Here is a 114,051-nt window from a genome sequence, read left to right as displayed (position 1 = left end):
ACCGGAATCGTTCGCGCGCCGCCGATCGCCTCGGGCACGGCAGCGGCTCGCGCCAGATAGCGGCGGACGAGTTCCTCGCCGAGTTCGGCTCGCCCGGCATCATCGGGCAGCGACAGGATCGACGGTGAGGGGGCGCCGGCGGCCGGATCGGTGCGGGCGATCGGTTCGGTGACCGCATCGATACAGCGCTCGATCTCGGCGTCGGCGGGCGGGATCAGCTGCGAACCGCCGTCCAGATAGAGCTTGTACCCGTTGTCCGTGGCGGGGTTGTGGGACGCCGTGATCTGCACGCCGGCCACCGCACCCAGCTCCCGTACCGCGAACGCCACGATCGGCGTCGGCAGCGGCCGTGGCAGGAGCAGCACCGAAAAGCCCGCTGCGGCAAACACTTCCGCGGTGACCGTGGCGAACTCCGCGGAGCCGTGCCGGGCGTCGCGACCGACGATCACCAGACCACCGCCGAGGCAGCGGTCCCGGAGCCACGCGGCCACACCGGCGCTCGCGCGTGCCACGGTGCCGATGTTCATCCCGTCCGGCCCCTCCTGGAGCGGGCCGCGCAGACCTGCCGTTCCGAATCGCAACATGGCGGCCGCCTACAGCCGTTCCAGCACACCGCGCAACAATTTGCCCAATCTCGGTGCGGCGGCCTGCCCTTCGGCGAGTACCTCCTGGTGGGACAGCGGTGCGCCGGTCACGCCCGCGGCCAGATTGGTCACCAGCGATATGCCCAGCAGCCGCAGCCCCAGCGAGCGGGCCGCGATCGCCTCCAGCACGGTCGACATGCCGACCAGATCGGCGCCCATGCCGCCGAGCATACGGATCTCGGCGGGCGTCTCGTACTGCGGTCCGTTCAGGCCCGCGTAGACGCCCTCACTCAGCGACGGGTCGACTTCCCTTGCCAGCGTGCGTAATTCGGGATCCCAGGCATCGACCATGTTCACGAACGCGGCACCGGTGAGCGGAGTGCGCCCGGTGAGATTGAGGTGATCGCTGATCAGCACGGGCTCGCCGACGCGCAGGCCCGGGCGGATACCGCCCGCGGCGTTGGTGAGGATCACCGTCTCGGCACCCGCCGCGGCCGCCGCGTGCACCGCGTGCACCACCCGATGCGGTTCGTACCCCTCGTAGAGGTGCTGGCGGCCCATCATCAGCAGCACCGGCACCTCGCCGACGTCCACCGAATGCACGATGCCCTGATGGCCCTGCGCCGTCGGCGGTTCGAAGCCGGGCAGCTCGGTCATCGGAATCGACGCCCGCGGCGCTCCGATCTCGGTGGCGGCGGACTGCCAGCCGGATCCGAGTACCACCGCGACCCGATGGTGCGTGACTCCCGTACGTGTGGCGATCGCCTCGGCGGCCTGTTCGGCAAGCATGCGCCCACGATAGTGCGCCGACGGGCCGGTTGTGCGCGTCGCGGGCCGGACACGACCACCGCCGCCGGGCGCGGTCGCCGGGGCGGGGGCAGGATGGTGCCGTGCGTGAACTCGTGGTCCTCGGGACGGCCAGTCAGGTGCCGACCCGCCGACGCAATCACAACGGATATCTGTTGCGCTGGGACGGTGACGGCCTGCTGTTCGATCCCGGCGAGGGGACGCAGCGGCAGATGCTGTTCGCGGGGGTTTCGGCGAGTGCCATCACCCGGATCGGGCTGACGCACTTCCACGGTGATCACTGCCTGGGCCTGCCCGGGGTGCTGGCGCGGCTGAATCTGGACCAGGTGACCCATCCGGTCGACATCTGCTTCCCGGAATCGGGTGCCGATCTGCTCACGCACCTGCGCGGGGTGGTACCCCCGTTTCCCGGTCTGCGCGAACATCCGATCGACGCGGACGGTCCGGTGCCGCTGCCCGACGCGCCGTTCACCTTCGAGGCCGTGCGGCTGTCGCATCGCATCGACACCTTCGGGTACCGGCTGGTCGAACCCGACAGCCATCGGATCCTGCCGGAGCGGCTCGCCGAATTCGGCCTGGCGGGCCCGGTGGTCGGGGCACTGCAGCGCGAAGGCGCGGTGCGACTGCCCGACGGCCGCACGGTCACCGTCGACGAGGTCTCGGCCCCGCGGCCCGGACAGCGCTTCGCCTTCGTGATGGACACCCGAATGTGTTCGGGCGTAGCGGAATTGGCCGAAGGCGCCGATATGCTCGTCATCGAGTCGACCTTCCTGGAGGCCGAGGCGCAGCTGGCCGACGATTTCGGCCATCTCACCGCGGGGCAGGCGGCACGCGTGGCCGCGGAGGCGGGCGTGCGGACCCTCGTCCTCACCCATTTCTCGCAGCGCTACGGCGATCTGTGCGGGCACCGGGCCGAGGCGGAGCAATATTTCGACGGGGAGCTGGTGATCGCCGAGGATCTGATGCGGGTGCCGATCCCGCCACGTCGCTGACACGTACCCGGCCGGTGATGACAACTCGTCGGTAACTTGGCCGGGGGTGTGATGCGGCCGTTCATACGGCGCTGCATATTCTCTGCCTATGCCGTACTTGGACCGTGACGGGGACGTATTCGTGCTCTACCTCGGCAACGAGGGTCAGACCGACAGCGAGAACCGCTTCCACCCCGACTGGATCGACGCCTTCCACGCGAAACTGGACGAGGTAGAGGCCGCCGAGGGGCCGGCGGCGCTAGTCACGGTGGCCACCGGAAAGTTCTTCAGCAACGGCCTGGACACCGACTGGCTGTTCGGCAACATGGACAAGATGCACTGGTACCTGGACCGGGTGCATTCCGTCTTCAGCCGGTTGCTGGCCTTCGGTATGCCGACCGTCGCCGCGCTGAACGGCCACGCCTTCGGCGCCGGCGCCATGCTGGCCACCTCGCACGACTTCCGGGTGATGCGCTCGGATCGCGGGTACTGGTGCCTGCCCGAGGTTCACCTGGGGATGCCGTTCACGGTCGCGATGAACGCGCTCGTCACCGAACGGCTGACCAATCAGGTCGCGCTCGAGGCGATGACCACGGGCCGGCGCTACGGCGCCGCCGACGCGATCGCCGCGGGCATCGTCGACGAGGCGGCCGAGGCGGACGGCGTCCTGGCCGCGGCCGTGGCGCGGGCCGCGGCGCTGACCGGCAACCGCAAGCCGAATCTGCCGGTCATCAAGCGTGCGCTGCACGGACGGGCGCTCGCGGGCCTGAATACCCCGACCACACCGGAGAATCTCGCCTTCGGCTCCTGATAACCCGATGATCATCGCGTGGCGCACAGTGCGAGACTGTGTGCCATGCCACGCAGCGGGGACGAACGCAGCTGGAGTCGAACGGGCCGGTCGGCGCACCGGGCCGCGGCGCCCGGCTGCGCCCGCGCCGACGATGCCGGTGCCGACGATGCTCGTGCCGACGATTTCGACGCGCAGGTGGCCCCGGCCGATCCTGCCCTCCTCGCCGCCGCCGATGCCGCGGTCACGGCCGCCGAATCGGATCTGATCGCCCTCTCGCATTCCATTCACGCCGAACCCGAGCTGGCGTTCGCCGAGCACCGCAGTGTCGCCAAGACGCTGGTCCCGCTGCGTGAGCGCGGATTCGGTATCGAGACGCCGGTCGCGGACCTGGACACCGCCTTCGTCGCCACCTACGGCAGTGGTGATCTGGTGGTCGGAATCTGCGCCGAATACGACGCGCTGCCCGAGATCGGTCACGCCTGCGGCCACAACATCATCGCCGCGGCGGCGGTGGGCGCGGGCCTGGCCCTGGCCGAGGTGGCCGATCGGTGCGGCCTCACTGTGAAGGTGTTCGGCACGCCGGCCGAGGAGAGCGGCGGCGGCAAGGTGCTGATGCTCGAGCGCGGCGTCTTCGACGGGGTCGCGATGGCCCTGATGGTGCACCCGGGTCCGCTGGACATCGTGGGTGCGCGGTCGCTGGCGCTGGCCGATCTGTCGGTGTCCTTCCACGGCCGCGAGGCACATGCCAGCGCCGCGCCGGAGCACGGCCGCAACGCCGGGGACGCCGCCACCGTCGCGCAGGTCGCACTGGGTCTGCTGCGTCAGCATCTGCGCCCCGGCCAGCAACTCCACGGTATAGTCGAGTCGGGCGGTGTTGCCCCGAATATCGTGCCCGGCCATGCGGAACTGTTGTATTACCTGCGGGCAGACGATTCCGCATCCCTCGACGATCTGCTGCAGCGCGCCTCGGCCTGCTTCGAGGCGGGAGCGCTGGCGACCGGATGCACCCATGAAATCCGGGCGCTGGCGCCCACATATACCGAGCTCACGCCGGATTCCGCACTACTGTGTGCCTACCGCGAGCAAATCATCGGTATGGGTCGCATGCCGCTCGCGCCGGACCTCGAGGCAGCACGGCCGCTGGGCAGTACCGATATGGGCAATGTCACCAACGTCATTCCCGGCATCCACCCGGTTATCGGCATCGAGGCGAACGGCGCGGTGACACACCAGCGGGAGTTCGCCGCGGCCTGCGTGACGCCGTCGGCCGATCTCGCGGTGGCCGACGGGGCGCGGGCACTGGCCCGTACCGCAATCCAGGTTGCGGGCGATCAACTACACAGGGACAGGTTGTTGGAGCGCAGTATTCAGCGACAGGAGGAAATTCGGTGAGCACGATCGGCCGGTCATCACCGGCGGGCCGCGAAGGAGATGCCGCGGCGGGTCGCGGCGACGACACCGCCACCGGTTCGGAGGACGACTCCGCGACCGGTGCGCGCCCTTCCGCGGCGGCGGGCCGCGCAGCAGCAGCCCCGGGCCTGCAGAGCAAGGCGGCCACACCGGGCCTGCAGGGCAAGGCGCTGGGCCCGGAGGCCGGCACGTGTCGGCACACCGGGCTCGCGACCGGACGGCAGGCGGAGATCACGGCCGGACAGGCGGCGGTCGAGGCGTGGCTGCGTGACCACGGTGACGATCTGATCGGCTGGCGCCGCCACATCCACGCCAATCCGGAACTGTCCCGCGCCGAGCACGGCACCACCGAATTCGTCGAGTCCTGGCTGGTGAAGGCCGGTCTGGAACCGCGCAAACTGCCCACCGGCACCGGTTTGATCTGCGATATCGGCCCGGCGGGGCCACGCCTGGCCCTGCGCGCCGATATGGATGCGCTCCCGCTGCAGGAGTACACCGGCCGGCCGTTCGCCTCGACCGTCCCCGGGGTATCCCACGCCTGCGGTCACGACGCGCACACCGCGATCCTGCTCGGCACCGCCCTGGCCCTCGCCGAGATGGACGAACTGCCGGTCGGCGTCCGGTTGGTCTTCCAGCACGCCGAGGAGGTCATGCCCGGCGGTGCCATCGATATGGTCGCCGCGGGTGCGATGGACGACGTCTCGCGGGTGTTCGCCCTGCACTGCGATCCTCGGCTCGAGGTCGGCCGGATCGGGGTGCGGGTCGGAGCCATCACCTCGGCCGCCGACACCGTGGAACTGGTGCTCGACTCGCCGGGCGGGCACACCTCCCGGCCGCATCTGACCAGCGATCTGGTCTATGCCATCGGCACCGTCATCACCGGCCTGCCGGGTCTGCTCAGCCGTCGCATCGATCCGCGAACCAGCACGGTGATGGTGTGGGGCGCGGTATCGGCGGGTAAGGCGCCCAATGCGATTCCGCAGACCGGCATGCTGACCGGGACCGTGCGGACCGGGGATCACACCACCTGGTCGCTGCTCGAGCCGATGGTCCGCGAAATCGTCGACGGACTGCTCGCCCCGACCGGCGTGCGATACCAGCTGAACTACAAGCGCGGCGTGCCGCCGGTGGTCAACGACGAATTCTCCACCCGGATGTTCGAGGACGCGATTCTCGGTCTCGGCCCGGACGCGCTCTCGGATACTCCGCAGTCGGGCGGTGGCGAGGACTTCTCCTGGTACCTCGAGGAGGTTCCGGGTGCGATGGCGCGGCTGGGCGTGTGGTCGGGCGAGGGCCCGCAACTGGACATCCACCAGCCGACCTTCGACATCGACGAGCGCGCGCTGGCGGCCGGCGTGCGCGTGATGACCAATCTGGTCCTGCAGGCACGCTGACCGGGCGGCCCGCCCGGTGCGAACTCGGCGGGCTGTTCGGCTCTGTCCCCGCGGTCGTCCGGCTACATCGAGCCGAAAGTCCCCGGACCGACGTTGCGGCTGTTGCGGGTGCGCAGCGCGTGGACGTAATCGGCCGGGGCTCCGGCTTTTTCGGCCGCGTCGGCGATCACACCGATGTAGCGGGCCGAGGGCAGCCCGCCCTCGTAGGCATCCAGCACGTACAGCCACGCCAAACCCGGCTGCGTACCCGTGCCCGAATTGGGCGAGACCCGGAGCCGGATCTTTTTGTGGATACCGAAATCCGAACCCTCCCACCGGTCGAGGCTCTGCTCGTCCTCGGCGGAGACGTCGTACAGCACGACGAAGACCCGGGAGCCCGGATCCTCGACCACCGTCGCGAGCGGCCCTTCCCAGCCGATGTCGTCGCCGGCGAAGGTCAGGCGCCACCCTTCCAGCCAGCCCGTTCCGTAGACGGGGGAGTGCGGACAGCGCTTGAGCATCTGCTCCGGGTCCATATTGGATCCGTAGGCGGCGTATATCGGCACCTGGCAAGAGTATCGAATGTAGGGACCGCTTGTTTCGATCCGGCCGGGTTCGGGCCATTCCTGTCTTCGGCGAGGCGGGCGAATGTCCGGAGAATTACCGGAAGGTGACACGCGCAACGTCACCCATGACGCGGTCAAAACGATGAGGAGCAGGACCGATAACGTTGACGGCAGTGCCGGAGATCCCGGCCGGACGGCTCGATAGCGGAGGTACACATGGCCCGCATTGCAATCATCGGGGGCGGCCCCGCCGGCTACGAGGCGGCGTTGGTGGCAGCTCAGCACGGAGCCACGGTCACCGTGATCGACTCCGACGGTATCGGTGGCGCATGCGTGCTGTGGGACTGCGTCCCGTCCAAGACCTTCATCGCTTCGACCGGGGTGCGCACCGACCTGCGCCGCGCGCGTGATCTGGGCATCACGCTGCACATGGCGCAGGCGCAGGTGCGATTGTCGGAGGTCAACTCCCGGGTGAAGGCGCTGGCGCAGGCGCAGTCGTCCGACATCCGGTCCAAGTTGCAGGCCGCCGGAGTCACCATCCTCAACGGCCGCGGTCAGCTGATCGACCAGATCGCCGGTCTGGCCACACATCTGGTGCGCGCGACGCTCGCCGACGGCACCGAACGGGTGATGGAGGCCGAGATCGTCCTGATCGCCACCGGCGCCAGCCCGCGGGTGCTGCGCGGCGCCGAACCCGACGGTGAGCGCATTCTCACCTGGCGTCAGCTCTACGACGTCAAGGAGCTGCCGGAAACGCTGGTCGTGGTCGGCTCCGGTGTCACGGGCGCCGAATTCGTCTCCGCGTACACCGAGATGGGCGTGAAGGTGAAGCTCGTCTCCAGCCGCGACCGGATGATGCCGGGAGAGGACGCCGACGCCGCGCTGGTCCTCGAGGACGCCCTGGCCGAACGCGGGGTGGAGCTCGTCAAGCAGGCCCGGGCCGACGCCGTCGAGCGGACCGCGGACGGGATCGTGGTCAAACTGTCCGACGGGCGCACGGTCACCGGCTCCCATGCGCTGATGACGGTCGGTTCCACGCCCAATACCCAGGATCTGGGCCTCGAGCGCATCGGCATCGAACTCGACCGCGGCGGCTATCTGCGCGTCGACCGCGTCTCGCGGACGGCGGTGCCCGGGATCTATGCCGCCGGCGACTGCACCGGGCTGCTGCCGCTGGCCTCGGTCGCGGCGATGCAGGGCCGGATCGCGATGTATCACGCACTCGGCGAGGGCGTGCAGCCGATCCGGTTGAAGACGGTCGCCTCCGCGGTGTTCACTCGGCCCGAGATCGCCACGGTCGGTGTCAGCCAGACCGCGATCGACAACGGTGAGGTGCCCGCGCGCACGGTGATGCTGCCGCTCAACACCAATCCGCGGGCCAAGATGTCGGGCCTGCGCCGCGGTTTCGTGAAGATCTTCTGCCGGCCCGCCACCGGCGTGGTGATCGGTGGCGTGGTGGTCGCGCCCATCGCCTCCGAACTGATCCTGCCGATCGCGATCGCGGTACAGAACAACCTGACGGTGAACGACCTGGCACAGACGTTCTCGGTGTACCCGTCGCTGTCCGGATCGGTCACCGAGGCGGCGCGGCAACTGATGCGTCACGACGACCTCGATTAGTGGGCGGCTGCTGTTTCAAATGTGCTGCCCCGCTTGACGTTTTGCCGGACGGAGTGCGGCTTCCCACGGCCGGGTAGCACCAGTTGCCTGAAACTTGTTCGTGTGGTTCACTTCCGGCAGAGATGTCAGTGGTGGGCGGTTGGCAGGTTCACGTGCGGGGGGAATGCAATCTTTCCCGGGCCGGGAATCCGCGAGCGGCTCGCGGACCGCAGCAGGGTGCGGGCCGGACATCGATGAGGGACCAATGGAGACGGCCCCATCGGACGGCGTTCGTCGGTCGGTGGCAGTGGCCGAGCTCGGGAAAGGGATTGCGAGACAGTGAAACATCGTAAGCCGAGTCGGGCGCAGCGAGCGATGGCCACGACGTCGTTGCCACTGGCCACCGCGGCCGCCGTGGCAACCATCCTCGCGTCGGGTACGGCGAGTGCCGCGCCGGCCGATCAGCCGAGCGTGCCGACCACTCCGGCGCAGCCGGGCGCCACCAACGAGGCCCCCGCGCAGGACAACAACAACAACGGCCAGAGCCAGAACGCGCCGGGCACGCAGGAGAACGCCCCGCAGCAGAACGGCACTCAGCAGAACGGGCCGCAGCAGAACAACAACCAGCAGAACGGGACCCAGCAGAATGGGCCCCAGCGCAACGGCAATCCGCAGCCGGGCGTCACCACCCCCAATCAGCCGGGTGTCACCACGCCGAACCAGCCGGGCGTCACCACCCCGCAGCCGGGCGTCACGACCCCGAACCAGAACGCGCCGAAGCCGGACCAGAACCTGGCCTCGCCGACGCAGCCGGGTGTGACCACCCCGCGTGTCGCGCCGCTGCCGGTGCCGGGTCAGGGCAGCCAGGTGCAGCCGGCCGTCGTTCCGGACCAGCCCACCCCGAACGGTCAGGCCGACCAGCTGAAGCCGGGTCAGCAGTCGCCGGACCAGACCGTGGGCACCCCGAACAAGCCGCAGTCGCACGACGGCAGCATGGACACGCTGCGTAGCCAGCAGGGCAACTCGGCCCCTTCGCAGCAGGCGCAGTGGACCTCTCCGAGCCTGCAGTCCGCACCGGCCGCGCCGGTCGTGCAGATGAACGGCCCGCACACCGAGGTCGGCGCCAACGTCGACGGTGGCGGGCTGCTGCCGGGCTACGTGGCCAACACCCACCACTTCAGCAACCTCGACGGGTATGTCGGCACGGTCGGCTACAGCACTCCCAACGGGGTGGGCGACGCTGGTGTGTCGGTGGAGTTCGTCGAGGCGAACAAGGTCAAGATCACCTCGTACACCCACGCCACTGGCTTCGACGACATGAAGTCCGAGAGCTACGTCGACACCACCCAGGCCAATGCGGCCAAGGCGGCCGTCGAAGGCTGGATCAAGCAGCAGCCGGGCGGCGCCGCGGCACTGGATGCGGCCGCTCAGATTGGTAGACTCCCGCAGGGTGATATCGCTCCGCAAACGGTGAATGTCGCTGGTGCGACCACACAGTGGGGTGGCACGGTCCAGTACTGATCCAGTACTGATACAGACTGAATCGGCGCGTGGGGCGGTCGTTCGCGACCGCCCCACGCGTGTGTCTCGGGGAAGGAACGGGTGATGGCCTCCGGCGACGATCAGGGCCGGGACGAAGGCGAGTCGGAATTCGGCCCGCCGGTTTCCGGATTCGGACCACCGCTGAACGATTTCGGGCCGCCGACGGGTGAAACGGGTGCAGTCGGCTGGGCGCCGGTCGGAGAACCGGAGCGTCCCACACTGGGCTGGCAGCCCGCCGACACTCCCGCGACGCCGTCCGTACCGCCACCGCCCGCGCAGTACCGCGCGCCGGATTCGACCGCGGCGCCCGAAACCGTTCGCCACCCGGCACCGGAGACGCCACGCGCGCCCGAAACCGTGCGGACGCCCGCGCCGGAAACCATGCGGACGCCCGCGCCGGAAACCATGCGGACGCCCGCGCCCGAAACCCGCCGCGTTCCCGAGCCGCCGCACGGCACGGACGCGGCACGCGCCCCGGAGACGGTGCGCTACCCCGACGCCGGCGGTGCCGACGCGGACCGCGGAACCTGGTGGCGCGCAGACGATTCCGGCTTCCCACCCACCCCGCCGCGGGAAACCACGGGCTCGCTGTGGGACGACGACGAACTGGCGAAGAAGCTCACGGTGCCGCGCGGTGGCGCCGAGCAGAAATCGGGTTCGGGCTCGCTGTGGGACGACGACGAGCTGGCCAAGAAGCTCGCGCCCTCGCGGCCGGTGCCCGGACCGGAACCCGCCGAGGCCGGCCGCAACAAGACGGTCCTGATCGGCAGCATCGGCGCGGCGGTCGTGCTGATCGTGGCGTTGATCGTGGTTGTCGTCTTCGCCACGAGCGGTGGTGGCGACAAGTCCGACAATGCGCAGGCCGGTGGTGCGACCAATGCGGCCGACGGCACCGGCTGCCAGGCCCGCACCGAGGGCAATCTGGTCTACGGCAACGGACCCGGCGACACCTCGAGCGGTGCGAACGCAATCTTCGGCTACCAGCACGCGTATTACACCGATCGCAATGCCGAGAAGGCGCACACCTTCATCGCTCCTGGGGCGAACGTGCAGGCCCCGCCGGACCTGCAGAAGACCATCGACGAGCACATCCCGAAGGGCACGACGTACTGCCTGCGGATCGCGACGACCGCGCCCAACCAGTTCAACGTCGAGGTCTCGGAGTTCCACCCCGACGGTACGAAGTCGTTGTATCTGGAGGTCATCACGACCGTGAATCAGGGAGGCCGGAACCTCATCCAACTGATCCAATCGTTCTAAATCTCACAATATGAGAATTTGAGTTCATATTGTGGATGTCGCTGTGCGAAAGTGGAGGTACCACCCTTTTCGCTCGGAGGTCTCCATGTCGCCGCATACTCCACCCCTGTCCCGTCGGCTGGGCGGTCTGCAGAGTTCGGCGATTCGGGATCTGCTCAAGCTGACCTCCCGGCCGGACATAGTCAGCCTGGCCGGGGGCCTGCCCGACGAACAGCTGATGCCGCGCGATGCCATCGCCCGCGCCGCGGAGTCGGCGCTGGCCGACCCGTCCCGGTTGCAGTACACCGAGTCCGCGGGTTGGGGGCCGCTGCGTGAGGTGCTCGCCTCGCGGGAGTCGGTGCGACTCGGCCGGCCGGTGCCGGTGGAGGAGATCTTCGTCACGCACGGTTCGCAGCAGGCTCTCTCGCTGCTGGGTGAGGTCCTGCTGGATCCGGGCGCTCTCGTGGTGGTCGAGGATCCGGCCTACGTCGGTGCGTTGCAGGTGTTCCGCGCGGCGGGGGCGCGGATCGTGGCGATTCCGCTGGATTCCGACGGTATGCGTGTCGACGCTCTGGCCGAACTGCTCGAGCGCGGCGAGCGTCCGGCGCTGGTGCATACGGTGAGCAATTTCCACAACCCGCGGGGTGTGACGCTGATCCCGCAGCGTCGTCGCGAACTGGCGGCGCTGGCCGAACGCTACGGCTTCTGGGTGGTCGAGGACGATCCGTACGGCGAGCTCTGGTTCGATCGCCCCGCGCCGCAGGCCGTTGCCTCCTACTCGCCCAACGTGATCCGGCTGTCGAGCGCCTCGAAGATCCTGGCGCCGACACTGCGGGTGGGCTGGATGATCGCCCCGAACGCGGTGTGCCGTGGCGTGGAATTGCTGAAGCAGGGCGCCGATCTCTGCGGTTCGGCGCTCACCCAGCAGATCGCCGCGGACCTGCTGGCCGACGAGCCGTGGCTGGGCGCCCACCTGGACAAGGTGCGCGGCATCTACGGCGAGCGTGCCACCGCCCTGGTGAACGCGGTTCGCACCCGTTTCGGCGACCGGGTGGTGAGCACCGACGCCGCCGGCGGCATGTTCGTGTGGCTCGACTTCACCGACGGCACCGATACCGTCGAACTGCTTCCGCGCGCGATCGACCACGGCGTGGCCTACGTCCCGGGCTCCGCCTTCGCGGTCTCGCAGCCCTACCGCGGCTCGATGCGCCTGTGTTTCACCACGTCGGATGCGGCGACGTTGGAGCATGCGGTCGACCGGCTCTTCGCCGCCGCAGAGTGATCCGTTACCTCGATTACCCACTAGCGCAATAATTTTCGCAATTGCGCAGTAGTTGATCTTGCCGTTACGATCCATGTGGACTCAAGGGAGGGAGAATGTGATGTCCGCAAAGGTTGTTTTCGGGGTAGCGATTGTCGTGTCACTCATCGGGTTCGCGCCGAGCGTGGCAGCGGCAAGTGGTCCTTGTCAGCCAGGTGTATCGACAAACTGCACGTCGACACCGCCGCCGCCGCAGTGTCAGCCTGGAGTGTCGACGAGATGCCCGCGGTGACTGGTAGTGCGTCACGGTAGCGTCGACGGTCAATGACACTACGGGTGGGCTGGCTTAATCAGCCCACCCGTAGGTGCGTTCGACGGCCTTGTTCCACTCGGCGTAGAGGCGTTCGCGGTCGGTGTCGGACATGGTCGGCTGCCATACCTTGTCCTCGGACCAGTTGGCGCGGATGTCGTCGGTTCCGGACCAGTAACCGACGGCCAATCCGGCCGCGTAGGCGGCGCCGAGCGCGGTTGTCTCGGTGATCACCGGCCGCACCACCGGCACATCCAGGATGTCGGCCTGGAATTGCATGAGCAGTTCGTTGGCCACCATGCCGCCGTCGACCTTGAGAGTCGTCAGTTCGACGCCGAGATTCTCCGCCTCGGCGTCGGCGCGCATCGCGTCGATCACCTCGCGGGTCTGAAATGCGGTGGCCTCCAGGACCGCTCGGGCCAGATGCGCCTTCGTGACGAAACGGGTGAGTCCGCTGATCACGCCGCGCGCGTCCGGCCGCCACCGCGGTGCGAACAGACCCGAGAAGGCGGGCACGATGTAGGTGCCGCCGTTGTCGTCGACACTGCGGGCCAGCGGTTCGATCTCGGCCGCGGATTCGACGATGCCGAGGTTGTCGCGCAACCACTGCACCAGGGATCCGGTCACCGCGATGGACCCCTCCAGCGCGTACACCGCGGGCTGGTCGCCGAGCCGGTAGCAGACCGTGGTCAGCAGGCCGTGCTTGCTGAATACCGGAGTGGTACCGGTGTTGAGCAGCATGAAATTGCCGGTTCCGTAGGTGTTCTTGGCCTCGCCCGGCGACAGGCACGCCTGCCCGAAGGTCGCGGCCTGCTGATCGCCCAGGATGCCGGCCACCGGAACCCCGGCGAGCGGTCCGGCGGAGATCTCCGCATACACCTCCGAGGAGCTGTGGATCTGCGGCAGCATCGAGACGGGGATGCCTAACTCCGCGCAGATCTGCGAATCCCATTGCAACGTCTCGAGATTCATCAGCATCGTGCGGGAGGCGTTGGTGACGTCGGTGAGATGACGGCCGGTCAGCTTCCACAGGATCCAGCTGTCCATGGTGCCGAAGCACAAATCCCCGGCCTCCGCGCGGGCGCGCACCCCCTCGACGTTGTCGAGGATCCAGCGCAGCTTGGGCCCGGCGAAATACGTGCTCAGCGGCAGTCCGGTCCGGTCGGCGTAGCGCGCGGGACCGACGTCGCCGGCCAGCTCGTCGCACAGCGCCGCGGTGCGGGTGTCCTGCCAGACGATGGCGTTGGCCACCGGCTTCCCGGTGGCGCGCTCCCAGACCAGGGTGGTTTCGCGCTGGTTGGTGACGCCCACCGCGGCGATGTCCCCGGCGCCGATCCCGGCGTCCTCCAGGGCGGCGCCGATCACGAATTCGGTGTTGCGCCAGATGGTTTCGGCATCGTGCTCGACCCAGCCCGGCCGTGGGAACAACTGCTCGTGCTCACGCTGCCCGAGGCCGGCGATGCGGCCGGAGCGGTCGAACACGATGCACCGGCTCGAGGTTGTCCCCTGATCGATGGCGGCCACGAAGCGTCGCATCCGTGCAGGCTACTAAACCTCGCACGCGCCGCGCATCACATCGCCGCGGGCCCGGCGGTGGACTAGGGTAGTAGCGATTACCGACGGGTAACGCAGGACGATCCCACCGAACAGTGCGGAGGAAGTCGAGCGATGAACGAGAAATCACACGGTCAGCACACCGGAGAACTGGGGCCCGAGCAGCGGGAGGCCAGCTGGGAAAGCTTGGGCGCCAAGCATTTCGACGTCATCGTAGTCGGTGGCGGGGTCGTCGGCGCGGGCGTCGCCCTCGATGCCGCCACGCGGGGCCTGGAAGTGGCCCTGGTGGAGGCGCGCGATCTGGCCTCGGGCACGTCGAGCCGTTCGTCGAAGATGTTCCACGGCGGCCTGCGCTACCTCGAGCAACTGGAATTCGGGCTGGTCCGGGAGGCGCTGCGGGAACGTGAGCTCAGCCTGAAGACACTGGCCCCGCATCTGGTGAAACCGCTGCGGTTCCTCTACCCGCTGACCAACCGCGGCTGGGAGCGGCCCTACGTCGCCTCGGGACTCGTGCTCTACGACACCATGGGTGGCGCGAAATCCGTTCCGGGACAACATCATGTGACCCGGTCCGGCGCGCTGCGGCTGGCGCCGGGGGTGCGCCGGGACGCGCTGATCGGCGGGGTCACCTACTACGACACCGTGGTCGACGACGCCCGCCACACCATGACGGTGGCCCGGACCGCCGCCCACTACGGCGCGGTGATCCGCACATCGACGCAGGTCGTGGACTTCCTGCGGGAGGCCGACCGGGTGGTCGGAGTGAAGGTGCGCGACAGCGAGGACGGGCGCACCACCGAGGTCCGCGGACATGTCGTGATCAACGCGACGGGCGTGTGGACCGACGAATTGCAGGCGCTGTCGCATGTACGCGGCCGATTCCATGTGCGCGCGTCCAAGGGTGTGCACATCGTGGTCCCGCGCGATCGGATCGCCAGCGACGCCGCGCTGATTCTGCGCACCAAGACCTCGGTGCTGTTCGTGATTCCGTGGGGCAGCAATCACTGGATCATCGGCACCACCGATACCGACTGGAATCTGGACCTGGCCCATCCGGCCGCCACCAAGGCCGATATCGACTATCTGCTCGAACGGATCAACGAGGTGCTCGTCACCCCGCTCACCCACGCCGATATCCAGGGTGTGTACGCGGGGCTGCGGCCGCTGCTGGCCGGGGAGAGCGACGAGACGTCCAAGCTGTCGCGCGAGCACGCGGTGGCGCAGATCGCGCCCGGTCTGGTCGCCATCGCGGGCGGCAAGTACACCACCTACCGGGTGATGGCCTACGACGCGGTGGATATCGCCGTTCACGACATTCCGCAGCGGGTGTCGTCCTCGATCACCGACAAGGTGCCGCTGCTCGGCGCCGACGGTTACTTCGCCCTGCTCAACCAGACGCCGCAGCTGGCGCAGACCTACGGTGTGCACCCATACCGGATCGAACATCTGCTCAACCGCTACGGCGCCCTGATCACCGACGTACTCGATCTGGCCGAGGGCAAACCCGAACTGCTGCAGCCGATTACGGACGCGCCCAGCTACCTGCGGGTGGAGGCGGTGTACGCGGCGGCCGCCGAGGGGGCGCTGCATCTGGACGACATCCTGGCCCGGCGCACCCGGATCTCCATCGAGTTCTCCCACCGCGGCACCGAATGCGCCGACGAGGTGGCGCGGCTGGTGGCGCCGGTGCTGGGCTGGGACGAGGAGCAGATCCGGCGCGAGGTCGGGACGTACAACGCCCGGGTCGACGCCGAGATACGGTCGCAGACCCAGCCCGACGACGTCTCGGCCGACGCCCTGCGCGCCGCCGCACCGGAACCTCGTCCGGAGATTCTGGAACCGGTGCCGCTTCCGCAGGGATAGCGGTCAGGGCGCGGTCGACGTGGGCGCCGAGGTGTGACCGGAATGCACGGGGCCCGTACTCGGCGAGTGCTGCAGGGCATAGGTGAACAGCACGGTGGCCGCGATGGCGATGGCGGTGATCATCAGCTGGGTGACGAGCCGTGTGCTACGACGCATCGCGGTGCTCGCATATGCCATCTGCCCTGCTTCCCGACCGGTGACGATCTGTGTCGCCCTTATGTCGCGCTCACGCTCCGAAACGTTAGCGGCCGAAAGAAATATAGCTATCGATCGGCAAACATTGTGCTTCGTCCCGGTCAGCGGCGAGCCCGGCGTGCGGCCCTCGGTTCCGGCGTCTCGGGTGCGGGCTGACAGCGAGGGCAGAAGTAGATGCCGCGTTCGGTGGCGGTGGCGGAGGCGGCATCCGGTCCGAACATGCGGACGAGAATCATCGATCCGCAGCGCCGGCAGGGTTGGCGCTGCCGGCCGTAGACCACCGCGGGCCGGGGTGGATGGTGGGCCGCTCGCTCGAGGATGCGGTGCGCGGCGTCGACGAGTCCGGGGAGATCGGGTACGGCTGCGACCGGAGTGGCCGGGTGGATCCGCTCGGCGAAACAGATCTCACTGCGGAAGATGTTGCCGACTCCGGCCATGACGGTCTGGTCCAGCAGCGCGAGCCCGATCGGCCGCTCCGGGTCCGCGCGCAGCCGGCGGACCGCCTCGGCCGCATCCCAATTCGGGCCCAGGAGATCCGGGCCGAGATGATCGATGGCGGTGTGCTCGTCGGCGAGCGGGAGCACCTCGACCAGGCCGAGGGAGAAGCCGACGGCTTCGGTGTCGTCGGTGGCGAGAATTAGGCGCGCGGTGAATCCGGGTTTGGTCCACCGCTGGCCGGGGCGGTAGACCCGCCAGGTGCCCTCCATCTTGAGATGGGTGTGGATGCTGACCTTTTCGGTGCGCACGAACAGGTGTTTGCCGTAGCTGCCGACGCTGTCGACCCGGCTGCCGCGCAGATCGAGCGTGGCATAGCGCGGGACACGAAAGTCACTGCGAGTCAGCGTCTTTCCCGCCAGCGCGGTTCGCAGCCGGGCCGCCGCGAGGTAGACGGTATCTCCTTCCGGCATCGCCGTTCACCCCCTGTGTCGCCCGAGGATGCGCGCCGGTCTCATGCTGTGCTCCGGAGCCGGAAGCCCCGGGGAGTGGTGTGGAAGCCGGCGTCGGTGAGGAATGTGGCGAAGGTGTTGCCGTGCACCGATTCCCCGTCGACGCGTTCGACGACCAGTGAGTCGATCCGGCGGTCGTGGACCAGAGCCGCCAACGCGGCCGCGGCCTCGGTCCGGATCTCGGGGTCCTCGGTGAAGGTGAGCAGAGTCTTACCACCGCGTTCCAGGTACAGTGCCAGCTCGCCCGCGACCAGGACGACCAGGGCTCCCGCCTTACGGCCCGGACGGTGTCCGGCTCCCTCACCCGCGTTCTTCGGCCACGGCAGTGCGGCGCCGTACGGATTGGCCGGATCGCAGGCGGCGAGCGCGACCGTGCCGCCCCGGCCGATGTCGCCGCCCACCCGGTCGGAATCGTAGGAACGCAGCCGATCCACCACGTCGGTGGTGGAGAACTGCGCCCCGCCGAGAGTATCGACGAAATAACCGCGCCGGCAGCGCCCGCGATCCTCGAATTCGGTGAGCACCCGGTACATGAGCGCGAAGCCGCCCGGAATCTCCTCGTTCTGCACCGAACCCCGGGTCAGCACCCCGTAGCGTTCCAGCAGGAGATCGGCGGTGGCGTGGGCACGAATGATGTTGTCCGGCAGGCGCTGTGGCAGCAGCGACCATCGACCGGCCACCGCGGGCGGGCCGGTTCGGGTCGGCATGGCCGGTCGCGGCAGGTACATGCGGCCGCGCGGGGTTCGTCGCGGGGTGCGGTGGGCGGTGGTGCTGCGGGTTGTGCCGGACAGTCGCGCCCGGACCGGGGCGAAGGTGTCGCCGGACAGATACCCCGCCCACACCAGCTCCCACAGTGCCGCCGCCACGGCCGCATCGTCGAGCACCCCGGTGGCGTCGGACAGTTGCCGGAAGAAGTAGGCGCCGCCCGCCACCGCAACGATCCGGTTGCCGCCGAACGCAGCCGGTTCGGTGGCGGCCGCGTCGTCGCCATCGCCATCGAGCGCGATCGCGTCGCCGGTCGCCACCGTCAGCTCCGCGCCCAACGCCGTCAGCAGGCGCACCTGGACATCGGTGAAGTCGATCTCCTGCGGCGGCGCCAGCGTGACCGGTGCCTGATCCGCCGGATGCAGGGCGATCCAGCCGTCCTTCGCGGTGATGGCGCCGTGGCCGGACCAGAGCACCTCACCGGAGGCGGTGAGTTCGTCGAGCATCGCCGGTGTGTAGTCACGGACCCGCGACGGCAGAATGAGCGACTCCCACGCCGAGGCCGGAATCGGCACGCCCGCAAGCTGTTCCACCACCGTCGCGACACCGTCCACGCCGCGCAGTGTCGAAGTGCCGATATGCTGCCACGCCGGCAGGAACCGGCCGAACGCGCCCGTGGATACCGGCTCGACCTCCTTGCGCGCCGCGGCCAGCGAACGGCGGCGCAGCCGGCGCAACACCTGCGCGTCACACCATTCCGCACCGGCCGAGCCCGGCGTGAATTCACCTTCCACCACCCGCTTCTCGGCCCCGAGGTGGTGCAGGGCGGTGGCGGCGACGGCCGGTCCGATTCCGAAGCGCCGGGCGACGGCGTCGAGGGTGAACGGGGCGTGGGTGCGGGCGTAGCGCCCGATCAGATCACCCAGGGGATCGGCGACCGGTTCGATGAAGGCCGCCGGGGTGCCGATCGGCAGGGGGACGCCCAGGGCATCGCGCAACCGGGCGGCGTCCTCGATCGCCGTCCACCACCGCGATCCCGCGAACGACACCTCGAGAACGCGCCGGGCCCGCAGCAATTCGGCGAACCACGGGTTCGGGTCGGCGGTGCAGCGCGCGGCCGCCTCGGCCGGGGTGAGTGGGCCGAGCAGTCGCAGCAGGTCGGCGAGCCCTTCCGCGTCGCGGGCGTGGCGCTCGGGGGTCAGCCGCTGCAGTTCGCGTTCGGTCAGTTCGAGGACCGCGGCGTCGAGGAGTTCGCGCAGTTCCACCCGCCCCAGCAGTTCGGCGAGCAGACTCGAATCCAGCGACAGCGCGGCCGCGCGACGCTCGGCCAGCGGGCTGTCGCCCTCGTACATGAACTGGCCGATGTAGTCGAACAGCAACGCGTTGGCGAACGGTGACGGGGCGGCGGTCTCCACCTCGACCAGGCGCAGTTTGCGCCGCGCCACATTCGTCAGCAGATCCCGCAGGGCGGGCAGGTCGTAGACGTCGCGCAGGCATTCGCGCACCGTTTCCAGCAGGATCGGGAAGTCGGGGAATTTCCTTGCCACATCGAGCAATTGGGCGGCGCGCTGGCGCTGCTGCCACAGCGGCGCGCGGCGGCCGGGATCCCGGCGCGGCAACAGCAGCGCTCGCGCCGCGCATTCGCGGAAGCGGGAGGCGAACAGCGCCGATCCGCCCACCTGCTCGGTCACCACGTCGTCGATCTCGTCCGGTTCGAAGACGAACAGTTCCGCGCCCGGTGGATCGTCGGTGGTGTCGGGCAGCCGGACCACGATGCCGTCGTCGGAGGCGGTCGGTGCGGCATCGACCCCGAACCGCTCCCGCAACCGCGCGCCCACCGCGAGCGCCCACGGCGCGTGCACCGGTAGACCGTAGGGCGAGTGCAGGATCAGCCGCCAATCCCCGAGTTCGTCGCGAAAGCGTTCGACCAGCAGCGTGCGATCGGTCGGCAGATGGCCGGTGGCCTGCCGCTGCTCGGCCAGCAGTGAGACCAGATTCGCCGTCGCGAAATCGTCCAGGCCGGCGGCGTGGACGAGTTGTTCGAGTTCGACCAGTTCGCCGCCCTTCGCGGCGGTCTTACCCGCCTTGGAGGCCGAGGCTCCCGCGCGGGAGGGCGTGCGTCGCGTGGCGCCGTTTCCGCTGGGGTCCGCGGACGATCGGCGTTGCCGCGCAGGACTTTCCGCACGCGCCGCCGGGGACTGCGGCTGCTCGTCGCCGAACGAATCGGCGCCGTTCCCCGCGGCCCGGCGCGCGGACTGCTGCCGTCCGCGGCCGCGCGTCGCCGGCCCGGAGTCGAGTGCTTCGCCGTCGAGCGCCGCATCGGACCCACCCGCGTCTCGCACGAGTTCCGCGATCCGCCCGGCCGGTGCGTGTTCGACCGCCTGACCGGCTGTGCGGATGAATTCGCCCAGGGCCGCGCCCAATTCGGCCGGACGCCCGAGGGAATCGCCGTGCCAGAAGGGGAGTCGGCCCGGCAGGCCGAACGCGGGGGAGACGAGGACCCGGTCGTGGGTGATGTCCTCGATGCGCCAGCTGGTCGCGCCGAGGGCGAACACATCGCCCACGCGCGATTCGTAGACCATCTCCTCGTCGAGTTCGCCTACCCGCGAAGCCTTTTCGCCGACCATGAACACCGGGAACAGGCCACGGTCGGGAATCGCGCCGCCGGAGGTGACCGCGAGGCGCTGAGCGCCGGGACGCCCGGTCAGAGTGCCCGCATCGCGATCCCACACCAGGCGCGGACGCAGCTCGGCGAATTCGTCGGAGGGATATCGACCCGACAGCAGGTCCAGCACCGATTCGTACGCCGAGCGCGGCAGCGCGGCGAAACTTCCTGTCCCCCTGACCGTTTCGAACCACTCGTCGACATCGATCGGTTCCAGTGCGCAGGCGGCCACGGTCTGCTGGGCGAGGATGTCGAGGGGATGGGCGGGGATCTTCAACTCCTCGATCTGTCCCGCCGTCATCCGCATCGACGCCACGGCGCAGTGGATCACATCGGTGCGGTGTTTGGGGAAGATCACCCCGCGCGAGATCTCACCCACCTGATGTCCGGCGCGTCCGACCCGCTGCAGCCCGCCCGCGACCGACGGCGGCGCCTCGACCTGCACCACCAGATCCACCGCACCCATATCGATACCGAGCTCGAGGCTGCTGGTCGCCACCACACACCGCAACCGGCCGCTCTTGAGATCGTCTTCGATGATGGCGCGCTGTTCCTTGCTCACCGAGCCGTGATGGGCCCGGGCCAGCAGCGGCGCCGCCCCGTGATTGACCTCGGTCGGCGACCCGAGCTGGGCGGGCGGCGCGTGCTCGCGGCGTCCCGCGACCTCCTCCGCCTCGTCGGGTTCGGCGATCCGCTCGGCGTATTCCTCGTTCAGCCGCGCCGTCAGGCGTTCGGCCAGCCGCCGCGAATTCGCGAACACGATCGACGAGCGGTGCGCCAGCACCAGATCCACGATCGCGGCATCCACATGCGGCCAGATCGAGCCCGGCTGATCGGATTCGTCCGGCTCGGTCATATCCGCCACCGGCACCCGCACCGACAGGTCGAACGTCTTCGGCGCCGGCGGCGACACGATCGTGATCGGCGCCGAGCCGACCAGAAAGCGCCCCACCTCCTCCGGCGGACGAACGGTCGCCGACAACCCGATGCGCTGGGCGGGCCGCTCGGTGAGCTGGTCGAGCCGGGCCAGCGACAGTGCCAGATGCGCCCCCCGCTTGGAACCGGCGATCGCGTGGACCTCGTCCACGATCACGGTGCCGACCTGCGACAACGTCTCGCGGGCCGCCGAGGTGAGCATCAGGTACAGCGATTCCGGGGTGGTGATCAGGATGTCGGGCGGCTTGCGCTGCAGGGTCCGCCGATCGGCCGGGGTGGTATCGCCCGACCGCACGCCGACGCTGATCTCCGGGGCGGGCATACCGAGCCGCGCGGCCGTGCGGGTGATGCCCACCAGGGGTGCGCGCAGATTGCGCTCGACGTCGACCGCGAGGGCCTTGAGCGGGGAGATATAGAGCACGGCGGTGCGCTGCGGGCCGTCCGTGGGTTCGCGGGTGGCGAGCCGGTCGATCGCCCACAGGAAGGCCGACAGAGTCTTACCGGACCCGGTCGGCGCGATCACCAGGGTGTGTTCTCCCGCGGAGATCGCCTCCCAGGCTCCCAGCTGGGCGGTCGTGGGCGCGGGGAACGCACCGTCGAACCACTCCTGGGTCGGCCGGGAGAACTGCTGCATGGGTTCAGTGTGCACCCGGGCACCGACATCGAGACCCGGCGGCGAAGTCCCTCGGGCGCATTTCCGGGCTCGAGCTCGGCGGACGGGGTCGCCGACGCGGACGGATCGGCGCCGGTCCACGGCTCGTCCCGATAGGCTGGCCGCGACCGCGGTGGCTACCGACGATGGGACCGACATGAGCGAGCGTCCCGACACTGTGACCCAGATTCCGGCCGACCCCGCACAGGTGACGAACGACCCCGCCGACCCGCCGGTCCCGCCCGGCACGATGCTGCTCGAATTGGTGCCGGTTCCGGTGCGCGATATCGACCGGGGAATCGAGTTCTATCGCGATAGGCTCGGCTTCCATCTCGATGTGGACGTGGCTCCGGCACCGGGCGTGCGGATCGCGCAGCTGACTCCACCCGGTTCCGCCTGTTCGATCCTGCTGTCCGAAGGCGTCCCCACCGCGGACGGCGCGGTCGGCTCCCTGCGCGGATTGCATCTTGTCGTGGCCGATATCGAGGCAGCGCGCGCGGAACTCGTCGCGCGGGGCGTCGCGGTGGGCGCGATCGCCGATGTCGGCGGTGGTGTGCTGTACGCCCATTTCGCCGACCCCGACGGCAATACCTGGAGTCTGCAGTACATGCCCTGGCGGTAGCCGGGGCCGTTCATTGCCGAACGGTTGCGATCGGCCGATCGGGCCGCGCATCGTGGCCCTCGCCCGCTAGTGTTTGAGACTATGCGTAACAGTAACGGGTTACAGCGGCGTGGCCTGGCGATCGGATGCGGCGGCACGGTCGGCGCGGCCTGGATCGTGGCGGCGCTCGCGGCGGTGCGAGATGTCCTGCAGTGGGATCCGCGCGAGGCCGATGCGCTGATCGGCACGTCCGCCGGCGCGGAAATGGTGACGATGCTGGCCTCGGGAGTCTCCGTCGACGATCTGGTGGCGATGCAGCGCGGCACCGTCGCCGATCCGATCCTGGCCCGGCATATGGCCGACGAACCGGGCCGCTTCCCGCCGCTGCCCCGTCCCCGCCTCGGCGCCCCGCGAATGGCCTTGCACGGCAATCGTTCCCGGCAAGCCCTGCTGACCGCGGGCAGCCGGCTGCTGCCGCTCGGCGGCGGCGATGCGAGCTGGCTGCAGCGCCTGGCCACCGATCTGAACCGTGACCGGGACTGGTTCGCCCATCCGGCCGCGTGGCTGGTCGCGATGGACTACGACTCCGGCGAGCGGGTCGCCTTCGGCGCACCGGAGGCGCCGGCCGCGACGATCGGCCAGGCGCTGCGGGCGTCGTGGGCGGTTCCGGGCTGGTTCCCGCCGGTGCCGATCGCCGGTCGGCGGTTCGTCGACGGCGGCGCCGCCTCCACCGCCTCGGTGGATCTGTTGCTGCCGCTGGGCCTGGACGAACTGGTGGTGCTGACACCGATGGCTTCGGCGCGGTCGGTGCCCGCCGCGGACCGGGACACTGGCTGGAGCGTCAGCTCCGCGGGCCGATGAGCGCGCAACTGGAATCGGAGATCGCCGCCGTGCGCGCGGCCGGAACCCGTGTGTTGCGGCTGGCGGTGACCGCGGCCGACCTGGCGGTCATGGGCCCGAACTTCATGGACGGCCGCCGGCGCGGCGAGACCTTCGAGCACAGTCTGCGCAGCACCCGCAGCGCCATGGAACGGAGTGAATTCGCATGAACCTGTTCGGTACCGGCTATCCGCCGATCGACCTGGCCGCAGCCCGCGTTCTCGTCACCGGCGCCGGTCGCGGCATCGGCCGGGCCACGGCGGAGTTGTTCGCGCACAAGGGATCCGACGTGGTCCTCGCCGATGTGGACGCCGCGGCCGCGACCGCCGCGGCGGCCGACATCGGCGCCCGCGCGGTCGAACTCGACGTGCGCGACCGGGAGCAGTGGGACCGGGTCGTCGCCGACCTGGGCCGGATCGACGTCCTGGTGAACAACGCCGGAGTGATGCCCGCGGGCCCGTTCCTCGGCGAACCGGATGCCGTGGGGCACACCACGATCGATGTGAACGTCTGGGGACTCATCCACGGTATGCGCGCCGTCGCGCCGGCGATGATCGACCGCGGCCGCGGTCATATCGTCAACGTCGCCTCGCTGGCCGGAAAAATCCCGCTGCCCGGGCTGGCGGTGTACAACGCGAGCAAGTTCGCCGCCGTCGGACTCTCGGCCGCGACCCGGCTGGAATTCGCCGAATCGGGGGTCAGCGTGAGTTGTGTGCTGCCCTCCGCGGTGCGCACCCGCCTGTCCTCGGGGCTGACCCTGGGCCGCGGGTTGCCCACGGTCGACCCGATCGACGTCGCCGCCGCGATCATCAAGACCTGCCGGACCCGGCGGGCCGAGGTGGCGGTGCCGCAGTATCTCGATCCCGTCGACATCGCGCTGGCGGCCGCCCCCGAATCGGTCGTGCGCATGGTGCGCGGCCTCTTCGACGGCGACCGGGCGCTGCATCCGGGCGATGCGGCGGTACGGGCCGCCTACGAGGACCAGGTCCGCGCCATGGCGCGCGAACCGGAGCGCTGAACGCTCAGCCGAACCGAATGCCTTGTGCCAGCGGCAGTTCGGTGGAGTAGTTGACCGTATTGGTGGCGCGGCGCATATACGCCTTCCAGGAGTCGGAGCCCGATTCGCGTCCGCCGCCGGTCTGCTTCTCACCGCCGAACGCACCGCCGATCTCCGCACCCGAGGTGCCGATGTTCACATTGGCGATGCCGCAGTCGGAGCCGTCGGCGGCCAGGAATCGTTCCGCCTCGCGCTGGTTGCCGGTGAAGATGGCCGACGAAAGCCCCTGTGGCACAGCGTTGTGCAGGGCGATCGCGGAATCCAGATCGTGATAGGTGAGCACGTAGAGAATCGGCGCGAACGTCTCCTCGCGCACGATCGCGGTCTGAGCGGGCATCCGGATGATCGCGGGACGTACATAGTAGGAATCGTCGCCGCCGACCTCGACGCGCTCACCGCCGCAGATCAATTCGCCCCCGTCGGCGAGCGCACGGTCGATCGCCGCCCGCATCGCGGTGTGGGCGCGGCCGTCGATCAGCGGCCCGACCAAGACCGAGTCGTCGAGCGGATTGCCCACGGGCAGTTGGCGATACGCCGCGCTCATCCGATCAAGCAGCGGCCCAGCGACATCCACATGCGCGATGACCCGCCGCAGTGTCGTGCACCGCTGTCCGGCCGTTCCCGCCGCGGCGAACACCACGGCCCGCGTGGTGAGGTCGAGGTCCGCGGACGGGGTGACGATCGCGGCGTTGTTACCGCCGAGCTCGAGCAGGCACCGGCCGAAACGCGCCGCCACCCGCGGTGCCACCGCCTGCCCCATCCGCACCGATCCGGTGGCGCTGACCAGAGCCACCCGTTCGTCGTCGACGAGCTGGGTGCCGACGTCGGCGCCACCCTGGATCAGCTGGTGGATCCGCGGGTCGGCGCCGACGTCGAGGGCCGCGCGCCGCAGCAGCGCATCGCAGGCCAGCGCGGTCAGCGGCGTCGTCTGCGAGGGTTTCCACACCACAGTGTCGCCACAGACCAGGGCGATCGCGGTATTCCACGACCAGACCGCGACCGGGAAGTTGAACGCCGAGATCACCCCGACCACCCCGAGGGGATGCCACGTCTCCATGAGCCGATGCCCGGGTCGTTCGGAAGCCATGGTGCGGCCGTACAGCTGGCGGGACAGGCCGACGGCGAATTCGCAGACGTCGATCATCTCCTGCACCTCGCCGCGCGCCTCGGCGCCGATCTTGCCCGCCTCCAGGGTGACGAGTTCGGCCAGCGCGTCGAGATTGTCGGCCAGTAGTCGTCCCAGCCGCCGCACCACCGCGGCACGCTGCGGTGCGGGCACGGATCGCCACGCCTGAAAAGCGCTGTGCGCCTTGTCGATCGCACAGGTCACGTCGAATGCGGAGGTGGCCGGGACGCGCATCAGCTCACCGCCGGTGATCGGTGTGCGGGCCGGCAGGTCGCCCGAATCGACCGGGTCGACGCCGAGTTCGAGCAGCAGGCGCGCGGCCCGATCGCGCAGTTCGCCGGTGGTGGGCAGAACGGGTGCGGATGTCATCTGCGGCTCCGTTTCCGAAATCGGTTGATGGGGGGGCTTCGCACCGGTGGGAGATCGTTTCCGGCCCCGGCCACCGCCTGCTGGGTTAGCCTTCGCTGATGGCGGATGCACCTGCGAAACCTGTTCTCGACGACATCGATCGGCTCCTGATCCGCGAATTGATGGCCGACGGCCGGGCCACGCTGTCCAATCTCGCCGAGAAGGCCAGTCTGTCGGTATCCGCGGTGCAGTCGCGAGTGCGCCGGCTCGAGGCGCGCGGCGTGATCCGCGGATATTCCGCGAAGGTCGACCCGGAGGCGCTGGGACAACTGCTCTCGGCATTCGTCGCGATCACTCCTCTCGATCCCTCGCAGCCCGACGATGCTCCGGCCCTGCTCCAGCACATCCCCGGCATCGAGGAATGCCATTCGGTGGCGGGGGAGGAGAGCTACATGCTGCTCGTCCGGGTGGCCTCGCCCCGGCATCTCGAACAGTTGCTGCAGGAGATCCGCGCCACCGCCAATGTCCGCACCCGAAGCACCATCATTCTGCAGACATTCTATGACAGGTGAGACCTGATCGTAATTTATACGTTTGCTCGTAGTGAAACCGTAAATATTTTCGTATCCTGTGGGTGTGACCCTCGAACTGGAGCGCCCCGGAACGGCCGACGCGGAGGTCACGAACCCGGCGTCGGTCACCGCCTCGCGCGTACACGACATCCTGTCCGCCCATATGCTCGCCGACGGTTTCGATCTGGTGCTGGACCTGCGCAGATCGCGGGGACTCGACCTGGTCGACGCCCGCGACGGCACCGTCTATCTGGATATGTTCGGCTTCTTCGCCTCCTCCGCGTTGGGGATGAACCATCCGGCGCTGGCGGCGAACGCCCGCTTTCGCGCCGAACTCACCAGGGCGGCGCTGAACAAGCCCAGTAATTCTGATGTCTATACGGTCGCGATGGCGCGCTTCGTCGACACCTTCGCGCGGGTCCTCGGCGATCCGGCGCTGCCGCATCTGTTCTTCATCGACGGCGGTGCGCTAGCGGTCGAGAACGCGCTGAAGGTCGCCTTCGACTGGAAGAGCCGCCACAACGCGATGCACGGCCGCCCGGCCGAACTGGGCACGAAGGTGCTGCATCTGACCGGCGCCTTCCACGGCCGCTCCGGCTACACGCTGTCGCTGACCAATACCGACCCCATCAAGACCGAACGATTCCCGGCCTTCGACTGGCCGCGCATCGAGACCCCCTATCTGCGCCCCGGCATCGACATCGAGGTCGCCGAGCAGCGCGCGCTGGCGCAGGCCTGGGCCGCATTCGCCGAAAATCCGCACGACATCGCGTGTTTCATCGCCGAGCCGATTCAGGGCGAGGGCGGCGATCGGCACATGCGACCGGAATTTCTCCGGCGCATGCAGCAGCTGTGCCACGAGCAGGACGCGCTGTTCATCGTCGACGAGGTGCAGACCGGCGTGGCGATGACCGGGTCGACCTGGGCCTACCAGCAGTTGGGCCTGCGACCGGATGTGGTCGCCTTCGGAAAGAAGACGCAGGTCTGCGGAATCATGGCCGGCGGGCGCGTCGACGAAGTGCCCGACAACGTGTTCGCGGTGAGCTCGCGGCTCAATTCCACCTGGGGCGGCAACCTCGCCGATATGGTGCGGGCCCGCCGCATTCTCGAGGTGATCGAATCCGACGACCTGGCCGCCCGCGCGAAGGAACTCGGCGCGCTACTGCTCGACCGGCTGCGCGCGCTCGCCGACCGGCACGAGCGGCTCACCGATCCGCGCGGTCGCGGGCTGATGTGCGCGGTGACACTGGATTCCGCCGAACTGCGCGATGCCGTCCTCGCGGAACTGCGCGAGCGCGAACGGGTACTGTTCCTCGGAACCGGTGAGCGCGGTATCCGGTTCCGGCCGCCGCTGACGGTCACCGCCGACGAACTCGAGCGGGCGGTGGATGCCCTGGATCGCGTCCTCGCGGGCATGGCCGATCGCTGACGATTCCCAGGCTCGCGCGAGCGTGTCCGGACCGTCGTTGTGGCACTTCACCAGCGCTTTTCTGCTGGCGGGTAGCCAATAAGGGTACTGGTCGGTAGCCCCCACTGGAATTCCGCCGGGCTGCGCCACTGGTTACACTCCGGGGCATGACGAGTGTCCAGAGTCAGCCTTCGCCGGGTTCGGCGGGCGCCACCGATATCCACACCACCGCAGGGAAGCTGGCTGATCTGCGCAATCGGCTGGAAGAGGCCAAGCACCCGATGGGTGAGGGCGCGGTCGAAAAGGTCCACGCCAAGGGCAAGCTGACCGCGCGCGAGCGCATCCTGGCCCTGCTGGACGAGGGTTCGTTCGTGGAGATGGACGCGCTCGCCCGGCACCGCAGCGTCAACTTCGGCCTGGAGAACAACCGTCCGCTCGGCGACGGCGTGGTCACCGGCTACGGCACCATCGACGGCCGCGACGTCTGCATCTTCAGCCAGGACTCGACGGTGTTCGGCGGCAGCCTCGGTGAGGTCTACGGCGAGAAGATCGTCAAGGTCATGGACCTCGCGATCAAGACCGGCCGCCCGTTGATCGGCATCAACGACGGCGCCGGCGCTCGCATCCAGGAGGGCGTGGTCTCGCTCGGCCTCTACGGCGAGATCTTCCACCGCAACATCCAGGCCTCCGGCGTGATCCCGCAGATCTCGCTGATCATGGGCGCCGCGGCGGGTGGGCACGTGTACTCCCCGGCGCTGACCGACTTCGTCGTGATGGTCGACCAGTCCAGCCAGATGTTCATCACCGGCCCGGACGTCATCAAGACCGTCACCGGTGAAGAGGTCACCATGGAGGAGCTGGGCGGCGCCCACACCCATATGGTGAAGTCCGGTACCGCGCACTACGTCGCCTCCGGCGAGCAGGACGCGCTGGACTGGGTGAAGGACCTGCTGAGCTACCTGCCCAGCAACAACCGCGCCGAGGCCCCGCGCTTCCCGGCCAGCGACCCGATCGCCGGCGCGATCGAGGATTCGCTGACCGAGGAGGATCTCGAGCTCGACACCCTGATCCCGGATTCGCCGAACCAGCCCTACGACATGCACGAGGTCATCCGGCGACTGGTCGACGACGACGAGTTCTTCGAGGTGCAGGCCGAACGCGCGATGAACGTCATCGTCGGCTTCGCCCGCATCGACGGCCGCAGCGTGGGTTTCGTGGCCAACCAGCCCACCCAGTTCGCCGGCTGCCTCGACATCGACGCCTCGGAGAAGGCCGCCCGGTTCGTGCGCACCTGCGACGCGTTCAACATTCCGATCATCACGCTGGTCGACGTTCCGGGCTTCCTGCCGGGTACGGGCCAGGAGTACAACGGCATCATCCGCCGCGGGGCGAAGCTGCTCTACGCCTACGGTGAGGCCACTGTGGGCAAAATCACGGTCATCACTCGCAAGGCCTACGGCGGCGCGTACGACGTGATGGGCTCCAAGCACATGGGCGCCGATGTGAACCTGGCGTGGCCCACCGCCCAGATCGCCGTCATGGGCGCTTCGGGCGCGGTCGGCTTCGTCTACCGCAAGAAGCTGCAGCAAGCGGCCGCGGAGGGCGCCGATGTCGACGCCCTGCGCCTCGAGCTGCAGAACGAGTACGAGGACACGTTGGTCAACCCGTACGTGGCGGCCGAGCGCGGTTACGTCGACGCGGTGATTCCGCCCTCGCACACCCGCGGCCAGATCGTCGCGGCGCTCCGCTTGCTCGAGCGAAAGATGGTTACTCTTCCGCCGAAGAAGCACGGCAACATTCCGCTCTGATCCGACGATATGTGCGGTAGCGGAGGCACACTTTCCGGGAGAGTGGCGAGTTCGTACCGCGCACGATTGCCGCATCCGGGTGAAGATGGTAGGAAAAGGCCCTCATTCGATGAGGGCCGCACGAATACCGTTCGCGGCGTGGGTTCGTCCCGCGCCGTGAACGCCGGGCCCTCTCGGTCCGGCACAGAACAGGAGGAGTTGGCGCTGTGACGGCTGTGGCTGACGAAGAGATATTGCGCGCTGCCGAATTGGATTTGGCGGTCGACGAATTCGGTGACGGCGACACCAGGCTCGCATCCGACACCGCTGTCGTCGAGGCCGAGGTCGGCCACGGGCCGGTCATCCGCGTTCTGAAGGGTTCGCCCACCGACGAGGAACTCGCCGCTCTGGTCACCGTGTTCGCCGCCGCGGGCGCGAACGCCGACGCGGCGCCGCAGGATCAGGGCCCGGTGGACAACTGGGGCCGGCCCACCATGATGCACCGCGGTACCTCGCCGTTCTCTCCCTACGCCTTCCCCTATCTGTCGCACATCCGCGGCTGACGTGACGGGATTCGTTCTCGGCTCCGCCTCGCCGGCGCGACTGCAGGTGTTGCGTTCGGCCGGGCTGGATCCCGTGGTCCGAATATCCGAGGTCGACGAGGACGCGGTCGCCGCGGCGCTCCCGCCGGACACACCACCCGCGGGCGTGGTGACCGCTCTCGCCCGAGCCAAGGCCCACACCGTCGCCGCCGCGTTGATCGCCGACGCCGCCGCGTCCGTGGAGGGCCCGGCCGCCCCGGATTCCTATGGCCTAGTGGCCGCGCGGGCCCCGCGCTTGGTCGACGACTGCGTGGTCGTCGGCTGTGACTCGATGCTGCTGGTCGGCGGCGTGCTGCAGGGCAAGCCCCATACCCCGGACGTCGCCCGCGCCCGCTGGGCCGAGATGGCCGGGCGCAGTGCCGATCTGCTCACCGGCCACTGTGTGCTGCGCGTGCGCGACGGCGCGATCGTCGCCGACGCCCAGGACTGCAGCACCACCACCGTGCATTTCGCCGATCCCGGGCCGGCCGAGCTGGATGCCTATATCGCCACCGGCGAGCCGCTGCGGGTGGCCGGTGCGTTCACCCTCGACGGAATGGGCGGCTGGTTCGTCGACCGCATCGACGGTGACCCGTCCAGTGTCATCGGAATCGGCCTACCGCTGCTGCGTCGCCTCCTGGGCGACGTGGGCGTCGGAATTGCGCAACTGTGGTTCCGTGCGCAGCTGCGGGCCGACGCGATTGGCTGACGGCGTCGGTAGTCGCGGTCCGGTCCCGGCCTGATCGGGGATGTGGGCGGGATCCGGGAGCGTGCTCGCCAGTGCCTCCAGATGGATCACGCACAGTTCCGGGCCCACGAACGGGTGCAGCCGGACGTTGACCGCATCGCGTCCGCCGTTGCGGTCCAAGACTTCGCGCATCAGGCCCTGATGCACACCGCAGACCACCTCGGAGTGGGTGCGCGCCAATTCGCGCAGCGGGCAGGCGGTCAGGCGGATGTTGAGCTGGTCGCCGGTTTCGGAGGCGGGATCGCGCTCCGGGGCGAAACCCAATTCGGAGCTCACCGTGACCGCGACATCGCGCGCGTCGTCGAGCGAGGCGATGGGCTGTTCGAGCTGTTCGACCTTGGCGCCCCACGCGCGACCCGCCGTCACGGCCAATTCGGAACGCCGGCGGGGATCACTGCCGAGCTGATCGGCCAGCACCTGCGCGAGATCTTGATAACCGACCGATCGCTGCACCGCCGTGTATCCGATGCGCGGGCGGCCGCGGCCGCGAGGCGGCTGCTGGAATTGGCGGACCAGCGATTCCCGGGTGAGAACATCCAGATGAAAGCGGACGGTGGTGACGTGCTGTCCGGTGATGCGCGCCAGTTCCTGGGCATCGAGAGGCTCGCTGGCGCTGCGTAGGATCGCAAGCAGGCGCCGTCGTGGCCAAGAATCGGACATAGCTCACCCCTCCTCCCATGTGACTTTATCGGACGAAGCTGCGACTTAATCGCGCTTCATCCGATTCGTGATGTGAAACCGACGGCGCACATTGTTCGCACCTACGATCGGTACTGCCCAGCCGCCCATCGTCTACCACGCGTGAAGGATCTTCCACCGTGCCCGTCGCTCCGGACTCTCATCCATCCTTCGGCTCTCATGCATATCCACAACGATTGGTAACCACTGAGTGGCTGTCGGCAAACATCGGTACGCCGGGCCTCGCGATCGTCGAGTCCAACGAGGACATCCTGCTCTATGACATCGGCCATGTGCCAGGGGCGGTCAAGATCGATTGGCGCGCTGAGCTTACCGATCCGCTCACCCGCGACGTGATCGACGGCGCCCGTTTCGCCGAACTCATGCGTGCCAAGGGCATCGCTCGCGAGGACACGGTCGTCGTCTACGGCGACAAGGCCAACGGCACCGCCGCCGCCACCGCGTGGGTCTTCGGCCTGTTCGGGCATCCGGATGTGCGACTGCTCGACGGCGGCCGGGACGCGTGGATCTCCGAGGCTCGCGACACCACCTTCGAGGTGCCCGACGTCGGGCTGGGGGAGTATCCGGTCGTCGAGCGCGACGATCGCAGCGCCCGGGCCTTCCTCGAGGATGTGCGCGCCTGCCTGAACGACGGCGGAACGGGCGCCGGACTGGTCGACGTGCGCGCGGTGGGGGAGTACACGGGCGACGACGACCGCATCCGGGACCGCCCGGAGGAACAGTCACTGCGCGCCGGGCACATTCCGACCGCGATCAACATCCCGTGGACCGCGGCGGTGGGCGGCGACGGCCGATTCCGCAGCCGGTCGGAGCTCGAGGAGATCTACGCGCCGCTGCTCGGCGCCGAGGACACCATCGTCTACTGCCGCATCGGCGAACATTCGGCACACACCTGGTTCGTGCTGACTTCGCTGCTGGGCGTGGCGAATGTGCGTAACTACGACGGCTCCTGGACCGAGTGGAGCAACGCTGTGCGCACGCCGATCGTCAAGGGAAGTGAACCGGGTTCGGCTCCGGCCGCCGTGTCGGCGGCGGCACAGTCGGTCTAGGGTGTTGTTCACGTCACGGGGGTCCGGGCTACTGTTCGGTAGCCCTATCCCTGTTCGGAGTCTGTTGGCACACTGCCTACACTCACCCGAGACGTAAGTTGTCCAAAGCACAGGAGGCTCAGTGCCCAGCCATGCCAGCGCGCAGATCACGAAAGTCCTGATCGCCAATCGGGGCGAGATCGCGGTGCGTGTGATCCGGGCCGCCAAGGATGCCGGTATCGCCAGTGTCGCCGTGTACGCGGAACCGGACGCGGACGCGCCATTCGTCAAATTGGCCGATGAGGCATTCGCGCTCGGGGGGCAGACCTCGGCCGAGTCGTACCTGGTCTTCGACAAGATTCTCGACGCGGCGCGCAAGTCCGGCGCCGACGCGATCCACCCCGGTTACGGCTTCCTGTCCGAGAACGCGGATTTCGCCCAGGCCGTCCTGGACGCCGGGCTGATCTGGATCGGCCCCTCGCCGCAGTCGATTCGCGATCTGGGTGACAAGGTCACCGCTCGCCACATCGCCGAACGCGCGCAGGCTCCGATGGCCGCGGGCACCAAGGATCCGGTGAAGGACGCGAACGAGGTCGTCGAGTTCGCCGAGCAGTACGGCGTCCCGGTGGCCATCAAGGCCGCCTTCGGTGGTGGTGGCCGCGGCATGAAGGTCGCCCACACCATCGAGGAGATTCCCGAGCTGTTCGACTCCGCCACCCGCGAGGCGACCGCCGCCTTCGGCCGTGGCGAGTGCTTCGTCGAGCAGTACCTGGACAAGGCCCGCCACGTCGAGGCCCAGGTGCTGGCCGACAAGCACGGCAACGTCATCGTCGCCGGCACTCGCGACTGCTCGCTGCAGCGCCGGTTCCAGAAGCTGGTCGAGGAGGCGCCCGCGCCGTTCCTGTCCGACGAGGTCCGCGCCAAGATCCACGAGTCCGCCAAGCGGATCTGCAAGGAGGCCGGCTACTACGGCGCCGGCACCGTGGAGTACCTGGTGCAGGGCGAGACCGTGTCGTTCCTCGAGGTCAACACCCGCCTGCAGGTCGAGCACCCCGTCACCGAGGAGACCTCGGGTCTGGACCTGGTGCGCTGGCAGTTCCGCATCGCCAACGGCGAGGAGCTGACCATCACCGAGGACCCGACTCCGCGCGGCCACTCGATCGAATTCCGCATCAACGGTGAGGACGCCGGCCGCGGATTCCTGCCCGCACCGGGCCCGGTCACCGTCTACAAGGAGCCGTCCGGCCCCGGCGTGCGCGTCGATTCCGGCGTGGTCGCGGGCAGCGTGATCGGCGGACAGTTCGACTCGATGCTGGCCAAGCTGATCGTCACCGGCGAGAACCGCACCCAGGCGCTGGAGCGGGCCGCGCGTGCGCTGGCCGAATACGAGATCGAGGGCCTGGCGACGGTGCTGCCCTTCGACCGCCACATCGTGACCAACCCGGCGTTCGTCGGTGACGGCACCAAGTTCGACGTCTACACCAAGTGGATCGAGAACGAGTGGGAAAACACCATCGAGCCCTACACCGGTGGCCGGCCCATCGAGGACGAGGACGAGGGTGCGCGCCAGACGGTGGTCGTCGAGGTCGGCGGCCGTCGCCTCGAGGTGTCGCTGCCGGGCCAGTTCAGCGTGGGCGCGGGCGCGGCCGGCGCCGCGGGCAACGGGGCGGGCGTGATCCGCAAGAAGCCCAAGCCGCGCAAGCGTGGCGGCGCGGGCGCCTCGGCCGCCTCCGGTGACGCCGTCACCGCGCCGATGCAGGGCACCGTGGTCAAGGTGGCCGTCGAAGAGGGCCAGTCGGTCGAGGCCGGCGACCTGATCGCCGTGCTCGAGGCCATGAAGATGGAGAACCCGGTCAACGCGCACAAGTCCGGTGTAGTCACCGGTCTGGCCGTCGAGGCCGGCGCCGCCATCACCCAGGGCACCGTGCTCGCCGAAATCAAGTAGGCAGCAAGCGATTTCGTGAAGAACCCCGCTCCACAACGGAGCGGGGTTCTTCACGTTCTGGGTAGAGAACCGACGGCAAGCACACGAGACCTAACCGGCGTGCGGAGAGTGTTGTTTGCCGGGCTCTGTCGGTTTGTCGTGCTTGTTCTCGGAATAGCTTGTGGCATGCGGGATTTGGAAGGGCGGCGGCAGCACGCCGGTGGGGAAGGGCAGCAGCCGCGGTGGGATGACCGCGGTCGTGTATCCCGGTTCCGGGGTCGTCGGGGCCGCGGTGGTCGGTGCGGGGGTGGTGACCTCCGGAGGGGTGGTCGACTGCTGGTCGGAGGGAGTGCGGGAGCCGCTGCTCAGCAGGGCCGTGCACCCGGCGACGACCGCGAGGGCGACGATGGCTGCGCCGATCAGCGCGGCGGCGACGGTGAGGGCCGAGCGGCGTGGCGGTGCGGGTGAAACCTGCTGTGCCGCTGAGGACAAGGGATGCGGCCGGCTGGATGGTCCGAGGGCTGCGGGCGGTGCGAGGGCATCGGCCGGTGTGCCCGGGCCCGGCAGGAAGCGAGTCGGGCGTGCCGCACCGCGCGGCCGCCCGGCCGCGGCACCCGCGAATCCGGGCACGGGGGCCGGTCCGGAGTCGAATCGTCTGGTCGTCGCGGGTTGCGCGGCCGCCAGGGGCGAGGGACCGAGTTGCCCGCGTGCCGCTGGTGCGGGCCCGGGCTGCCCGCTCGCCTCCGGTGTCGCGACTGGATGCGGCGTCTGCGACTGCTCGGATTGCAGGACCGGCGGTGGGTGGTCGACGGTGGTCGTTCCCGCCGCGGCCCGGGCCGCCGCCGCCAGCTCGCCCGCGGTGCGGTAGCGGTCGTCCGGCCGCTTCGCCATCCCGCGGGCGACGACGGCGTCGAGCGCGACGGGGACGTGAGCGGCGACCGCGGAGGGGCGCGGCGGAGGCTCGTGCAGATGGGCGTGCAACTGCCGGACCGCGTCGGTATCACCGAACGGCCTTTGCGCGGTGAGGCATTCGTACAGCACGCAGGCCAGTGAGTACACGTCCGAGCGGGAGTCGCCGTGCCCGGTGAACCGTTCCGGCGCCATATAGGCGAGCGTGCCGACCGTGAAACCCGTTGCGGTGATGGTGGTTTGCCCCGCCGCGCGAGCGATCCCGAAGTCGATGAGATACGCGAACCCGCCGGGATGCACGATGATGTTGGCGGGCTTCACGTCCCGGTGCACCAGCCCGGCCGCGTGGGCGGCGTCGAGTGCCTCGGCGATCTGCGAGATCAGATCGATCGACTCCGGCACCGCCATCGCACTCGACCGCACCAGCCGCGCCAGATCCACACCCGGGATGTAGGCCATATCCAGGTACAGCCGCCCGGCGTATTCGCCGAATCGATGGATCGGTGCGATATGCGGATTGTCCAGATGCGCTCCGATCCGGGCCTCGCGCTCGAACCGCCGCCGGTAATCCGCGTCCTCGGCCGCGCTCCCGGACAAGATCTTCAGCGCGACGGTCCGCGCATCCGCCGGGTCGTACGCCAGCCACACCTCCCCGGCCGAACCCCGGCCGAGCAGTCGATCGAGGCGGTACCGCCCGAACTCCCGCGCCGTCATCGCATCCGCCCGAGGTGCCTACCGGGCCGGATGAAGGGGCCGGGGGTACGGCGGCTCGCCGGTATCGTCCGCGCCCCGAGCCTCGCGTCGCTGGTCTGCGGCCGCGTCTCGGTACTCGGCTGTGGTGCTGGACCGGTCGTCGCGGCGACGAGCGGGGCGGCAGCGGTGCCGATGCCGCGCTGGCGGAACATGAGACCGACGATAGTGCGGATGTGCGACCGGCGGTACCGCGGGTGGAATGCCGCGACGACGGGCCCGCTCACCGGCGCCCCGCGCGGTAATCTCGTGCCATGGCTGATTCTCCCGACGTCCGCATCGGTACCGCGGAGCGCGAGCAGGCGATGCAACGCCTGTCGGAGCACTTCGCCGCCGGGCGGTTGTCGGTCGCCGAGTTCGACGAGCGCAGCGGCCTCATCGCCGCGGCGGTGACGCGAGGTGATCTGGCGCCGGTGTTCAGCGACCTCCCGGCCGTCGTGCCGGAGCCGCCGGAACCGCCGGAACCGGCCGCCGCGCAGCCGGGTGGGCGGCGCGAGTTCGCCGGTTCGATGATGGGCCTGGTGGTGATCATCGCGCTGGTGCTGTTCTTCACCACCCATACTTGGCTCTGGTTCCTGCTGATCCCCGCGGCCGGCATCATCACCGGCGGCCTCCAGCAGCGCGGCCACGATCGCCGGTTGCTCGACGGCGACGACCACCGCCTGCTCGACCGCCGCCGCCGTCGCCGCGACCGTCGCCGGAGGTTCTGATGGAACCGATCGAAATCAACGCCGGCAGTTGGTATCTGCGTGCGCTGCGTGCCGACGACCGCATCGACGACCGCCCGGCTCTGGCCGACGGCGGCATCACCGATCCCGGCTATGTCGAACGCCGTGCCCGCGAATGGGCGGAACAGACCGGATATTCGTGGGCGGTGTGCGAGCCGACCACCGCGGAACTGGTCGCCGAGATCGTGGTGACGCCGCAACCCGATGGCACCGCGGAGATTTCGGGCTGGGCGCGCGAGGGCTACGATTCCGCGCTGCAGTCCGGCCTGACCGCGGTGAGCCGATTCGTCGCCGGGGCCCTGGGCCTGCAACCTCTGTAAGGCGCGCCGAACGCTCTGTGCCGCAGCCCTTTTCGCGTCGAGCGGCCGGGGTCGCCGGTTAAATCGGTGGATTGTCGGGGTTCCGTACCCGTACCGTGAAGACTCCGAAATCAAGCACTGGGGAGGTGCGCGATGTGGGAGTGGAGTAAATCGGTCGCGGAACGGGCCACCGCGACAGCGTGGACCCGGTCGGCCGGGGAGCCGGAGCCGACCGTCGTGGATCCGGAGGTCCGGGCCGAGCGGCCGGACGAGCAGGCGCCGGAAGAGCTCGGCGAATGGGCCTCCGACGCCGTCATGGCATATGGCGGAGCAGGCGCCGGCGGACCGGTGCGCTCGATCCATCTGCCGGAGTACGACCTGGCCCGATGAGAGGAACCGGGAGGCGGGTGTCGCTCACATGGCGGTGCTCGCATCTTGGTCCCGCCCCCCGGGCGAACCGTCCGACGGGAGCGGCACAACGACCGTCCGAGCAGGCAGGAGTAGCCTGCGAGGCGTGCAGAGGCCACCGTTGGACGCCGATATCCTGCGACATGCCGTCGCCGAACAGCCCGACCTGTCGTTCTTCTCCCACATCGATGTGGTGGAGTCGACCGGTTCGACCAATGCGGATCTGATCGGCGTGGCGGGCGATCCGTCCTCCGATCGGAGGGTGCTGGTCGCCGAATATCAGGACCGCGGTCGCGGCCGCCACGAACGGTCGTGGGTGAGTCCGCCGCGCGCGCAGATCGCGATGTCGATTCTGGTGCGGCTCGGCGGTATCGAGCCGGCCGTCCTCGGCTGGTTGCCGCTGCTGACCGGTGTCGCCGTCGTCGACGCGGTCCGCGAAACCACCGGACTGGACGCAAATCTCAAGTGGCCCAACGACGTTCTGATCGGCGGCCGCAAGGTGGCCGGCATCCTGGCCGAGGTCGCCTCCGGGGCGGGCGCGCCGACGGTCGTGGTCGGCGTCGGGCTCAATGTGAGCCTCGCCGAGGACGAACTGCCTGTGCCGCATGCCGTTTCGCTCACCCTGGCCGGTGCGGAGAACGCCGATCGCAACGAATTGGTCCTCGCCCTGCTGCGCGCCTTCGCCCGCCACTTCACCGAATGGCGGACCGAGAACTGGAATGTCACGGCGCTGGCCGACGCCTACCGTGCCCGGTGCGCCACCCTCGGCGCCGACGTGCGGGCGGAACTGCCCGGCGGCGAGGTCATCACCGGCGTGGCCACCGATATCGACACCTACGGCCGCCTGATCATCGGCGATCGTTCGGTTTCGGCGGGCGACGTCACTCATCTTCGCCCGGCATAGCGGGCCGAATCAGGGGGTAGGGTTCGCATATGAGTTATCCGGAGGAGCTGCTCGCGCCGGACGAGCAGCTGCTACTGCACCGTCATCCGCATTGGAAGATGTTGTTCTTGCCGGCGCTCACCTTCATCCTCGCCACGGCGCTGGCCGGATTCCTGAGCGGGCTGGCCTGGCGCAACACCGAGGGCACCACGCGCAACGCCGTTCTCATCGCGATCGTCGTGGTGTGGGCGCTGCTGGTCGTGTGGCGTTGCCTGTCGCAGGTGATCCGTTGGAAGTCAACGCATTTCATCATCACCGACCGGCGGGTGCTGGTGCGCGAGGGCGTGCTCACCCACACCGGCATCGACATTCCGATGAACCGCATCTCCAGTGTGCAGTTCCGCCACGGGTTGTCGGACCGGTTGCTCGGCACGGGCACCCTGATCATCGACGCCGCCTCGGGTGATCCGTTGGAGTACGACGACATTCCGAACGTGCAGAAGGTGCATTCGTTGCTGTACCACCAGGTCTTCGACAACCCGCACGGCGATCCGGGCCACGAGCAGTATCAGGACCCTCGCTACGGCGGCCGTCGGTAGCGGCGGGCCGCGGTTCGGTGGCGCACGCCCGATCGGCCCGGTTCGCCAGTAATCTTGTGCTGTGACCGCCGTACTGCTGGCCGAGGACGATGAGGCCATCGCCGCTCCGCTGTCGCGAGCGCTGGGGCGCGAAGGCTATTCGGTAACCGTCGAGAGCTTCGGCCCCGCCGTGCTGCGCCGGGCGCTGGAGGGTGAACACGATCTGCTCATCCTCGATCTAGGGCTGCCCGGTATGGACGGCCTGGAGGTGTGCCGCCAGGTCCGTGCCCGCGGCGCCGATCTCGCGGTGCTGATGCTGACCGCCCGCACCGACGAGGTCGATTTCGTGGTGGGTCTGGACGCCGGCGCCGACGACTATGTCGGTAAACCGTTCCGTCTCGCCGAACTACTGGCCCGCGTGCGAGCCCTGTTGCGGCGCAGTGGCATCGGCGACGAGGCGGTGGAGATCGGCGGAGTGCGGCTCGAACCCGCCGCACGTCGGGTGCTGGTCAACGGCCACGAAGTGAATCTGGCCAACAAGGAGTACGAACTGCTCAAGGTGCTCATCGACCGGGCCGGGCAGGTCGTGCCGCGCGAGACGATTCTGCGCGAGGTGTGGGGCGATGCCGATCTGCGCGGCTCCAAAACCCTCGACATGCACATGTCCTGGCTGCGCCGCAAGATCGGCGACGAGGGCCCGGTCGCGGAGCGGCGCATCGTCACCGTGCGCGGTGTCGGTTTCCGCTTCAACACCGATTGATCGCCGATGCGGCGCCGAATTCTGCTGTCCATGCTGGCGGCCCTGACCCTCACCACCGTGGTGCTGGGTATCCCCCTGGCGTTCACCGCCTGGCAGTGGGTGGCCGATATCACCCGCAGCGATCTGCGGGCCCGCCTGGATCGCATGTCGGTGGAGATCGTCGGCCAGGAGCGTGAGGACGGGTTGGTCCACGGCGTGCTCGACCTGCGCTCGGTGCGGCCGCTGATTCCGTCCGGCGGACGTCTCACAATCATCTATCCGACTCCCGAGGACGCCGCGCTGCGCGTGGACGCCGGGGCGCCGGAGGTCGACAACCCGGTGGTGGAATCGCTGTCGATGGGCACGTCGGGCTCGCTGCGACTCGAGGTGCCGGCCGCCCCCATGCATTCGATGCAGCGGCAAGCGGTGGGCGCGGTGGCGTTGGTGGCGCTGGCCTCGCTGGCCGCGGGCGCCGCGGTGGCGGTGGTGACCGCGCGGCGGGTCGCCGATCCGCTGCGGGATGTGGCCGCCCGTGCCGCGCGGTTGGCGAAGGGCGATTTCCGGCCGGACCCGCGCCGGCACGGCATCACCGAACTCGACCGGGTCTCGGATGTGCTCGATTCGGCCACGGTCGAGATCGCGGGCCGGCTGCAGCGCGAGCACGCGCTGGTCGCCGACGTGTCCCATCAGTTGCGCAGCCGCTTGACGGCGGTGCGGCTGCGCCTCGACGAATTGTCGGCGCATCCGGACCCGGCGGTCGTCCAGGAATCGGAGGAGGCGATGGCGCAGGTCGATCGGCTCACCGAGGCGATCGACGAGTTGGTTCGCGATTCCCGCGACCAGGACGCCGCCGATCACGAACCGGTCCCGGTGGTCGCGGAATTGCGCGGGGTTGTCGCCGAATGGCGGCATCCCTTCGCCGAGGCCGGCCGCAAACTCGTGCTGTCCGGCGATCCGGCCCTGCGCGCGCCGGTGACCGGACCGCGGTTGCGCGAGGCGGTGGCCGTACTGGTCGACAACGCGCTGGTGCACGGCGGCGGAGACTGCTCGGTGTCGGTGCGCACCGTCTACGGCGGGCCCGACCGCGAACCGCTGGTGGCGGTCGAGGTGGCCGACGAGGGCGAGGGGGTCAGCGACGAACTGGCACCGCACATCTTCGACCGCGGCTTCTCCGGCGCCGGATCGACCGGGGTGGGGCTGGCGCTGGCGCGCGCGCTGATCGAAGCCGATGGCGGCCGGTTGGAACTACAGCGACGGCGTCCGGCGCTGTTCGCGGTATTCCTCGGTAAGCCGACCGCGGGGCGGTCGGGTAACGGCGTCATCGGGGAGCCCCGCTGAACGGTGGGTTCAGCTGAAGCCGAGCGGTTTCTCTTCCTCGTACAGTTCTTCGAATTCTTCGACCAGTGCGTCGATTTCGTCGGGGAACACCCAGCGCTTCATCGCCCAGAATCGGAACACCATCTGCAGGATGTTGCCGATGATGAAGGCGCTGACGAAGTCGGCGATGTTCTCCACGGTCAAGCTGACATCGGGAACGTGCAGATGGAAGAAATACCGCGAAACCCACAGCGGGAGATTCGACAGCAGCACACCGATGGCGCTGACCACGAAGAACAACAGGGCTTCGTGGTGTTTCTCACGACCGCCGCGACCCTTGAACGACCATTCCCGGTTCAGGATGTAGGACGCGATGACCGCGATTACTCCGGAAATGATCTTGGCAGTGATCGGTTTCGACTCGAGAACCGTCAATTTGAGGATGTAGAAGATACCGCTGTCGATGACGAAAGTGGTCGCTCCGACAATCGCGAACTTGATCAGCTCGTGATGACGAATAGCGAGGTCCCGTAGTGTTTTGGGGAGGATGTTGACCACATCGTCGACAAATGGCACCCGGTGAGTCTACGTCCGTCCCGCGCTGGGCAATCAACCCGCACTCATCCCCGCGTGTGGGCGCATGACAACATGGTGGGCTGTGAGCGAGCGTAGTGGGCCATCGATGGACCCCTCCACCGGGGTGCAAGAGGTTGCCGAGGGTGAACCGATGCCGGTTTCGCGCAGTTTCGAAGGTGGTGGAATGCCGACCGTCGCGATGATCGGCGGCGGGCAGCTGGCGCGAATGACGCATCAGGCCGCCGTGGCGCTGGGGCAGTGCCTGCGGGTCCTGGCCGAGCGACCCGACGATCCGGCGGCCCAGGTCAGCCCCGAGCTGGTCCTCGGATCGCATACCGACCTGGCGGCCCTGCGCAAGGTTGCCGTCGGTACGCACGCGATGACCTTCGATCATGAACATGTGCCGACCGAACATCTGCTGGCGCTGGTGGCCGAGGGCGTGAACGTGCAGCCGCCGCCGGCCGCGCTGGTCTACGCCCAGGACAAGCTCGCGATGCGGCGCAAACTGGCCGAGATGGGCGTGCCGGTCCCGGCGTTCACCGCGGTCGAGAACGTCGCGGATGCCACCGGTTTCCTCGCCGAACACGGTCCGTTCGTGCTGAAGGCGGTGCGCGGCGGCTACGACGGGCGCGGCGTGTGGATGATCGACGACGCCGCCGAGGCCGAGCGCATCGTCACAGACCAGCTCGGGCACGGTGTGATCTTGCTCGCCGAGCAGCGGGTGGATCTGAAGCGTGAGCTCTCCGCGATGGTGGCGCGCTCGCCGTTCGGGCAGGCCGCGGCCTGGCCGGTGGTGGAGACCGTGCAGCGCGAGGGCCAGTGTGCCGTGGTGATCGCGCCCGCGCCGCAGCTGTCGGACGAGGCCGCGACCGAGGCCGAATCGCTGGCTCTGCGGCTGGCCGCCGAGCTCGGCGTCACCGGTGCGATGGCCGTCGAGCTGTTCGAAACCCACGCCGGTGAACTGCTGGTCAACGAACTGGCCATGCGCCCGCACAATTCCGGGCACTGGGGGATGGACGGTGCCGTCACCGGGCAGTTCGAACAGCATCTGCGCGCGGTTCTCGACTATCCGCTCGGTGCCACCACGCCGCTGGCGCCGGTGACGGTGATGGCGAACATCCTCGGCGCGGCCGAGGCGCCGGCGATGTCGATGGACGAGCGGCTGCACCACCTGTTCGCGCGGATGCCGGAGGCGAGGGTGCATCTCTACGGCAAGGGCGAACGCCCGAAGCGCAAGATCGGGCATGTGAACATCCTCGGTGACGACGTGGCCGAGGTGCGGGAGAAGGCCGAACGGGCGGCGCACTGGATGTCGCACGCGGTGTGGACCGATGGATGGGATCCCCATGAGTGACGGAGCACAGGTCGGCCTGATCATGGGCAGCGATTCCGACTGGCCCACGATGGAAGCCGCCGCGGAAGCGTTGGCGGAGTTCGGGATTCGCTTCGAGGTCGGTGTCGTCTCGGCGCATCGCACGCCGCAGCGCATGCTCGACTACGCCCGCGAGGCCGCCGGTCGCGGCGTCAAGGTGATCATCGCCGGTGCCGGTGGCGCCGCCCACCTGCCCGGCATGGTCGCCTCGGCCACCCCGCTGCCGGTGATCGGCGTTCCGGTGCCGCTGAAATACCTCGACGGCATGGACTCCCTGCTGTCGATCGTGCAGATGCCCGCCGGCGTCCCCGTCGCCACGGTCTCCATCGGCGGCGCCCGCAACGCGGGCCTGCTCGCCGTCCGCATCCTCGCCGCCACCGACCCCCACCTGCGCACCCGCATGGAACAGTTCCAGGCCGACCTGGAAAAACTGGTCCTCGACAAGGACGAAGCCCTGCGCACCCGCTTGCTGGGTTAGGACCGATTCATTCCACGGCCCGACCCGCACGCAGGGCGGCGATCGATTCGATGAGGCCCGCGCGTTCGACTGCGTCGAGGACATCTTCGACGGTCTCCGGAGGATTGTTCCGTGAATCGGCAATCGACTGTGTGCACGCCCAGACGATGCGATCGTCCAGCGACATCTGGTCGAGAATGAACTCGTCGGGGCTTTTCGCCTCGATGTGCCACTGTGCGAGGTACTCGTTCGGGAAGTCGTCGAGGTTGGCGGTGACGATGACTCGCACACCGGCCTTGGTCGCCGCGGCGAGCACGTGGCGGTCGTCCATGTCGGGTAGTTTCAGGCCCTCGATGAGCGGTTCGTAGCCCTCGACCAGGCAGTCGGGTACAGCCCTGATGAGCAGCTGTCGAAGCCGCACGAACTTGTCGGGTGCGATGTCGGGCCGTTTGGCGGACAGGTTGTCGAAGGTTTCGTCGAGAATGCGGGCCGACCATTTCGCCTGCACTATGCCCGACCGCGCGAGCCGGACCATCATGTCCCGCAGTGTATTTCCGTAGAGAACGTTGGCGTCGTAGAGCACTACGAATGCCACGTCAGATGCCCAATTCCTGCCCGAGGGCGCCGAGCTCGTCGGCTGCGGACCTGCTGAGGACTTCGGTGCGTTGCTGGTATGCCTTCAGGTCGTCGAACCGGACTCGGCGGTGGCGACCGACGAGGCGGAACGGAATCTCGCCGGATTCGAGGAGGTTGACCAGATACGGCCGCGACACGTTCAGCATGTCGGCTGCCTGCTGTGTGGTCAGTTCCGCATTGGAAGGAACGACGGACACCCCCCGGCCTTCTGCTGCCTGGGCGAGGATGAACGCCAGCAGACTCACGGCCTCGCGCGGGAGTATCAAAGCGTCGCGGCCGGTCTCACCGGAAGCGACGATGGTTTGTTCGTCCGGGTGGCGCATGAGGTAGTCCTTGATCCGACGCATGGCGCGCGCGGCTACCTCCGGATCGATGGCGCCGGGTTCCGTCCGTTTGGCTGTCTGCATCCCCATCGTGGTCACCACTCCTTCCTGTTCGAACTATACGCAATATTCGCAATATTCGAAACGGTCACCGGTTCACTGGGGGGTCGCCGTGGCATCTCGCTACCGTTTAGACGTGCCCAGCGACAATTCGACCCCCGTTCGTGCTGCCGACGCCGCGGAGTTTCGGCTGGCTGTGGTCGATCATGCGTTGCGGCTGTTTGCCGAGCAGGGGTACGAGGCGACGACGGTGGACGAGATCGCGGAGGCGGCGGGGATTTCGCGGCGGACGTTCTTTCGGCAGTTCCGGTCGAAGGAGGATGTGGTCTTCGCCGACCACGAGGAGCAGCTCGCCCGGGCGAAGGCGTATCTGGCCGCGGCGCAGGGGGATCCGTGGGATGCGGTGCGGGAGGCGGTGGTCGGGATCTTCGAGCGGTTCACCGAGACCAGGGAACTGGCCGCGCGCCGGTACCGGGTGGTCCGGCAGGCCTCGGCACTGCGCGACCGTGAGATCGTGACCGTCTTCCGGTACGAACGGCTGTTCACCGACTATCTGCGCGATCGGCTGCCGGAGGTGCCCGATCTCGCGCTGATCCAGTTCAGTGCGGCCGTCACCGCCACCCACAACTATCTGCTGCGCCGCATGGTGCGGGGTCGGTCCGAGGCGAGCGCGGCCGATCTGCGCGCGGCGGTCCGGGCGATCGCGCCCCCCGGTGCGGCCCCGGAGCCGGGTGAGATGGTGGTCGCGGTCTTCCCGCGCGAGATGCCCGCACGGCAGGTCGCCGACCTCCTGGCCGACCGCCTCGATAATCTGTGATTCGGGCACCGAATCCAGGATTTGGCACTGAGTGCCACGCCGGATTCCGGCTATCCCCTCACGTCGTCGCCCTCGGACGGCGTATAGTCGAACCCGACTGGCACTGAGTGCCGAGGTGCGCCAGTGTAGTGCCGGGATTCGCGGACCAGGCGAATCGAAACCCCACGACCAGGAGTGAACCCATGGCGGGCAACCCCGATTTCGAACTGTTCAAGTTGGACGACATCCACGACGAGTTGCGCGCGGCGATTCGCGGCCTGGCCGAGAAGGAGATCGCCCCGCACGCCAAGGATGTCGACGGCAACGCCCGGTTCCCGCAGGAGGCCCTGGACGCGCTGAACGCCGCGGGCTTCAACGCGGTCCACGTCCCCGAGGCCTACGGCGGCCAGGGCGCCGACTCGGTCGCCACCTGCATCGTCATCGAGGAGGTCGCCCGCGTCTGTGGTTCGTCCTCGCTGATCCCGGCGGTGAACAAGCTCGGCACGATGGGCCTGATCCTGCAGGGTTCGGAGGAGCTGAAGCAGAAGGTGCTGCCCGACCTCGTCGAGGGCAAGATGGCCTCCTACTGCCTGTCCGAGCGCGAGGCCGGTTCGGACGCCGCCTCCATGCGCACCCGCGCCAAGCGCGACGGTGACGACTGGGTGATCAACGGCTCCAAGTGCTGGATCACCAACGGCGGTCAGTCCACCTGGTACACCGTCATGGCGGTGACCGATCCGGAGAAGGGCGCCAACGGCATCTCCGCGTTCATGGTCCACAAGGACGACGAGGGTTTCGTGGTCGGCCCGCTCGAGCACAAGCTGGGCATCAAGGGTTCGCCGACCGCCGAGCTGTACTTCGAGAACTGCCGCATCCCGGGTGACCGGATCATCGGCGCCGAGGGCACCGGTTTCAAGACCGCGCTGCAGACCCTCGACCACACCCGGCCCACCATCGGCGCGCAGGCCGTCGGCCTGGCCCAGGGTGCGCTGGACGCCGCGATCGCCTACACCAAGGACCGCAAGCAGTTCGGCAAGGCCATCGCCGATTTCCAGAACACCCAGTTCATGCTCGCCGATATGGCGATGAAGGTCGAGGCCGCGCGCCTGATGGTCTACACCTCCGCCGCACGCGCCGAGCGTGGTGAGAAGAACCTGGGCTTCATCTCCGCCGCCTCCAAGTGCTTCGCCTCCGATGTGGCGATGGAGGTCACCACCAACGCCGTGCAGCTGTTCGGCGGCGCCGGCTACACCACCGATTTCCCGGTGGAGCGGATGATGCGCGATGCCAAGATCACCCAGATCTACGAGGGCACCAACCAGATTCAGCGTCTGGTCATGTCGCGCCAGCTGCTGCGCTGATCGCAGACCCGATCGACGACGCGCGCGGCGCCGGGGAACGACTCGGCGCCGCCCGCGTTCGCTTGTGACATCGAACCGAAGCGGCACTGCCTCGTGGCGCGTCGCGCACGGTGAGTTGTCAGGACGCGTTACGGTATCGAAGCGCCGAATTCAGTGAATTACCGGCAATTTTCGCTGGTAGAACGGTAGTGCCACGAAAATCTCTGCGAAGTACTTTCAGATGCAATTTCAAATGTTCGTTCAATCGCAATCGGGCGAATTCGGAATTGTCCCAACGGCTTTCGCAGCGCACTATTGATGCATGGCAGGCGTGGAGATCACCGACAGGTTCGTCCGCCGCACCCTGGACAACGGGCGAATCGAAGAGGTCACCTGGCTGGAGCTGACCGAGGTGCGCATCATCACCACCGCCGACGGTCCCTTCGCCGACGACGTGTTCTTCGTACTGATCGGTGTGCGCGGGAACGGTTGTGTGGTCCCGCATTCCGCTGCCGACACCGAGTTCCTGGCCCGCCTGCAGAAACTACCGGGCTTCGACAACGCCGCCGTGATCGAGGCGATGGGGACGGTCGGCGACCGCCAGTTCCTGGTCTGGCGGCGCCGCATCTGACGCGGAGACCGCGGCGCCGCAGGAGGACCGCTAGGCGACCAGATCGGCGTATTCGCGATGGTCGCCGATGTACTGCTCCACGTACCAGCAGGTCGGCACGACGGCGAAGCCGTTGTCGCGGCAGTCGGTGAGCGCGTATTCCACCAGTTGCGCCGCCACCCCGCGCCCGCGGAACTCCGGGAAGGTGAGGGTGTGGTTGAGATCGCGAATCGGCTTGTCGCCCACGCTGTTCTCGGCGTAATCCGCGTAGCCGGCGAGAGTGTCGTCGATGTAGATCTCGTAGCGGCCGGCGGCCGTATTGTGCTCGAGCCTGGTCGTCATATCAGGTAGAACTCCGTCGTCGCCACGATTTGTTCCGCGCGCGGGTCAGCTGCCGCAGACTCGATTCAGCTCGTCCGACATTTCGCAGCCTAGCCGGCGACTGTCCGATTTGCGAGATTTTTCCGGCCGGTCCGAGTTCAGAGCACCGCGCCCGGATTGAGGATGCCGTGCGGATCCAGGGCTTCCTTGATGCGCCGGGTCAGATCCATCACCTCCGGACCGACCTGATCCGGTAGCCACGCCTTCTTCAACCGGCCGACGCCGTGTTCGCCGGTGATCGTGCCGCCCAGCGCGATGGCCAGGTCCATGATCTCGCCGAAGGCCTGATGCGCGCGTGCGGTCTCGTCCGCATCGGCGGGGTTGTAGACGATCAGCGGGTGGGTGTTGCCGTCACCGGCGTGCGCGATCACCGAGATCAGCACCTCCCGCCGCGCGGCGATCTCGGCGATACCCGTGACCAGCTCGCCCAGGCGCGGTAGCGGCACGCCGACGTCCTCGAGCAGGAGCGGACCCTTGCGTTCCACCGCGGGGATGGCGAATCGCCGTGCGGCGCAGAACGCTTCGCCCTCCTCGGGGTCCTCGGTCCGGAAAACCTCGGCGGCTCCGGCGCTTTCGCAGGCCTCGGCGATGATCGCGGCCTCCCGGGCCCGGTATTCGCCGGGAGCGTCCGAGCGGGCCACCAGCATGGCTGCGGCCTCGCGATCGAGTCCCATCCGCATCTCGTCCTCGACGGCGTTGATCGCCACCGAGTCCATGAATTCCAGCATCGAGGGACGCAGCCGGGCCGCGATCGCCTCGATCGCCGCGGTAGCCGCGGTGAGGGTGGAAAACGTGGCGACCACGGTGCTCTGCTGCGGCTGCGCGGGCAGCAACCGCAGCGTCAGCTCGGTGATGATGCCGAGGGTGCCCTCGCTGCCGACGAACAGTTTGGTCAGCGACAGCCCGGCGGAATCCTTGAGTCGCGGCCCGCCCAGCCGCACCACCGTGCCGTCGGCGAGCACCACCTCCATACCCAGGATGTAGTCGGTGGTGACGCCGTATTTCACGCAGCACAGCCCGCCGGCGTTGGTGGCCGCGTTGCCGCCGATCGAGCAGATCTCGAACGATGACGGATCCGGCGGATACCACAGTCCGTGTTCGGCCGCCGCCCGTTTGACCTCGGCGTTCAGCAGTCCGGGCTGGGTGACGGCGGTCCGGGTGACCGGATCGACCGTGATCTCCCGCATGCGCTCGGTACTCACCAGCAGGGCGCCGTCCTGCGCGGTCGCGCCGCCGGACAGTCCGGTTCCGGCGCCGCGCGGCACCAGCGGGACCCGATGTTCGTGCGCCCAGCCGACCACGGTCGCGACCTGTTCGGTGGTCAGCGGCCGGACCAGTGCCGCTGGCATTCCGGCCTGTGGATCGAGCGCGCGGTCGTGGCGGTACCCGGCGAGGATGTCGGGATCGGTGACGACCGTGCCGTCGGGAAGCCGGTCTGCGAGTGTTGCGATGTCCACACCCCGAACCTACGTGCTCGCGCGGGATCCGTGCGCAGTACACTGCCGCGGTGTCCGATGCCAAGCTAGAGATCCAGATGCTCCACGACCGGATCATGGTTCGCGTCTCCCAGGAGGAGGGCGAACGACGCAGCAGCGGCGGCATTCTGATTCCCGCCACCGCGCAGGTGGCGAAGCGGCTGACCTGGGGTGAGGTCAGCGGGGTGGGTTCGCATGTGCGCAGCGTGGGCGTCGGCGACCGTGTGCTGTTCAGCGCCGAGGACCAGTTCGAGGTGGAGGTGCAGGGTCAGGCCTACCTGGTGCTGCGCGAGCGCGATCTGCACGCGGTGGCGAGCGAACGCCCCGAACACGGCACCGGCCTGTACCTGTAACCGGCACGGCGATGCCCCCGGCCGGGTAGCCAGGGGCATCGAGCGCATCAGCGGGTGTGCCGCGGTAGCGCCAGCGCGGCGGCGAGCACCACGGCGAGGACCGCGATCCCGGCTACCGCGGCCATCTCCATGGCGGTCACATAGCTGCCGGTGCTGTGCGCCGCGCCCAGCGCCGAGAAGAAGATGACGCCGAGAACGGTTGCGCCGATGGCGTTTCCGAACTGCTGCGCGGTGGTGAGCACGCCGGCCGCCATCCCGGCCTGCGGTGCGGGGATGCCCGAGGACAGCACGGCCGAGACCACCGACGGGATGGTCATCCCGTTGCCGAGGCCGACGACCATCATGCCCGGAATCAACGCGAGGGCGCTCACCTGCGTGCCCATGCCGGCCAGCACCGCCAGAGTGATTCCCAGGCCGGTCAGGCTGGTGCAGGTTCCGATCACCATGACCCGGTTGCCGAACCGGTTGGCGACCCGCGGTGCCAGGAACAGCGAACTGCCCGCGAAGCAGAGTCCCAGCGGCGCGAACGCCGAACCCGCACGCAGCGGCGACAATCCGAGGCCGCCCTGCAGCATCAGCGTCAGGCAGAGCATGAATCCGGCGAAGAAGGTCAGATAGCCGCCCGCGATCACGAGGCCGAGGCTGAAGCCGCGTTCGCGAACCATGGCGGTGTCGAGGACCGGTTCCCCGCCGCGGCGTGCCAGCCGGTTCTCGTAACGCAGGGTCGCCAGCAGTACCGGCGCCGCGGCCGCCATCGACACCCAGGTCCACAGCGGCCAGCCCTCCGGCCGGCCCAGTGTGATCGGAATCAGCAGCAGTGCCAGTGCCGCGGAAATGCCCACGGCGCCAACGGGATCCAGCCGCGCCCGGCGAGTGCTGCCGGTGCGGGGCAGCCAGCGTGCGGCCAGGGCGGCCGCGACCAGTCCGATCGGCACGTTGATGTAGAAAATGGTCCGCCAGCCCCAGCCGAACAGATCGGCGTCGAGCAGGACGCCGCCGAGCACCTGGCCCGCGACCGCGCCGAGGCCGATGGTGGCGCCGAACGCGGCCATCGCCCGGGGCCGTTCGAGCGGCGGGAACAGGGTGTTGATCAGTGCCAGCATCTGCGGCACCATCAGCGCCGCGGTGCCGCCCTGCAGGACGCGCGCGCCGACCAGCGCCCAAGCATTCGGTGCGAGGCCGCAGAGCAGCGACGCCACCGTGAAGGCCAGCATGCCGACGACGAACAGGCGCCGATGGCCGAACAGGTCGCCGAGCCGGCCGCCCGTGATCAGGCCCGAGGCGTAGGCGAAGCCGTAGCCGCCGACGATCAGTTCCAGCGCCGCTTCGCCGGCGTTCAGATCGTGTTGTAGCGAGGAGGCGGCGACATTGACGACGAACCAGTCGAACATCGCCATGAACATGGCACTCAGCACCACCGGCAGCACCCGCCAGCGCGCCGGGTAGGGCACGGGCTCGGCCGGCGGCGTACGCAGAAGTGGTGGGGCGGTGGGTGTTTCGAGGGTGGGCATATCGGACTCCCCGGAATCGGTCGAGAGTATCGACGGCGCCGCGCTGCGCCGCGGGATGCGGATCGGTCTCCGCACGGGATGTAACTAACCGGTTGGTTAGAACTATTCCAGCGCCCGCGACGTCGTGTCAACCAATTGGTTGGTTAGCATCGATGGCATGCCCCCGCGCGATCCCGAGGCCACCAAGGCCCGCATCTTCGAGGCGGCGACCGAGGAGTTCGCCGCCCACGGGATCGCCGGTGCCCGCGTGGATCGCATCGCCCGCAGCGCCAAGGCCAACAAGCAGCTGATCTACGCCTACTTCGGCGACAAACAACACCTGTTCGAACAGGTGCTGGAGAAGGCGATGCTCGATGTGGCCGCGGCGGTCTCGACCGATATCGACGATATCGATGCCTGGGTGGACGCCCATATCGCCTACCACCGCGAACATCCGGAATTCCTCCGGTTGCAGATGTGGGAGGCGTTGGAACTCGCGCCGGACCGAGTGACCGCCGGCGAGGCCCGCGCGCGCCGCTACCGGGACAAGATCGAGAAGGTCGAGGCCGCACAACGGCGGGGACTGCTGCGCGACGATATGCCGCCCGGCTATCTGCTCACCCTGCTGACCGGGCTGATCAACTATCAGCAGGCGCTCCCGCAATCCCGGCGGTTCGTCGTCGGCGGCCCCGACGATCCGGCGGAGCTGCGCAACTGGGTGCGTGACGCCGCGCGCCGGATCGTGGCGCCGCGCGAGGAATCCTGAGCCTTACACCCGCTAACGCCGCGCGGCGATCTCCGTCTCGAGGGTGGCCAGGTCGGTGGTCAGCGATCCGCCGGCGAAAGCCATTGCGGCATATGACCGTTCGGCGGCATCGCCATGTCCGGCGCCACAGGCGTCGGTCACCGTGATCGGCAGATAACCCAGATCGATGGCATGCCGCACCGTCGGCTCGATACCGACCTCGAGGGCGATCCCCGCGATCACGACGGTATCGATGCGCAGGTCACGCAGGGCGATATCCAGGGGTGTGCCCGCGAAGGCCGACATGGTGATCTTGTCGAAAACTACCTCGTCCGGGCCGGGGGTCAGCTCCGGAACCAGGTGATACTGCGGTGAGCCCTGCGGGAACATCGACCGCACCCGGCTCGGATCGTCCACGCGCTGCCACGCCATGGCCGTCCGCAGCTGCGCCACCCCGGCCGCGGCCGGCGGCAGTGACATGTGCCGGGTGTAGAACACGCGAAAACCGTTGGCTCGAGCCATATCACGAAGCCGGACGCAGGCATCGACGATCTGCTGCCCGGCGGCGATCTGACCGACGATGCCGACCTGCATGTCGTAGATCAGCACCGCGGTCCGAGCCGGATCGCACGCGTCCGCCACGGTCAGGGCGATGTCGAGTCCGAATGCATGCCGCATATACTGCTCACCTGGTCCGATCGTAGGGTTCGGCCGTGTCGACCGACGCGTCCATGAGCGCCTCGAGCGGGAGTGGGGCGGTCACCGGAACGTAGGTCCATTCCAGAAAGCCCTTCTTGGACAACGGGAAATCGTCCACATATCGCCGGGCCTCCGCGACACTGTCCACCTCGAAGACGATCACCACACCCGATTCGTCCGCACGGGCGTAGTTCTCCCGGACGATTCCGGCCTTCCAGAGGCGCCACACATTCGCGACCTCCTCGGGCAGATACGGTGTGATGGTCTCGAGCGTGACCCCGGGTTTGAAGCGGTCGAAGGCGATAACTTTCATGAGATCCATGCAAGTCCCGCGATTACAGTGTTACAAGAGCGCACTTTTCGGTAAGTAGGTGAGCGCGATGTCGCAGCGGCGGTATTACTGCCCGGTCGAGGTCACTGTCGACCTGATCGGTGGGAAGTGGAAACCGGTGATCCTCGCGCATTTGAAGGAGGGGGTGCGGCGCTACGGTCACCTGCGCCGGGCCATGCCCTCGACCAGCGAGAAGATGCTGGTGCAGCAACTGCGCGAGCTCGAGGCCGACGGTCTCGTCAGCCGGACCGTATTCGATACCGTCCCGCCGCAGGTGGAATACGATCTGACCGCCGAGGGGCGCAGCCTGGTTCCGGTGTTGACCGCGCTGTACGAATGGGGCGAAAAACGGTGTGAGCGAACGGGTATCACCCTCGGGTGAGCACGATCGCGGCCGGACCGTGCCGGGTCAGCCGGCTGCGGTCAGCACCTCGGTGCGTGCACCGTCGACCACGACGGCATCGTCGTCGGTCAGCGCCCAGTGCGGCGTTCCCGCCGCGCGCAAACGGGCGGCCAGGCGGGTGCCGTGGCCGTCCGGATCGGTGGCCGGCGAATCCACATGCGGGACGATCGCCCGGTCCACCAGTCCCAGTCCGTCCCAGCGCGGCTCGATACCACAGGCGAGCCGCACCTCGGCCGGATCGTCGGCGTCCTCCAGGCCGTGCAGGTCGGGAGTGAGCAGGCAGGCGCCCGCGCTGTACCCGGTGTAGGCCAGCGCGTCCTCGGCCAACAGGTCACGCAGCACGAGATCGGCCGCGCTGCGGGCGAACTGGGCCCGCAGGACGAAGGTGTTGCCGCCGCGAACCCACAGCGCCGGATATCCGCGCAGCACCCGCTCCAATTCGGCGCGACGACCGATGTAATCGCGCAGATCGACCACCTCGGGCCGAAAACCGCTGCGCCGCAGGGGAACCAGATCGCTGGTCACCGCCCCGGACCACGCGGACGGCCACGCATCGCAGGCGTTCGGAACGACCGCGATCGGCCCCGGGCCGCCGACCAGCTCGGCGAACCGGTCGTAGTGGGCGCCGAATCGGTAACTGGACAAGAAGAGTCGCACGGCGAGTCAGATGGTGAAGGCGAGATTCGCGGCGATCCGCTCACCCAGTGCGCGGTCGCCGTCGACCTCGATCTCGTCGCGATGATCCGCGGCGGCGGTGCGTCCGCCGCACAGGCGGGCGAACAGGCTCGAACTCAGCCGAACGACGGTGTCGGCCGGACGATCGAGGGTCGCGACGACGTCCGCGCGCCCGTCGACGCGGATGTGGACGGTCCGGGCGACGGGACCGGTGGTCTCGATCGTGATGCGGGATCCGTCGGGCGCGCCGCCCCGCTTGACCACCACGCGCCCGAGGAAGGGTTCGATCTCGTCCAGTGCGATCTCGGCGCGCCGGCCGCCCTCGTCCATACCCAGGGCTTTCGCATCGCCGCCGAGCGCGTCGGTGATGTCGAGTTGATGCATCCAGCAGTCGAACAACCGCACCCGCATGAACCTGCCGTACGGCACCACCCCGATCGGGGACTGGATATCGGCGGTCCAGGCGGCCTCGTCGACGGCCGCCAGCGCGGCGCGGCGCCGGTCGGTCACCTCTGTGAACCGCCGCAGCAGTTCGTCGCCGCGCAGCGGTCGCAGCGATTCCAGCCACATCTCGTTCAGCGCTCCGGTGTCGTTGCGGACGTGGTCGAAGGCGTGAACGTCACGGTCCACCTGTGGTAGCGACTCGCCGAGCAGCATCGATTCGGTGCCGACGACATGGGCGAGCACATCGAAGATCGTCCACCCCGGCAGCGGTGACGGCAGCCGCCAGCGGTCCTCGTCCAATCCGGCGGTCAGTTCCGCCAGCACATCCCACTGGCCGGAGAGCGCACTGGTCAGTTCGGCGCGGTCGAGTGAGGCTGTGCTCATGAACGAGTCTCCCTGTCGGTCGGGTCGAGTCGGTCCGGTTCCGCGCCGAGCCGGTCGAGCCCGGTGCGGAGCGCGGCCGCGGTGGCCGTCGGATCGTGCGGCCGTCGCAGCAGGAAGCCGCGGGCGAAGGTGAACAGATCACCACCGCGGCGCGGCACCACGTGCAGGTGGACGTGATGCACCGTCTGGAAGGCCGCTTTACCGTCGTTGAGTACGAGATTCGCGCCGTCGGCGCCGAGATCGCTGCGCCGCAACGCCTTTGCGATGCGATGGCCCACGCGGAACAGGTCCGCGCCCAGTTCGGCGTCGAGTTCGTCGAGGTGGGCGGCATGGCTTTTCGGAATCACCAGGGTGTGTCCCCGGGTGATCGGCCGGATGTCGAGGAAGGCGTACACGCGCTCGTCCTCGTAGATCCGCGTCGCCGGCGCGTCGCCCGCGACGATCCGGCAGAAGATACAGCCACTCACCACGCAGACATTACGGCGTAAGGCGCACCCGGCATAGCCCGCTTCTGCGCTGCGTGAAGCGGCAATCGAGGGAAAAGCCGTGGTGTGATGTGATGTTGATCTCAACTAATCTCACCGGCCTGCCGGGTACAGTTGCGAGAATTATTTCGGACCTTACTGAAAAGTAAGTTCCGCTCGGCCAGACCCAACAGGCGGCCCACCTGGACATCAGGGGGCCAGCTTGCCGTCACAAGTAAGGAAGTTGACCAGTGGAGACAACGCAGGGCGCGAACGAGGGCGCGCAGCCCGGCGACGACAGTCGCGCGTCGCACCGCACGCGTGTCGGTGTGGTTCGTGAGACCAATGCCGACGAACGACGCGTCGCGTTGGTGCCGAAGATCATCCCGAGCCTGGTGAAGCAGGGTGTACAGGTCGTCGTCGAAGCCGGCGCGGGTGTCGGGGCATTGATTCCGGACGAAGCCTACGAGGCCGCGGGCGCGACGATCGGTGATCCGTGGCAGGCCGAGGTCGTGGTGAAGGTGGCCCCGCCCAACGACGCCGAGATCGCCAAACTGTCCGAGGGCCAGACACTGATCGGATTCCTCGCTCCGCGCAACGCCGACAACAAGATCGGGGCGCTGCAGAACGCGGGCGTGCGCGCATTCGCCGTGGAGGCGATCCCGCGCATCTCGCGTGCGCAGGTGATGGACGCGCTCTCCTCGCAGGCCAATGTCGCCGGGTACAAGGCGGTGTTGCTGGCGGCGTCGGAGTCGACGCGCTTCTTCCCGATGCTGACCACCGCGGCGGGCACGGTGAAGCCGGCGACGGTGCTGGTGCTCGGTGTGGGTGTCGCGGGTCTGCAGGCCCTGGCGACCGCCAAGCGTCTCGGTGCGCGCACCACCGGATACGACGTGCGGCCCGAGGTGGCCGACCAGGTGCGGTCGGTGGGTGCGCAGTGGCTGGATCTGGGTATCGATGCGGCCGGCGAGGGTGGTTACGCCCGCGAGCTGACCGAGGACGAAAAGGCCCAGCAGCAGCAGGCTTTGGAAGATGCCATCAAGGGTTTCGACGTGGTGGTGACCACCGCGCTGGTGCCGGGTCGCCCCGCGCCGCGTCTGGTGACCGCCGCGGCGGTGGAGGGGATGAAGCCCGGCAGTGTGATCATCGACCTGGCGGGGGAGACCGGCGGCAACTGCGAGCTGACCGAGCCCGGTAAGACGGTGGTCAAGCACGGTGTCACGATCTGCTCGCCGCTGAATCTGCCGGCGACGATGCCCGAGCACGCCTCGGAGCTGTACTCGAAGAATATTGCGGCGCTGCTGGAGCTGATGCTGAAAGACGGCGAGCTCGAGCCCGATTTCGGCGACCAGGTGCTCGCCGATTCCTGTGTGGCCGGTGCGCCGAGCCGTCCCGCCGATTCCGAGGAGCAGGGCTGATGTATACCGAGCTTTTGGCCAATATCGCGATTCTGGTGCTGTCCGGATTCGTGGGTTTCGCGGTGATCTCCAAGGTGCCCAACACCTTGCACACCCCGCTGATGTCGGGCACCAACGCCATTCACGGCATCGTGGTGCTGGGTGCGCTGGTCACCCTCGGCAAGGTCGAGCACCCGTCGGTGATCACGCAGATCATTCTGTTCGTCGCGGTGGTGTTCGGAACGCTGAACGTGGTCGGTGGTTTCGTGGTGACCGACCGGATGCTGGGGATGTTCAAGGGCAAGAAGCCCGCTGCGTCGGGCGCGGAGCGCCCTGGAAATACCGAGAAGGCGGGCCGCTGACTCATGGACAATCTGGTCAACATCCTTTATATCGTCGCGTTCTCGCTGTTCATTTATGGCCTGATGGGCTTGACCGGTCCGAAGACCGCGGTGCGTGGTAACTGGATCGCGGCGGTCGGTATGGGCATCGCGGTGATCGCGACGTTCATCTCCATCCGGGACACCTCGAACTGGATCATCATCATCGCGGGCCTGGTTGTCGGTGTGGCGCTGGGTGTTCCGCCGGCGAAGTTCACCAAGATGACGGCGATGCCGCAGCTGGTGGCGGCGTTCAACGGTGTCGGTGGTGGCACGGTCGCGTTGATCGCGTGGTCGGAATTCCTCAACAGCGACGGCTTTTCGTCGCTGCACGAGCAGCCCACCGTTCACATCATCATCGGTTCGCTGTTCGCGGCGATTATCGGTTCGATCTCGTTCTGGGGCTCGCTGATCGCGTTCGGCAAGCTGCAGGAGATCCTGCCCGGCCGCCCGATCGGGCTCGGGAAACTGCAGCAGCCGGTCAACCTGCTGCTGGCCCTGGGCGCGATCGCCTCCGCGGTGGTCATCGGTATCGGCGCCACCAAGGACGGCGCGCCGTGGTGGTGGATGGTGCTGCTGCTGGTGCTGGCCGCGGTGCTCGGTCTGATGGTCGTGCTGCCGATCGGCGGCGCGGACATGCCGGTGGTCATCTCGCTGCTCAACGCGCTGACCGGTCTGTCCGCGGCGGCCGCGGGTCTGGCATTGAACAATACCGCGATGATCGTGGCCGGCATGATCGTCGGCGCGTCCGGCACCATCCTGACCAACCTCATGGCCAAGGCCATGAACCGGTCCATCCCGGCCATCGTCGCGGGTGGTTTCGGTGGTGGCGGCGGTGCCGCCGCGGCCGGTGGCGGTGAGCAGAAGCAGGCCAAGGCCACCTCGGCCGCCGACGCCGCGATCCAGATGGCCTATGCCAACCAGGTGATCGTGGTGCCCGGCTACGGTATGGCCGTCGCCCAGGCCCAGCACGCGGTGAAGGAGATGGCCTCGCTGCTGGAGGCCAAGGGTGTCGAGGTCAAATACGCCATCCACCCGGTCGCGGGTCGCATGCCCGGCCACATGAACGTGCTGCTGGCCGAGGCCGAGGTCCCCTACGACGCGCTCAAGGAAATGGACGACATCAACGGCGAATTCTCGCGCACCGACGTGGCTTTGGTGATCGGCGCCAACGACGTCACCAACCCCGCCGCGCGCGAGGACTCCTCCAGCCCGATCTACGGCATGCCGGTGCTCAACGTCGATCAGGCCAAGAGCGTGATCGTGCTGAAGCGGTCGATGAACTCCGGCTTCGCCGGCATCGACAATCCGCTGTTCTACGCCGACCACACCTCCATGCTGTTCGGCGACGCCAAGAAATCCGTCGGAGCCGTCACCGAGGAACTCAAGGCGCTGTAGCGATCGAGGCGCGTCACCACCGCATCGGTGGCGGCGCAGGTTCGGACCCGAAACGGCCCGCAGCACATCTGCTGCGGGCCGCTTCCTTGCGTGCACGGTGCCTTCCGGCAGCGCGGGGCGGACTAGAGTGGCCCGCAGAGCGCGGTGGTGCCGGGAGCGTCGCACAACAGCCGGAAGGGGTCGACATGACGGTTCGGGAGCGATTCGATCTGCCTGCGGTGGGCGATGATTCGGCGGTCTACGGGACGCCCTATCAGACCCCCGAGGGCGCCACGGTCATCCCGGTGACACGCCCCGGCGGAAAATTCCGGCGCGCGCGACCGCTGGGCGTCTTCGTAATCCAGGACGGGAACACCGGCTGGCATGCCGTCACCGACGACACCGCCATCGCGCTGCTGGGCATCTTCGTCGGCTTGGTGGCGACGACGCTGTCCTTGATTGCGGTCGTACGGAATCCGCCGTGGCCGGACGTCAGGATCCGGATCGACCGCAAGGAGCGCTGAGGAGGGTCATCGCCGCCAGGCGTCGGTGCGCTCGGCACTGTCGAGAAACGCGTCGACCATGCGGTGGTTGAGCGCCGCGAGCTGACGCAGGTCCTCGGTCGACCAGTCCGCCAGCGCGTCGCGCATATGACGTCGGCTCACCGCGCGGATAGCGTCGACGGTGGCCCGGCCCTCGTCGGTGATGCGCACCCGCTGTGCCCGGCGGTCCTCCGGATCGGTCACCCGATCGACGTAGCCGGCCCGTTCCAGGCGCTGGATCTGACGCGTGACATGCGGCGCCTCCACATCCAGGCAGGCCGCGAGCTCACCCATGCGCATGGGCTCCGCGGCGTCGGCGAGCATCCGCAGCAGCGGCACGTTCGCGCGGTCGAGATTCACCCCGGCCGCGGCCACGGTGCGATCGTGCCGTCTGGCCCGGGTGAGCAGGTGCGCGATCCGGGTCAGGGCGCGCTCGAGTTCCACGATGTAGTCGGCGTCGACCACCGATTCGGGACTTCCTTCGGAACGCGGCACAGGGTTATCCTACTACCCAACTTACTTAAGTTAGGTAAGTATAAAGATAGGGAACTCAGATGACGTCGACCGTCACCGGCCGATCCACCGGAACCGATTCCGAAACCGGTGCGCCGGCGCACCTGGTCGTCACGCTGCTGGCGCTGTGCGCGGCAGGACTCGTGGTCTCGCTGCAGCAGACCGTGGTAATTCCGTTGCTGCCCAGGCTGATCGGGCAACTTCACACCGACGTCGCGGGTGTGACGTGGTTGTTCACCGCCGCGTTACTCACCGGAGCCGTTGCCACGCCGCTGCTTTCGCGTTTCGGCGACATGTACGGCAAGAAGCGCATGGTGATGTTCTGTATGGGACTGCTGATCGCCGGTTCGGTGGTCTGCGCGGTGGCGACTTCGCTGGGGGTCTACATCGTCGGCCGGGCGCTGCAGGGCACGTCGTCGGCGTTGATTCCCCTGGGTATCGGCATCATTCGCGACACCTTCCCGCGCGAGCGGCTCACCACCGCCATCGGCGTCATCAGCGGCACCATGGGTGTCGGCGGCACCATCGGCATGCTGGTGACCGGCGTCATCGCGGACAAGACCACCAATCCGCATCCGGTGTTCTGGATGACCGCGGTGCTGGCCGTGATCGCCACAGTGCTGGTCGGGGTGAGCGCCAAGGATGTCGGGCAGCGCCACGGCGGGCAGCCGGACTATCTCGGCGCGGTCCTGCTCGCCGGTCTGCTGGTGTGCCTGCTGCTGGCCATCAGCGAGGGACCGCGCTGGGGCTGGGGAGAGACCAGCGTGATCGGGCTGTTCGCCGCGGCCGCCGTGCTGGCGGTGGTGTGGGTGCTGGTGGAGCGCAAGGTCGCGCAGCCGCTGGTGCGCTTGCCCCTGCTGGTCGGTCCGCGCTCGCTGTCGGCCAATATGGCGTCTGCGCTGCTGGGCTTCGCGATGTTCGGCTCCTTCACCCTGATCTCGAATTTCGTGCAGACCCCCGCCGACAAGGTCGGCTACGGTCTGTCCGGCTCGGTGCTGGCCGTGGGTCTCTACGGCATTCCCAGCTCGGTGCTGATGACCTTCTTCTCCTTCCGGACCGGGCGCATCGTCGCGCGCATCGGACCCGCCTTCACCCTGGCCATCGGCGCGGCCTTCGCCGGCGCGGCGACCGGATGGCTGGCGCTGTCGAATGCGCACGGCTACGACATGGTCATCTCGAATACGCTGCAGGGCATAGGCTTCGGGATCGGCTATGCGGCGCTGGGAACCCTTGCCGTCCAGCATGTTCCGATGAGCGAGAGCGGAATCGCCAGCGGGATCAACTCACTGGTGCGTACGGCGGGCGGCAGTATCGCCGGCGCCATCACGGCCTCGATCCTGAGCGCTCTCACCATCGGTCACACCGGGGTGCCGTCGCTGCACGCCTACGTGATCAGCTTTGCGGTGCTGAGTGTCGGGGCGTGGCTGGCCGCGGCCGTGGCGCTGGGCAACGGCCTGCGGCACAAGCACGAACGGTAGCGGTCAGCGGTTATCGTATGCCGTAACCGGGATCCCACATTTCTGGCGGATCGAGAACGCGGATGACCGTCAGGACAACCGTCCCAGTGCGGGGAGCAGCACAAAGCAGCCGGCAGTGCCGACCAACGCCACCGCGATGCCTGTGCCAAGCTGTCGCGCGCCCCCTCCGCGAGCGCAGAGCACAGCAGCGGCGATCAATTCGATCGCGTACAGCAGGACGAGCGCGAAGATCAGGTAACCGTTGATGAAGAACGGAATCACGTTCAGCGTGAGGCACACTGCAGCCCCTCTGAATGACAGTGGGCCGAACCAGGTTTCGCGCCTGTGCTGCGGAGCGGAGTGTTCTCGGGTCACAGGACGCTCCTACCTGGTCGCGAAATAGAGGCATCCGATGATGACAGACGACCCGAGCCATATGCCCGCGGTGGTCACTGCGGCAAGAGCTACGCCGCGGGCGGGCCCCCGCGCCTTCCATCGAAGGAGCGAGGCGATCAGGGTACCTACCACCGAGGCGGCGAGAAACGAACCGAAGATCGTGCCGTCGGTGTCCGAGTGCATCGCGCGCGCCGCGATGATCATGACCACCAACTGCAGCAGGAAGAAACCCGCGACGCCCCATGTGGCGAGGCGCCAGAACCGCGCATCTTCCGACGAAGAGGGCGTCATTCAGGCCGTCCCTGCGGGTATCCGCTGCACTGGGGCGGTAGGCGGCGCCGTGACCGGACCGAACGATGTCGACGGCTTCGGATTGCCTGGCACATCATAGCGATCGTTCCACTCGGTGAACGGACCGAAGGCCGCACCTCCCACGCCGATGTCATGGTGAAACGGCAGATTCAGAGCCGGGCCGAGTGAGCTCCCGGATCGAGCCGGATCCAGCGCGATCGTTTGCGTGCGACCGTCGGGGGTGTCTTGATACACCTCCAATGATGGGTAATCGGTGCGCGTCCCGTTCACTTGGACCCCGTTCGGACCGGGCTGGAACACCAAATCGCCGTTGACCGTGACATCGTGGCCATCCAGGCCGGGAGGTTTGGTCATCCAAGAGGGCGGCAGTGGGTTACCCGCGTCGTATTGGATGCGTACCGACCCGTCTGGGTTCTGCCACACTTTCCCTTCCGGCGCACCAACTTTGACCTCGCCCGGGCTGCCGTCGTCGTTCTCGCGGACAGACGGGTTCTGGCGCATGACGACGATGCCGTTCTCGTAGTCGACATACGTAGTGACCTTCGTATGTTCGGGATCGAAGTTCGGGTCGGCCGTTCGATTGTTGCCCAAGTCGCGAGCGCCGGGATTGAGATTGAGCGGGTTGGGGTCCGGGTCGGAGACGTCACGTTGCTCGATGTACTGAGACGATCGGACCACCCCCTGCCCAGGAACGGGCGTGATCTTGACGACACGGATCTCGGGCCCGACCCCCTTGAACTCCGGGGTATAGCTGTTCGGGTTCAGGACCTCGGCTGTACTCCAGTCGGATGCGGTTGTCGGCGGACGCCCGAACAACTGCTGGAACGCCGCGGCCGAGGTACGGATCCGATCCGGATCGGCGCGGGAATCCATCGATTTGAAGCTCTGATCGGCCACCTTGATCGCCGTCAAGGTAGTCGTCGATGCCAGCCTCGTCAGTTCGTCGTTGGCCGTGGCAATGGCGGCGCTCCATTGCGCATCGGCGGTTCGGAGGCTGGCGACCAGTCCCGGCAGGCGAGAAAGCTGCACGCCCGCTTCGGAATTCGGATCTTGTATTCCGGTTGCGCTCCAGTCGTCAGCGACGGCAACCGGCGGGACGACGTAATGCTGAAAGATCGTCTTGATTTCCGCTATCGGGTACTGAAGGTCGCGAGCTGCGCCGGCGCAGGCGGCACCGAGGTCATCGTATGCGGTGGCAATCGCTCGCATCTGAGTCTGTTCGCGGTCGGCTTTGTCTTCAGCGGCTCGGGCAGCCGCGCCTTGCCACGCCAGATCGTCGTGGATGGTCTTGTGCAGCGTGCCCGCTACTTTGACGATAGCGTCGGCAATCTGGCCGGCCCGGTCGGCGACGCCCTGCAGGCCCGACGTATCCATGGCCAGTACTTCTTTCGGAGTCGGCATGATGGCTACCGGCCCGCGTGCGGGTCGCCGGAATTCAGATCCGCGACAGCGGCGAGGCGCTGAGCGGCGTCTTGGTCGTTGCCGTGAAAGCTGTCTGCACACGTCACCAACAGGGCTGAGAACTCGTCGAAACGCGCCTTCAGAACGTCTTTGGCTTGCGTACTCGCCGCATTGGACTTGCCGAGTTCGGTCCCTACCGACAAACCCGCGAGCAATTTCGCCACCGGATCGGCGTCGAGTTTCGGCGCATTGTCGACCTCGGTCGGTAGTAGCGCCAACTCCCCGGCCGCGGCCCGCACTCCGTCCGGATCGACTTGAAATGTCATTTCCCCTCCTCGTGTCAGCATAGAGCAGGGAAGCGGGTCTCGCGGTGGATGACGACTGCGACGACCGAGCGCGCACACCGGGGTGCCGTCGCTGCACGCCTACGTGATCAGCTTTGCGGTGCTGAGTGTCGGGGCGTGGCTGGCCGCGGCCGTGGCGCTGGGCAACGGCCTGCGGCACAAGCACGAACGGTAGCGGCTAGGCGACTTTCAAGGTTCCGCCGTCGATGATGTAGTCGGCGCCGACGATATTGCCGGCCCGGGCTGAGACGAGGAAGGTGACCAGCGCGGCCACCTCCTCGGGCTCCGAGATCCGCCCCGAGGCGATGCCGAAACTCTCGCTGATTCCCGCGAGTAGATCATCGTGCGAGATGCCCTGCGCCGCAGCAAGTTTCCCGCCGAATCGGTTCGGGTCGCGCCAGAGCGGCGTGCCCACGACACCGGGGGAAACGGTGTTGACGCGCACGCCGCGCGGGGCCAATTCCTCACTGAGGCGTTTGCTCAGCGAGGTGAGCGCGGCCTTGGCCTCGCTGTAGCCGGTCGGTCCGGCCGCGGGCAGACGCGAATTGATCGAAGAGATGTTCACGATCGAACCGCGGCGTTCCAGCAGGCTGGGCAGCGCCGCGCGCGTGGTCCAGACGGCGCTGAACAGGTTGAGGTCGAACAGGGTTCGCCACTGCTCGTCGGTGATGTCGGTGAATGCGCCCAGCCCGAGCCGATCGGCGTCGCCGCCGCCGACATTGTTGACGAGGATGTCGATGCCGCCGAGTTCGCGCAGTGCCGAATCGATCAGCGTGGTGGCGCCCTCGGAGGTACCGAGGTCGACCGAATAGGCTGCGATGCTTGCCTTTTCGAGCTCCGGTGTGACGGTGCGCGCCGCGCCGACCACCAGCGCGCCCTCGGCGGTCAGCGCCTCGGCGATCGCCAGTCCGATGCCTCGGCTCGCGCCGGTGACGACGGCGGTCTTGCCGGTCAGTTCGAGGTCCATGAGATTCCCTTTCTTGAACTTAAGGTCAAAAATTCGGGTGTGAAAAAGGCCGCGACCGCGGCCGGATATCAGAATGTGGTCAGTGCGGTGTCGATGATGCGGTGCAGAGCCTCCGCATCGCTGGTCTTGGCCATGACGCGCAGTCCCACGATGGTGTTCATCAGGAATTCGGCGGCGGCTCGCGGATCGACGTCCTGTGCCACGTCGCCGTCGCGGCGACCCTGATCGATCCGCTCGGCCAGGGCGGACATGGTGTGCTCCTGCATGGTCCGGACCGCCTTCGTGATCTCGGCATCCTGTGCGGAGAATTCGGTAGCGGTGTTCACCGCCAGGCAGCCACGCCGAACAGGCTGCGCCACATCGGAATCCACCAGAAACCGGATGAACGCGCCGATGCACTCCCGTGCCGTCCCCGGCCGCGCCATGAACTCGCCGACTACTTCCGACCCCATCCGGTCGTAGCGGTTCAGCACCCGCTCGAACAGCTCCCGCTTACTGCCGAACGTGTTGTACAAACTCCCCTTCCCGATCCCGGTCGCCTCGGCCAGCTGCGCCGGCGAAGTATTCGCATACCCATGAGTCCAGAACGCATCCATCGCCCGATCCACCACGGTCTCGGTCTCGAAGTTGCGCGGCCTGCCCACACCGCAACCCTACGGGTTTTTGTCCTCCAGGTCAACAACTCGGTGTGCGTCCCCGACGGTCCCGGCGAACCAGGCGCAGAGCAGGACGGCTATCAGGGGGAAGGTGAAGGCGAGGGTGAGGGAGGTGAGTTGGGCGAGCCAGCCGATGACCGAGGGGCCGGCGAGGAAGCCGAGGTAGCCGAGGCCGAAGACCTTGGACATGTCGGTGGCGGCGGTGGTGGTGCCCAGATTGCCTGCGGCGGTGAAGATTTGGGGGACGCCGCCGGCGAGGCCGAGGCCGGCGAGGATCCAGCCCGTGAGGCTCAGCGGCAGCCACGGCGAGACCATGATGACGGCGAGGCCGGCGGCGCCGAGGACCGAACCCCAGCGGACGACGGCGACGCGGCCGAAGCGTTCGCTGACCCGGTCCGCGGTGAAGCGGCCGACGGTCATCGCAATGGAGAACGCGCCGAACGACAGTGCGGCGGTGGCGTCGCCGACCCCCAGGTGTTCGTGCGTCTGCAGGGCGCTCCAGTCGTTGGCCACGCCCTCGGCCATCAGCAGGGCGAAAGCGATGGCGGCCAAGGCCAGTACCTTCGGCGGGAGCAGACGCCGGATGCGCCGCCGCACGGATTCGCCGCGTCGGGTGCGGCAATCATGCGATGCCACGGCGGATTTCACGTCCGATTCGCGAGCCACCGCGGCAGCGGTGCCCGCGTGGTCGGCGGCCGGCGCGGCGTATTCGGCGGCGCTCGGTTCGACGTGCGAGGTCGTGTGCGGGCGGGGGAGCAGACTCGGCGCACTGGCCAGCATCACCAGCAGGCCCAGCACCGCCGCGACCGCGAAACTCACCCGGATATCGGCGCCGGCGTGCATGGCCGCCGCGCCGGCGAGCGAACCGACCAGGCCGCCGCAGGAGAAGAGTGCGTGGAACGCGGCCATGATCGGCCGGCCGTAAACCCGCTCGACCTGCACGGCTTGGGCGTTCATCGACACGTCGAGCGCGCCGTTGCCGAAACCGAAGATCGCGAGCGCAAGGCCGAGCTGGATCGGCCCGGTCGCCCACGCCGGCCCGCTCACCGCCACGATCAGCCAGCTGACGGCGGCGGCGACCAGAGCCCGGCTGCCGAAGCGGTCGGCGAGCGGACCCGCCGCCTGCATACCGACGATGCCGCTGCCGGCCATCACCAGAATCAGTAATCCCAGGGTTCCGTGCGATACCCCGGTGCGATCGGTGATGACCGGAATGTGCACCACCCACATCGCGGCCAGGAACCCGTTGAGCGCGAAAGTCGCGAACACCGCTGCCCGCGCGCGGCGAGCGGCCGGAGCAACCGTCCCGCGCCGTGTCGTCTCCACCGATGAATGCATCGATTCGACGGTACCGGGCGCGCACCGATTGTTCACCGCACGAGAGGCCGTGCCGGACCGGGCGGCCCGGCACGTGGATCCCCTTGGGGCCCAACACCCGAAGCGCCTGCCCCGCGGGTACGACTCCGGAGCGGAGGAGTGCGTCGAAGCGTCGTTGATTCGGCGGCGCCGACCGCGGTCGGCGGCTCCCCGTCTCCCGAACGATCACGGCATCGTCGACGTCACCGCACGGGCCCCGGATGTAACCGGTTTCGATTCGAGTGTATGACCTACCACCGACACGTTTCGGCGGCGCGCCGGGTTCACCGCCGCCTCCGCCCGCGTCGCTGAGGTCGCGTCACTATTGTCGGGGCGGTGACCACACAGCAGGACTACCCGGTGCTCTGGCCGGTGCCGACCCGATGGGCCGACAACGACCACTACGGCCACGTCAACAACGTGACCTACTACTCGTACTTCGACACCGCGGTCAACGCCTGGTTGATGGCCGCGACCGGCACCGACATCCGGGAACTGCCCGCGATCGGCGTGGTCGCCCAGACCTCGTGCCAGTATCTGGGCTCGCTGAGTTTTCCCGACCAACTGCGGGTGGGGCTGCGAATCAGCCGCCTCGGTCGCTCCAGCATCACCTACGATCTGGCGATCTTCCGAGTCCTGGACGCCGGCACCGCCGCCGACACCACAGGGGAAGATCTGGAGTTGGCCGCCACCGGCACCTTCGTGCACGTCTACGTGGACAACGAGACTCGCAAATCGGTCGAGATCCCGGCGATCATCCGCAGCGCCGCCGCCGCGCTGGTGACCGACGAGACCTAGGCGCCGGCGCCCCGGGGGACCTCAGACCCGGCCCAGCAGGGTCAGCGGATCCTCGAGCAGTGAGGCCACCGTCGACAGGAACCGCGCGCCGAGCTCACCGTCGATCATGCGGTGATCGAAGCTCACACCCAGCGTGGTGATCCACCGGATCGCCGGTTCGTCGCGGTACACCCAGGGGCGTTTCCGGATCGAACCCAGGCACAGAATCGCGCCTTCGCCCGGGTTGACCAGCGGCACACCGGTGTCCACACCGAAGACACCCACATTGCTGATGGTGAAGGTGCCGCCGCGCAGATCGGCTGGGGTCGCCGAGCCGGCGCGCGCCACATCGGCGAGCCAGCCGATCTCCCGGCACAGTTCGCGCAGGCTCAGCGACTGCGCCTCCTTGATTTTGGGGACGAGCAGGCCGCGTTCGGTGGCCACGGCGATGCCGAGATTGACGTAATGCTTGGTGACGATCTGATCGGCCTCGGCGTCCCAATAGGAGTTGATCCCCGGGAATTCGGCGATCGCCGCCAGCGTCGCCTTCGCGACCAGCGCCAGCGGAGTGAGCGACAGGCCGGTGAAGGAGTCGGTGCTGCGCAGGTGGTCGAGCAGTTCCATCGAGGCGGTGAAATCGGTGGTGACGAACGCGCTGGCCTGCGGGATGGTGCGGGCGCTGGTGGTCATGGCCGCGGCGATGCGCTTGCGGACGCCGCTGACCGGGGTGCGGGTTTCGCGTTCGCTCGGCGTCGGCCGGATGACGCCGCCGTCGGGCCGCATGGTCGGCACCGGCGGGGCGGCCGGACGGGGCGCGTCGGCGGCCTCCTCCTCGGTCCGCACTCGGCGCGGCGGCTGCGATACCGGCACCGCGTGGCGCACATCCTCGACCGTCACCGCCCCACCCGGACCGGAGCCGGCCACGAAGGCGATATTGATACCGAGTTCGCGAGCCAGCTGGCGGGCGGCCGGAGTGGCGGGCGGGCGGCCCGGGAACTCCGGCGGAATCTCCTCGCCGCGTGCGGGCGCGGCCGAATGCGGCTTCGCCGCACCGTTTTTCGCGGAGCGACGCCGGGTCGGCGCTTCGGCCCCGGGGCCGTAACCGACGAGCACCGACGTGCGGCCCTCGGCGGCCCCGGAAGCTTCGCCGGTAGCCCCGGAAGCCGCGGCTGCCGTCGTGGAAGCTTCGCCGGCATCGGCGCGCACTCTGATCAGCGGTGCGCCGACCGCCACCGTTTCACCGGGCCGGGCCAGCAGCTCGGCGACCTGCCCGGCGAACGGACACGGTAGTTCCACCTGCGCCTTGGCGGTCTCCACCTCGGCGATGGTCTGATTGAGCTCGACGGTATCGCCGACGGCCACCGACCAGGAGATCAGTTCGGCCTCGGTCAATCCCTCCCCGAGATCGGGCAGCCGGAACTCGAGTATGTGATTGTTGTCGTCCACAGCAGGGTCTTCCAACGGGCACCTCTGTCCGAACAGTTATCAGGCGGCGAAGGTTCGATCGACCGCGTCGAGAATGCGGTCCGGGTCTGGCATGTGGTGCCGTTCGAGCTTAGCCGGGGGATAGGGGATGTCGAAGCCACCGACGCGCAGGACCGGCGCCTCGAGGTAGTAGAAACACCGTTCGGCGATGCGCGCGGCGATCTCGGCACCGAGTCCGGCGAAGACGGGCGCTTCGTGTGTGACGATCAGCCGGCCGGTCCGGCGCACCGATTCCTCGATGGTGTCGAAGTCGATCGGCGACAGGCTGCGCAGATCGATCACCTCGAGTGAATGACCCTCTCCGGCCGCGATTTCGGCCGCCGTCAGCGCGGTGGCGACCATCCCGCCGTAGGCGACGAGGGTGGCGTCGTGGCCCGACCGGCGGATGCGTGCCCGGTCCATGGGCAGCGGATCGGCGTCCAGAGCGGTGAAATCGAGATCGGCCTTGTCCCAGTAGCGTCGCTTCGGTTCGAAGAAGACGACCGGGTCGTCGCACGCGATCGATTGGCGCAACAGTCGATACGCGTCCTCGGGCGTGCTCGGCGACACCACGCGCAGTCCGGCGGTATGCGCGAAATACGCCTCCGGTGACTCCGAATGATGTTCGACCGAACCGATTCCGCCGCCGAAGGGAATCCGGATGGTGATCGGGGCGCGGACCTTGCCCTGCGTGCGGTAGTGGATCTTGGCGACCTGCGAAACGATCTGGTCGAAGGCCGGGTAGACGAATCCGTCGAACTGGATCTCGCACACCGGCCGCAGACCGCGCAGTGCCATTCCGAAAGCCGTTCCGATGATGCCGGATTCGGCCAGCGGCGTGTCGATGACGCGATTGTTGCCGAAGTCCTTCTGCAGCGTGTCGGTCACCCGGAATACGCCGCCGAGCCGCCCGATGTCCTCACCCATCAGCACGACCTTCGGATCGTCCTCCAAGGCCCGGCGCATCCCCGTGTTCAGCGCGTTCGCGAAGGTGGTGATCATGCCCGTACTCCTTCCTCGAAATCCGCCAGGTATCCGGAGTACTCGTCGCGCTCGGCGGCGATCAGGGGATGCGGGGTGGTGTAGACGTGCTCGAACAGCTGCATCGGATCCGGATCGGGCATGTCGATGGTCGCGGTGCGGACCGCGGCACCGACCGCGTCGGCGCGTTCGGTGACCCGCCGCTCGAAGTCGCTGTCCCACAAACCCTCTCGCTCGAGCAGCCGTCGCATGCGGTCGATCGGATCGCGGCGCTTCCACAGTTCGGTTTCCGCGGCCGAACGGTAGCGGGTGGGATCGTCGGCGGTGGTGTGCGGGCCCATCCGATAGGTGATGGCCTCGATGAACGAGGGGCCGCCGCCGGCGCGGGCGCGGGCGACGGCCTGGCGGGTCACCGCCAGCACCGCCAGCACGTCGTTGCCGTCGACCTGGACGCCCGGTATGCCGTACCCGTAGGCGCGCCGGACGATCGGCGTCTGGCTCTGCACCTCTACCGGTTCGCTGATCGCCCAGTGGTTGTTCTGGCAGAAGAACACCACCGGCGCACTCCAGGTGGCGGCGAAGCCGAGCGCCTCGGCGATATCGCCCTGACTGCTGGCGCCGTCACCGAAGTAGGTCAGCACCGCGATCTCCGCACCTTCCAGGTGTGCGGCGTAGGCGTAGCCGGTGGCGTGCAGGCCCTGAGAGCCGACGACGATGGCCGGATTGGTCATATTGATCTCGTCCGGGTCCCAGCACGAATGCGCGACGCCCCGCCACAGCCGGGTGATGAGAGTGGGATCCACGCCGCGGCAGTAGGCGACACCCGCCTCGCGGTAGCTGCAGAAGACATAGTCGTCGTCGTGCAGCGCGCGAGCCGAGCCGATCTGCGATGCCTCCTGCCCGAGCAGCGGGGCCCACAGGCCGAGTTGGCCCTGCCGCTGCAATGCGGTGGCCTCGACGTCGATGCGGCGGGTGACGACCAGGTCCTCGTACAGTTCGCGCAGTTCGGCCGGACCGATATCCGCGATCAGGGCCGCGTGCTCGCGGTCGAGAACGCGGCGCCCGTCGGGCTGGACCAGTTGCACGGGATAGGGGTTCGTCCCGGTGTCGTGCCTGGTTGTGGTGTTGTGCGCGGTGGTGTTGTGCGTAGTGGTGTTGTGCACAGCCGTCACCTCCTCGTTGCCGCGTACGACGGGGTCTTCCGTCCCTCGCGATCCGGCGGACTGCTCTTCGCCAGCTGTGTGCTGTACTTCACAGCATCCACGATTGAGCGGGATGCGCAAGTGGCGACACGCGAACTGTGCAGAATGCTCGATCCCGACCGGGTAGGAGCTGTCATACTGCGTAACATGCCCAGTGCCGAACCCGCCCCGGCGACTATCGACGCCACCGACGCCCGGCTGCTGCTGGAACTGGTTGCCAACCCTCGTGCCACCGGGGTGGAACTGGCCACGCGGCTGGGGCTGTCCCGTAACACCGTGCAGGCCCGGCTCGCCCGATGGGAGGCCGCCGGTGTGCTGGCCGGATTCGAGCGGCGGGTGGACCCGCGCGCACTCGGTTACCGGCTCGCGGCCTTCGTCGCGGTGGTGGTCGATCAGCATCGGCTCGCCGACGTGGTGTCCGAACTCGCCGAGATCCCCGAGGTCACCGAGGTGTGCGGCACCACCGGGCAGACGGATCTGACCGTTCGCGTGGTCGCGCGCGACGCCGACGATCTGTATCGGATCACCGGCGCGATCCTGAAGATCGCGGGCGTGCAGCGCACCAATATGGCGCTGGTCATGCAGCAGTTGGTCGGGCCGCGCACCGCGCCGCTGCTACAGCGACTGGCCGGAGCCGACGAGGCGGCAGCATCGCGACAGGATGCCGGACGAAACGACGCAGGGCGATCCGATGCCGGCGAGAATTCGGTCCAGTTCCGGCGTACTGGCCGCTGACGGCGGGGCCAGCCGCCCGCGAAGATAGCTCGGTGACTGCCACCGATTCCGCCTCCCGCCCGCCCGATGTCGCCGAGGGGCAGATGGGCCTCCGAGCGGCGGTCGAGGGCGAACACGGGCCCGGCGGTACCGGACAAGCGGTCGGCGCCGGGATCATCGCGGCGCTGGTCGGTTTCACCAGTTCGTTCGCCGTCGTGCTGGCGGGACTGACCGCGGTCGGCGCGACACCGGCGCAGGCCGCCTCGGGCCTGCTGGCCGTCTGTGTCACCCAGGCGCTGGGCATGTGGATCCTGAGCCGGCGCTATCGCATGCCGATCACCCTCGCCTGGTCGACTCCCGGTGCGGCGCTGCTGGCCGGCGCCGGCGCGGTAACCGGCGGCTGGCCCGCGGCGGTGGGGGCGTTCGCGGTCACCGGCTTATTGATCGTTCTCACCGGCTGCTGGTCACGGCTGGGCCGGCTGATCACCGCGATCCCGGTCGAGATCGCGCAGGCCATGCTCGCCGGTGTCCTGCTGCCGCTCTGCCTCGCGCCGCTGCGGGCCCTGACCACCTCGAGTGCGGCAGTGGTGGCGCCCGTGCTGGTGGTGTGGGTGGTGCTGCAGCGGTACGCGCAGCGGTGGGCGGTGCCCGGCGCCTTCGCCACCGCGGTGGCCGGGGCGGGAATCTCGATGATCGCCGGACATCGCTCGATTCCGGTCGCCGATCTGATTCCGAAACTGGAAATCACTGTGCCGCACTGGAGTTGGCAGGCCGTCATCGGCATCGCGATTCCGCTGTACGTGGTCACGATGGCCGCGCAGAACATACCCGGCGTGGCGGTCATGAGCTCGTTCGGCTATCGGGTGCCGTGGCGGGCGTCGATGACCGTCACCGGCCTGGGAACCATCGTGGGCGCTCCGGCGGGCGGGCATGCGATCAACCTGGCCGCGATCAGCGCGGCGTTGGCGGCCGCGCCCTCGGCCCATCCCGATCCGCGCCGGCGCTGGGCGGCCACCATGGCCGCCGGGGCGTCCTATCTCGTGCTGGCCCCGGCCGCCGCGGCGCTGGTCGCGCTCGCCGCCGCCGCGCCCGCCGGTGTGCTGGAAACCGTTGCCGGACTTGCCCTCCTCGGCACCTTCGCCGCCGCCCTCACCGCGGCGCTCGGGGTGGCCGAACATCGCGTCGCGGCCACGGTGACCTTCCTGGTCTCGGCCTCCGGGATCGCGGTGTTCGGCATCGGTGCCGCGTTCTGGGCGGTGGTCGCGGGCCTGGTCGTGCGGTGGATGCTGACTCGCCGGGACGCGCCCGTGTCGTAGGCTGACACGTGTTCGCGTCACGGGTACATCTGTTGACTGAGGAGCCGGGCTTGACCGCGGTACTGATCTCCCCCGAAGAACTCCGGAAATCGCTGGCGGACAGCGAGAGCCGGACGCATCTGCTGGATGTGCGCTGGGCGCTGGGCGATCCCGACGGTCCCCAGCACTATCTCGCCGGCCACATTCCCGGCGCGATCTTCGTCGATCTGGAGACCGAGCTGGCCGCCCCGCCCTCCCCGGCGCACGGCCGCCACCCGTTGCCGACGCTCACTCACCTGCAGAAATGCGCGCGCAGCTGGGGACTGCGCACCGGGGAGCCGACGGTCGTCTACGACGCCACCGGCGGCATGGCCGCCGCCCGGGCGTGGTGGCTGCTGCGCTGGGCGGGCCTGCGCGACGTGCGCATTCTCGACGGCGGCCTGCCCGCGTGGGAACGCGGCGGCGGCGATCTGGCCGTCGGCACCGAACCCGACCCGGCGCCCGGCGACGTCGTGCTCACCCCCGGCAATATGCCGGTGGTGGATGCCGACGAGGTCGCGGGCTGGCCGGGCGCGCTGCTGGACGCGCGAGCCGGGGAACGCTATCGCGGGCAGGTCGAGCCGATCGACCCGCGCGCCGGCCACATTCCCGGCGCGGTGAGCGTGCCGACCGTGGAAAACCTCACGTCCGAGGGCACTTTCAAAACTCCGGACCAGTTGCGGGCGCGGTTCTCCGATCTCGTCTCCGGTCCGGTGGCGGTCTACTGCGGTTCCGGGGTGACCGCAGCGCACCAGATCGCGGCGTTGTCGGTCGTCGGAGTGTCGGCCGCGCTGTACCCGGGTTCGTGGTCGCAGTGGTCGTCGGATCCGGAGCGTCCGGTCGCCACGGCCCTGGATTGATCAGCCCACGGCCCCGGCCGCGAGGGCCGCGCGCCAGTCACCGTATTCGCTGATGTCCTTCCCTTCCGCCGCGGCGGTCCCGTCACATCCGAATGCGGTGTGCCAGGTGCCGTCGTCGAGTTCGACGGCGCCCAGCTGCATCGGCGCCGGTAATGCGGCGAGGAAGCGGCCGAGAGCGGCGGGGGAGAGCAACCAGCGTTCGCCCCCGACGGACACACCGCCCTCGCAGCGGGTCACCGCGGGTTTCGGTGGGGTGGTGTCCAGGGCGGCGAGGCGATAGGCCGCGGCCGTGCGGACCGGCCCGGCCCAGCGCGCGCCGAGCGCATGCAACTGGTGTTCCAACGGCTGGCCGCGCAGATGTGCCCCGAACACGATCAGCTCGCACACCGGCGCCACCGCCAGGGGCCACGGCCGCGTGATCTCCGCATCACCGGTGATCGCCACGGCGATGTCCAAGGCCACCGCATCCTCGAACGGCCGAGCGAAAACCGTGACGCCGAAACAGGATTCGCCCGCCGTGCCGGCCGGAACGGCCACCGCGCACAGATCGAACAGATTGCAGAAGTTGGTGTAGGTGCCCATGCGGGAGTTGATCCCGATCGGATCCGCCTCGACCTGCGCGATGGTGGGATGCATCGGGGCGGTCGGCGCGAGCAGGGCGTCGGCGTCACCCAGACTGTCCATCGCGAGGGCGCGCAAGCGCTCGAGTTCGGCGCGATCGGCGACCAGCCGATGCGCCGGAATCGCGCCCGCGGCGCGGATGATGCTCGCGACGGTGGGGTCGACGGCGTCGGGGCGCGACTCGACGAATTCGCCGACCGCGGCGTATCTTTCGGCGACCAGCGCACCGTCGTAGAGCAGCCGGGCCGCGGCCAGGAACGGCTCCGGGGCGATCTCCACGATGGTCGCGCCGCGCTGCCGTAACACGGCGACGGCCCGCTCGAAGGCCGCCCGCCACACCGGGTCGAGTTCCGGCAGGTCGGCGAAGATCGCGACGGTCGGGCGCGGCGGCGCCGCCAGCCTGGTATCGGCGGGCCAGGCACGTCCGGGCGCCTCGGCGGCCATCACTCCCATCGCCTGGTCGGCACGTGCCGGGTCGGCGGCGAAGATCGTCACGCAATCGTAGGAACGGCAGGCCGGGACGACCCCCTCGGTGGAGACGACTCCTACGGTCGGTTTGATGCCGACGATGCCCTGCAGCGCCGCCGGAACGCGCCCGGAACCCGCGGTATCGGTGCCGAGGGCGATATCGGCCGCACCGGTCGCGACGGCCACCGCCGACCCGGAACTCGAACCGCCCGAGATGAATTCGGGCCGCCGCGAATCGGAGACCGGACCGTAGGGCGAGCGGGTGCCGACCAGACCGGTCGCGAATTGATCCATATTGGTCTTGCCGACCACCACCGCACCCGCGGCGCGCAGGGCCGCGACCGCGGGCGCGTCGCGTTCGGGTAGATAGGCGTAGTCCGGGCAGCCTGCGGTCGTCGGCAGGCCGGCCACGTCGACGTTGTCCTTGACGGCCACCCGCAGGCCTGCCAACGGTCCCGGGCCGTGCGGGCCCGGATCGTCGGCACAGCGGTGAATCCAGATGCTCACGTCGGTGTCCTCATCCTCGTTCGTGCAATTCGCCCGCCGCCTGCCACGAATCACGCTCGGCGGCAAAGGCTTCCGCCTGAACCGCGCGGAAGGCGGCGATGGATTCGGCGTTGGCGGACAGGAAATCGCGGTATTCGGCGAGACGGAATTCGCCCTCCTCCGCACGTAGTACGCCACGGCCGCGGCCGACGTCGGCCCGCAGGTCCAGCAGTTCCTCCGCGGATACCGGATACCAGCGGATGCGATCGAAATACCGCAGTAGCCAGGGATCTTCGGCCTCGCCGGTGGACCGGTGGTTCCACACCTGCGTGGTCCGGCCGACGAATTGATATCCGCCGGGCCCCTCCATGCCGTAGATGCACAGGTAGGCGCCGCCGATGCCGACCGCATTCTCCGGCGTCCAGGTGCGGGCCGGATTGTATTTGGTGGTGACCAGGCGATGGCGCGGATCGGTCGGCGTGGCGACCGGCGCGCCGAGGTACACGTCGCCGAGCCCGAGCACGAGGTACTCGGCGGCGAAGACGGTATCGAAAACTTCTGCGACCGTGCCCAATCCGTTCATCCGGCGAATGAATTCGATATTCCACGGGCACCACGGCGCATCGGCCCGCACGCCGTGCATATAGCGGATGATGGCCTCCCGTGTGGCCGGATCGTCCCACGAGAGCGGCAGGTGCACCGTGCGGCTGGGCACCACCAGTTCCGCGGCCGAGGGCAGGGCGGATTCGGCCTCGCGCAGCAGTCGCAACAGTTTCGGCGTGGCCAGCCGGTCCGGATCGAAACGCACCTGCAGCGAACGGATTCCGGGTGTCAGTTCGGTGATCCCCGGCTCGGCGTATTCGAGCAGATGCCGGTGCAGGGCGTGGACGCGGGCGCGCAGCCCGAGATCCAGTGTCATATCACCGTATTCGACGAGTACACCGTCGTCGCCGGCGCGGCGATAGGTGACGGCGGTGGTGTCGTCGGCGTCGGCGCGGGCCAGGATGCCGTCGTCGCCGTCACCGCCGTCGGACAGGACGATCGGCCAGTCGGCGCGCCGGGCCGCGCCCAGGGCGCGGATCGAGGCGGCCCGGTCGGCGCGGACCGGAACGAAGCGCACGGTGTCACCGGGGGAGAGCTGGCCGAGTTTCCAGCGCTCCGCCGCGACAACCGTGACGGGACAGACGAATCCGCCGAGGCTGGGACCGTCCGGCCCCAGCAGGATCGGCGTATCACCGGTGAAGTCCAGGGCGCCGACCGAATAGGCGGTGTCGTGGATGTTCGAGGGATGCAGTCCGGCCTCGCCGCCGTCGCTGCGCGCCCAGTGCGGTTTCGGCCCGATCAGCCGCACTCCGGTTCGATCGGAGTTGAAATGCACCTCGTAGTCGGTGCCGAGGATGGTGTCGATATCGGCCCGGGTGAAGAATTCCGGTGCGCCGTGCGGACCCTCGGTGACCGCGAGTTCCCATCGTCGCGTCAGCACCGGCTGCTCGGCCATCGGCACCCCGGCCCCGATGGGGCCGGTCGCCTCGCCCAGGGGTAACCGGTCGCCGTCCCGAAGGGCGGCGCCGGTGCCGCCGCCGAACCTGCCGAGCGTGAAAGTGGCTGCGCTGCCGAGATAGTCGGGCAGAGCCAGACCGCCGGCGAACAGCACGTAGGTCCGCATCCCCGGCCCCTGCACAGCGCCTATATCCAGCGTGCCGCCCGCCGGGACCTCGACGGTGCGCCATTGCCGTACGCGCTCGCCGTCGACGGTCACCGTCGCGGGCGCACCGGTCACGCACACCCGGGTCGCGGTGCGGAATCGCAGCGCCGGCCCGGCGAGGGTGCATTCGAGTCCGGCGGCGCCCTCGTCGTTGCCCAGCGCGCGGTTGCCGAGCCGGAACGACAGGTCGTCCATCGGTCCCGACGGCGGGACACCGACGTGCCAGTAGCCGACACGGCCCGGCCAGTCCTGCACGGTGGTGAGCATGCCCGGGCGCACTACCTCGATGTCGGCGGCTTCTGTGTCCGGAGTCGTTGTGCCGAACTCGATTTCGGTCGCTGTCGTCATTGCGTCACCACCATGCGTACCGGCGTCGGATCGAATCCGTTGCAGGGGTTGTTGATCTGCGGGCAATTGGAGATCAGGACGAGGGTGTCGATCTCGGCACGCAGCGTCACCGACTTGCCCGGTGCGGAGAGCCCGTCGACGATACCGAGGGTGCCGTCGGCCTCGACCGGAACGTTCATGAACCAGTTGATATTCGAGACCAGATCGCGCTTGCCGAGCCCCCATCGCAGCGCCTCGGTGAGGAAGTTCTCCACGCAGGCGTGCTGATGGCGGGTGTGGTGACCGTAGCGCAGGGTGTTGGATTCCTGCGAGCACGCGCCGGCGATGGTGTCGTGGTTGCCGACCTCGTCGGCGACCACGGTCATCAGTGCCGTGCCGGATTCGGCACGGAGCACGCTGCCGGTAGTCAGGAAGATGTTGCGCTGGGCGGCGACGGTCGCTTGGGCGCTGTAGCGGTCGGCGTGGTCGGCGGCCGAGTAGAGCAGGCAGTCCACCGCCTGGTTTCCGTACAGATCGATGATCTGCCACTGCTGGCCCGCCCGGACCACGGTCGACCACGGCGCGCAGGCGGCCACGGTCTCGTCCAGGACGACGGTGCGTTCGGTCACGGTGGTCACGCGATCGCCTCCGGATCGTGTGCGGCCAGCCAGGCCTGTTCGGTATTTTGCACGGCCCGGCGATATTCCGGCTCGGTGTCTTCGGTGCCGTCCGGCTCCCCGGCGCCGCGCCAGGCGACGACGTCGAGCGGCGTGGCGGGCCGGTCGTCGAGCGGATGCGTGCCGTTGGCGATCAGGACCGTCAGCGGCAGGTGGATCAGCAATTCGACCGAGCTGCCCGGGCCGGCGCTGCCGGTGGCGGTGAGGGTGCCGTCCGCGCCGACGCGCACACCGCGGAACAGTGCGACCGAAGGGCCGATATCGCGCGGTGTGAGACCGTGTTTCGCTCCCGCGACCCGCAGCGTTCGCCGTACCTCGGGGGTCGGGCCGCACAGCGTGTCGTGCCGGCCGGACGTGTCGGCGACGATCGTGGCGAGGACGCGCCCCTGATCCGAGAGCAGCGGATGGCCCGGGCCCGGGTAGGCCTGCCACGGCACCTTGATCGTGTCGGCGACGTTCAACCGTTCCCACGGTGCCTCGGCCCGCAGGAGCAGCAGGTGGGCACCGGCGGCGCCGTCCGGATCGGCCAGCCGGAGCCGGGTGCCGCGGGCGAGCACCGCGGTGGTGTATCCGTTGCCCGGAACCCGTTGGGCGAAGGTCACTTTCGTGGTGTCGAGGCCGTCCGGCAGGTCGGGGCCGGCGACGGTGGCGGCCGCGGCTTGCGCTCGCGCGTGGTCGCGGGCGCCCACGGTGGAGGCGGTTGCGGACATGGTGTCTCCTCGCAGTCGGATGGAAAGGTTCCTCAGGCGGGTTGCGGCGCGGGCCGGGCCTCGGCTGCCGCGGCGCGGGGTGTGACGATGCGGTGCACGACCGCGCCCACCGCGACGGTCAGGAGCAGGAACAGCGGTGCGGCCCAGAGCATCCACCAGCCGCCACCGGCGGGCGTGTACACCTCGGCGCGCGGCCAGGCCAGATTCACCGCCATCGCGATGCCCCACACCACCGCCGCGACGTTCACCGCGATGCCGTAGCGACCCAGCGAGAACAGGCCGGGCTCGGCGGCGGGCAGCCCGCGCAGCCGCCGGATCAGCAGCGGCACGGTGACCAGCAGATATGCCACATACAGCGTCACGATGCAGACACTGGCCAGCGTCGCGAACAGCGCGGCGTTGCCGAGATTCACCACCAGCAGCGCCACGGCGAGCACGCCGATGATCACCGCGGGCAGGATCGGGGTGCCGAAGCGCGGGTGCACGGCGGCCAGCCGAGACGCGAACGGCAGGCGGCCGTCGCGGGCCATCGAGAAGATCAGCCGTGAACCCGCGGTCTGAATGGCCAAGGTGCACACCGTGATCGCCACCGCGACACAGCTCAGCAGCACGGTGCCCGCCGGACTGTCGAGTTTGGCGGTGATCACGTAGGCCAGTCCGTCGGTGGCCAGGTGACCGTCGCTGACGCTCGGTGCGGCCATCAACGCGCCCAGCAGGAGCAGGCCGCCGCCGAGGGCGGAGGCGGCGAGCGCCAGCAGGATGGTGCGCGGTGCGACCCGGCGCGGATTCTTGGTCTCCTCGGAAAGCTCTCCGGCGGAATCGAATCCGACCATCACGTAGGCGGCCATCAAGCCGGAGACCAGAAACGCCGCCCAGTACGGGCCGGGCGCCGCCTGGTCGGTCTGCAGGACCACATCGGCGCCGCGTTCGGTATGGGTGAAGAACAGGGCGATGACGGCGAGCACACCCACGATTTCGACCGTGACGCCGATCGAATTGATCCGGGCCATCAGATCGATGCCGATCACATTGATCACCGTCGTGATCACGAGCAGCACGCTGCCCAGCAGGACCGCGTTCGCCGCGCCGTCGGTGGAGGTGAGGGCGGTATCGGTGCCGACCAGTTGGAAGCCGCTCCAGATCGAGGGCAGGACCACCTGTAGCGCGATGGCGGCCGCGGCGGCGGTGACGATCTGGGCGATGATCATCATCCAGCCCGCGAACCAGCCGACCACCTCACCGGCGAGCCGGCGCGACCACTGGTAGATGCAGCCCGAGATGGGATAGCGCGCGGCGAGTTCCGCGAAATTCAGCGCGACGAGGAACTGGCCGGCGAACACGATCGGCCAGGTCCAGAAGAACGCGCCGCCGCCGAAACCGTAACCGAATCCGAAGAATTGGAAGATGGTGGTGAGGATCGAGACGAAGGAGAATCCCGCGGCGAACGAGGCGTAACGGCCGAGTTTGCGATGCAGCACCGGCTGATATCCGAAACGTTCGAGATCGGCGCTGTCACCGATCGGGGATTGCGAGGGGGGATCGAGCGTGATGGCCATGGGCTGTCCTTCGGCGTCGCGGCCAATATCTATCAGGTGACAGTTTTGCGGGCCGGATCGCGCTTTCGGTGACGGCTGTGTATCGCTTGCGGTAACCCGCGTAACGTCTGCGTTGCCGGTATTTCTGTCGAGTGACAGATATTTCACAACCGCAGGTGGGACGTGGTGCGCGGCGTAGAGCCGGTCCGCGCGGCGGTGGCGATGGCAGGATGAGACGGTGACACACCTGGGTCCGGGCCGTCCTCGCGTCGATCAGCGCAGCCGTCGCGGGCGGACACCGCGCGCCGAGATCCTCGACGCCGCAGCGGAATTGTTCACGGCCAACGGGTACGGCAGCACGTCCACGCGCGGTATCGCCGACGCGGTCGGTATCCGGCAGGCGTCGCTCTATCACCATTTCGCCGCCAAGGACGACATCCTGGACGCGCTGCTCGCCGAAACCATCACCGGCCCTTTGGAATTGGCCGAGCGGTTGCGTGCCGAACCCGATCCGGCCGCGGTGCGGCTGTACGCACTGGCCCGGGCCGACGTGCGCCAGCTGTGCGCCGCCAAATGGAATCTCGGCGCGCTGTATCTGCTGCCCGAACTGCGCAGCGACAGATTCGCCGACTTCCGCAGCCGCCGGGCCCGGTTGCGCCGCCACTACGAGGAACTGGCGGCGGCGGCGATCGAGGCCGCACCCGCCGGCGTCCCCGGCGCGCATGTCCTGCCCTTCCGGATGGTGGAAACGGTTATCAACATTCGCTCCGACGAGGGCACCGCCCCCGACTACGCGGAAACCGCCATCCCCGACGCCGCGCTGCGGGTGCTCGGTGTCACCGGCGACCCGGCCGGGCTGCGCGCCGCCGCCCAGCGGCTGCTCCGGCGACTGGACGCGGGCGAATAGTTCGACCGGTGCGGCAAACGGTTCGCGAGTAGCGGCCGAGCCGGTCGTCGCATCAGGGGCATTGCCGTGCGATGCGGGCGAGCGCGGCGTGGTCGGCCGCGGTGATCGGCAATCGGTACTGCGCCGCGGTGGTGAGATATTTGCCGGCGTAGAAGCAGTGATAGGCGCCGGCGGGGGGAAGCCAATCGGCGGGTGTGCGATCGCCCTTGTCCATATTGGCCGGGCCGTCGACGGCCAGCAGATTGAATTCGATGTCGTTGGCGAAGCGCATCCGCTGTTCGGACGACCAGGCCGCCGCCCCCAGATCCCAGGCGGCGGCCAGCGGGTAGACGTGGTCGATCTGCACCTCCCGGGCCCGCGCCTTGTCGAAGGTGATCGCGCGGCCGGTGTACGGATCCCGCAGCGTGCCCGCGAGCACCACACAATCGTCGGTACCCGGCCGGAATCGCACCTCGCGCAGCTGCCGTGCCAGCACTCCGTTGCGCGAATCGCACCCGTCGTGCCCGCCCGGCCCGTCCTGGTCGTCCGACCATGCCGGTCCGAACACGCATCCGTGCCCCGTCCCGCAGTCCCGGTCGTACCCGCCCGGGTGCGGACGCCGGGCCACCACGGCCACCGCACCCAGCAACTGCTCGATCCGGGCCCGGCTCGGGCTCCCCGGCGCGGGTTCGGGCCCTCCGATCACCCCACACCCCGCCACCGTCACCAGCACGACGATCCCCGCCGCCCATCCGAAACCTCGTCCCCACCGCATAACGCAGATCTACCGACCCCGCCCGACAACTTCCGCACCGGAAGTCACGCACGGGGTGCGTTCGTTCGATACGTCCGGATGGTGCGCTGCGGTACAGCCGGGCAGTACCGTCATGCCGCGGTCTGTGCACTGCTCGCCTCCGCACCGGCCACGGACGGGCGTGTCGGTGGTGGCTGATTGGATGGGGACATGCTGCACGGTTTGTGGTCGCCCGGATCGGGGTTGGTGCTCTGGCGCCTGCCCGGGTCGGCGGCGCAGCCGGCCGCGGACGCCGGGGGTGAGCTGCCCGATCCGCTGGGGACGATCGCGCGGACTGCGCGGTTTCGGCATCGGGTGCGGGTCCTGGTGGCGGGAGATTCCGGGCCGGAGGTCGTCGAGGTGCGAGGGCATGCCCTGGCGCCGGAGGTGGCCGCCCGCGTCCTCACTCAGCCGCTGCCCGACACGGCGGTGGCGGCGGATCTGCGGTTTCTCGCGCACGCGGCCCGGGGACTGCGGCGCTGGGTCCGGGCGGGGCGGATCGTGCCCGAACTGCATCGCGCCGACGGCGAGTGGTGGGTGCGGTGGCGGCTGGTCGGCGGCCGGCGGCAACGGGCCTGGCTGGCCGAACTGGCCGCGGCGATGCCGCCCGCGCTGCGGGTGCCCGATGCCCGGTCCGCGTCCTCGATCCTCGAGGATTTCGTCGCCGAACTCGCCGACCCGCTCGTCCGGCTCGAGCTGAGTGTCCGGGAACCGTCGCATCCGCTGACGGCAGCGCTGGTCGCGGAGGTCCCGCTGGAATCGGGATCGCATCGGGTGGCCTCGGTGCTCGACGAGTGGCGCGCGAGCCTCACCGCCGGCGAGCCCGAACTGGTGCTGCGCCTACTCGAACCGGACGACGATCCCGACGACGACCCGCAGGCGGTCGACGCCCTGTGGCGGCTCGAAGTCTGTCTCCGCTCGGAAGGCGAAGCGCCGCAACCGGTTCCGATCCAGGGCGACCCGGCGTTGATCCGGCTCGCCGGGGAGAAGGTGGCGGCCGCGATCCAGGCCTACCCGCGGCTGCAGCAGGTCCCGCGCGATCCGTACGGAATGGATTTCCTGCTCCCGACGCCGGTCGTGCAGGAGCTGGTCGCCCACGGTGCGCACGAATTGCGTTCGGCCGGTGTGCATCTGATGCTGCCGCGCGCATGGCGCATCGTCTCGCCGAGTATGCGGCTGCGGGTGCAGTCCCCGGCCGCGACCGAAACCGCGGTCGGACTCAGTGGATTGGTCTCCTACCGCTGGGAACTGGCCCTGGGCGATACCGTCCTCACGCCGGCGGAAATGAGCCGGCTCATCCAGGCCAAATCGGATCTGGTGCGGCTGCGCGGCCACTGGGTGCAGGCCGATCAGCGCAGCCTGGCCGCCGCGGCCGCCTATCTGGAGGGCAAGGTCGACGAACGCCCGGCGACCCTGACCCAGCTTCTGGGCGAGATCGCCGCCACGCAGGTGCGCCAGGTGCCGATCGAGGAGGTCACGGCGACCGGCTGGGTTCGCGAACTGTTCGACGGTGTCCACTCCGGCGATCCGGTCGACCCGCCCGCCGGCTTGAAGGCGCAGCTGCGCCCCTACCAGCTGCGCGGACTGTCTTGGCTCGCGACGATGAATCGTCTCGGTTGCGGCGCCATCCTCGCCGACGATATGGGCCTCGGCAAGACGGTGCAGGTGCTCGCGCTACTTCTGCACGAGAACGAAAGTCCCGCAACCGATTCCGTCCCGGGGCCGACTCTGCTGGTGTGCCCGATGTCGGTGGTCGGCAATTGGCAACGCGAAACCGAACGCTTCGCCCCCGGGCTGCGGGTGCTGGTGCATCACGGCTCGTCACGACGCTCCGGTCCGGAGCTGGACGCGGCCGTGGCCGATTCCGACCTGGTGCTGACCACCTACGCGCTGCTGGCGCGCGATGCGGAGGAGTTGAAGCGCCAGCCCTGGGAGCGTGTCGTCCTCGACGAGGCGCAGCACATCAAGAACGCCGCGACCCGTCAGGCTCGCGCCGCCCGCGCGATTCCGGCCCGGCATCGGCTGGCGCTGACCGGCACTCCGGTGGAGAACCGGCTCGAGGAATTGCGGTCGATTCTCGATTTCGCGGCGCCGAACGTGCTGGGCAAACCGTCGGAATTCCACGCCCGCTTCGCGGTGCCGATCGAACGCGAACACGACGAGAACGCCGTCAGCCGCCTGCGCGCCGTCACCGCACCGTTCGTCCTGCGCCGGGTGAAAACCGATCCCTCGGTCATCTCGGATCTGCCGGAGAAGTTCGAGATGACGGTGCGCGCCAACCTCACGGTCGAGCAGGCCGCGCTGTATCAGGCGGTGGTCGACGACATGCTCGCGCAGCTGAAGGCTTCCCGGGGTACCGGCTCCAGCGCGGTGAACATGGCTCGCCGGGGTGCGGTCCTGGCCGCGCTCACCAGGCTGAAACAGGTGTGCAACCATCCCGCGCACTACCTCGGCGACGGATCGGCGCTGCTGCGGCGGGGGCGCCACCGCTCCGGCAAGCTGGCCCTGGTCGAGGATGTGCTGGAGTCGGTGCTGGCCGAGGGGGAGCGGGCGCTGCTGTTCACCCAGTTCCGGGAATTCGGCGATCTGATCACGCCGTATCTGAGCGAGCGGTTCGGCACCGCGATCCCGTTCCTGCACGGCGGTGTCGCCAAGAAGCGCCGCGACGGGATGGTGGAACGCTTCGCCGAGTCCGACGGACCGCCCATCATGGTTCTGTCCCTGAAGGCCGGTGGTACGGGCCTCAATCTCACGGCCGCCAATCACGTGGTGCACCTGGACCGCTGGTGGAATCCGGCGGTGGAGAATCAGGCCACCGACCGCGCCTTCCGCATCGGTCAGCGCCGCGATGTGCAGGTGCGCAAACTGGTCTGTGTCGACACCATCGAGGAGCGCATCGACGATATGCTCACCGGCAAACAGGAATTGGCGAATCTCACCGTCGGCACCGGGGAGAACTGGATCACCGAACTGAGTACCGACGAATTGCGCGATCTGTTCGCGCTCGGCGCCGAGGCGGTCGGCGAATGAGTCCGGCACCCGATTTCCCGGTCCCCGATTTCAGCGTCTACGGGAAGCGCCGCCCGGTGCGCGGCGGCGTCGAACCACGCAGCCGCCGTGGGTCTTTCGCGCGAACCTGGTGGGGCCGGGCCTTTCTGGAAGCTGTGGAGGAGGTCGCGGATGCGGGCCGGCTCTCCCGGGGGCGCACCTACGCCCGCTCGGGGCAGGTGGTCAGCTACCACATCGAGCCCGGGGCGGTGGCCGCCGAGGTCCAGGGCAGTCAACCGCGGCCGTTCACCTCGGTGCTGACGCTGCGGGTGTTGCGCGACGACCGGCTGGACGAAGTGGTCGAGCAGGTCCGCGGCACACCGGGCATGCTCGCCCAGCTCGCCTCCGGCGCCCTGCCGCAGGAGCTCGGTCCGCTGTTGCTGCCCGGCACCGCCGCCGAACTCGATTTCTCCTGCACCTGCCCGGACGACGGCTGGCCGTGCAAGCACGTCGCCGCGCTGTGCTACATCGTGGCCGAACGACTCGACGAGTCCCCGGCCATCATGCTGACCCTGCGTGGCCTCGATCTCGACACTCTGATTCGCGGGGTGCAGGAGGACAGCGGCCCGACGATCTCCGACGACCTCTACGGCGAGAACGTCGCGCTGCCCGAGCTGCCGGCACCGCAGTTCCGTGCGGCGATCGAGGACCTCGATCCGATTCCCCTGCGGCAGGCGTTGCGGATGACCAGTGAGGACGAAGCGGTCGCCGAGGCCGGTATGCGGGAACTCCGTGCCCTGTACCGCGCCCTCGAGAGCTCCGGCTAGCCCCTATGCTGGCCTCGTGCCCGAGGATCTCGTCGACGATCTGAATGCCGCGGTTGCGCTGCGGCGTCCGGTCCGTCGGGTGATCTCGCTGGTTCCGTCGCTGACCGAGGCGATCGCGGCGAGCCGCCCGGAGTTGCTGCTCGCCGCCACCGACTGGTGTACCCATCCGCCGGAGCTGGCGGTCGAACGGGTGCGGGGGACGAAGAATCCGAATCTGCGCCGGATCGCCGAGCTGGCGCCGGATCTGGTGGTGTGCAATCAGGAGGAGAACCGCCGCCTCGATGTCGAGCGGATGCGCGAGGCGGGAATTCCGGTGTGGGTCACCAGGATTCGCACCGTGGACGAGGCGTTCACCTCGATGACGCGACTGTTCGGTATCGCCCTGGGCGGCGCGGTGCCGTCGTGGCTGACCCAGGCCCGCGCGGTCTGGTCCGCGCCCGCGCCGCATCCGCCGATCGATGCGGTGATCCCGATCTGGCGCAAGCCGTGGATGGTGGTCGGTCGCGATACGTTCACCGCGGACCTGGCCGGACGCCTGGGGCTGAACCTGGTGCACGCCACGGGTCCCGAGCGCTATCCCACGGTGACGGAATCCGAACTGGTACAGGGTGTTCGGCTGGCGGTGCTGCCGGACGAGCCGTACGTGTTCACCGCGACCGACGGCCCGGAGGCGTTTCCGGGCATCCCGGTCGCCCTGGTGAGCGGCCGCGATCTCACCTGGTACGGCCCGTCGCTGGTCGAGGCGCGCGAGCGGCTGACCGCTCAACTCGCCCGGGTGGTCGGCAGCTGAGCCGGGATCCGTTCGAAGCTGTAGTCGCGCAGATCGAAATGCGCAGCGCGCCAGGCCGCTTCGACGGTGCTCATCGGTTTCAGCGGCACATCGCCGTGTTTGTCGAAGTAGTAGCTGTTCGAGACCGCGCAGCTGTCCTGCCAGAACACCTGTCCGTCGCGGCGTTCGAGCATTTCCCGGAAGTATCGCGCGTTGGCCGCCGCGGTGACCTCGATGCGGCCGGCCCGCTTGCTCCGCGCGTGCCGCAACAGCCGCACAATGTGCTGGGTCTGCATCTCGATCAGCGTGAAATACGACGCGCCGTTGTATCCGTAGGGCCCGATGATCGAGAAGAAGTTCGGAAAGCCCGGCACGCTGACGCCCTCGTAGGCCTGCAGGCGGTTCTCGTCCCACCACTTCTCGAGATCACGGCCGCCGACGCCGGTCATCTCGAAGGTCGGCATGTTGCCCGATTCCATGACCTTGAAGCCCGTCGCGAGGATCAGCACGTCGGCCGGGTATTCGGTTCCGTTCGCCGTGCGCACGCCGGTGGGGGTGATCTCGGCGATCGGATCGGTTTCCAGCGTCACGTTGTCGCGATTGAAGGTCGGCAGGTAATCGTTGGAGAAACCGGGCCGCTTACATCCGAGCGCATACCGCGGGGTGAGTTTGTCCCGGATCGCCGGGTCGTGCACCTGGCGCCGCAGATGGGCCAGTCCGGAGCGCTCGCCGAGTTTGGCCAGGGGCAGCTTCGAATAGTAGTGCGCCGACAACGGGAAGGTCAGTTCGACGAACGCTTGGCTCGCCAGGCGCGAAACCGCCTGTCCGCCCGGCAGATACCGCAGTGCCCAGCGGGCGGGCGCGGGCAGCGTGGCGTCCGGCCGCGGCAGGCACCAGATCGGCGTGCGCTGGAATACCGTCAGCTCGGCGACCTCCGGGGCGATCGAGGGAATGACCTGCACCGCGGAGGCTCCGGTCCCGATGATCGCCACGCGCTTTCCGCGCAGGTCCCGGTCGTGGTCCCAGCGTGAGGTGTGCATGGTGATGCCCGAAAACGATTCCACGCCAGGAATATCCGGCAGTTTCGGCCGGGTCAGCACTCCGGTCGCACCGACGACGTAGCGCGCGGTCAAGCTCTCACCGTCGCTGGTGCGCAGCGTCCACACCGAGGCGTCCTCGTCGAATTCCGCGGCGGCGATGGTGGTGCTGAACCGGATGCGCGGTCGCAGCCCGTACTTGTCCACGCAGTGTTCGGCGTAGTCCTTCAATTCCCGGCCGGGTGCGTAGACGCGCGACCACCGGGTGCTCTGCTCGAACGAATACTGATAGCTGAACGAGGGGATGTCCACGGCGATGCCGGGGTAGGTGTTCCAATGCCAGGTGCCGCCCACGCCGTCGGCGTCGTCGACGATGAGGAAGTCCCGGAAGCCGGCCTTCCGTAACGCGATGGCCACCCCGATACCGGAAAATCCGGCGCCGACGATGATCACTTCGTGGTCGATGGCCATGACTGCTCCTGTGCCGTCCTCGGCCAGGGCACCTGACTGGCCGCACCTGCCACCAATTAACCGCGCGGTGGCCGGGATGTCAATGGTCCGGCCTCAGGCCAGCAGTTCCGCGTCGATGCCGTAGGTTCGCTGGGCGTTGGTGCGGAAGACCTGCTCGAGCTCCTCGGCGCTGCCGCCGCGGTCGGCCAGTACGTCGATCACCGCCTGCGCGCCGTTGGCGATACTCGTAATCGGTTTGTCCACAGGGTAATTCGAACCCCAGATCAGCCGCTGCGCACCGAAGACGTCGAAGGCGTGGTGCAACAGCGGCGCGGTGCGGTCCAGTAGTTCGGAGACGGGTGTCGGTAGGCCTCGCATCGGCACCGGATGGCCGAGGATCGGCATGGCCAGCCCGCTGACCTTCGCCATCACATTCGGATGGGTTGCGAGCGTGGCGATATCGTCGCGCCACTGTACGAACAGTTCGCGGCGCCGGCCCGGTTGGGTGCCGGTGCTCTTGCCGACCGGGCCGAATATCCCCGCGGGTGTGCCGAGATGGTTGAGCACGATGGTGACCTCGGGATAGCGCCGGGCCAGGGCGGTGACCTGCGGGATCTGATGCGAGTAGACCCAGGCCTCGAACGACAGCCCGCGTTCGGCCAGAACCGCGAAGCCGTCGAGGAAGGCCGAATCGGTCAGTGCGCCCTCGGCCCGGCAGAACGACCGCACCCCGGGGTCCGGATGGTGAGCGACCATGGTGCGGATACCGCGGAACAGCGGTGACGCGGACTGATGCTTGTCGATGAGTTCGGCGAATCCGGGCGCGGCCGGATCGCCGCTGCCGATGATCGCGCCCAGGGCCGGGGTGTCGACCCCGAACGGCAGGCTGGCCACCCACCGCGTTTCGTCGGCCTTGGCGTCCGGCGCGCGTCCGGCCCACTCCACCTCGATGTGCACCAGCGCCTCCACCGGCACCGTGCCCAGGTCCTCGCGGTAATCCGCGGGCAGATACGGCCGCAGATACGCATCGGGAGTGCCGACGAAATCGCGGTCCCGCTTGGGAGCGAGCCGAGCGGCCTTGTCGACCGGCACGGGCACGAACCGGAACAGTTTCGCCAGCATGCTGAAATCCCGCGGGGTGTTCAGCGGATCCCACTGATGGATGTGCGCATCCACAACGCTGATACCGGCGAGGTCCATGGCGCCCTTCCGTCGCGTTCGACTGTCCGCTCTCCGGCATTGTCACACGCCCGTACACACCGGCGGGTCACATCCGAACCCTTGTCACACATTGCGGCGGTATTGCCCGCCGACGGTGAAGAAACAGTCGGTGATCTGCTGCAGAGTGCAGACCCGCGCGGCGTCCATCAGCACGTCGAAGACGTTGTCGTCGCCGCGTGCGGCGGCCTCGAGCCGGGCCAGTGCGGCCTGCGCCGGCTCGCGATGCGCGGTGACGAATTCCTCGGTGCGACGCAGCTGCGATTGTTTCTCGGCCTCGGTGCCGCGGGCCAGTTCCAGCACTTGATGGGTTTCCCCGTTCGGATTGCGGAACGTGTTCACTCCGATGATGGGCAGCGTGCCGTCGTGCTTGCGGTGTTCGTAGCGCATCGATTCGTCCTGGATGCGCCCGCGCTGATATCCGGTCTCCATCGCGCCCAGCACCCCGCCGCGTTCGCTGATCCGCTCGAATTCGGCGAGCACCGCCTCCTCCACCAGATCGGTCAGTTCGTCGATGACGAAACTGCCCTGTAGCGGATTCTCGTTCATCGCCAGGCCCCATTCCTTGTTGATGATCAACTGGATGGCCAGGGCGCGCCGCACCGATTCCTCGGTGGGTGTGGTCACCGCCTCGTCGTAGGCATTGGTGTGCAGGCTGTTGCAGTTGTCGTAGATGGCGATCAAGGCCTGCAGCGTGGTGCGGATATCGTTGAAGTTCATCTCCTGGGCGTGCAGCGAACGCCCGGAGGTCTGAATGTGGTACTTCAACTTCTGCGAGCGGTCGTCGGCGCCGTATTTGTCGCGCATCGTGATCGCCCAGATCCGCCGGGCCACCCGCCCGATCACCGAATACTCCGGATCCATGCCGTTGGAGAAGAAGAACGACAGATTCGGTGCGAAATCGTCGATGGCCATGCCACGCGCCAGATAGGCCTCGACATAGGTGAATCCGTTGGCCAGGGTGAACGCCAGCTGACTGATCGGATTCGCGCCGGCCTCGGCGATGTGATAGCCGGAAATCGATACCGAGTAGAAGTTGCGCACGCCGTTGCGGACGAACCATTCCTGGATATCGGCCATCATGCGCAGGCTGAATTCGGTGGAGAAGATGCAGGTGTTCTGCCCCTGATCCTCCTTGAGAATATCGGCCTGGACGGTGCCACGCACCGTTGCGAGGGTGCGGGCACGCAGGTCGGCGGCCTCGTCGCTGCTCGGCACGCGCCCGTTGTCCTCCCGAAACCGTTGCAGCGCTTGATCTATCGCGGTGTTGAGGAAGAAGGCGAGAATCGTCGGCGCCGGACCGTTGATGGTCATCGAGACCGAGGTGCTGGGCGCGCTCAGGTCGAAACCGTCGTAGAGGGCCTTCATATCGTCGACGGTGGCGATGGAAACCCCCGAGGTGCCGACCTTTCCGTAGATGTCGGGCCGCGGGGCCGGATCGTGACCGTAGAGGGTCACCGAGTCGAAGGCGGTCGAGAGGCGTTTGGCCTCGGCGTGTTCCGAGAGCACCTTGAACCGCCGGTTCGTGCGGAAGGGATCGCCCTCGCCGGCGAACATGCGGGCCGGATCCTCGTTGTCGCGCTTGAACGCGAACACGCCGCCGGTGAACGGGAAGCGCCCCGGCAGATTCTCCGAGCGCAGGAAGCGCAGCAGCTCGCCGTGATCGGTGAAGCGCGGCAGCGCCACGCGCGGAATCGAGTTGTCCGACAACGTGGTCCGTCGCAGCGGCGTGCGAATCTCGCGATCGCGGACCCGCACCACCTGTTCCTCGCCGCGATACGACTCCACGGTCGCGGGCCAATCCCGCAGCAGCGCGGCGGATTCCGGGGTGAGATCCGCGCTCGCCCGCCCGAGCAATCCGGACACCGTCCGTTTCGCGGCCGAGAGATCTTCCGCCGTAGCGTCTTCCGTGCCGGTCGGATTGTCGGTAGCCCCCGCGGGCAGTTCCGCCAGCACCTGTTCGAAGCGCTGCACCCGCTGGGCCGCGACCACCTGCCGCCGGGTCTCGGCGTGGTAATCGCGGACGGTCTCGGCGATCTCGGCCAGGTAGCGCACCCGCCCCGGCGGAATGATCTGTGCGAATCGGGTGGAGGCGCGGGTGTCGACCCGCGGCAGCACCCCGGTCTCCAGCGGCAGGCCGCGCGCACCGAGCAGCCCGGCCAGATGCTGATAGAGCGCGGTCACCCCGTCGTCGTTGAACGTCGCTGCGCTGGTGCCGAATACCGGCATATCCTCCGGCGCCGCCCCGAACGCCTCGCGGTTGCGCACCAGCTGGCGCGAGACGTCACGCAGCGCATCCTCGGCGCCGCGGCGCTCGAACTTGTTGATCGCCACCACATCGGCGAAATCGAGCATGTCGATCTTCTCGAGCTGGGAGGCCGCGCCGAACTCCGGCGTCATCACATACATCGAGATGTCGACGTGGTCGATGATCGCCGCATCGCCCTGACCGATACCGGGCGTCTCGAGAATCACCAGATCGAATCCGGCCGCCTTGCAGGCCAGGATCATCGCGTCGATATTGGTCGGCAATTCGTGTGCGCCACGGGTGGCCAGCGAGCGGAAGTAGACGTGTTCGCTGTCGAGCGAGTTCATCCGGATGCGGTCACCCAGCAGTGCGCCGCCGCCGCGGCGCCGGGTCGGGTCGACGGCGAGGATCGCCACCCGCAGTTTGTCCTGCTGATCGGTGCGCAACCGCCGCACGAGTTCGTCTGTGAGCGAGGACTTTCCGGATCCGCCGGTGCCGGTGATGCCGAGTACCGGCACGGTGCGGCCGGCGGCCGCGGCCCGCAGTTCGTCCAGATCCGCCGCGGGCAGCGCATCGGCCTGCAGGCAGGTCATGGTGCGCGCCAGCGCATATCGCTCACCCGCGAGCACCGCCTCGATGGCGGCCGGTTCGGTCGACAGATCCACATCGCAGGCCCGGACGAGTTCGTTGATCATGCCGGGCAGCCCGAGTCGCTGGCCGTCTTCGGGAGAGAAGATGCGCACCCCCGCCGCCGCCAGCCGTTCGATCTCCTCCGCGACGATCACGCCACCGCCCCCGCCGAAGATCTCGACGTGCCCCGCCCCGGCCTCGCGCAGCGCGGTCGCCAGATATTCGAAGTACTCGACGTGCCCGCCCTGATACGAACTGACGGCCACGCCCTGGACGTCCTCGGTCAGCACCGCGTCGACCACCTCGTGGACCGCGCGGTTGTGCCCCAGATGGATCACCTCGGCCCCCTGTGACTGCAGGATGCGCCGCATGATGTTGATCGCCGCATCGTGGCCGTCGAACAGGGCCGCGGAGGTGACGAAACGGACGGGATGGACCGGAACGTGCAGGTCGGCCATGTAATCCTCCACCAGAGGCCGGCGTGGGACCGCCGGGCGCCTACGCTTGGCGTCCCGATAGTAGGACGTCAAATCAACTGTACTGTGATGCGGACCACGGCGCCATCGGTGTCATAAATCACATGACTTCCGATACTTGGACATCCAACTATAGGATGGCCGCGTACTGCGTCGGCTCCGGCGTGGCAGGCATCGACCGCATCGAGAACAGGACTGGCATGGTTCGCGAACTCACTCATTTCATCGGCGGGCAGCGGGTGGCCGGGACCTCCGGCAACTTCGGCGACGTCTACGACCCCAGCACCGGGCAGGTCCAGGCGCGGGTGCCGCTGGCCAGTGTGTCCGAGGTCGAGGCGGCCATCGCGAATGCGGCCGAGGCGCAGCGCACATGGGCCGCGTTCAATCCGCAGAAGCGGGCCCGGGTGCTGATGAAGTTCGTCGCCCTGGTCCAGGACGAGATGGATTCGCTGGCCGCGCTGCTGTCGAGCGAACACGGCAAGACCATCCCGGACGCCAAGGGCGATATCCAGCGCGGCCTCGAGGTGATCGAATTCGCGATCGGCATCCCGCATCTGCTCAAGGGGGAGTACACCGAGAGCGCGGGCACCGGGATCGACGTCTATTCGATGCGGCAGCCGCTCGGTGTGGTCGCCGGCATCACCCCCTTCAACTTCCCGGCCATGATTCCGCTGTGGAAGGCCGGACCGGCGCTGGCCTGCGGTAACGCCTTCCTGCTCAAGCCGTCCGAGCGCGACCCCTCGGTGCCGCTGCGGCTGGCCGAATTGTTCCTCGAGGCCGGGCTGCCGGCCGGTGTGTTCAACGTCGTCAACGGCGACAAACAGGCCGTCGACACGCTGCTGAACGACGAGCGGATCAAGGCCGTCGGCTTCGTCGGCTCCACTCCGATCGCGCAGTACATCTACGAGACCGCCACCGCGAACGGTAAGCGCGCCCAGTGCTTCGGCGGCGCCAAGAACCACGCGATCGTCATGCCGGACGCCGACCTCGACGACGTCGCCGACCAGCTGATCGGCGCCGGTTACGGCTCGGCGGGCGAACGTTGCATGGCCATCTCGGTGGCGGTGCCGGTCGGCGAGGAGACCGCGGATCGCTTGCGCGCCAAGCTCGTCGAGCGCATCGGCAAGCTGAACGTCGGCCGCTCCGACGATCCGGGCGCGGACTTCGGCCCGCTGGTCGGCCGCGACGGTGTGGACCGCGTGAACAACTACGTGCAGATCGGTGTCGACGAGGGCGCCGAGCTCGTGGTCGACGGCCGGGGACTGAAGGTCGCGGGCGCCGAGGACGGATTCTTCGTCGGCGCAACGCTGTTCGACCGCGTCACCCCCGAGATGCGGATCTACAAGGAGGAGATCTTCGGCCCGGTGGTCGCGATCGTGCGCGCCGCCGACTACGAGGAGGCGCTGCGCCTGCCGAGCGAGCACGAATTCGGCAACGGCGTCGCGATCTTCACCCGCGACGGCGACACCGCCCGCGACTTCGCCGCGCGCGTGCAGGTCGGCATGGTCGGCGTCAACGTCCCGATTCCGGTGCCGATCGCGTATCACACCTTCGGCGGCTGGAAGGCGTCCGGCTTCGGCGACCTGAACCAGCACGGTCCCGACTCGATCCGCTTCTACACCAAGACCAAGACGGTCACCCAGCGCTGGCCGCAGGGTCTGCGGACCGAACCGGCCGCGGGGGCCGGTGCCGATCACTTCGTCATCCCGACGATGGACTGAGGCGATGTTCGTACTCGACGAGGACGAACAGGCGATCGTGGACACCGCGCGCAGTTTCGCCGACGAACTGCTCGCCCCGAACGCGCTGGAATGGGACGAGCACAAGCACTTCCCGATCGATGTGCTGCGCAAGGCCGGCTCGCTCGGCATGGGCGGCATCTACGTCGGTGAGGACGTCGGCGGTTCCGGATTGCGCCGCGTGGACGCGGTGCGGATCTTCGAACAGCTCGCCACCGGCTGCCCGGCGATCGCGGCCTACATCTCCATCCACAACATGGCCGCGTGGATGATCGACAGCTACGGCACCGAGGCCCAGCGCAACCGCTGGCTACCGGGGCTGACCTCGATGGATCTGCTGGCCAGCTACGCGCTCACCGAACCGGGCGTCGGCTCGGACGCGGCCGCGCTGAGCACCAGGGCCGTTCGCGACGGCGACGACTATCTGCTCACCGGGGTCAAGCAGTTCATCTCCGGTGCGGGCAGCACCGATGTGTATGTCCTGATGGCGCGGACCGACGACGCAGGCGCCCGCGGCATCTCGGCGTTCATCGTGCCCGCGGATACGCCCGGACTCTCCTTCGGCGCCAACGAGAAGAAGATGGGCTGGAACGCTCAGCCGACCCGGCAGGTCATCCTCGACGAGGCCCGGGTGCCGGCCGCGAATCTGCTCGGCGGTGAGGGCAACGGATTCCGGATCGCGATGAACGGCCTCAACGGCGGCCGGCTCAACATCGCGGCCTGCTCCCTCGGCGGCGGCCAGACCGCGCTGGACCGGACTGTGGCATATATGGCCCAGCGCAAGGCATTCGGGGCCCGGCTGCTCGACAACGCGGCACTGCAGTTCGACCTCGCCGATATGCGCACCTCGCTGGAGGCGGCGCGGACCCTGCTGTGGCGGGCGGCGGCCGCCCTCGACGCCGATGCCGCCGACAAGGTGGAGTTGTGCGCGATGGCCAAGCGCTTCGCCACCGATGCCGGATTCGAGGTGGCCAACAAGGCCCTGCAATTGCACGGTGGCTACGGCTATCTGGCCGAGTACGGAATCGAGAAGATCGTGCGCGACCTGCGCGTGCACCAGATTCTCGAGGGAACCAACGAGATCATGCGGGTCGTGGTGGCCCGCTCGGTGGTCGGCGCGGCATGAGCGGTCAGCGCCCGGAGGCGGCAGCCTGCGTAACCACGGAGGGCGCCCGCTCATGCCGAGCGGATACAGCGTAAGGAAGAATATGACCGAAGCAGAAGTACTGTTCGACAAGCGCGACGGCGTCGGCCTGATCACGCTCAACCGGCCCAAGGCCATCAACGCGCTCAATCATCCGATGGCGCAGGCGATTCTGTCGACCCTGCGCGAGTGGGCCGTCGACGACGAGGTCCGCACGGTGGTGCTGACCGGCGCGGGGGAACGCGGGCTGTGCGCGGGCGGCGATATCGTCGCCATCCACACAGACGCGAAGAACGCGGTGGCGCACGGCATTTCGCGCCACGACAGCGCCGATTCGCCGAGCGGCCGGTTCTGGCGCGACGAGTACATCCTCAACGCGCTGATCGGCAACTATCCGAAACCGTATGTCGCCGTGATGGACGGCATCGTGATGGGTGGCGGCGTGGGACTGTCCGCCCACGGCAATCGCCGCATCGTGACCGAGCGGTCGATGGTCGGCATGCCCGAGACCGGTATCGGTTTCATCCCCGATGTGGGCGGTACGTATCTGCTGGCGCGCACACCGGGTGAACTGGGTACTCACGTCGCCCTGACGACGGCGCGCATGGGCGCCGGAGATGCGATCGCGGCCGGGTTCGCCGACTATTTCGTTCCCGCCGAACGCATTCCGGATCTGCTGGCCGAACTGCGCCGCACCGATGCCGACGCCGCGATCGCGGCCGTCGCGCAGCCCGCGCCGGTGTCGGACCTTGCCGCGCAGCGGTCGTGGATCGACGCCTGCTACAGCGCCGACACGGTCGAGGAGATCGTCGCGCGGCTGCAGCGCCACGACGCCCCCGAGGCAGCCAAAGCGGCCGGCGACGTGTTGTCGAAATCGCCGGTGGCACTGAAGGTGACGTTGCGTTCCCTGCGCAACGCCCGCGCGGCGGCGAACCTGGAACAGGCGCTGGACGAGGAGTACCGGGTCTCGGTGGCCGCGCTGACCACGCACGATCTGGTCGAGGGCATCCGTGCCCAGGTGGTCGACAAGGACCGCAACCCGCAGTGGTCGCCCGCCACCCTCGCAGAGGTGTCGGAGGCGCTGGTGGACAGCTATTTCGCCGGTCTGGGCGACCGGGAACTCGGACTGAGCGGAGCACAGGAGTGACGAACGTGACGAAGGTGGCCTTCCTGGGCCTCGGGCATATGGGCGGCCCGATGGCGGCGAATCTGGTGCGTGCCGGATATCGGGTACTGGCCTACGACCCGGTGCCGGCCGCGCAGGAACAGGCCCGCGCCGACGGAGCGGAGGTCTTCGACACCGCCGCGGCGGCCGTGACCGAGGCCGAGATCGTGATCACCATGCTGCCCAACGGCCGCATCGTGCTCGACGTCTACGACAACGTACTGCCGTCCGCCAAGCCCGGGACCCTGTTCATCGACTGTTCCACCATCGACGTCGCCGACGCCAAGCGCGCCGCGGAAGTCGCTGTGGCAGCGGGACATCGGGCCCTGGACGCGCCGGTGTCGGGTGGCGTCGGCGGTGCCACCGCCGGCACCTTGACCTTCATGGTCGGCGGCGAGGCCGACGATTTCGCCGCGGCGCAGCCGGTGCTGGACGTGATGGGCGGCAAGGTCGTGCACTGCGGCGGCGCGGGGGTGGGCCAGGCCGCCAAGATCTGCAACAACATGATGCTGGGCATCTCGATGATCGGGCTGTCCGAGGCGATCGTGCTGGGCGAGAAGCTGGGCCTCACCCACGACAGATTCTACGACGTGGTCTCCACCGCCTCGGGCCAGTGCTGGTCACTGACCACCTATTGCCCGGTGCCGGGCCCGGTCCCGACCAGCCCGGCCAACAACGAGTACCGGCCCGGATTCGCCACCGCGTTGATGAACAAGGACCTGGGCCTGGCCGCGAACGCCCTGCGCGACAACGATGTCGAGGGACGGTTCGGTCTGCTGGCGGCCGAGATCTACGAGCAGTTCAACCGGTCGGCGGGGGACCTGGACTTCTCCGCTATCGTCACCGATATTCGCCGCCGTTCCGGCGCGAAGCCGGGCCAGGATTCCGGCGAGTAGCCGAGAAAGGGAAACAGTGACCGACTTCGAAACCATTCTGCTGGAGCGCACCGGACGCGTCGCGGTGATCACCCTGAATCGGCCGAAGGCACTCAACGCGTTGAATACGCAGGTGCTCACCGATATCACCGCCGCACTCGACGAGGTGGAGGCCGATGCCGGCATCGGCGCGGTGGTGCTGACCGGTTCGGAGAAGGCGTTCGCCGCCGGCGCCGATATCAAGGAGATGCAGTCCAAGTCCTATATGGACATGTTCCTCGCCGATTTCTTCCAGGGCTGGGACCGGGTCGGCGCGTTCCGCAAGCCGATCATCGCGGCGGTGGCCGGATACGCCCTCGGCGGCGGCTGCGAGCTGGCGATGATGTGCGACATCCTGATCGCCGCCGACACCGCGAAGTTCGGGCAGCCGGAAATCAAGCTGGGTGTGATTCCCGGCATGGGCGGCTCCCAGCGCCTGACCCGCGCGGTCGGCAAGGCCAAGGCCATGGATCTGATTCTCACCGGCCGCAATATGGATGCCGAGGAGGCCGAACGGGCCGGACTCGTGGCCCGCGTCGTCCCGGCGGCGGAACTGCTGTCCACCGCGCGCGAGGTCGCCGAGACCATCGCCGGCATGTCGCTGCCGTCGGTGATGATCGCCAAGGAGGCCGTGAACCGCTCGTACGAGACCACGCTCGGCGAGGGCTTGCGTTTCGAGCGCCGGGTGTTCCACTCGCTATTCGCCACCGAGGATCAGACCGAGGGCATGACCGCCTTCGTGGAGAAGCGCGCGGCGAACTTCGAACACCGCTGAGCAGTCTCGGCACGAGCGGTCGCGTGCCCGGGAATTCCCGTACGCTCATCGGCGTGAGATGGGTAGTCGCCGCGGTCACGGTGGCCACCGCTGTGGTGGTGGCGGGATGTGGCGCGTCCGGGCCCGCACCGGCCACGACGAGTCCGGCCCCGGCGCCGGTCTCCGCGCAGGCACTGGCGGTCGCCGAGTGCGGGTCCGCCACCGATGCGGATGTCGTTGCCGCAACAGGCATTTCCGGGTTCCAGCAGGTGTCGGCCAATCCGCTGCGCTGCCGGTGGGAGGCGGCGGCCGGCACCGCGGTGACCTTCGAATGGTTCCGTGCCAGTCCGATCGCCGCGCATACCGCCACCGACCCCGCGGCCCAGGCGGCGCCGCTGCGGATCGGCGACCACACCGGCCGGATCTTCTCCACACCGCAGTGGTGTGAGGCCGCCGTCGATTCCGGTGCCGCGGATTTCGTCGACTGGCGTGCCGACGAGCCGCAACCCGCTGCGGCACAAGCCTGTTCGGCCGTGCGGCAGCTGGCCGCAGCGACCCTGGCGAAGGCGGGGTGACGACGATGCGCCGAGCCCGCCGGCTCCTCGTCGCGGTGGCCTTGATCGCCGCCGCGGCCGGATGTTCCTCGGGGCCGACGCCCGCGCAGCGGCCGGTGCAGGCCGAGGACGAACTCCTGCAGGGGTGCGGTCCGGAAACCGATGCCGAGATCGCGAATCTGGTGCACGCCACCGCCGTTCACCGCGAGGGCGGACCGACCGTCTGTGCCTGGGAGGGCAACTACCCGGACGGCGGCGTCGTCGATATCACCTACGCCTGGTTCGCGCGGGACTCGCTGTTGCGCGACGGCCAGGTCGCCGCGGCGCTCGGCTACCGCACCGAGCATCTGGTGATCGGCAGTTTCGGTGGGCTCATCTGGCACGATCCCCGGGATCCCGGCAGTTGCGGGGTCTCGGCCGCCGATTCCGGGACTGTCACCTACTGGGTGCAGAACCGCTCCCGCCTCGCCACCCCGGACCCGTGCGCCGGGGCGACGGACGCGGAGAAGGCGACCGTCAAACTGGACGGATGATCCGCCGTCACTTCCCGGGTGGGGGTTCGGCACTGCTGCCCGCGACCTCCACGGGACGTGCCGGTGTGCCGTCGTGCGCGGGCCGCGCCGCATCGTGCCCGGTGACCAGCAAGCCGGTGACCGTCGCGCCGAGCGCCGCGGTCACCGCCAGCGCCGCGACCACCTTGCGCCGCGATACCGCCGGTCGCGGCGTCGAGGCCGCCGATCCGCACTGCGGCGGGGTGAATCGGATACCGCGTACCCGGCGCGCCGACGGTTGTTCGGTGGCCATCAGTACCGCGCCCCGAGCGGAGACGAAATCGGGCTCCGGATCGTAGATCACCGGCAGATCCAGCAGCTGCTCGAGCGACTCGCGGATACTCGGGCTGCGTGTGCAGCCGCCGAGCAGCGCCACCGCCCGCGGCGGGACCCCGGTCTCCTCGATCAACTGCCGCACATACGACACCGAATGGTGGATTCCGGCCACGACCAGATCGTGGAAGTCGCTGCGGGTCACCACGATTCGCATGCCCGAGCGGGGATCGCCGGCGGTCACCACCCGGGTGCCGCTGAGCTGTTCCTTGTATTCGCGCCCGGTGGCATTGTCGATCTCGACACCACCGTGCGCGAGATGCCAGCGCAGCAGGGCGTCGTGGCCGTCGCCGCCCAGGAGGGTGCTGCGCTTACCGGCCAGAATGGCCTGGGTGCGGCAATCGGCCTCGGTGAGGGTGAGCCCGGAGCTGCCGAGGTCGTAGAGCAGCACCGCACCCTCGTCGGGCAGCTGTCCGCTGAACCGCAGATAGCGCAGCTGGGCCGGCGGTTCGTCGATGATGGTGAGCCGGCTGCGTCCGGCCGCGGCCCGGATGGCCTCGGCATGCAGGGCGCAGCGTGAGGTGACGGCGATGCCGGTGACGAATTCGTCGCGGTCGGCCGCGGAGGCCCGCATCGCGTCGATGGCCTGGAAGACCGGCTCCTCGACCCCGGCTCCCGCGCGACGAGCGACCACGCAGCGATCGATCGGCGGCAGATGGGGCTGATCGGAGTGGGTGAGCATGGCGCGCGCGCCACCAGCGCCCGCCGACACGCCCAGGACCAGCACCATGGCGTCCATGGTGAACCTTTCGGCTGCCGATGGGAAGGCAGCGCCCCGGGATGTCGCTGCCGGAAATGCCGGCAACCCGGTGGTCAGGCCCAGCGAGTCGGTGTGTCGCCGCTGTCGAAGTCCCCCGCCTCGCGCCGGAACTCCGCCAGCAACTGCAGCAGCAGGTGGAGACGCTCCGGGGGCAGCCCCGGCCGGGCGAAGACCTTCTCGTTCAACTCCCGGGTGGCCGCCGCCGCCAGATCGCGTCCGGCGGCCGTGATCTCGATCAGGGTTGCCCGGCGGTCGCTGGGGTGTGGTACTCGTTTGACCAGTTGGGCGGCTTCGAGCCGATCGACGGTATTGGTCACACTCGTCGGGTGAACCTGCAGCCGGGCGCTGGCCGTCGCCATCGGCAGGGCCCCGGTCTTGCTGAAGCTGAGCAGCGTCAGCAGTTCGTAGCGGGAGAACGTCAGTCCCGACGGGCGCAGTGCCTCGTCCACCCGGGCCATCACGATCTGCTGGGCACGCACCAGGGAGGTCACCGCCGCCATCCCGTCGGCGACATCGCCCCAGCCGTGCGAGGTCCACTGGCGGTGGGCCTCTTCGATGGGGTCCAGCGGAAGCGGGCGAGGTGCGGCCATACCGCCGAGTGTATTTGCCCGTCCGCTCCCACGCTGCGGTCCGGAGTCGCCGAATCGGTAATTCAGGACAGTCCCGAAAGATCACCGAGGACAACGTGGTTGCGATCGGCGGTGCTGCCCAGTGTGTATTCGGGCATCAACCCGAGATATTCGGCCCGGCTGCGGGTGCTCCACCGCCGCGCGTCCGGGGTGCGGGTTTTGTAGAAATTGACCATGTAGCCGCCCTCGTAGAGGCGCAGCAGGGTGTAGCCACCCGGATACTCCTTCACCGCGCCCACTTCCAGAAATTCCACCCGGAGCGGGATGTCGGGCCGGGTGCGGCGATTGCGGTGGGTATGGCCCGCATGGTGGAAGAACACCCCGGGCGTCGCTTGATACAGCTGTTGCAGGGTGAGCGCGTCCGATCGATTCAGCACGAAATTCGGCCCGGCGAGATTGGTCAGGCCCGATTCCGCGGTGACCGGATGATGTCCGAAGACGACCGTCGGCCGATCGGGGTCGCGGTTCAGTGATTCCCGCAGGCGATCGAATTGCCCGGGACCGATACTGCCCCCGGATCCGTCGAGTTCGGTGGTGTCGAGCCCGATCAGCCGCAACCCGCCGAGCCGGTGCTCGCTGAATTGTTCCGGGGGAAGGAAGGATTCGCCCCAGCAGTCGTGGTGATCGGCGGTCACCGTCGGGCAGGCGGCGTAGTCGGCGCCGGTATGCGGCCGGTCGTGATTGCCGCGCGCGGCGAACCAGTCCCGTCCCTCGATTCCCCAGGCGTCCAGCCGGTTTCGTACGGTCCGGGTCTGCTCGGGAGTAGCTTCCGCGGTCAGATCACCGGCCAGGATCAGATGGTCGGCGCCGCGATCCGGTAGGCGTAGATCGTCGAGCAACGCCCCCAGCATCACCTCGGGGTAGGGCGGCAGTCCCGGTTCCTGCCGCACACCCGGTGGCAGGCCGGCGGCGATGATGCCGCTGGTCTGCTCACCGATGTGCACGTCGTTGCAGAGAGCGAGGGTGCGCAGCAGCCGGCCCGGGGGAGCGACCAGAGTGGTGAATTCGCCGGTGCATTCGGGTGCGTCCGGCAGATGGGTGACCAGCTCCGGCGCCGGTACCGCCCGCACGCCGTCCGACCATGCCTCGAATCGATACCGCCGCCCCGGTTCCAGACCGTCGATCTGCGCGTAGTGATACGGCGTCCGATCGGCGCCCGCCACGGCAACCGTCCGGGCGGGGCCGGTGGAATCCGCGGGAGCCAACCGGATTTCGGTGCCCGCATCGACCGGTACCGGGGTTCCCGACGCATCGACGCCGAGGGTCGTCCAGGTGATGATCGCCGACGTGTCGGTGATCGTGACCACCTCGAGATCGGTCGCGCGCAGTGAATCAGCCTGGGCCCGAGCCGAACCCGGGAGTACGAGCGGTGCGGCGGCCGCCGCGGCCAGAGCCGCGAGCAGCCGGCGGCGATTCGGCCCGCAGCAGGTCATCGTCGCTCCCTCGGAGGTGGTCGGTTCCGATCCGAAGCCGACCCTACCCAGATCGGCGCCATACCGCGTTTCGTGTCGCTAACCCACGCGGTAGGTTGGCTAGCCGGTCGCCTCGGCGCAATTTCCGATCGGAAGGACGGTCCATGGCAACGGCGCAGCAGCACGAACGTACCCGATGGAAACTCGTGCTCGGCGTGGTGGCGCTGGCCGCCTCGGCGCTGGTCACCGCCTGTTCGGCGTCGTCGGACGCGCCGGAGATCGTGGTCTACAACGCGCACGATCAACGCCTGACCCGGCAGTGGGCCGACCTTTTCACCGAGCAGACCGGAATCCGGGTGACGCTGCGCGACGGCGCCGATGCCGAAGTCGCCGACCAGGTGCTGGCCGAGGGGGATCGATCGCCCGCCGATGTGGTTGTCACCGAGAATTCGCCGGCCATGGCCCGGATCGAACGCGCCGGGCTGTTCGCCGACCTCGATCCCGCCACCCTCGCGCAGGTGCCGGAACGGTTCCGCCCGAATTCGGGTCACTGGACCGGAATCGCCGCGCGTGCAACCGCTTTCGTTGTCCATCCGGCCGAGATTCCGCCCGCCGAGCTGCCCGCCGGGTTGCTGGACCTGCAACAGCCACAGTGGCACGGCCGCTGGACCACGGATCCGCACGGCGCGGATTTCCAGGCGATCGTCGCGGCGCTGCTGGAACTCGACGGCGAGAACGCCACGCGCGCGTGGCTGCACGGGGTGAAGGACAACGCGTCCGTCGCGCCGAACGGTTTCGCCGCACTGAAATCCGTCGGCGCGGGCGGGGTCGGCGGCGCGCTGGTCTTCGCCACCGACTGGTACCGCGCGCAGCTCGCGCCCGAGCGGATCACCGGTCCCTCGGTGCCGCATTATTTCCGCGGCGGCGATCCGGGCGGATACCTCTCGCTGTCCGGTGCGGCCGTGCTGAAATCGAGCCGGCACGCCGCCGACGCGCAGCGTTTCGTGCGATTCGTGACGGCCGCGGCCGGTCAGGGTCTGCTCAGCGGCGGGGCGGCCATGGAGTATCCGGTGGCCCCCGGCGTACCCGCCGACCCGGCGCTGCCGCCGCTGGATTCACTGGACCCGCCGCGCGTGAATCCGAGCGACCTCGACCCGGTGAGGGTCGAGGCGCTGATGCGCGACGCGGGGCTGCTCTGATCCGCTACGAGGCGGTCAGGTCGTAGCGGTACCTGCTGGTAGGGATGACGTCGAGGTCGCGATCGGCGCCGAAGGTCGCGACGCTGGCCATCATGCGACCGGCGCGGCGCTGCAACTCCGCGTCGTCACCACCGCTGCCCCAGAACGCGTGCTGGTCGGTCATCGCATCCATCGGGAACAGTTCCTCGACCAGCGCGTCCACCCGCGGCCCCGGAGTCACCGCGGCGACCACCGTGTTCTGCACATAACCGAAGGTGGCCTGGGTTTCGATCGCCACTGTCGTATGGCGATCCTGCCAGTTGTGCAGCCATTCGGCGCGGCTCAGTTCCTTCGGAATTCGCAGCAGCGCGATATTGGCCAGTGCGTCGTAGCGGGTTCCGTCCGGGGGCCGCGCGGTGGTGAGCGGTTCGCGTTCTTCCACGATCCAGCCGTTGATCCGCTCGGCGACGCCGCTGAGCACATCGGTGATCGGCCCGTTCTGCCCTTCGCTCCAGACGGCGACGATCGCGGCGACCGGTTCGTCGTAGCTGCTCACCCGCAGTTGTGCGGCGGCGACGTCGGCATCGCCGATGTTGACCTGCAGTTCGGTCGCCCCCGCGGCGGCCAGCCGCCGGTGGAAATCCGGCGCGTGGAGGATATCCGCGAGATCCGGCCCCCAGAGGGCGTACATCAATTTCATGCCGGATCCTTTCGGGGAACTGCGTTCGGCTGCGACGACGGTAATTCCGTCTACCGCGCGACACTCGCGATTCGCCGAACCCGGTCCCGCTCACCGGGACCGAATCGGATGCCGGATCGCCGCGCATGTGCGACGGTCCGGACGGGTCGGTCGCCTACAGTGAGAGCGACATTCATCCGGTGAGAGGAGACCAGGTGCGCCGCATACTGTTCGCGATGACGCTGTGTGCCGCTGTACTGCCCGCGCTCGCCTGCTCCGCCGAGGCCGACCGCGCACCGGCGGGTACATCGGCGCCCGCGTCCGCGCCCGCGGCTGCCGACCACGGCACCAACGGCACGATCGAGGTGGTGGCCACCCACGGTCCCGAGAAGTACGCCGCCGCCGGCCTCGCCGCGGGCATCACCACCTGTCAGGCCGGTTCGGTGCTGGCGACCCTGACCACCGGCCGCGACGGCAAGGCCCACCAGGATGTCGCCGCCGACTGCTATCAAGTGCAGGTGACGTCGGTGCCGATGGGATGCCGGTTGGCCACCGACACCGCCGAGAAGGTCGATGTGGTGGCCGGCCGGACCGCGACGGCGGAGTTCGGATTGGCCTGCGCCTGAGCGCATGTCACCGGTTGGCGAGTTCGGCGAGCCGGTAGGCCAGCGTCGTGCGCACCGCCGGAACGCGGGTGACGAGGCGGATCGCGGTATTGCGCAGCAGGCGGGCCGGGCGCGGGCGCAGGGTCGCCATCCGGGTCATGCGATCGGTGAAGGCGACCACGTCCAGCGCGACCGGGCGGCGCGTGCGCTCGTACTCGTCGAGCAGCGTGTCGGGTTCACCGCGCAGGACCCGGGCCAGCAGCGTGCCCAGTAGGGCGGCGTCCTGAATGCCGGTGTTCATTCCCTGCCCGCCGGCGGGGCTGTGCACGTGTGCGGCGTCTCCGGCCAGCAGAATCCGCCCGGCGCGGTACCGGTCGGCCACGCGGTGATGTACGCGGAAACGCGAGCTCCACAACACCTCTCGCACCGTGGCGCCGGGGCAGCGGGCATCGAGCAGCGCCTGCACTTGCGCGCGGGTGGGCTGTTCGGGTGCTTCGGCGACGGTGGCGACGATGCGGAAACGATCGTGCTCGGGGTCCGGCAGCGGCGCGACGACGGTGATGCCCTCCGGTGAGACGTGCAGCGATACTTCGTCGCGGGGCGCGGGCCAGTCCATCCGCACATCCGCGAGGACGAACGATTCCGGATAGGTGGCGCCGGTGAATCCGATTCCCGCCGCCTCGCGGACCCGGCTGTGCATCCCGTCCGCCCCGATGACGTAGCCGGCCCGGATCGACCCGGATTCCCCTGCGGCATCGGTGAATTCGACGGTGACCGCCTCCTCGCCCGGCATTACCGCGGTGACCTCGACGGGCCGCAGAACCGTTCCGCCCGCCCGCTGCAGCCGGTCGAGCAGGACCGCCTCGGTCGTCTCCTGGCCGATCATCAGCGTGTAGGGGAACGGTGTGGGCAGCCCGGAGAAATCGATGGTGGTCAGCCGATCGGTGCCTTCATACATGACGAAGCGCGGTACCTCCAGGCCGCGATCGTGCAGGTCCGCGGCGATGCCGAATCCGTCGAGGACCTCCAAGGTCCGGGCATGGACCACCGCGGCGCGGGATGTGTTCGCCCCGGCGGCCAGCCGATCCAGCAGAACCACGTCGGCGCCGGCATCGGCGAGCGCGATCGCGGCGGTCAGCCCGGCGGGCCCGGCGCCGACGATGACGACCGCGGCGGTGGCGGGAACGGTGCTGTTCATGGCTACTCCCTCAGTTTGCCAACCGGTGTTGGCCAACGGCTGTTGACTTAAGAATAAGGTCGCGGCCGCTGGAAAGTCAACAGTTGTTGGCCTACGGTTGTGGGCATGAGTGAGGAAACTGCGCCGCGCCGCTCGGACGTCACCCGCGCGGCGATTCTGGAGGCGGCTCGCCGGCATTTCGCCCGCGAGGGATTCGCCAAGGCGACCATTCGGGCCATCGCCGCCGACGCCGGCATCGATCCGTCGATGGTGATGCGGTACTACGGCAACAAGGATGGCCTGTTCGACGCGGCGCTCGACGTCGATCTCGGCCTCCCGGATCTGGCGGCGGTGGCCGAGGACGAGTTGGGTGAGACGGTCGCGCGACGGTTCCTGGAACTCTGGGAGACGCCACCGAGTAACGAACTGCTGCTGACCCTGCTGCGTTCGTCGGTGTCGGACGAGGCTGTGGCGCAACGGTTTCAACGCGTCTTCGCCGAACAGCTGATGCCGATGGTAACCCGGGTCGGTGATCCCGCGGACGCGCCGCGGCGAGCCGGATTGGTGGTCTCGCAGATTCTGGGACTGGCGGTGTGCCGCTATGTGCTGCGTCTGCCGCCCGTGGTGGCGTTGACGGCCGAGGAGATCGTCGCGGAGATCGGTGCGACGGTGCAGCGGTATCTGGTGTCGGTGCCGAAGTGAGGGTCCGAGTGGTCCGGAGGTGGACATGAAAATGCCCCGAGTCCGGCGGGCTCGGGGCATCAGGGCTGCGGCGCGGTCCTCGAGTGTCGGCGCACGGCATCTACCTCCGTTCGATCGGGTGGGCGCTGTCCTGGCCGGTCAGCTGTAGAGACGCTCGACGAATGCGCGCAGGTTCGTGCGCACCCGCTCGGCCTTCTCCTCGTCGGTCAGATCCTCGCGGTAGCGGTTGCCCAGCGCCGGACGCTTCTTGTTGCGCGCGTACAGCGAACAGGCGAGATCGGTGCACATGTAGATGCCGATCGAATTACCGCGCCGCCCGGAGTCGCCGACCTTGTGCGCGGTGAGCAGCGACACGCCGCTACCGGTATGCGTGGTCAGGCAGATCGAGCACAGCTGGGCCCGGCCGGATACGCCCGTCTCGTAGCGCAGGGCCACGCCGACCAGCCGATCGTCCTGCGGGGTCACCAGATAGGCGCGGCCCGGCATCGACCGATCGTTCCAGCCGAAGAAGTCCAGGTCGTCCCACGGTTGCGCGTCGAGATCCCGGGGGACCGGCATGCGTTTGGCCTCGCCCTTGGAACAGTTCACGAACGACGAGCGGATCTCGCGTTCGGTCAGTGGTTGCACGTGTTCACTCCCTTCCGAATGGATGAATGGAAAACGGAGCGAGGCTACGGCCACCGATCGCGGCGGGCAATCGAATATCGGCTCAGCCGGTGGTCCGCAGGCCGGCCAGGGTGACCGTGATCAGCCGTTCGGCCGCATCGGGTGATGTCTCGCACGCGACGCCGATCCCGTGGCCCAGGCGCAACAGATCGCGTGGTTCGATCTCCGGGCGGATCAACCCGGCGTCCTGGGCGGGTTGCAGGACCGAGGTCGCGGCGTCGGTGATCAGATTCGAGCACAGCGTGAAGGTCTGCGATCCGCGGTCGATGGCGGCCTTGAGGGTCACCGCCAGACTGCGTTTGTCCATCACGAACCGCACCTGGGCGCGGAACCACTGCTCCAGGGCCTCGAGCGGGGGGAGGGTTTCGGTCAGTTCGGCGGCGAGTTCGGCCAACGCCTCGATGCTCGATCGGTAGACGGCCTCGATGAGTGCGTCCCGGTTGGGAAAGTGCCGGTAGAGGGTGCCCGGCCCCACCGCGGCGCGGCGCGCGACCTCGTCGAGGGGCGCCTCGGGACCGTGTTCGGCGAACGCCTCGCGCGCGCATTCGAGTATGCGCTCGTAGTTACGCCGCGCATCCGCGCGCATCGGACGCGGCGGCGCCGCGCGCCCGGACCCCTGTGTCGACGGTGCGCTCACGATTCCTCCAGTGGAAACGGACGAACTCTCCGCTTAGTCTTGCGTAACCGGAGAACTTCTCCATATGCTATCTCCATTGGAAACGGAGACATTCTCCGTTTTAGTTCCGCATCCGATGGAGCCTCCTTGTCTACCTCCACGACCTCTACCTCCGTGCTTTCCTCGTCTGCGCAGGCCGGCGCACCGCCCGGCCGCCTGCGCTCCGGCATCGTGCTCGTCACGCTGCTGACCTGCCAGTTGATGATCGTGCTCGACATCACCGTCATGAATGTGGCGCTGCCGCGCATTCAGCACGATCTGCACTTCAGCGCCACCGGCCTGTCCTGGGTGATGAACGCCTACACGCTGGTCTTCGGTGGGCTGCTGCTGCTCGGCGGCCGGGCCGGTGACCTGTTCGGACGCCGGCGCCTGTTCATCCTCGGGACCGTGCTCTTCACCCTCGCCTCCCTCGGCGGCGGTCTGGCGCCGTCGGCCGCCTGGCTGATCGTCGCGCGCATCGTGCAGGGCCTGGGCGGCGCGATGGCCGGACCGAATACTCTCGCCCTGCTCACCACCACATTCGCCGATCCGAAGATGCGGGTCCGGGTGCTCGCCCTGTTCTCCGGAATGTCGAGTGCGGGATTCGCGATCGGGTTGATCCTGGGCGGGCTGCTGACCCAGTGGCTGAGCTGGCGCTCGGTGCTGTTCATCAACGTGCCGTTCGGACTGGTGGTGGCCCTGCTGGCGGTGCGGTATCTGCCCGACGCGCCGCGCCGTCGCGCGCACCTCGACCTCCCCGGAGCGGTGACCGCGACGGGTGCGGTGGCCGCGTTGGTCTACGGCTTCATCAGCGCCGCGGCGCACGGCTGGGACGATGTGACGACCGATGTGTCGCTCACGGTCGGCGTCGTCGCACTGGTGGCGTTCCTGCTCATCGAACGCCGCGCCGTCCAGCCGCTGCTGCCCCTGCACCTGTTCGCCGACCGCAATCGCGCCGCCGCGTACGCGAATATGTTCCTCGGCCCGATGGCGGGAACCTCGATGTTCTTCTTCCTCACCCAGTATCTGCAGGAAGTGCGGGGAATGAGCGCGCTGGCAACGGGTTTCGCCTTTCTGCCGACCGCGGTGACGATGTTCACCATGATCCGGCTGATTCCCCGCCTGCTGCCCCGTTTCGGACCCAAGCCGGTGACGCTGGTGGGGACGGCCGCGATGATCGCCGGACTGGTCCTGCTCACCCTGCTCGATACCGATACCGGTTACTTCCCGCTGCTCGCGGTGGCGACGGTCTTGATGGGATGCGGTATCGGCCTGGCGTTTTCGCCGCTGAACGTGATCATCATGGCGAATGTGGCGCCTGAGGAGGCCGGTGCGGCGGGCGGTGCGCTGCAGACGCTGCAGCAGACCGGTGCGGCGCTGGGGCTGGCGGTGCTGGTCACGGTCTTCGGCACCGCTGTCCGGGCCGCGTCCGGCTCGGCCGTGCATGTGCTCGTCTCCGGCATCACGACCGCCTTCGCCGCGGCGGCGGGGATCGCGGTACTGACATTGCTTGTGGCGTCGACATTTCGGAGCGTACGGACGCAGCGGTGAGTGCCGGGACGGCGGCCCTCGGAAATGCCCCAGGGCCGCCGTCCTCGATATCCAAGATCAACTTCGGGCATATCGGACGATTCGAAACTCATTGTCGCGCAGTGACTTATCCGAGATTCGACTCACAGGAACCTTTATGATTGCCGTGCGAAACTCGTCGCGATGCTCACCTATTTCGAAGCGATGGTCATCGGCGCGGTGCAGGGTTTCACCGAGCTGTTCCCGATCTCCAGTCTCGGACATTCGGTTCTCGTGGCGGCCTGGCTGGGTGGACGCTGGGGAGCGCTGGCCGACCGGGGCGGAACCGAATCCGCCGCAACCTATTTGGCGTTCGTCGTCGCCCTGCACGTGGCGACGGCGGTCGCGCTGGTGATCTACTACCGGCGCGACTGGTGCGCGATCATCGTCGGATTCGTCGAGATGGTGCGGACACGGCGCCTGGATACCGTTCCGCAGCGGCTGGCCTGGTTGATCATCGTCGCGACCGTGCCGGTCGCGGTGCTCGGCCCGCTGCTCGAACATCCCCTGCACGATGTCTTCGCGGCTCCGTTGTGCGCCGCGGCCTTTCTGACCGTCAACGGCGTGGTGCTGGTCGTCGGCGAGGGGCTGCGTCGCCGCAACGAGCCCACCCTCGCCGAATACGGCCGTCGCTTCGCCCTGAACCAGGCGAACGGCCGAACTCGCACGGCGACAACGCTTTCCCTCCCGCAATCGGACCGCCGCTTGGCGGCCCTCGACTCCCGGGACGCGGTCGGCATCGGCCTGGCTCAGGCCGGCGCCCTCCTCACCGGCTTCAGCCGGGCCGGCCTCACCATGGTCGGCGGTCTCTGGCGCGGTCTGGAGCACGAACACGCCGCCAAATTCGCCTTCCTCCTCGCCACCCCCGCGATCTTCGGCGCCGGGATTGTCGACCTCCCGGACCTGATATCCCCACGCGCCGAGGTGATCTGGGGGCCGATCCTCGTCGGCGCGGTGGTGTCCGGTGTCACGTCGTGGTTCGCCGTGCGCTATCTCGAACGCTACTTCCAGACTCGAACCCTGTTGCCGTTCGCGGCGTACTGCGTGATCGTGGGGGTGGTGTCGATCGTTCGATTCGGGTGAGTGGCGAGCCGCTAGCGCGCCGCGGCGGGGCTGTTGTGGTACGCGGCAACCGTCCACTTGCCGTCGCGCCGGTGCAGGATCCAGGTCGCGTTGACGTACCGGTCGGCGGGGACGTCGGTTTCCCCGGCGAACAGCATCGCGGCCCTGCTGACCACCACGGCGTGGTCCGCGCCGAGGAATCGGATATCTCCGATGTCGTCGATGACGGTCGAGTTCGCGAGAACGGTCGCGAAACTGTCCGCCATACCCTGCCGGATCTCCGCCCGGCTGCGCCGATAGGTCCCCGGCATGATCGCCGTGGCGTCCTCGGCGTAGTCCGCGACGAAAGCGTCGGCGTCCCCGGCCGCCCAGGCCTTGTACTGCTCGGCCAAGATCTGCGCGATGGCGGCCGAGTCGTCGGTTCGAGTCGTGGTCATGGCATGTCCTTCGTTCGTCGGCGTGGCCCTCGTTCGGGCCGTACACCCCTCCGACGCGCGAGCATCCCCGGAATCGACAACCCGAACGGGACTGTGTGCCTACTGGCCCGACCGGACCGTCCTGAATGGGGTGTGGGAGCCGCCCCGGCAACGCGAGCTACTGAATTCTCCAGCGGTCCGGACCACAACTGCGCGCGCAGAAGGTGTGGACGAAAAAAAAGCCCCTGACCAGTGCATCGCTGGTCAGGGGTCTGTTTTCTGTGCCCTCGGCAGGATTCGAACCTGCGGCCTTCTGCTCCGGAGGCAGACGCTCTATCCCCTGAGCTACGAGGGCGGGGATTGGACCCGGTCGACACCAGTGGATACGTCGTCCGATCGGGCGGGGAAAGCGTATCGCATCACACGGCGTGCGCCAAAAGACAGGTCCGAGCAGGGATTGCGCGGCGGCGCGGCATCAACGCGTCGGCATCGGCGCACCCGGCATGCCGGGAATGGCAGGGATGCCGGGGATGCCGGCCGGGAGTTCGTCCATCTGACCGGTGGGCGGGACGGCCTTCTCCTTGTCGGCGTGGTGGCGCGATTTGGGGACGAAATAGACGACCAGGGCGACGACCAAGGCGGCGATCACCACGACCGCGCCGACCAGCGCCCAGGGAACACGCCGGTGCTTCGGCGGGTTGGAATTACCGTTGTACGCCCCGCCGGGGGCGGATTTCGCGGCGGCACGAATCGCCTTGGCTGATTTCGCGCTGGTGTTCGGCATCGGCGTAGCGCTCTCTTCGGGTATGTCGGAGGGGTACGGGCGCGGCGGGCCGGGGCCGCCGGTGCCGGATGCCGGGTGCGCCGAGCAGGTGCCCGCTGGCGGCGCACACCCGCTCGGACCATAGGATAGAGACTCGTGACTCCAGCTGACCTTGCAGAACTCCTTCGTGCGACCGCGGCGAAGGTGCTCGTCGAACGTGGATCCGACCCTGCGGTCCTGCCCGACGAGGTCAAGGTGGAGCGTCCCCGTAATCCGGAACACGGAGACTATGCCACGAATGTGGCCATGCAGGTGGGCAAGAAGGCCGGAATGAATCCGCGCGAACTGGCCGGTCTGCTGGCCGACGCGCTGGCCGCCACCGACGGCATCGAATCGGCCGATGTGGCCGGTCCGGGCTTCCTCAACATCCGTCTCGCCGCGGCCGCCCAGGGCGCCATCGTGGAGCAGATCCGCGCCGCGGGCGCCGCCTACGGCACCGCACAGACGCTCGCCGGCACCAAGATCAACCTGGAGTTCGTCTCCGCCAATCCGACCGGCCCGGTCCATCTGGGCGGCACCCGCTGGGCCTCGGTCGGCGATGCGCTGGGCCGCATCCTGGCCGCTCAGGGCGCCGACGTGACCCGCGAGTACTACTTCAACGACCACGGCGCGCAGATCGACCGCTTCGCCGAATCGCTGGTCGCCGCCGCCACCGGCGCGCCCACCCCGGAGAACGGCTACGCCGGTGCCTACATCTCCGATATCGCCGGCCAGATCACCGCCGCGCATCCGGATGCGGTGACGCTGCCGGAGGACGAGCGGCACGAACTGTTCCGCCGCGAGGGTGTCGAGCTGATGTTCGCCCACATCAAGCAGACGCTGCACGATTTCGGCACCGATTTCGACGTGTACTTCAACGAGAGCTCGCTGTTCGCCTCCGGTGCCGTCGAGAAGGCGCTCGACCAGCTCAAGGCCTCGGGCAACCTGTACGAGAAGGACGGCGCCTGGTGGATCGCCAGCACCGAATACGGTGACGACAAGGACCGCGTCGTCATCAAGAGCGACGGCAAATCCGCCTATATCGGCGGCGACATCGCCTACTTCCAGAACAAGCGCTCGCGCGGGTTCGACCTCTGCATCTACATGCTCGGCGCCGACCATCACGGCTACATCGGCCGGTTGAAGGCGGCGGCGGCCGCGTTCGGCGACGATCCGGACACCGTCGAGGTGCTGATCGGCCAGATGGTGAATCTGTTGCGCGACGGTGTGGCGGTGCGGATGAGCAAGCGCGCCGGCACGGTCGTCACTCTCGACGATCTGGTCGAGGCGATCGGCGTCGACGCCGCCCGCTACGTGCTGGTGCGCAGTTCGGTGAACTCGAGTATCGATATCGACCTGGATCTGTGGACCAAGCAGAGCAGTGAGAATCCGGTCTACTACGTGCAGTACGCGCACGCCCGCACCTGTGCGGTCGCCCGCAACGCCACGGACTTCGGATTCGCCGGTGTCACACCGGATCTCGGTCTGCTGTCCGCCGACGAGGAGGGGGAGCTGATCCGCACCCTCGGCGAGTTCCCGGCCGTGGTGGCGAGCGCGGCGAGCCTGCGTGAACCGCACCGCGTGGCCCGTTATCTGGAGGAACTGGCCGGCGCCTACCACCGCTTCCAGACCAACAAGACGCTGCGGATCCTGCCGCAGAACGACGACCCGGTCCTGCCGGTCAACGCCGCCCGCCTGCAACTGGTCGACGCCACCCGTCAGGTGCTGTCCAACGGTCTGGCGCTGCTGGGCGTATCCGCCCCGGAGCGCATGTGAACCGCCGTCGGTCAGGTCATCGTGTGAGGAAGGAATTATTGTGAGTGCGCATCCGGCGGGACCTCGGCACGCCGAGATCCCCCACGCCCCCAACCTGCCGGAGCGTGATCGGCTGCGGCGGCTGGTGCGTGCGGCCGCGACCGGGACCGACACCGAGGCCGAGTTCGTGGGAT

At 68.5% G+C, this 114,051-nt stretch carries 108 protein-coding genes, 1 tRNA gene and 2 pseudogenes (1 of these 111 only partly in view); 60 read left to right on the top strand and 51 right to left on the bottom strand.

Translation table 11 applies throughout. The annotated features are described in order from the left end of the window. Positions 1-584 carry the 5' portion of a phospho-sugar mutase gene (locus A5780_RS36060; RefSeq protein WP_064911259.1) on the bottom strand. Its footprint begins 1,045 nt before the window's first position, so the window shows 584 of its 1,629 coding nt (coding positions 1-584); the start codon lies at positions 582-584; its stop codon lies off the left edge, out of view. 9 nt (positions 585-593) lie between these two features. Further along, positions 594-1,373, bottom strand: a complete 780-nt coding sequence (locus A5780_RS36055) for a purine-nucleoside phosphorylase (RefSeq protein ID WP_064911258.1) — start codon at positions 1,371-1,373, stop codon at positions 594-596. 101 nt (positions 1,374-1,474) lie between these two features. Between A5780_RS36055 and A5780_RS36050 the strand changes: the two genes are divergently transcribed. The 4 genes from A5780_RS36050 (at position 1,475) to A5780_RS36035 (ending at position 5,959) form a co-directional block, all read left to right on the top strand. Beyond that, a complete protein-coding gene (locus A5780_RS36050) occupies positions 1,475-2,383 on the top strand; it encodes a ribonuclease Z (RefSeq protein WP_064911257.1) in 909 nt (302 codons plus the stop codon). Between the two features lie 88 nt (positions 2,384-2,471). Continuing rightward, on the top strand, positions 2,472-3,173 hold the full coding sequence (locus tag A5780_RS36045) for an enoyl-CoA hydratase-related protein (RefSeq protein ID WP_030513588.1): 702 nt from the start codon (positions 2,472-2,474) through the stop codon (positions 3,171-3,173). Positions 3,174-3,218: 45 nt separating this feature from the next. After that, complete coding sequence (locus tag A5780_RS36040; protein ID WP_082976918.1) at positions 3,219-4,547, top strand: M20 family metallopeptidase; 1,329 nt, start codon at positions 3,219-3,221, stop codon at positions 4,545-4,547. A gap of 248 nt (positions 4,548-4,795) precedes the next feature. Beyond that, positions 4,796-5,959, top strand: a complete 1,164-nt coding sequence (locus A5780_RS36035) for a M20 family metallopeptidase (protein ID WP_063015646.1) — start codon at positions 4,796-4,798, stop codon at positions 5,957-5,959. A 62-nt stretch (positions 5,960-6,021) separates the two neighbouring features. On the opposite strand, the gene A5780_RS36030 is transcribed toward A5780_RS36035, so the two are convergent. Then, complete coding sequence (locus A5780_RS36030) at positions 6,022-6,504, bottom strand: gamma-glutamylcyclotransferase (protein WP_063015633.1); 483 nt, start codon at positions 6,502-6,504, stop codon at positions 6,022-6,024. A 201-nt stretch (positions 6,505-6,705) separates the two neighbouring features. Between A5780_RS36030 and A5780_RS36025 the strand changes: the two genes are divergently transcribed. The 4 genes from A5780_RS36025 (at position 6,706) to A5780_RS36010 (ending at position 12,166) form a co-directional block, all read left to right on the top strand. Next, positions 6,706-8,124, top strand: a complete 1,419-nt coding sequence (locus A5780_RS36025) for an NAD(P)H-quinone dehydrogenase (protein WP_227462903.1) — start codon at positions 6,706-6,708, stop codon at positions 8,122-8,124. Positions 8,125-8,478: 354 nt separating this feature from the next. Further along, entirely contained in the window at positions 8,479-9,624 is a 1,146-nt protein-coding gene (locus A5780_RS36020; protein ID WP_231983205.1) for a hypothetical protein, read from the top strand. An 84-nt stretch (positions 9,625-9,708) separates the two neighbouring features. Next, the gene (locus A5780_RS36015) at positions 9,709-10,905 is read left to right on the top strand and encodes a hypothetical protein (RefSeq protein ID WP_064911256.1); all 1,197 of its coding nucleotides are present in this window, start codon (positions 9,709-9,711) and stop codon (positions 10,903-10,905) included. Between the two features lie 85 nt (positions 10,906-10,990). Next, the gene (locus tag A5780_RS36010; RefSeq protein WP_064911255.1) at positions 10,991-12,166 is read left to right on the top strand and encodes a PLP-dependent aminotransferase family protein; all 1,176 of its coding nucleotides are present in this window, start codon (positions 10,991-10,993) and stop codon (positions 12,164-12,166) included. A gap of 325 nt (positions 12,167-12,491) precedes the next feature. Here A5780_RS36010 and glpK read toward each other — a convergent pair whose 3' ends face one another. Beyond that, complete coding sequence (glpK, locus tag A5780_RS36005; protein WP_064911254.1) at positions 12,492-13,991, bottom strand: glycerol kinase GlpK; 1,500 nt, start codon at positions 13,989-13,991, stop codon at positions 12,492-12,494. A gap of 132 nt (positions 13,992-14,123) precedes the next feature. On the opposite strand from glpK, the gene A5780_RS36000 reads away from it, so the two are divergent. Then, the gene (locus tag A5780_RS36000) at positions 14,124-15,872 is read left to right on the top strand and encodes a glycerol-3-phosphate dehydrogenase/oxidase (protein WP_064911253.1); all 1,749 of its coding nucleotides are present in this window, start codon (positions 14,124-14,126) and stop codon (positions 15,870-15,872) included. Between the two features lie 3 nt (positions 15,873-15,875). Here A5780_RS36000 and A5780_RS40490 read toward each other — a convergent pair whose 3' ends face one another. The 3 genes from A5780_RS40490 to A5780_RS42340 form a co-directional block, all read right to left on the bottom strand. Further along, positions 15,876-16,049, bottom strand: a complete 174-nt coding sequence (locus tag A5780_RS40490) for a hypothetical protein (RefSeq protein WP_156511422.1) — start codon at positions 16,047-16,049, stop codon at positions 15,876-15,878. A gap of 119 nt (positions 16,050-16,168) precedes the next feature. Further along, positions 16,169-16,975 (bottom strand): DNA-formamidopyrimidine glycosylase family protein, encoded by an 807-nt coding sequence (locus tag A5780_RS35995; protein ID WP_063015932.1) that lies wholly within the window; start codon positions 16,973-16,975, stop codon positions 16,169-16,171. Positions 16,976-17,016: 41 nt separating this feature from the next. Beyond that, positions 17,017-21,954: a DEAD/DEAH box helicase gene (locus tag A5780_RS42340; protein ID WP_082976917.1), complete on the bottom strand. Its 4,938-nt coding sequence runs from the start codon at positions 21,952-21,954 to the stop codon at positions 17,017-17,019. 268 nt (positions 21,955-22,222) lie between these two features. Between A5780_RS42340 and A5780_RS35980 the strand changes: the two genes are divergently transcribed. From A5780_RS35980 to A5780_RS35970, 3 genes and pseudogenes are all read left to right on the top strand, one after another. Then, positions 22,223-22,594: a VOC family protein gene (locus tag A5780_RS35980; RefSeq protein ID WP_063015969.1), complete on the top strand. Its 372-nt coding sequence runs from the start codon at positions 22,223-22,225 to the stop codon at positions 22,592-22,594. 81 nt (positions 22,595-22,675) lie between these two features. Continuing rightward, positions 22,676-23,622, top strand: a pseudogene (locus A5780_RS35975) (patatin-like phospholipase family protein). Then, on the top strand, positions 23,619-24,470 hold the full coding sequence (locus tag A5780_RS35970; RefSeq protein WP_064911252.1) for an SDR family NAD(P)-dependent oxidoreductase: 852 nt from the start codon (positions 23,619-23,621) through the stop codon (positions 24,468-24,470). The pseudogene A5780_RS35975 and the gene A5780_RS35970 overlap by 4 nt, the downstream one beginning before the upstream one ends. A gap of 4 nt (positions 24,471-24,474) precedes the next feature. On the opposite strand, the gene A5780_RS35965 is transcribed toward A5780_RS35970, so the two are convergent. Continuing rightward, positions 24,475-26,004 (bottom strand): aldehyde dehydrogenase family protein, encoded by a 1,530-nt coding sequence (locus tag A5780_RS35965; protein WP_064911251.1) that lies wholly within the window; start codon positions 26,002-26,004, stop codon positions 24,475-24,477. A gap of 98 nt (positions 26,005-26,102) precedes the next feature. Between A5780_RS35965 and A5780_RS35960 the strand changes: the two genes are divergently transcribed. The 5 genes from A5780_RS35960 to A5780_RS35940 all read left to right on the top strand — a co-directional run bounded on the left by A5780_RS35960 (position 26,103) and on the right by A5780_RS35940 (position 31,040). Beyond that, entirely contained in the window at positions 26,103-26,555 is a 453-nt protein-coding gene (locus A5780_RS35960) for an Lrp/AsnC family transcriptional regulator (RefSeq protein ID WP_030513603.1), read from the top strand. Between the two features lie 64 nt (positions 26,556-26,619). Next, positions 26,620-27,984: an L-lysine 6-transaminase gene (gene lat, locus A5780_RS35955; protein ID WP_064911272.1), complete on the top strand. Its 1,365-nt coding sequence runs from the start codon at positions 26,620-26,622 to the stop codon at positions 27,982-27,984. A 146-nt stretch (positions 27,985-28,130) separates the two neighbouring features. Continuing rightward, a complete protein-coding gene (locus A5780_RS35950; protein WP_064911250.1) occupies positions 28,131-29,771 on the top strand; it encodes an acyl-CoA carboxylase subunit beta in 1,641 nt (546 codons plus the stop codon). Between the two features lie 206 nt (positions 29,772-29,977). Further along, positions 29,978-30,313, top strand: coding sequence for an acyl-CoA carboxylase subunit epsilon (locus A5780_RS35945; RefSeq protein WP_030513606.1), 336 nt, complete (start codon positions 29,978-29,980; stop codon positions 30,311-30,313). A gap of 1 nt (position 30,314) precedes the next feature. Then, positions 30,315-31,040 carry a nucleoside triphosphate pyrophosphatase gene (locus A5780_RS35940; RefSeq protein ID WP_063015939.1) on the top strand — a complete coding sequence of 242 codons (726 nt, stop codon included), beginning with the start codon at positions 30,315-30,317 and terminating at the stop codon, positions 31,038-31,040. Here A5780_RS35940 and A5780_RS35935 read toward each other — a convergent pair. Continuing rightward, positions 30,948-31,739, bottom strand: a complete 792-nt coding sequence (locus A5780_RS35935) for a metalloregulator ArsR/SmtB family transcription factor (protein ID WP_063015940.1) — start codon at positions 31,737-31,739, stop codon at positions 30,948-30,950. The genes A5780_RS35940 and A5780_RS35935 overlap by 93 nt on opposite strands. Before the next feature lie 158 nt (positions 31,740-31,897). Between A5780_RS35935 and A5780_RS35930 the strand changes: the two genes are divergently transcribed. Then, on the top strand, positions 31,898-32,827 hold the full coding sequence (locus A5780_RS35930; RefSeq protein WP_064911249.1) for a sulfurtransferase: 930 nt from the start codon (positions 31,898-31,900) through the stop codon (positions 32,825-32,827). A gap of 121 nt (positions 32,828-32,948) precedes the next feature. After that, entirely contained in the window at positions 32,949-34,751 is a 1,803-nt protein-coding gene (locus tag A5780_RS35925) for an acetyl/propionyl/methylcrotonyl-CoA carboxylase subunit alpha (protein ID WP_063015942.1), read from the top strand. 90 nt (positions 34,752-34,841) lie between these two features. Here A5780_RS35925 and A5780_RS35920 read toward each other — a convergent pair whose 3' ends face one another. Further along, entirely contained in the window at positions 34,842-36,353 is a 1,512-nt protein-coding gene (locus tag A5780_RS35920) for a serine/threonine-protein kinase (protein WP_063015943.1), read from the bottom strand. Between the two features lie 290 nt (positions 36,354-36,643). On the opposite strand from A5780_RS35920, the gene A5780_RS35915 reads away from it, so the two are divergent. From A5780_RS35915 to A5780_RS35885, 7 genes are all read left to right on the top strand, one after another. Continuing rightward, positions 36,644-37,099, top strand: a complete 456-nt coding sequence (locus A5780_RS35915) for a DUF1707 domain-containing protein (RefSeq protein WP_064905699.1) — start codon at positions 36,644-36,646, stop codon at positions 37,097-37,099. Continuing rightward, a complete protein-coding gene (locus A5780_RS35910) occupies positions 37,099-37,437 on the top strand; it encodes a hypothetical protein (RefSeq protein WP_063015944.1) in 339 nt (112 codons plus the stop codon). The genes A5780_RS35915 and A5780_RS35910 overlap by 1 nt, the downstream gene beginning before the upstream one ends. A 132-nt stretch (positions 37,438-37,569) precedes the next feature. Next, positions 37,570-37,806 carry a hypothetical protein gene (locus A5780_RS35905; protein WP_036523144.1) on the top strand — a complete coding sequence of 79 codons (237 nt, stop codon included), beginning with the start codon at positions 37,570-37,572 and terminating at the stop codon, positions 37,804-37,806. A gap of 124 nt (positions 37,807-37,930) precedes the next feature. After that, positions 37,931-38,728: a biotin--[acetyl-CoA-carboxylase] ligase gene (locus A5780_RS35900; protein ID WP_231983204.1), complete on the top strand. Its 798-nt coding sequence runs from the start codon at positions 37,931-37,933 to the stop codon at positions 38,726-38,728. Between the two features lie 29 nt (positions 38,729-38,757). Beyond that, positions 38,758-39,306: a PH domain-containing protein gene (locus A5780_RS35895; RefSeq protein ID WP_063015945.1), complete on the top strand. Its 549-nt coding sequence runs from the start codon at positions 38,758-38,760 to the stop codon at positions 39,304-39,306. A gap of 61 nt (positions 39,307-39,367) precedes the next feature. Then, positions 39,368-40,045, top strand: coding sequence for a response regulator transcription factor (locus A5780_RS35890; protein ID WP_030513615.1), 678 nt, complete (start codon positions 39,368-39,370; stop codon positions 40,043-40,045). A 6-nt stretch (positions 40,046-40,051) separates the two neighbouring features. After that, a complete protein-coding gene (locus tag A5780_RS35885; RefSeq protein ID WP_030513616.1) occupies positions 40,052-41,362 on the top strand; it encodes a HAMP domain-containing sensor histidine kinase in 1,311 nt (436 codons plus the stop codon). Between the two features lie 9 nt (positions 41,363-41,371). Here the strand turns inward: A5780_RS35885 and A5780_RS35880 are convergent, their stop codons facing one another. Then, positions 41,372-41,917 carry a GtrA family protein gene (locus tag A5780_RS35880; RefSeq protein ID WP_063011191.1) on the bottom strand — a complete coding sequence of 182 codons (546 nt, stop codon included), beginning with the start codon at positions 41,915-41,917 and terminating at the stop codon, positions 41,372-41,374. Positions 41,918-42,068: 151 nt separating this feature from the next. On the opposite strand from A5780_RS35880, the gene A5780_RS35875 reads away from it, so the two are divergent. Together A5780_RS35875 and purE are read left to right on the top strand one after the other, a co-directional pair. Further along, on the top strand, positions 42,069-43,271 hold the full coding sequence (locus A5780_RS35875; protein WP_063015970.1) for a 5-(carboxyamino)imidazole ribonucleotide synthase: 1,203 nt from the start codon (positions 42,069-42,071) through the stop codon (positions 43,269-43,271). Continuing rightward, entirely contained in the window at positions 43,264-43,767 is a 504-nt protein-coding gene (purE, locus tag A5780_RS35870) for a 5-(carboxyamino)imidazole ribonucleotide mutase (RefSeq protein WP_064911248.1), read from the top strand. Before A5780_RS35875 ends, purE begins: the two co-directional genes overlap by 8 nt. A 7-nt stretch (positions 43,768-43,774) precedes the next feature. On the opposite strand, the gene A5780_RS35865 is transcribed toward purE, so the two are convergent. Both A5780_RS35865 and A5780_RS35860 read right to left on the bottom strand, forming a co-directional pair. Continuing rightward, positions 43,775-44,341, bottom strand: a complete 567-nt coding sequence (locus A5780_RS35865; protein WP_064911247.1) for a PIN domain-containing protein — start codon at positions 44,339-44,341, stop codon at positions 43,775-43,777. 1 nt (position 44,342) lies between these two features. Continuing rightward, positions 44,343-44,795, bottom strand: coding sequence for a helix-turn-helix domain-containing protein (locus tag A5780_RS35860; protein ID WP_063015971.1), 453 nt, complete (start codon positions 44,793-44,795; stop codon positions 44,343-44,345). 106 nt (positions 44,796-44,901) lie between these two features. On the opposite strand from A5780_RS35860, the gene A5780_RS35855 reads away from it, so the two are divergent. From A5780_RS35855 to A5780_RS35845, 3 genes are all read left to right on the top strand, one after another. After that, positions 44,902-45,582: a TetR family transcriptional regulator gene (locus A5780_RS35855; RefSeq protein WP_063015948.1), complete on the top strand. Its 681-nt coding sequence runs from the start codon at positions 44,902-44,904 to the stop codon at positions 45,580-45,582. A gap of 182 nt (positions 45,583-45,764) precedes the next feature. Continuing rightward, positions 45,765-46,922: an acyl-CoA dehydrogenase gene (locus tag A5780_RS35850; RefSeq protein ID WP_063015949.1), complete on the top strand. Its 1,158-nt coding sequence runs from the start codon at positions 45,765-45,767 to the stop codon at positions 46,920-46,922. Positions 46,923-47,223: 301 nt separating this feature from the next. Beyond that, positions 47,224-47,532, top strand: a complete 309-nt coding sequence (locus tag A5780_RS35845) for a hypothetical protein (protein WP_030513629.1) — start codon at positions 47,224-47,226, stop codon at positions 47,530-47,532. A 30-nt stretch (positions 47,533-47,562) separates the two neighbouring features. Here A5780_RS35845 and A5780_RS35840 read toward each other — a convergent pair whose 3' ends face one another. Together A5780_RS35840 and A5780_RS35835 are read right to left on the bottom strand one after the other, a co-directional pair. After that, positions 47,563-47,853, bottom strand: coding sequence for a GNAT family N-acetyltransferase (locus tag A5780_RS35840; protein ID WP_030513630.1), 291 nt, complete (start codon positions 47,851-47,853; stop codon positions 47,563-47,565). Between the two features lie 137 nt (positions 47,854-47,990). Beyond that, positions 47,991-49,349 (bottom strand): FAD-binding oxidoreductase, encoded by a 1,359-nt coding sequence (locus A5780_RS35835; protein ID WP_064911246.1) that lies wholly within the window; start codon positions 49,347-49,349, stop codon positions 47,991-47,993. Positions 49,350-49,399: 50 nt separating this feature from the next. Here A5780_RS35835 and A5780_RS35830 point away from each other — a divergent pair, with 50 nt between their 5' ends. Further along, a complete protein-coding gene (locus A5780_RS35830; protein WP_030513633.1) occupies positions 49,400-49,720 on the top strand; it encodes a co-chaperone GroES in 321 nt (106 codons plus the stop codon). A gap of 47 nt (positions 49,721-49,767) precedes the next feature. Here A5780_RS35830 and A5780_RS35825 read toward each other — a convergent pair whose 3' ends face one another. Next, positions 49,768-51,231, bottom strand: coding sequence for an MFS transporter (locus A5780_RS35825; RefSeq protein WP_064911270.1), 1,464 nt, complete (start codon positions 51,229-51,231; stop codon positions 49,768-49,770). A 157-nt stretch (positions 51,232-51,388) separates the two neighbouring features. On the opposite strand from A5780_RS35825, the gene A5780_RS35820 reads away from it, so the two are divergent. Continuing rightward, positions 51,389-51,976: a TetR/AcrR family transcriptional regulator gene (locus A5780_RS35820; RefSeq protein ID WP_064911245.1), complete on the top strand. Its 588-nt coding sequence runs from the start codon at positions 51,389-51,391 to the stop codon at positions 51,974-51,976. A gap of 12 nt (positions 51,977-51,988) precedes the next feature. On the opposite strand, the gene A5780_RS35815 is transcribed toward A5780_RS35820, so the two are convergent. Together A5780_RS35815 and A5780_RS35810 are read right to left on the bottom strand one after the other, a co-directional pair. Then, entirely contained in the window at positions 51,989-52,633 is a 645-nt protein-coding gene (locus A5780_RS35815; protein WP_064911244.1) for a cysteine hydrolase, read from the bottom strand. Between the two features lie 7 nt (positions 52,634-52,640). Next, the gene (locus tag A5780_RS35810) at positions 52,641-52,976 is read right to left on the bottom strand and encodes a hypothetical protein (RefSeq protein WP_227462898.1); all 336 of its coding nucleotides are present in this window, start codon (positions 52,974-52,976) and stop codon (positions 52,641-52,643) included. A 58-nt stretch (positions 52,977-53,034) separates the two neighbouring features. Here A5780_RS35810 and A5780_RS35805 point away from each other — a divergent pair, with 58 nt between their 5' ends. Continuing rightward, a complete protein-coding gene (locus tag A5780_RS35805) occupies positions 53,035-53,367 on the top strand; it encodes a helix-turn-helix domain-containing protein (protein WP_030513638.1) in 333 nt (110 codons plus the stop codon). A 27-nt stretch (positions 53,368-53,394) separates the two neighbouring features. Here A5780_RS35805 and A5780_RS35800 read toward each other — a convergent pair whose 3' ends face one another. The 3 genes from A5780_RS35800 to A5780_RS35790 are packed head-to-tail and all read right to left on the bottom strand — an operon-like array spanning position 53,395 to position 55,358. Next, on the bottom strand, positions 53,395-54,045 hold the full coding sequence (locus A5780_RS35800; RefSeq protein ID WP_063015953.1) for a Type 1 glutamine amidotransferase-like domain-containing protein: 651 nt from the start codon (positions 54,043-54,045) through the stop codon (positions 53,395-53,397). A gap of 6 nt (positions 54,046-54,051) precedes the next feature. Beyond that, positions 54,052-54,891 (bottom strand): maleylpyruvate isomerase family mycothiol-dependent enzyme, encoded by an 840-nt coding sequence (locus tag A5780_RS35795; protein WP_063015954.1) that lies wholly within the window; start codon positions 54,889-54,891, stop codon positions 54,052-54,054. After that, the gene (locus A5780_RS35790; RefSeq protein ID WP_064905684.1) at positions 54,888-55,358 is read right to left on the bottom strand and encodes an HIT family protein; all 471 of its coding nucleotides are present in this window, start codon (positions 55,356-55,358) and stop codon (positions 54,888-54,890) included. The genes A5780_RS35795 and A5780_RS35790 overlap by 4 nt, the downstream gene beginning before the upstream one ends. A gap of 326 nt (positions 55,359-55,684) precedes the next feature. On the opposite strand from A5780_RS35790, the gene A5780_RS35785 reads away from it, so the two are divergent. From A5780_RS35785 to A5780_RS35770, 4 genes are all read left to right on the top strand, one after another. Continuing rightward, positions 55,685-56,773 (top strand): Re/Si-specific NAD(P)(+) transhydrogenase subunit alpha, encoded by a 1,089-nt coding sequence (locus tag A5780_RS35785; RefSeq protein ID WP_064911269.1) that lies wholly within the window; start codon positions 55,685-55,687, stop codon positions 56,771-56,773. Then, a complete protein-coding gene (locus A5780_RS35780) occupies positions 56,773-57,114 on the top strand; it encodes an NAD(P) transhydrogenase subunit alpha (protein ID WP_063011164.1) in 342 nt (113 codons plus the stop codon). Before A5780_RS35785 ends, A5780_RS35780 begins: the two co-directional genes overlap by 1 nt. A 3-nt stretch (positions 57,115-57,117) precedes the next feature. Continuing rightward, entirely contained in the window at positions 57,118-58,530 is a 1,413-nt protein-coding gene (locus tag A5780_RS35775) for an NAD(P)(+) transhydrogenase (Re/Si-specific) subunit beta (RefSeq protein ID WP_063015955.1), read from the top strand. Positions 58,531-58,715: 185 nt separating this feature from the next. Further along, positions 58,716-59,033, top strand: a complete 318-nt coding sequence (locus tag A5780_RS35770; protein WP_063015956.1) for a hypothetical protein — start codon at positions 58,716-58,718, stop codon at positions 59,031-59,033. Between the two features lie 6 nt (positions 59,034-59,039). Here the strand turns inward: A5780_RS35770 and A5780_RS35765 are convergent, their stop codons facing one another. Then, on the bottom strand, positions 59,040-59,546 hold the full coding sequence (locus A5780_RS35765) for a MarR family winged helix-turn-helix transcriptional regulator (RefSeq protein WP_063015957.1): 507 nt from the start codon (positions 59,544-59,546) through the stop codon (positions 59,040-59,042). 59 nt (positions 59,547-59,605) lie between these two features. Here A5780_RS35765 and A5780_RS35760 point away from each other — a divergent pair, with 59 nt between their 5' ends. Further along, positions 59,606-61,042 (top strand): MFS transporter, encoded by a 1,437-nt coding sequence (locus A5780_RS35760; protein WP_063015958.1) that lies wholly within the window; start codon positions 59,606-59,608, stop codon positions 61,040-61,042. A 69-nt stretch (positions 61,043-61,111) separates the two neighbouring features. Here A5780_RS35760 and A5780_RS35755 read toward each other — a convergent pair whose 3' ends face one another. From A5780_RS35755 to A5780_RS35725, 7 genes are all read right to left on the bottom strand, one after another. Continuing rightward, complete coding sequence (locus tag A5780_RS35755; protein ID WP_063015959.1) at positions 61,112-61,321, bottom strand: hypothetical protein; 210 nt, start codon at positions 61,319-61,321, stop codon at positions 61,112-61,114. 84 nt (positions 61,322-61,405) lie between these two features. After that, complete coding sequence (locus A5780_RS35750; RefSeq protein WP_063015960.1) at positions 61,406-61,708, bottom strand: hypothetical protein; 303 nt, start codon at positions 61,706-61,708, stop codon at positions 61,406-61,408. Next, positions 61,709-63,130 carry a hypothetical protein gene (locus tag A5780_RS35745; RefSeq protein ID WP_064911243.1) on the bottom strand — a complete coding sequence of 474 codons (1,422 nt, stop codon included), beginning with the start codon at positions 63,128-63,130 and terminating at the stop codon, positions 61,709-61,711. Positions 63,131-63,135: 5 nt separating this feature from the next. Continuing rightward, entirely contained in the window at positions 63,136-63,456 is a 321-nt protein-coding gene (locus A5780_RS35740) for a hypothetical protein (RefSeq protein WP_064911242.1), read from the bottom strand. A 196-nt stretch (positions 63,457-63,652) separates the two neighbouring features. Continuing rightward, complete coding sequence (locus A5780_RS35735) at positions 63,653-64,441, bottom strand: oxidoreductase (protein WP_064911241.1); 789 nt, start codon at positions 64,439-64,441, stop codon at positions 63,653-63,655. 68 nt (positions 64,442-64,509) lie between these two features. After that, positions 64,510-65,085 (bottom strand): TetR/AcrR family transcriptional regulator, encoded by a 576-nt coding sequence (locus A5780_RS35730; RefSeq protein WP_064911240.1) that lies wholly within the window; start codon positions 65,083-65,085, stop codon positions 64,510-64,512. Between the two features lie 9 nt (positions 65,086-65,094). Next, a complete protein-coding gene (locus A5780_RS35725; RefSeq protein ID WP_064911268.1) occupies positions 65,095-66,435 on the bottom strand; it encodes an MFS transporter in 1,341 nt (446 codons plus the stop codon). 354 nt (positions 66,436-66,789) lie between these two features. Here A5780_RS35725 and A5780_RS35720 point away from each other — a divergent pair, with 354 nt between their 5' ends. After that, on the top strand, positions 66,790-67,251 hold the full coding sequence (locus A5780_RS35720; RefSeq protein WP_082857200.1) for a thioesterase family protein: 462 nt from the start codon (positions 66,790-66,792) through the stop codon (positions 67,249-67,251). A 21-nt stretch (positions 67,252-67,272) separates the two neighbouring features. On the opposite strand, the gene A5780_RS35715 is transcribed toward A5780_RS35720, so the two are convergent. The 3 genes from A5780_RS35715 to pdhA are packed head-to-tail and all read right to left on the bottom strand — an operon-like array spanning position 67,273 to position 70,760. Next, entirely contained in the window at positions 67,273-68,691 is a 1,419-nt protein-coding gene (locus A5780_RS35715; protein WP_064911239.1) for a dihydrolipoamide acetyltransferase family protein, read from the bottom strand. A 24-nt stretch (positions 68,692-68,715) separates the two neighbouring features. Next, positions 68,716-69,696 carry an alpha-ketoacid dehydrogenase subunit beta gene (locus A5780_RS35710; protein WP_063015967.1) on the bottom strand — a complete coding sequence of 327 codons (981 nt, stop codon included), beginning with the start codon at positions 69,694-69,696 and terminating at the stop codon, positions 68,716-68,718. Beyond that, positions 69,693-70,760 carry a pyruvate dehydrogenase (acetyl-transferring) E1 component subunit alpha gene (pdhA, locus tag A5780_RS35705; protein WP_064911267.1) on the bottom strand — a complete coding sequence of 356 codons (1,068 nt, stop codon included), beginning with the start codon at positions 70,758-70,760 and terminating at the stop codon, positions 69,693-69,695. The genes A5780_RS35710 and pdhA overlap by 4 nt, the downstream gene beginning before the upstream one ends. 264 nt (positions 70,761-71,024) lie before the next feature. Between pdhA and A5780_RS35700 the strand changes: the two are divergent. The 3 genes and pseudogenes from A5780_RS35700 to A5780_RS35690 all read left to right on the top strand — a co-directional run. Beyond that, a pseudogene (locus A5780_RS35700) lies at positions 71,025-71,507 on the top strand (Lrp/AsnC family transcriptional regulator); the annotation flags it as partial. A gap of 188 nt (positions 71,508-71,695) precedes the next feature. Beyond that, on the top strand, positions 71,696-72,907 hold the full coding sequence (locus tag A5780_RS35695) for a benzoate/H(+) symporter BenE family transporter (protein ID WP_064911266.1): 1,212 nt from the start codon (positions 71,696-71,698) through the stop codon (positions 72,905-72,907). Between the two features lie 62 nt (positions 72,908-72,969). Beyond that, the gene (locus A5780_RS35690; RefSeq protein ID WP_063015879.1) at positions 72,970-73,785 is read left to right on the top strand and encodes a sulfurtransferase; all 816 of its coding nucleotides are present in this window, start codon (positions 72,970-72,972) and stop codon (positions 73,783-73,785) included. On the opposite strand, the gene atzF is transcribed toward A5780_RS35690, so the two are convergent. Genes atzF through A5780_RS35665 form a run of 5 tightly spaced genes read right to left on the bottom strand, consistent with a single transcriptional unit; the run spans position 73,786 to position 80,335 of the window. Beyond that, complete coding sequence (atzF, locus tag A5780_RS35685) at positions 73,786-75,381, bottom strand: allophanate hydrolase (RefSeq protein WP_064911238.1); 1,596 nt, start codon at positions 75,379-75,381, stop codon at positions 73,786-73,788. It abuts the gene before it with no gap. A 10-nt stretch (positions 75,382-75,391) separates the two neighbouring features. Continuing rightward, on the bottom strand, positions 75,392-77,413 hold the full coding sequence (locus tag A5780_RS35680; protein WP_082976912.1) for a 5-oxoprolinase/urea amidolyase family protein: 2,022 nt from the start codon (positions 77,411-77,413) through the stop codon (positions 75,392-75,394). Further along, a complete protein-coding gene (locus A5780_RS35675) occupies positions 77,410-78,030 on the bottom strand; it encodes an urea amidolyase associated protein UAAP2 (RefSeq protein WP_030513661.1) in 621 nt (206 codons plus the stop codon). The genes A5780_RS35680 and A5780_RS35675 overlap by 4 nt, the downstream gene beginning before the upstream one ends. Next, entirely contained in the window at positions 78,027-78,779 is a 753-nt protein-coding gene (locus A5780_RS35670) for a DUF1989 domain-containing protein (RefSeq protein ID WP_063015872.1), read from the bottom strand. The genes A5780_RS35675 and A5780_RS35670 overlap by 4 nt, the downstream gene beginning before the upstream one ends. Before the next feature lie 32 nt (positions 78,780-78,811). Further along, a complete protein-coding gene (locus A5780_RS35665; protein WP_063015871.1) occupies positions 78,812-80,335 on the bottom strand; it encodes an amino acid permease in 1,524 nt (507 codons plus the stop codon). A gap of 217 nt (positions 80,336-80,552) precedes the next feature. Between A5780_RS35665 and A5780_RS35660 the strand changes: the two genes are divergently transcribed. Beyond that, positions 80,553-81,221, top strand: a complete 669-nt coding sequence (locus A5780_RS35660) for a TetR/AcrR family transcriptional regulator (RefSeq protein WP_064911237.1) — start codon at positions 80,553-80,555, stop codon at positions 81,219-81,221. 52 nt (positions 81,222-81,273) lie between these two features. On the opposite strand, the gene A5780_RS35655 is transcribed toward A5780_RS35660, so the two are convergent. Then, positions 81,274-81,975: an HNH endonuclease family protein gene (locus A5780_RS35655; protein WP_064911236.1), complete on the bottom strand. Its 702-nt coding sequence runs from the start codon at positions 81,973-81,975 to the stop codon at positions 81,274-81,276. A gap of 189 nt (positions 81,976-82,164) precedes the next feature. Here A5780_RS35655 and A5780_RS35650 point away from each other — a divergent pair, with 189 nt between their 5' ends. The 3 genes from A5780_RS35650 to A5780_RS35640 are packed head-to-tail and all read left to right on the top strand — an operon-like array spanning position 82,165 to position 86,598. Continuing rightward, the gene (locus A5780_RS35650) at positions 82,165-85,023 is read left to right on the top strand and encodes a DEAD/DEAH box helicase (RefSeq protein WP_064911235.1); all 2,859 of its coding nucleotides are present in this window, start codon (positions 82,165-82,167) and stop codon (positions 85,021-85,023) included. Further along, a complete protein-coding gene (locus A5780_RS35645) occupies positions 85,020-85,808 on the top strand; it encodes an SWIM zinc finger family protein (protein ID WP_064911234.1) in 789 nt (262 codons plus the stop codon). Before A5780_RS35650 ends, A5780_RS35645 begins: the two co-directional genes overlap by 4 nt. Positions 85,809-85,824: 16 nt before the next feature. Next, positions 85,825-86,598: a helical backbone metal receptor gene (locus A5780_RS35640; protein WP_064911233.1), complete on the top strand. Its 774-nt coding sequence runs from the start codon at positions 85,825-85,827 to the stop codon at positions 86,596-86,598. Here the strand turns inward: A5780_RS35640 and A5780_RS35635 are convergent. From A5780_RS35635 to icmF, 3 genes are all read right to left on the bottom strand, one after another. Beyond that, positions 86,571-88,085 (bottom strand): NAD(P)/FAD-dependent oxidoreductase, encoded by a 1,515-nt coding sequence (locus A5780_RS35635; RefSeq protein ID WP_064911232.1) that lies wholly within the window; start codon positions 88,083-88,085, stop codon positions 86,571-86,573. The two genes, A5780_RS35640 and A5780_RS35635, sit on opposite strands and share 28 nt — an antisense overlap. 93 nt (positions 88,086-88,178) lie before the next feature. Continuing rightward, positions 88,179-89,264, bottom strand: coding sequence for an amidohydrolase (locus A5780_RS35630; protein ID WP_064911231.1), 1,086 nt, complete (start codon positions 89,262-89,264; stop codon positions 88,179-88,181). Between the two features lie 84 nt (positions 89,265-89,348). Continuing rightward, entirely contained in the window at positions 89,349-92,618 is a 3,270-nt protein-coding gene (gene icmF, locus A5780_RS35625; protein WP_064911264.1) for a fused isobutyryl-CoA mutase/GTPase IcmF, read from the bottom strand. Between the two features lie 218 nt (positions 92,619-92,836). On the opposite strand from icmF, the gene A5780_RS35620 reads away from it, so the two are divergent. The 7 genes from A5780_RS35620 (at position 92,837) to A5780_RS35590 (ending at position 99,439) form a co-directional block, all read left to right on the top strand. Next, the gene (locus A5780_RS35620; protein WP_063015863.1) at positions 92,837-94,357 is read left to right on the top strand and encodes a CoA-acylating methylmalonate-semialdehyde dehydrogenase; all 1,521 of its coding nucleotides are present in this window, start codon (positions 92,837-92,839) and stop codon (positions 94,355-94,357) included. Positions 94,358-94,361: 4 nt separating this feature from the next. Next, positions 94,362-95,501, top strand: coding sequence for an acyl-CoA dehydrogenase family protein (locus A5780_RS35615; RefSeq protein WP_063015862.1), 1,140 nt, complete (start codon positions 94,362-94,364; stop codon positions 95,499-95,501). A gap of 82 nt (positions 95,502-95,583) precedes the next feature. Beyond that, complete coding sequence (locus A5780_RS35610) at positions 95,584-96,666, top strand: enoyl-CoA hydratase/isomerase family protein (RefSeq protein ID WP_063015861.1); 1,083 nt, start codon at positions 95,584-95,586, stop codon at positions 96,664-96,666. A 5-nt stretch (positions 96,667-96,671) separates the two neighbouring features. Then, positions 96,672-97,580, top strand: coding sequence for a 3-hydroxyisobutyrate dehydrogenase (gene mmsB, locus A5780_RS35605; protein ID WP_369829571.1), 909 nt, complete (start codon positions 96,672-96,674; stop codon positions 97,578-97,580). A 16-nt stretch (positions 97,581-97,596) separates the two neighbouring features. Next, the gene (locus tag A5780_RS35600) at positions 97,597-98,373 is read left to right on the top strand and encodes an enoyl-CoA hydratase (RefSeq protein WP_064911229.1); all 777 of its coding nucleotides are present in this window, start codon (positions 97,597-97,599) and stop codon (positions 98,371-98,373) included. A 53-nt stretch (positions 98,374-98,426) separates the two neighbouring features. After that, complete coding sequence (locus A5780_RS35595; protein WP_181064139.1) at positions 98,427-98,927, top strand: DUF3558 family protein; 501 nt, start codon at positions 98,427-98,429, stop codon at positions 98,925-98,927. Between the two features lie 5 nt (positions 98,928-98,932). Next, complete coding sequence (locus A5780_RS35590) at positions 98,933-99,439, top strand: DUF3558 family protein (RefSeq protein ID WP_064911263.1); 507 nt, start codon at positions 98,933-98,935, stop codon at positions 99,437-99,439. Positions 99,440-99,446: 7 nt separating this feature from the next. Here the strand turns inward: A5780_RS35590 and A5780_RS35585 are convergent, their stop codons facing one another. The 3 genes from A5780_RS35585 to A5780_RS35575 form a co-directional block, all read right to left on the bottom strand. After that, positions 99,447-100,529, bottom strand: a complete 1,083-nt coding sequence (locus A5780_RS35585; RefSeq protein ID WP_063015856.1) for an Hsp70 family protein — start codon at positions 100,527-100,529, stop codon at positions 99,447-99,449. A gap of 74 nt (positions 100,530-100,603) precedes the next feature. Continuing rightward, complete coding sequence (locus A5780_RS35580; protein WP_030518305.1) at positions 100,604-101,140, bottom strand: MarR family winged helix-turn-helix transcriptional regulator; 537 nt, start codon at positions 101,138-101,140, stop codon at positions 100,604-100,606. A gap of 62 nt (positions 101,141-101,202) precedes the next feature. Continuing rightward, entirely contained in the window at positions 101,203-102,612 is a 1,410-nt protein-coding gene (locus tag A5780_RS35575; RefSeq protein ID WP_064911227.1) for a metallophosphoesterase, read from the bottom strand. A gap of 143 nt (positions 102,613-102,755) precedes the next feature. On the opposite strand from A5780_RS35575, the gene A5780_RS35570 reads away from it, so the two are divergent. Beyond that, positions 102,756-103,790 carry an extracellular solute-binding protein gene (locus A5780_RS35570; protein WP_064911226.1) on the top strand — a complete coding sequence of 345 codons (1,035 nt, stop codon included), beginning with the start codon at positions 102,756-102,758 and terminating at the stop codon, positions 103,788-103,790. A gap of 4 nt (positions 103,791-103,794) precedes the next feature. Here A5780_RS35570 and A5780_RS35565 read toward each other — a convergent pair whose 3' ends face one another. Beyond that, on the bottom strand, positions 103,795-104,469 hold the full coding sequence (locus A5780_RS35565) for a hypothetical protein (RefSeq protein ID WP_063015853.1): 675 nt from the start codon (positions 104,467-104,469) through the stop codon (positions 103,795-103,797). Between the two features lie 194 nt (positions 104,470-104,663). Between A5780_RS35565 and A5780_RS35560 the strand changes: the two genes are divergently transcribed. Continuing rightward, entirely contained in the window at positions 104,664-105,074 is a 411-nt protein-coding gene (locus A5780_RS35560; protein WP_146098777.1) for a hypothetical protein, read from the top strand. Positions 105,075-105,081: 7 nt separating this feature from the next. Here A5780_RS35560 and A5780_RS35555 read toward each other — a convergent pair whose 3' ends face one another. Next, positions 105,082-106,251, bottom strand: a complete 1,170-nt coding sequence (locus A5780_RS35555) for an NAD(P)/FAD-dependent oxidoreductase (RefSeq protein WP_064911225.1) — start codon at positions 106,249-106,251, stop codon at positions 105,082-105,084. 105 nt (positions 106,252-106,356) lie between these two features. Between A5780_RS35555 and A5780_RS35550 the strand changes: the two genes are divergently transcribed. After that, positions 106,357-106,932 carry a TetR family transcriptional regulator gene (locus A5780_RS35550; protein WP_174555003.1) on the top strand — a complete coding sequence of 192 codons (576 nt, stop codon included), beginning with the start codon at positions 106,357-106,359 and terminating at the stop codon, positions 106,930-106,932. Positions 106,933-107,070: 138 nt separating this feature from the next. Here the strand turns inward: A5780_RS35550 and A5780_RS35545 are convergent, their stop codons facing one another. Further along, the gene (locus A5780_RS35545; protein WP_063015849.1) at positions 107,071-107,559 is read right to left on the bottom strand and encodes an FBP domain-containing protein; all 489 of its coding nucleotides are present in this window, start codon (positions 107,557-107,559) and stop codon (positions 107,071-107,073) included. 82 nt (positions 107,560-107,641) lie between these two features. Further along, entirely contained in the window at positions 107,642-108,235 is a 594-nt protein-coding gene (locus A5780_RS35540) for a TetR/AcrR family transcriptional regulator (protein WP_227462901.1), read from the bottom strand. A 126-nt stretch (positions 108,236-108,361) separates the two neighbouring features. Between A5780_RS35540 and A5780_RS35535 the strand changes: the two genes are divergently transcribed. Together A5780_RS35535 and A5780_RS35530 are read left to right on the top strand one after the other, a co-directional pair. Next, the gene (locus A5780_RS35535) at positions 108,362-109,804 is read left to right on the top strand and encodes an MFS transporter (protein WP_231983203.1); all 1,443 of its coding nucleotides are present in this window, start codon (positions 108,362-108,364) and stop codon (positions 109,802-109,804) included. Between the two features lie 162 nt (positions 109,805-109,966). After that, on the top strand, positions 109,967-110,905 hold the full coding sequence (locus A5780_RS35530; RefSeq protein ID WP_063015846.1) for an undecaprenyl-diphosphate phosphatase: 939 nt from the start codon (positions 109,967-109,969) through the stop codon (positions 110,903-110,905). A gap of 11 nt (positions 110,906-110,916) precedes the next feature. On the opposite strand, the gene A5780_RS35525 is transcribed toward A5780_RS35530, so the two are convergent. The 3 genes from A5780_RS35525 to A5780_RS35515 form a co-directional block, all read right to left on the bottom strand. Further along, a complete protein-coding gene (locus tag A5780_RS35525) occupies positions 110,917-111,321 on the bottom strand; it encodes an SgcJ/EcaC family oxidoreductase (RefSeq protein WP_064911224.1) in 405 nt (134 codons plus the stop codon). Between the two features lie 261 nt (positions 111,322-111,582). After that, positions 111,583-111,655, bottom strand: a tRNA-Arg gene (locus A5780_RS35520). Positions 111,656-111,775: 120 nt separating this feature from the next. Next, a complete protein-coding gene (locus A5780_RS35515; protein WP_063015844.1) occupies positions 111,776-112,084 on the bottom strand; it encodes a hypothetical protein in 309 nt (102 codons plus the stop codon). Between the two features lie 135 nt (positions 112,085-112,219). On the opposite strand from A5780_RS35515, the gene argS reads away from it, so the two are divergent. Next, on the top strand, positions 112,220-113,878 hold the full coding sequence (gene argS / locus A5780_RS35510; protein ID WP_063015843.1) for an arginine--tRNA ligase: 1,659 nt from the start codon (positions 112,220-112,222) through the stop codon (positions 113,876-113,878). The last annotated feature ends 173 nt before the right edge of the window (positions 113,879-114,051 follow it).

Origin of the sequence: Nocardia sp. 852002-20019_SCH5090214, assembly GCF_001665865.1 — a bacterium.
GTDB lineage: Bacteria > Actinomycetota > Actinomycetes > Mycobacteriales > Mycobacteriaceae > Nocardia > Nocardia nova.
Note: the sequence above shows the minus strand (reverse complement) of the source record. Positions and strands in the feature narration are given on the sequence as shown.

Coding starts and splice junctions, on each gene's coding strand:
- A5780_RS42340 (WP_082976917.1), bottom strand. CDS start 21,954: ATGCAGCAGTTCTCCCGGCCGACCCAGGAGTGGTTCGACGGTGCGTTC.
- A5780_RS35550 (WP_174555003.1), top strand. CDS start 106,357: ATGAGTGAGGAAACTGCGCCGCGCCGCTCGGACGTCACCCGCGCGGCG.
- A5780_RS35570 (WP_064911226.1), top strand. CDS start 102,756: ATGGCAACGGCGCAGCAGCACGAACGTACCCGATGGAAACTCGTGCTC.
- A5780_RS36040 (WP_082976918.1), top strand. CDS start 3,219: ATGCCACGCAGCGGGGACGAACGCAGCTGGAGTCGAACGGGCCGGTCG.
- A5780_RS35740 (WP_064911242.1), bottom strand. CDS start 63,456: ATGACATTTCAAGTCGATCCGGACGGAGTGCGGGCCGCGGCCGGGGAG.
- A5780_RS35745 (WP_064911243.1), bottom strand. CDS start 63,130: ATGCCGACTCCGAAAGAAGTACTGGCCATGGATACGTCGGGCCTGCAG.
- A5780_RS35995 (WP_063015932.1), bottom strand. CDS start 16,975: ATGCCGGAAGGAGATACCGTCTACCTCGCGGCGGCCCGGCTGCGAACC.
- A5780_RS35935 (WP_063015940.1), bottom strand. CDS start 31,739: ATGTCCGATTCTTGGCCACGACGGCGCCTGCTTGCGATCCTACGCAGC.
- A5780_RS35815 (WP_064911244.1), bottom strand. CDS start 52,633: ATGCGGCATGCATTCGGACTCGACATCGCCCTGACCGTGGCGGACGCG.
- A5780_RS35805 (WP_030513638.1), top strand. CDS start 53,035: ATGTCGCAGCGGCGGTATTACTGCCCGGTCGAGGTCACTGTCGACCTG.
- A5780_RS35680 (WP_082976912.1), bottom strand. CDS start 77,413: ATGACGACAGCGACCGAAATCGAGTTCGGCACAACGACTCCGGACACA.
- A5780_RS35585 (WP_063015856.1), bottom strand. CDS start 100,529: ATGGACGCCATGGTGCTGGTCCTGGGCGTGTCGGCGGGCGCTGGTGGC.
- icmF (WP_064911264.1), bottom strand. CDS start 92,618: ATGGCCGACCTGCACGTTCCGGTCCATCCCGTCCGTTTCGTCACCTCC.
- A5780_RS35525 (WP_064911224.1), bottom strand. CDS start 111,321: ATGACCACGACTCGAACCGACGACTCGGCCGCCATCGCGCAGATCTTG.
- A5780_RS35960 (WP_030513603.1), top strand. CDS start 26,103: ATGGCGGATGCACCTGCGAAACCTGTTCTCGACGACATCGATCGGCTC.
- A5780_RS36000 (WP_064911253.1), top strand. CDS start 14,124: ATGAACGAGAAATCACACGGTCAGCACACCGGAGAACTGGGGCCCGAG.
- A5780_RS35980 (WP_063015969.1), top strand. CDS start 22,223: ATGCTGCTCGAATTGGTGCCGGTTCCGGTGCGCGATATCGACCGGGGA.
- A5780_RS35840 (WP_030513630.1), bottom strand. CDS start 47,853: ATGACGACCAGGCTCGAGCACAATACGGCCGCCGGCCGCTACGAGATC.
- A5780_RS35845 (WP_030513629.1), top strand. CDS start 47,224: ATGGCAGGCGTGGAGATCACCGACAGGTTCGTCCGCCGCACCCTGGAC.
- A5780_RS35970 (WP_064911252.1), top strand. CDS start 23,619: ATGAACCTGTTCGGTACCGGCTATCCGCCGATCGACCTGGCCGCAGCC.
- A5780_RS35725 (WP_064911268.1), bottom strand. CDS start 66,435: ATGCATTCATCGGTGGAGACGACACGGCGCGGGACGGTTGCTCCGGCC.
- A5780_RS35885 (WP_030513616.1), top strand. CDS start 40,052: ATGCGGCGCCGAATTCTGCTGTCCATGCTGGCGGCCCTGACCCTCACC.
- A5780_RS35580 (WP_030518305.1), bottom strand. CDS start 101,140: ATGGCCGCACCTCGCCCGCTTCCGCTGGACCCCATCGAAGAGGCCCAC.
- A5780_RS35665 (WP_063015871.1), bottom strand. CDS start 80,335: ATGGCCATCACGCTCGATCCCCCCTCGCAATCCCCGATCGGTGACAGC.
- A5780_RS35770 (WP_063015956.1), top strand. CDS start 58,716: ATGACGGTTCGGGAGCGATTCGATCTGCCTGCGGTGGGCGATGATTCG.
- A5780_RS35850 (WP_063015949.1), top strand. CDS start 45,765: ATGGCGGGCAACCCCGATTTCGAACTGTTCAAGTTGGACGACATCCAC.
- A5780_RS35650 (WP_064911235.1), top strand. CDS start 82,165: ATGCTGCACGGTTTGTGGTCGCCCGGATCGGGGTTGGTGCTCTGGCGC.
- A5780_RS35630 (WP_064911231.1), bottom strand. CDS start 89,264: ATGGACCTCGCCGGTATCAGCGTTGTGGATGCGCACATCCATCAGTGG.
- A5780_RS35565 (WP_063015853.1), bottom strand. CDS start 104,469: ATGAAATTGATGTACGCCCTCTGGGGGCCGGATCTCGCGGATATCCTC.
- A5780_RS35635 (WP_064911232.1), bottom strand. CDS start 88,085: ATGGCCATCGACCACGAAGTGATCATCGTCGGCGCCGGATTTTCCGGT.
- A5780_RS36010 (WP_064911255.1), top strand. CDS start 10,991: ATGTCGCCGCATACTCCACCCCTGTCCCGTCGGCTGGGCGGTCTGCAG.
- A5780_RS36045 (WP_030513588.1), top strand. CDS start 2,472: ATGCCGTACTTGGACCGTGACGGGGACGTATTCGTGCTCTACCTCGGC.
- A5780_RS35895 (WP_063015945.1), top strand. CDS start 38,758: ATGAGTTATCCGGAGGAGCTGCTCGCGCCGGACGAGCAGCTGCTACTG.
- A5780_RS35825 (WP_064911270.1), bottom strand. CDS start 51,231: ATGCCCACCCTCGAAACACCCACCGCCCCACCACTTCTGCGTACGCCG.
- A5780_RS35775 (WP_063015955.1), top strand. CDS start 57,118: ATGGACAATCTGGTCAACATCCTTTATATCGTCGCGTTCTCGCTGTTC.
- A5780_RS36020 (WP_231983205.1), top strand. CDS start 8,479: ATGGCCACGACGTCGTTGCCACTGGCCACCGCGGCCGCCGTGGCAACC.
- A5780_RS35760 (WP_063015958.1), top strand. CDS start 59,606: ATGACGTCGACCGTCACCGGCCGATCCACCGGAACCGATTCCGAAACC.
- glpK (WP_064911254.1), bottom strand. CDS start 13,991: ATGCGACGCTTCGTGGCCGCCATCGATCAGGGGACAACCTCGAGCCGG.
- A5780_RS35670 (WP_063015872.1), bottom strand. CDS start 78,779: ATGTCCGCAACCGCCTCCACCGTGGGCGCCCGCGACCACGCGCGAGCG.
- A5780_RS36055 (WP_064911258.1), bottom strand. CDS start 1,373: ATGCTTGCCGAACAGGCCGCCGAGGCGATCGCCACACGTACGGGAGTC.
- A5780_RS35555 (WP_064911225.1), bottom strand. CDS start 106,251: ATGAACAGCACCGTTCCCGCCACCGCCGCGGTCGTCATCGTCGGCGCC.
- A5780_RS35915 (WP_064905699.1), top strand. CDS start 36,644: ATGGCTGATTCTCCCGACGTCCGCATCGGTACCGCGGAGCGCGAGCAG.
- A5780_RS35875 (WP_063015970.1), top strand. CDS start 42,069: ATGCCGGTTTCGCGCAGTTTCGAAGGTGGTGGAATGCCGACCGTCGCG.
- A5780_RS35620 (WP_063015863.1), top strand. CDS start 92,837: ATGGTTCGCGAACTCACTCATTTCATCGGCGGGCAGCGGGTGGCCGGG.
- A5780_RS35590 (WP_064911263.1), top strand. CDS start 98,933: ATGCGCCGAGCCCGCCGGCTCCTCGTCGCGGTGGCCTTGATCGCCGCC.
- purE (WP_064911248.1), top strand. CDS start 43,264: ATGAGTGACGGAGCACAGGTCGGCCTGATCATGGGCAGCGATTCCGAC.
- A5780_RS35530 (WP_063015846.1), top strand. CDS start 109,967: ATGCTCACCTATTTCGAAGCGATGGTCATCGGCGCGGTGCAGGGTTTC.
- A5780_RS35910 (WP_063015944.1), top strand. CDS start 37,099: ATGGAACCGATCGAAATCAACGCCGGCAGTTGGTATCTGCGTGCGCTG.
- A5780_RS35780 (WP_063011164.1), top strand. CDS start 56,773: ATGTATACCGAGCTTTTGGCCAATATCGCGATTCTGGTGCTGTCCGGA.
- A5780_RS35965 (WP_064911251.1), bottom strand. CDS start 26,004: ATGACATCCGCACCCGTTCTGCCCACCACCGGCGAACTGCGCGATCGG.
- A5780_RS35735 (WP_064911241.1), bottom strand. CDS start 64,441: ATGGACCTCGAACTGACCGGCAAGACCGCCGTCGTCACCGGCGCGAGC.
- A5780_RS35615 (WP_063015862.1), top strand. CDS start 94,362: ATGTTCGTACTCGACGAGGACGAACAGGCGATCGTGGACACCGCGCGC.
- A5780_RS35710 (WP_063015967.1), bottom strand. CDS start 69,696: ATGATCACCACCTTCGCGAACGCGCTGAACACGGGGATGCGCCGGGCC.
- A5780_RS36015 (WP_064911256.1), top strand. CDS start 9,709: ATGGCCTCCGGCGACGATCAGGGCCGGGACGAAGGCGAGTCGGAATTC.
- A5780_RS35820 (WP_064911245.1), top strand. CDS start 51,389: ATGCCCCCGCGCGATCCCGAGGCCACCAAGGCCCGCATCTTCGAGGCG.
- A5780_RS35905 (WP_036523144.1), top strand. CDS start 37,570: ATGTGGGAGTGGAGTAAATCGGTCGCGGAACGGGCCACCGCGACAGCG.
- A5780_RS35920 (WP_063015943.1), bottom strand. CDS start 36,353: ATGACGGCGCGGGAGTTCGGGCGGTACCGCCTCGATCGACTGCTCGGC.
- A5780_RS35645 (WP_064911234.1), top strand. CDS start 85,020: ATGAGTCCGGCACCCGATTTCCCGGTCCCCGATTTCAGCGTCTACGGG.
- A5780_RS35610 (WP_063015861.1), top strand. CDS start 95,584: ATGACCGAAGCAGAAGTACTGTTCGACAAGCGCGACGGCGTCGGCCTG.
- A5780_RS40490 (WP_156511422.1), bottom strand. CDS start 16,049: ATGGCATATGCGAGCACCGCGATGCGTCGTAGCACACGGCTCGTCACC.
- A5780_RS35695 (WP_064911266.1), top strand. CDS start 71,696: ATGGGCCTCCGAGCGGCGGTCGAGGGCGAACACGGGCCCGGCGGTACC.
- A5780_RS35860 (WP_063015971.1), bottom strand. CDS start 44,795: ATGGGGATGCAGACAGCCAAACGGACGGAACCCGGCGCCATCGATCCG.
- A5780_RS35750 (WP_063015960.1), bottom strand. CDS start 61,708: ATGACGCCCTCTTCGTCGGAAGATGCGCGGTTCTGGCGCCTCGCCACA.
- A5780_RS35810 (WP_227462898.1), bottom strand. CDS start 52,976: ATGGATCTCATGAAAGTTATCGCCTTCGACCGCTTCAAACCCGGGGTC.
- A5780_RS35795 (WP_063015954.1), bottom strand. CDS start 54,891: ATGAGCACAGCCTCACTCGACCGCGCCGAACTGACCAGTGCGCTCTCC.
- A5780_RS35950 (WP_064911250.1), top strand. CDS start 28,131: ATGACGAGTGTCCAGAGTCAGCCTTCGCCGGGTTCGGCGGGCGCCACC.
- A5780_RS35655 (WP_064911236.1), bottom strand. CDS start 81,975: ATGCGGTGGGGACGAGGTTTCGGATGGGCGGCGGGGATCGTCGTGCTG.
- A5780_RS35515 (WP_063015844.1), bottom strand. CDS start 112,084: ATGCCGAACACCAGCGCGAAATCAGCCAAGGCGATTCGTGCCGCCGCG.
- A5780_RS35575 (WP_064911227.1), bottom strand. CDS start 102,612: ATGACCTGCTGCGGGCCGAATCGCCGCCGGCTGCTCGCGGCTCTGGCC.